The sequence below is a fragment of the Nonomuraea rubra genome (genome assembly GCF_014207985.1).
Taxonomy (GTDB): Bacteria; Actinomycetota; Actinomycetes; order Streptosporangiales; family Streptosporangiaceae; genus Nonomuraea; species Nonomuraea rubra.
Genome location: NZ_JACHMI010000001.1, coordinates 6259715 through 6371455, shown reverse-complemented (window position 1 = coordinate 6371455; position 111741 = coordinate 6259715). Strand labels below are relative to the sequence as shown.

Annotated in this window: 108 protein-coding genes and 2 pseudogenes (2 of these 110 only partly in view); 60 read left to right on the top strand and 50 right to left on the bottom strand. The window is 73.0% G+C overall.

What is annotated here, in order from left to right; all coding sequences use genetic code 11:
• Positions 1-38, top strand: partial view of a CBM35 domain-containing protein gene (locus tag HD593_RS29060; protein ID WP_185105201.1) — the 3' portion only. Its footprint begins 1765 nt before the window's first position; only the last 38 of its 1803 coding nucleotides appear in the window; its start codon lies off the left edge, out of view; the stop codon is at positions 36-38.
• A gap of 40 nt (positions 39-78) precedes the next feature.
• Positions 79-870 carry a class I SAM-dependent DNA methyltransferase gene (locus HD593_RS29055; RefSeq protein WP_185105200.1) on the top strand — a complete coding sequence of 264 codons (792 nt, stop codon included), beginning with the start codon at positions 79-81 and terminating at the stop codon, positions 868-870.
• Positions 871-872: 2 nt separating this feature from the next.
• Here HD593_RS29055 and HD593_RS29050 read toward each other — a convergent pair whose 3' ends face one another.
• Positions 873-1052, bottom strand: coding sequence for a hypothetical protein (locus HD593_RS29050; RefSeq protein WP_168019878.1), 180 nt, complete (start codon positions 1050-1052; stop codon positions 873-875).
• A 90-nt stretch (positions 1053-1142) separates the two neighbouring features.
• Here HD593_RS29050 and HD593_RS29045 point away from each other — a divergent pair, with 90 nt between their 5' ends.
• The 5 genes from HD593_RS29045 (at position 1143) to HD593_RS29025 (ending at position 5645) form a co-directional block, all read left to right on the top strand.
• Positions 1143-1595, top strand: coding sequence for a MarR family winged helix-turn-helix transcriptional regulator (locus tag HD593_RS29045; protein WP_185105199.1), 453 nt, complete (start codon positions 1143-1145; stop codon positions 1593-1595).
• Positions 1596-1934: 339 nt separating this feature from the next.
• Complete coding sequence (locus tag HD593_RS29040) at positions 1935-2498, top strand: PadR family transcriptional regulator (RefSeq protein WP_185105198.1); 564 nt, start codon at positions 1935-1937, stop codon at positions 2496-2498.
• The gene (locus HD593_RS29035) at positions 2498-3292 is read left to right on the top strand and encodes an SGNH/GDSL hydrolase family protein (RefSeq protein WP_185105197.1); all 795 of its coding nucleotides are present in this window, start codon (positions 2498-2500) and stop codon (positions 3290-3292) included. The genes HD593_RS29040 and HD593_RS29035 overlap by 1 nt, the downstream gene beginning before the upstream one ends.
• Positions 3293-3298: 6 nt before the next feature.
• Positions 3299-4147, top strand: coding sequence for a phosphotransferase (locus HD593_RS29030; protein WP_185105196.1), 849 nt, complete (start codon positions 3299-3301; stop codon positions 4145-4147).
• Between the two features lie 73 nt (positions 4148-4220).
• On the top strand, positions 4221-5645 hold the full coding sequence (locus HD593_RS29025; protein ID WP_185105195.1) for an RtcB family protein: 1425 nt from the start codon (positions 4221-4223) through the stop codon (positions 5643-5645).
• Between the two features lie 73 nt (positions 5646-5718).
• Here the strand turns inward: HD593_RS29025 and HD593_RS29020 are convergent, their stop codons facing one another.
• On the bottom strand, positions 5719-6159 hold the full coding sequence (locus HD593_RS29020; protein WP_185105194.1) for an archease: 441 nt from the start codon (positions 6157-6159) through the stop codon (positions 5719-5721).
• Positions 6160-6313: 154 nt separating this feature from the next.
• Here HD593_RS29020 and HD593_RS29015 point away from each other — a divergent pair, with 154 nt between their 5' ends.
• Positions 6314-6658, top strand: a complete 345-nt coding sequence (locus HD593_RS29015) for an STAS domain-containing protein (protein WP_185105193.1) — start codon at positions 6314-6316, stop codon at positions 6656-6658.
• A 238-nt stretch (positions 6659-6896) separates the two neighbouring features.
• On the opposite strand, the gene HD593_RS63615 is transcribed toward HD593_RS29015, so the two are convergent.
• The 4 genes from HD593_RS63615 to HD593_RS28995 all read right to left on the bottom strand — a co-directional run bounded on the left by HD593_RS63615 (position 6897) and on the right by HD593_RS28995 (position 10707).
• Positions 6897-7757 (bottom strand): hypothetical protein, encoded by an 861-nt coding sequence (locus HD593_RS63615; RefSeq protein ID WP_185105192.1) that lies wholly within the window; start codon positions 7755-7757, stop codon positions 6897-6899.
• Between the two features lie 253 nt (positions 7758-8010).
• Entirely contained in the window at positions 8011-8361 is a 351-nt protein-coding gene (locus tag HD593_RS29005; protein ID WP_185105191.1) for an STAS domain-containing protein, read from the bottom strand.
• A gap of 103 nt (positions 8362-8464) precedes the next feature.
• Positions 8465-9880 carry an FAD-dependent monooxygenase gene (locus HD593_RS29000; protein WP_246546773.1) on the bottom strand — a complete coding sequence of 472 codons (1416 nt, stop codon included), beginning with the start codon at positions 9878-9880 and terminating at the stop codon, positions 8465-8467.
• 95 nt (positions 9881-9975) lie between these two features.
• A complete protein-coding gene (locus HD593_RS28995) occupies positions 9976-10707 on the bottom strand; it encodes an arginase family protein (protein ID WP_185105189.1) in 732 nt (243 codons plus the stop codon).
• 99 nt (positions 10708-10806) lie between these two features.
• Between HD593_RS28995 and HD593_RS28990 the strand changes: the two genes are divergently transcribed.
• Both HD593_RS28990 and HD593_RS28985 read left to right on the top strand, forming a co-directional pair.
• Complete coding sequence (locus HD593_RS28990; RefSeq protein WP_312904455.1) at positions 10807-11685, top strand: LysR family transcriptional regulator; 879 nt, start codon at positions 10807-10809, stop codon at positions 11683-11685.
• Positions 11686-11727: 42 nt separating this feature from the next.
• Positions 11728-12513, top strand: coding sequence for an SAM-dependent methyltransferase (locus HD593_RS28985; RefSeq protein WP_185105187.1), 786 nt, complete (start codon positions 11728-11730; stop codon positions 12511-12513).
• A 14-nt stretch (positions 12514-12527) separates the two neighbouring features.
• Here the strand turns inward: HD593_RS28985 and HD593_RS28980 are convergent, their stop codons facing one another.
• From HD593_RS28980 to HD593_RS28955, 6 genes are all read right to left on the bottom strand, one after another.
• Complete coding sequence (locus HD593_RS28980) at positions 12528-13916, bottom strand: type I glutamate--ammonia ligase (RefSeq protein ID WP_185105186.1); 1389 nt, start codon at positions 13914-13916, stop codon at positions 12528-12530.
• Positions 13917-14039: 123 nt separating this feature from the next.
• Positions 14040-14816, bottom strand: coding sequence for an LLM class flavin-dependent oxidoreductase (locus HD593_RS28975; protein ID WP_185105185.1), 777 nt, complete (start codon positions 14814-14816; stop codon positions 14040-14042).
• A gap of 35 nt (positions 14817-14851) precedes the next feature.
• Entirely contained in the window at positions 14852-15004 is a 153-nt protein-coding gene (locus HD593_RS28970; RefSeq protein ID WP_185105184.1) for a hypothetical protein, read from the bottom strand.
• 134 nt (positions 15005-15138) lie between these two features.
• The gene (locus HD593_RS28965) at positions 15139-16269 is read right to left on the bottom strand and encodes an acyl-CoA dehydrogenase family protein (RefSeq protein ID WP_185105183.1); all 1131 of its coding nucleotides are present in this window, start codon (positions 16267-16269) and stop codon (positions 15139-15141) included.
• Between the two features lie 82 nt (positions 16270-16351).
• On the bottom strand, positions 16352-17449 hold the full coding sequence (locus HD593_RS28960) for an acyltransferase family protein (protein ID WP_185105182.1): 1098 nt from the start codon (positions 17447-17449) through the stop codon (positions 16352-16354).
• A 111-nt stretch (positions 17450-17560) separates the two neighbouring features.
• Positions 17561-18361: a cyclase family protein gene (locus tag HD593_RS28955; RefSeq protein ID WP_312903780.1), complete on the bottom strand. Its 801-nt coding sequence runs from the start codon at positions 18359-18361 to the stop codon at positions 17561-17563.
• A gap of 84 nt (positions 18362-18445) precedes the next feature.
• On the opposite strand from HD593_RS28955, the gene HD593_RS28950 reads away from it, so the two are divergent.
• From HD593_RS28950 to HD593_RS28940, 3 genes are all read left to right on the top strand, one after another.
• Complete coding sequence (locus HD593_RS28950) at positions 18446-19237, top strand: IclR family transcriptional regulator (RefSeq protein WP_185105181.1); 792 nt, start codon at positions 18446-18448, stop codon at positions 19235-19237.
• On the top strand, positions 19234-20643 hold the full coding sequence (locus HD593_RS28945) for a dihydroorotase (protein WP_185105180.1): 1410 nt from the start codon (positions 19234-19236) through the stop codon (positions 20641-20643). Before HD593_RS28950 ends, HD593_RS28945 begins: the two co-directional genes overlap by 4 nt.
• A gap of 190 nt (positions 20644-20833) precedes the next feature.
• Positions 20834-22507: an NB-ARC domain-containing protein gene (locus tag HD593_RS28940; RefSeq protein ID WP_185105179.1), complete on the top strand. Its 1674-nt coding sequence runs from the start codon at positions 20834-20836 to the stop codon at positions 22505-22507.
• Here the strand turns inward: HD593_RS28940 and HD593_RS28935 are convergent.
• Complete coding sequence (locus HD593_RS28935; RefSeq protein WP_185105178.1) at positions 22492-24081, bottom strand: MmgE/PrpD family protein; 1590 nt, start codon at positions 24079-24081, stop codon at positions 22492-22494. The genes HD593_RS28940 and HD593_RS28935 overlap by 16 nt on opposite strands.
• A 274-nt stretch (positions 24082-24355) precedes the next feature.
• On the opposite strand from HD593_RS28935, the gene HD593_RS28930 reads away from it, so the two are divergent.
• Positions 24356-24811, top strand: coding sequence for a hypothetical protein (locus tag HD593_RS28930; protein WP_185105177.1), 456 nt, complete (start codon positions 24356-24358; stop codon positions 24809-24811).
• A 78-nt stretch (positions 24812-24889) separates the two neighbouring features.
• Here the strand turns inward: HD593_RS28930 and HD593_RS28925 are convergent, their stop codons facing one another.
• On the bottom strand, positions 24890-25714 hold the full coding sequence (locus HD593_RS28925; RefSeq protein ID WP_185105176.1) for an ATP-binding protein: 825 nt from the start codon (positions 25712-25714) through the stop codon (positions 24890-24892).
• Between the two features lie 109 nt (positions 25715-25823).
• On the bottom strand, positions 25824-26636 hold the full coding sequence (locus HD593_RS28920) for a DUF1963 domain-containing protein (RefSeq protein WP_185105175.1): 813 nt from the start codon (positions 26634-26636) through the stop codon (positions 25824-25826).
• Between the two features lie 199 nt (positions 26637-26835).
• Here HD593_RS28920 and HD593_RS63610 point away from each other — a divergent pair, with 199 nt between their 5' ends.
• Entirely contained in the window at positions 26836-26979 is a 144-nt protein-coding gene (locus HD593_RS63610) for a phytanoyl-CoA dioxygenase family protein (RefSeq protein WP_185105174.1), read from the top strand.
• Between the two features lie 5 nt (positions 26980-26984).
• Here the strand turns inward: HD593_RS63610 and HD593_RS28910 are convergent, their stop codons facing one another.
• Positions 26985-27341, bottom strand: a complete 357-nt coding sequence (locus tag HD593_RS28910; protein ID WP_185105173.1) for a hypothetical protein — start codon at positions 27339-27341, stop codon at positions 26985-26987.
• 69 nt (positions 27342-27410) lie between these two features.
• On the opposite strand from HD593_RS28910, the gene HD593_RS28905 reads away from it, so the two are divergent.
• Together HD593_RS28905 and HD593_RS28900 are read left to right on the top strand one after the other, a co-directional pair.
• Positions 27411-27875, top strand: a complete 465-nt coding sequence (locus tag HD593_RS28905; protein ID WP_185105172.1) for a MarR family winged helix-turn-helix transcriptional regulator — start codon at positions 27411-27413, stop codon at positions 27873-27875.
• A 69-nt stretch (positions 27876-27944) separates the two neighbouring features.
• Positions 27945-28865: an LLM class flavin-dependent oxidoreductase gene (locus HD593_RS28900; protein WP_185105171.1), complete on the top strand. Its 921-nt coding sequence runs from the start codon at positions 27945-27947 to the stop codon at positions 28863-28865.
• A 48-nt stretch (positions 28866-28913) separates the two neighbouring features.
• Here the strand turns inward: HD593_RS28900 and HD593_RS28895 are convergent, their stop codons facing one another.
• From HD593_RS28895 to HD593_RS28885, 3 genes are read right to left on the bottom strand one after another with little or no spacing between them, the layout of a single operon-like run.
• The gene (locus HD593_RS28895) at positions 28914-29627 is read right to left on the bottom strand and encodes a hypothetical protein (protein WP_185105170.1); all 714 of its coding nucleotides are present in this window, start codon (positions 29625-29627) and stop codon (positions 28914-28916) included.
• On the bottom strand, positions 29624-30163 hold the full coding sequence (locus HD593_RS28890) for an LOG family protein (protein WP_185105169.1): 540 nt from the start codon (positions 30161-30163) through the stop codon (positions 29624-29626). The genes HD593_RS28895 and HD593_RS28890 overlap by 4 nt, the downstream gene beginning before the upstream one ends.
• A 20-nt stretch (positions 30164-30183) precedes the next feature.
• Complete coding sequence (locus HD593_RS28885) at positions 30184-32073, bottom strand: S9 family peptidase (protein WP_185105168.1); 1890 nt, start codon at positions 32071-32073, stop codon at positions 30184-30186.
• A 218-nt stretch (positions 32074-32291) separates the two neighbouring features.
• Between HD593_RS28885 and HD593_RS64530 the strand changes: the two genes are divergently transcribed.
• On the top strand, positions 32292-33650 hold the full coding sequence (locus HD593_RS64530) for a cytochrome P450 (RefSeq protein ID WP_221525029.1): 1359 nt from the start codon (positions 32292-32294) through the stop codon (positions 33648-33650).
• Positions 33651-33684: 34 nt separating this feature from the next.
• Here HD593_RS64530 and HD593_RS28875 read toward each other — a convergent pair whose 3' ends face one another.
• Positions 33685-34707 (bottom strand): aldo/keto reductase, encoded by a 1023-nt coding sequence (locus HD593_RS28875; RefSeq protein WP_185105166.1) that lies wholly within the window; start codon positions 34705-34707, stop codon positions 33685-33687.
• A gap of 112 nt (positions 34708-34819) precedes the next feature.
• Between HD593_RS28875 and HD593_RS28870 the strand changes: the two genes are divergently transcribed.
• From HD593_RS28870 to HD593_RS28855, 4 genes are all read left to right on the top strand, one after another.
• Positions 34820-35401 carry a TetR/AcrR family transcriptional regulator gene (locus tag HD593_RS28870; RefSeq protein WP_185105165.1) on the top strand — a complete coding sequence of 194 codons (582 nt, stop codon included), beginning with the start codon at positions 34820-34822 and terminating at the stop codon, positions 35399-35401.
• Between the two features lie 62 nt (positions 35402-35463).
• Positions 35464-35838, top strand: a complete 375-nt coding sequence (locus tag HD593_RS28865) for an ArsR/SmtB family transcription factor (RefSeq protein WP_312903778.1) — start codon at positions 35464-35466, stop codon at positions 35836-35838.
• Between the two features lie 64 nt (positions 35839-35902).
• Positions 35903-36913 carry an alcohol dehydrogenase catalytic domain-containing protein gene (locus HD593_RS28860; protein ID WP_185105164.1) on the top strand — a complete coding sequence of 337 codons (1011 nt, stop codon included), beginning with the start codon at positions 35903-35905 and terminating at the stop codon, positions 36911-36913.
• A gap of 105 nt (positions 36914-37018) precedes the next feature.
• Positions 37019-37522, top strand: coding sequence for a hypothetical protein (locus HD593_RS28855; protein ID WP_185105163.1), 504 nt, complete (start codon positions 37019-37021; stop codon positions 37520-37522).
• A 53-nt stretch (positions 37523-37575) separates the two neighbouring features.
• Here the strand turns inward: HD593_RS28855 and HD593_RS28850 are convergent, their stop codons facing one another.
• The 5 genes from HD593_RS28850 to HD593_RS28830 all read right to left on the bottom strand — a co-directional run bounded on the left by HD593_RS28850 (position 37576) and on the right by HD593_RS28830 (position 42452).
• The gene (locus tag HD593_RS28850; protein ID WP_221525027.1) at positions 37576-38592 is read right to left on the bottom strand and encodes a GlxA family transcriptional regulator; all 1017 of its coding nucleotides are present in this window, start codon (positions 38590-38592) and stop codon (positions 37576-37578) included.
• A 22-nt stretch (positions 38593-38614) separates the two neighbouring features.
• Positions 38615-39406 (bottom strand): isocitrate lyase/PEP mutase family protein, encoded by a 792-nt coding sequence (locus tag HD593_RS28845; protein ID WP_185105161.1) that lies wholly within the window; start codon positions 39404-39406, stop codon positions 38615-38617.
• Positions 39399-40811, bottom strand: coding sequence for a DHA2 family efflux MFS transporter permease subunit (locus HD593_RS28840; RefSeq protein ID WP_185105160.1), 1413 nt, complete (start codon positions 40809-40811; stop codon positions 39399-39401). The genes HD593_RS28845 and HD593_RS28840 overlap by 8 nt, the downstream gene beginning before the upstream one ends.
• A gap of 3 nt (positions 40812-40814) precedes the next feature.
• Complete coding sequence (locus HD593_RS28835) at positions 40815-41882, bottom strand: sigma-70 family RNA polymerase sigma factor (RefSeq protein ID WP_185105159.1); 1068 nt, start codon at positions 41880-41882, stop codon at positions 40815-40817.
• Positions 41883-41993: 111 nt separating this feature from the next.
• Entirely contained in the window at positions 41994-42452 is a 459-nt protein-coding gene (locus HD593_RS28830; RefSeq protein ID WP_185105158.1) for a hypothetical protein, read from the bottom strand.
• Positions 42453-42675: 223 nt separating this feature from the next.
• Between HD593_RS28830 and HD593_RS28825 the strand changes: the two genes are divergently transcribed.
• Complete coding sequence (locus tag HD593_RS28825) at positions 42676-45816, top strand: AfsR/SARP family transcriptional regulator (RefSeq protein ID WP_185105157.1); 3141 nt, start codon at positions 42676-42678, stop codon at positions 45814-45816.
• 15 nt (positions 45817-45831) lie between these two features.
• On the opposite strand, the gene HD593_RS28820 is transcribed toward HD593_RS28825, so the two are convergent.
• On the bottom strand, positions 45832-46197 hold the full coding sequence (locus tag HD593_RS28820) for a YybH family protein (protein WP_185105156.1): 366 nt from the start codon (positions 46195-46197) through the stop codon (positions 45832-45834).
• Positions 46198-46295: 98 nt separating this feature from the next.
• Between HD593_RS28820 and HD593_RS28815 the strand changes: the two genes are divergently transcribed.
• Positions 46296-47198: a LysR family transcriptional regulator gene (locus HD593_RS28815; protein WP_185105155.1), complete on the top strand. Its 903-nt coding sequence runs from the start codon at positions 46296-46298 to the stop codon at positions 47196-47198.
• An 11-nt stretch (positions 47199-47209) separates the two neighbouring features.
• Here HD593_RS28815 and HD593_RS28810 read toward each other — a convergent pair whose 3' ends face one another.
• Positions 47210-47911: an ankyrin repeat domain-containing protein gene (locus HD593_RS28810; protein ID WP_246546772.1), complete on the bottom strand. Its 702-nt coding sequence runs from the start codon at positions 47909-47911 to the stop codon at positions 47210-47212.
• A 148-nt stretch (positions 47912-48059) separates the two neighbouring features.
• Positions 48060-48599: a GlcG/HbpS family heme-binding protein gene (locus tag HD593_RS28805; protein WP_185105154.1), complete on the bottom strand. Its 540-nt coding sequence runs from the start codon at positions 48597-48599 to the stop codon at positions 48060-48062.
• Between the two features lie 197 nt (positions 48600-48796).
• On the opposite strand from HD593_RS28805, the gene HD593_RS28800 reads away from it, so the two are divergent.
• The 3 genes from HD593_RS28800 to HD593_RS28790 all read left to right on the top strand — a co-directional run bounded on the left by HD593_RS28800 (position 48797) and on the right by HD593_RS28790 (position 51267).
• Complete coding sequence (locus tag HD593_RS28800) at positions 48797-49960, top strand: sensor histidine kinase (protein ID WP_185105153.1); 1164 nt, start codon at positions 48797-48799, stop codon at positions 49958-49960.
• Positions 49960-50583: a response regulator gene (locus HD593_RS28795; RefSeq protein WP_185105152.1), complete on the top strand. Its 624-nt coding sequence runs from the start codon at positions 49960-49962 to the stop codon at positions 50581-50583. Before HD593_RS28800 ends, HD593_RS28795 begins: the two co-directional genes overlap by 1 nt.
• 75 nt (positions 50584-50658) lie before the next feature.
• A complete protein-coding gene (locus HD593_RS28790) occupies positions 50659-51267 on the top strand; it encodes a gamma carbonic anhydrase family protein (protein WP_185105151.1) in 609 nt (202 codons plus the stop codon).
• Between the two features lie 33 nt (positions 51268-51300).
• Here the strand turns inward: HD593_RS28790 and HD593_RS28785 are convergent.
• Positions 51301-52193 (bottom strand): annotated as a pseudogene (locus HD593_RS28785) (IS5 family transposase).
• Positions 52194-52381: 188 nt separating this feature from the next.
• Here HD593_RS28785 and HD593_RS28780 point away from each other — a divergent pair.
• Complete coding sequence (locus HD593_RS28780) at positions 52382-53551, top strand: MFS transporter (protein ID WP_221525025.1); 1170 nt, start codon at positions 52382-52384, stop codon at positions 53549-53551.
• Position 53552: 1 nt separating this feature from the next.
• Here the strand turns inward: HD593_RS28780 and HD593_RS28775 are convergent, their stop codons facing one another.
• The 4 genes from HD593_RS28775 to HD593_RS28760 all read right to left on the bottom strand — a co-directional run bounded on the left by HD593_RS28775 (position 53553) and on the right by HD593_RS28760 (position 61056).
• On the bottom strand, positions 53553-57722 hold the full coding sequence (locus HD593_RS28775) for a trypsin-like peptidase domain-containing protein (protein WP_185105149.1): 4170 nt from the start codon (positions 57720-57722) through the stop codon (positions 53553-53555).
• Positions 57719-58213: a CU044_2847 family protein gene (locus HD593_RS28770; protein ID WP_185105148.1), complete on the bottom strand. Its 495-nt coding sequence runs from the start codon at positions 58211-58213 to the stop codon at positions 57719-57721. Before HD593_RS28770 ends, HD593_RS28775 begins: the two co-directional genes overlap by 4 nt.
• A 130-nt stretch (positions 58214-58343) precedes the next feature.
• Positions 58344-59348 carry a MerR family transcriptional regulator gene (locus HD593_RS28765; RefSeq protein WP_185105147.1) on the bottom strand — a complete coding sequence of 335 codons (1005 nt, stop codon included), beginning with the start codon at positions 59346-59348 and terminating at the stop codon, positions 58344-58346.
• Between the two features lie 58 nt (positions 59349-59406).
• Positions 59407-61056, bottom strand: a complete 1650-nt coding sequence (locus HD593_RS28760) for a serine hydrolase (RefSeq protein ID WP_185105146.1) — start codon at positions 61054-61056, stop codon at positions 59407-59409.
• A 203-nt stretch (positions 61057-61259) separates the two neighbouring features.
• Here HD593_RS28760 and HD593_RS28755 point away from each other — a divergent pair, with 203 nt between their 5' ends.
• The 4 genes from HD593_RS28755 (at position 61260) to HD593_RS28740 (ending at position 66392) form a co-directional block, all read left to right on the top strand.
• A complete protein-coding gene (locus tag HD593_RS28755) occupies positions 61260-62240 on the top strand; it encodes a helix-turn-helix domain-containing protein (RefSeq protein ID WP_185105145.1) in 981 nt (326 codons plus the stop codon).
• Between the two features lie 137 nt (positions 62241-62377).
• Positions 62378-63601 carry a formaldehyde dehydrogenase, glutathione-independent gene (fdhA, locus tag HD593_RS28750; protein ID WP_185105144.1) on the top strand — a complete coding sequence of 408 codons (1224 nt, stop codon included), beginning with the start codon at positions 62378-62380 and terminating at the stop codon, positions 63599-63601.
• 122 nt (positions 63602-63723) lie between these two features.
• Positions 63724-65079, top strand: a complete 1356-nt coding sequence (locus HD593_RS28745; RefSeq protein ID WP_185105143.1) for a sensor histidine kinase — start codon at positions 63724-63726, stop codon at positions 65077-65079.
• A 14-nt stretch (positions 65080-65093) separates the two neighbouring features.
• A complete protein-coding gene (locus HD593_RS28740) occupies positions 65094-66392 on the top strand; it encodes a histidine kinase (protein ID WP_221525024.1) in 1299 nt (432 codons plus the stop codon).
• On the opposite strand, the gene HD593_RS28735 is transcribed toward HD593_RS28740, so the two are convergent.
• The gene (locus HD593_RS28735) at positions 66384-68300 is read right to left on the bottom strand and encodes a serine/threonine-protein kinase (protein WP_185105142.1); all 1917 of its coding nucleotides are present in this window, start codon (positions 68298-68300) and stop codon (positions 66384-66386) included. The genes HD593_RS28740 and HD593_RS28735 overlap by 9 nt on opposite strands.
• 216 nt (positions 68301-68516) lie before the next feature.
• On the opposite strand from HD593_RS28735, the gene HD593_RS28730 reads away from it, so the two are divergent.
• Complete coding sequence (locus tag HD593_RS28730; RefSeq protein WP_185105141.1) at positions 68517-69920, top strand: cellulase family glycosylhydrolase; 1404 nt, start codon at positions 68517-68519, stop codon at positions 69918-69920.
• 51 nt (positions 69921-69971) lie between these two features.
• On the opposite strand, the gene HD593_RS28725 is transcribed toward HD593_RS28730, so the two are convergent.
• Together HD593_RS28725 and HD593_RS28720 are read right to left on the bottom strand one after the other, a co-directional pair.
• On the bottom strand, positions 69972-70730 hold the full coding sequence (locus HD593_RS28725) for an alpha/beta fold hydrolase (RefSeq protein ID WP_185105140.1): 759 nt from the start codon (positions 70728-70730) through the stop codon (positions 69972-69974).
• Between the two features lie 22 nt (positions 70731-70752).
• The gene (locus tag HD593_RS28720; protein WP_281402730.1) at positions 70753-71187 is read right to left on the bottom strand and encodes an SDR family oxidoreductase; all 435 of its coding nucleotides are present in this window, start codon (positions 71185-71187) and stop codon (positions 70753-70755) included.
• Between the two features lie 151 nt (positions 71188-71338).
• Here HD593_RS28720 and HD593_RS28715 point away from each other — a divergent pair, with 151 nt between their 5' ends.
• On the top strand, positions 71339-72259 hold the full coding sequence (locus tag HD593_RS28715) for a LysR family transcriptional regulator (RefSeq protein WP_185105139.1): 921 nt from the start codon (positions 71339-71341) through the stop codon (positions 72257-72259).
• 57 nt (positions 72260-72316) lie between these two features.
• Positions 72317-73189 (top strand): class I SAM-dependent methyltransferase, encoded by an 873-nt coding sequence (locus HD593_RS28710; protein ID WP_185105138.1) that lies wholly within the window; start codon positions 72317-72319, stop codon positions 73187-73189.
• A gap of 174 nt (positions 73190-73363) precedes the next feature.
• Here HD593_RS28710 and HD593_RS28705 read toward each other — a convergent pair whose 3' ends face one another.
• Positions 73364-74038 (bottom strand): TetR/AcrR family transcriptional regulator, encoded by a 675-nt coding sequence (locus HD593_RS28705; protein WP_185105137.1) that lies wholly within the window; start codon positions 74036-74038, stop codon positions 73364-73366.
• An 89-nt stretch (positions 74039-74127) separates the two neighbouring features.
• Here HD593_RS28705 and HD593_RS28700 point away from each other — a divergent pair, with 89 nt between their 5' ends.
• From HD593_RS28700 to HD593_RS28670, 7 genes are all read left to right on the top strand, one after another.
• Positions 74128-75657: an acyl-CoA carboxylase subunit beta gene (locus tag HD593_RS28700; RefSeq protein ID WP_185105136.1), complete on the top strand. Its 1530-nt coding sequence runs from the start codon at positions 74128-74130 to the stop codon at positions 75655-75657.
• Positions 75654-75833: an acyl-CoA carboxylase subunit epsilon gene (locus HD593_RS28695; protein ID WP_185105135.1), complete on the top strand. Its 180-nt coding sequence runs from the start codon at positions 75654-75656 to the stop codon at positions 75831-75833. The genes HD593_RS28700 and HD593_RS28695 overlap by 4 nt, the downstream gene beginning before the upstream one ends.
• A gap of 2 nt (positions 75834-75835) precedes the next feature.
• Positions 75836-77581, top strand: coding sequence for an acetyl/propionyl/methylcrotonyl-CoA carboxylase subunit alpha (locus HD593_RS28690; protein ID WP_185112194.1), 1746 nt, complete (start codon positions 75836-75838; stop codon positions 77579-77581).
• Between the two features lie 79 nt (positions 77582-77660).
• The gene (locus HD593_RS28685) at positions 77661-79391 is read left to right on the top strand and encodes an RNA ligase family protein (RefSeq protein WP_185105134.1); all 1731 of its coding nucleotides are present in this window, start codon (positions 77661-77663) and stop codon (positions 79389-79391) included.
• The gene (locus HD593_RS28680) at positions 79388-82135 is read left to right on the top strand and encodes an RNA repair domain-containing protein (RefSeq protein ID WP_221525020.1); all 2748 of its coding nucleotides are present in this window, start codon (positions 79388-79390) and stop codon (positions 82133-82135) included. The genes HD593_RS28685 and HD593_RS28680 overlap by 4 nt, the downstream gene beginning before the upstream one ends.
• 125 nt (positions 82136-82260) lie before the next feature.
• Positions 82261-82458, top strand: coding sequence for a hypothetical protein (locus tag HD593_RS28675; protein ID WP_185112775.1), 198 nt, complete (start codon positions 82261-82263; stop codon positions 82456-82458).
• A gap of 17 nt (positions 82459-82475) precedes the next feature.
• On the top strand, positions 82476-83774 hold the full coding sequence (locus HD593_RS28670; protein WP_185112192.1) for an MFS transporter: 1299 nt from the start codon (positions 82476-82478) through the stop codon (positions 83772-83774).
• Between the two features lie 30 nt (positions 83775-83804).
• On the opposite strand, the gene HD593_RS28665 is transcribed toward HD593_RS28670, so the two are convergent.
• Entirely contained in the window at positions 83805-84626 is an 822-nt protein-coding gene (locus HD593_RS28665) for a hypothetical protein (protein ID WP_185105133.1), read from the bottom strand.
• A 181-nt stretch (positions 84627-84807) separates the two neighbouring features.
• Here HD593_RS28665 and HD593_RS28660 point away from each other — a divergent pair, with 181 nt between their 5' ends.
• The 4 genes from HD593_RS28660 (at position 84808) to HD593_RS28645 (ending at position 89336) form a co-directional block, all read left to right on the top strand.
• Entirely contained in the window at positions 84808-87603 is a 2796-nt protein-coding gene (locus HD593_RS28660; RefSeq protein WP_312903775.1) for an ATP-binding protein, read from the top strand.
• Between the two features lie 66 nt (positions 87604-87669).
• A complete protein-coding gene (locus HD593_RS28655) occupies positions 87670-88134 on the top strand; it encodes an SRPBCC domain-containing protein (RefSeq protein ID WP_221525019.1) in 465 nt (154 codons plus the stop codon).
• Between the two features lie 9 nt (positions 88135-88143).
• Positions 88144-88509: an ArsR/SmtB family transcription factor gene (locus HD593_RS28650; RefSeq protein WP_185105131.1), complete on the top strand. Its 366-nt coding sequence runs from the start codon at positions 88144-88146 to the stop codon at positions 88507-88509.
• A gap of 2 nt (positions 88510-88511) precedes the next feature.
• Positions 88512-89336 carry a DUF899 family protein gene (locus HD593_RS28645; RefSeq protein WP_221525018.1) on the top strand — a complete coding sequence of 275 codons (825 nt, stop codon included), beginning with the start codon at positions 88512-88514 and terminating at the stop codon, positions 89334-89336.
• 29 nt (positions 89337-89365) lie between these two features.
• Here HD593_RS28645 and HD593_RS28640 read toward each other — a convergent pair whose 3' ends face one another.
• From HD593_RS28640 to HD593_RS28615, 6 genes are all read right to left on the bottom strand, one after another.
• A complete protein-coding gene (locus HD593_RS28640) occupies positions 89366-89797 on the bottom strand; it encodes a hypothetical protein (protein WP_185105130.1) in 432 nt (143 codons plus the stop codon).
• Between the two features lie 41 nt (positions 89798-89838).
• Positions 89839-90498 carry a TetR/AcrR family transcriptional regulator gene (locus tag HD593_RS28635; RefSeq protein ID WP_185105129.1) on the bottom strand — a complete coding sequence of 220 codons (660 nt, stop codon included), beginning with the start codon at positions 90496-90498 and terminating at the stop codon, positions 89839-89841.
• A 98-nt stretch (positions 90499-90596) separates the two neighbouring features.
• Positions 90597-91814 carry an RNA polymerase sigma factor gene (locus tag HD593_RS28630; RefSeq protein ID WP_185105128.1) on the bottom strand — a complete coding sequence of 406 codons (1218 nt, stop codon included), beginning with the start codon at positions 91812-91814 and terminating at the stop codon, positions 90597-90599.
• A gap of 40 nt (positions 91815-91854) precedes the next feature.
• The gene (locus HD593_RS28625) at positions 91855-92217 is read right to left on the bottom strand and encodes a YciI family protein (protein WP_185105127.1); all 363 of its coding nucleotides are present in this window, start codon (positions 92215-92217) and stop codon (positions 91855-91857) included.
• A gap of 114 nt (positions 92218-92331) precedes the next feature.
• Positions 92332-92625: a DUF1905 domain-containing protein gene (locus HD593_RS28620; RefSeq protein ID WP_185105126.1), complete on the bottom strand. Its 294-nt coding sequence runs from the start codon at positions 92623-92625 to the stop codon at positions 92332-92334.
• Between the two features lie 20 nt (positions 92626-92645).
• Complete coding sequence (locus HD593_RS28615) at positions 92646-93032, bottom strand: DUF1761 domain-containing protein (protein WP_185105125.1); 387 nt, start codon at positions 93030-93032, stop codon at positions 92646-92648.
• Positions 93033-93107: 75 nt separating this feature from the next.
• Here HD593_RS28615 and HD593_RS28610 point away from each other — a divergent pair, with 75 nt between their 5' ends.
• Positions 93108-93758 (top strand): TetR/AcrR family transcriptional regulator, encoded by a 651-nt coding sequence (locus HD593_RS28610; RefSeq protein WP_185105124.1) that lies wholly within the window; start codon positions 93108-93110, stop codon positions 93756-93758.
• Positions 93759-93786: 28 nt separating this feature from the next.
• Positions 93787-93996 carry a hypothetical protein gene (locus tag HD593_RS61915; protein WP_246549837.1) on the top strand — a complete coding sequence of 70 codons (210 nt, stop codon included), beginning with the start codon at positions 93787-93789 and terminating at the stop codon, positions 93994-93996.
• Positions 93997-94110: 114 nt separating this feature from the next.
• Here HD593_RS61915 and HD593_RS61910 read toward each other — a convergent pair.
• A pseudogene (locus HD593_RS61910) lies at positions 94111-94167 on the bottom strand (hypothetical protein); the annotation flags it as partial.
• On the opposite strand from HD593_RS61910, the gene HD593_RS61905 reads away from it, so the two are divergent.
• Positions 94156-94524 (top strand): Rossmann-fold NAD(P)-binding domain-containing protein, encoded by a 369-nt coding sequence (locus HD593_RS61905; RefSeq protein ID WP_246546770.1) that lies wholly within the window; start codon positions 94156-94158, stop codon positions 94522-94524. The pseudogene HD593_RS61910 and the gene HD593_RS61905 overlap by 12 nt on opposite strands.
• A gap of 103 nt (positions 94525-94627) precedes the next feature.
• Positions 94628-95386 (top strand): PIG-L deacetylase family protein, encoded by a 759-nt coding sequence (locus HD593_RS28600; protein ID WP_185105122.1) that lies wholly within the window; start codon positions 94628-94630, stop codon positions 95384-95386.
• Positions 95387-95395: 9 nt separating this feature from the next.
• Here HD593_RS28600 and HD593_RS28595 read toward each other — a convergent pair whose 3' ends face one another.
• The gene (locus tag HD593_RS28595; protein WP_185105121.1) at positions 95396-96058 is read right to left on the bottom strand and encodes a hypothetical protein; all 663 of its coding nucleotides are present in this window, start codon (positions 96056-96058) and stop codon (positions 95396-95398) included.
• 58 nt (positions 96059-96116) lie between these two features.
• On the opposite strand from HD593_RS28595, the gene HD593_RS28590 reads away from it, so the two are divergent.
• Positions 96117-96758, top strand: coding sequence for a TetR/AcrR family transcriptional regulator (locus HD593_RS28590; RefSeq protein WP_185105120.1), 642 nt, complete (start codon positions 96117-96119; stop codon positions 96756-96758).
• A 7-nt stretch (positions 96759-96765) separates the two neighbouring features.
• Here HD593_RS28590 and HD593_RS28585 read toward each other — a convergent pair whose 3' ends face one another.
• Positions 96766-97908, bottom strand: a complete 1143-nt coding sequence (locus HD593_RS28585) for a mandelate racemase/muconate lactonizing enzyme family protein (RefSeq protein ID WP_185105119.1) — start codon at positions 97906-97908, stop codon at positions 96766-96768.
• Between the two features lie 162 nt (positions 97909-98070).
• On the opposite strand from HD593_RS28585, the gene HD593_RS28580 reads away from it, so the two are divergent.
• The 7 genes from HD593_RS28580 (at position 98071) to HD593_RS28550 (ending at position 107629) form a co-directional block, all read left to right on the top strand.
• Positions 98071-99042 (top strand): LacI family DNA-binding transcriptional regulator, encoded by a 972-nt coding sequence (locus HD593_RS28580; RefSeq protein WP_185105118.1) that lies wholly within the window; start codon positions 98071-98073, stop codon positions 99040-99042.
• A 92-nt stretch (positions 99043-99134) separates the two neighbouring features.
• Positions 99135-100496, top strand: a complete 1362-nt coding sequence (locus HD593_RS28575; RefSeq protein ID WP_185105117.1) for an ABC transporter substrate-binding protein — start codon at positions 99135-99137, stop codon at positions 100494-100496.
• On the top strand, positions 100493-101425 hold the full coding sequence (locus HD593_RS28570) for a carbohydrate ABC transporter permease (RefSeq protein WP_185105116.1): 933 nt from the start codon (positions 100493-100495) through the stop codon (positions 101423-101425). The genes HD593_RS28575 and HD593_RS28570 overlap by 4 nt, the downstream gene beginning before the upstream one ends.
• Positions 101422-102273, top strand: coding sequence for a carbohydrate ABC transporter permease (locus HD593_RS28565; protein WP_185105115.1), 852 nt, complete (start codon positions 101422-101424; stop codon positions 102271-102273). Before HD593_RS28570 ends, HD593_RS28565 begins: the two co-directional genes overlap by 4 nt.
• A 21-nt stretch (positions 102274-102294) precedes the next feature.
• Positions 102295-104550, top strand: coding sequence for a hypothetical protein (locus HD593_RS28560; RefSeq protein WP_185105114.1), 2256 nt, complete (start codon positions 102295-102297; stop codon positions 104548-104550).
• Positions 104547-106784 carry an FAD-dependent oxidoreductase gene (locus HD593_RS28555; RefSeq protein WP_185105113.1) on the top strand — a complete coding sequence of 746 codons (2238 nt, stop codon included), beginning with the start codon at positions 104547-104549 and terminating at the stop codon, positions 106782-106784. Before HD593_RS28560 ends, HD593_RS28555 begins: the two co-directional genes overlap by 4 nt.
• On the top strand, positions 106781-107629 hold the full coding sequence (locus HD593_RS28550; RefSeq protein WP_221525015.1) for an NAD-dependent epimerase/dehydratase family protein: 849 nt from the start codon (positions 106781-106783) through the stop codon (positions 107627-107629). Before HD593_RS28555 ends, HD593_RS28550 begins: the two co-directional genes overlap by 4 nt.
• On the opposite strand, the gene HD593_RS28545 is transcribed toward HD593_RS28550, so the two are convergent.
• Positions 107588-108091, bottom strand: a complete 504-nt coding sequence (locus HD593_RS28545; RefSeq protein ID WP_185105112.1) for a winged helix-turn-helix transcriptional regulator — start codon at positions 108089-108091, stop codon at positions 107588-107590. The genes HD593_RS28550 and HD593_RS28545 overlap by 42 nt on opposite strands.
• A gap of 75 nt (positions 108092-108166) precedes the next feature.
• Here HD593_RS28545 and HD593_RS28540 point away from each other — a divergent pair, with 75 nt between their 5' ends.
• Both HD593_RS28540 and HD593_RS28535 read left to right on the top strand, forming a co-directional pair.
• Positions 108167-108763, top strand: a complete 597-nt coding sequence (locus HD593_RS28540; protein WP_185105111.1) for a dihydrofolate reductase family protein — start codon at positions 108167-108169, stop codon at positions 108761-108763.
• Positions 108757-109593 (top strand): MBL fold metallo-hydrolase, encoded by an 837-nt coding sequence (locus tag HD593_RS28535; protein ID WP_185105110.1) that lies wholly within the window; start codon positions 108757-108759, stop codon positions 109591-109593. The genes HD593_RS28540 and HD593_RS28535 overlap by 7 nt, the downstream gene beginning before the upstream one ends.
• Here the strand turns inward: HD593_RS28535 and HD593_RS28530 are convergent.
• Both HD593_RS28530 and HD593_RS28525 read right to left on the bottom strand, forming a co-directional pair.
• Entirely contained in the window at positions 109590-110165 is a 576-nt protein-coding gene (locus HD593_RS28530; RefSeq protein ID WP_221525014.1) for a lyase family protein, read from the bottom strand. The two genes, HD593_RS28535 and HD593_RS28530, sit on opposite strands and share 4 nt — an antisense overlap.
• On the bottom strand, positions 110162-111741 hold the 3' portion of the coding sequence (locus HD593_RS28525) for an NAD-dependent malic enzyme (protein ID WP_281402476.1). It continues 166 nt past the right edge of the window; the window shows 1580 of its 1746 coding nt (coding positions 167-1746); its start codon lies off the right edge, out of view; it ends in the stop codon at positions 110162-110164. The genes HD593_RS28530 and HD593_RS28525 overlap by 4 nt, the downstream gene beginning before the upstream one ends.

The window sequence follows — 111741 nt, the reverse complement described above, 5'->3', positions numbered from 1 at the left end:
ACCGCTGGGCCGAGCTGGATCACGTCGAGATCGCCTGACCTGCGGACGGCCCGCCGTCCCTGCCGTTAGCCTTGCTGGATGAAGACGCATGGTGAGCTGAAAGGGTTCTGGGAGCGGCGCCTGCAGTCCGACTGGACCGAGAGCGGGGTCGGCTACGCGGCGCTCGGCCGGGCGTTCAACACCTGGATGTACCGCGTGCGCGCGGAGGTCTTCGACCGCGAGGCCGCCACCCTGCCCCTCCACCTGCCCGACGCCCGCGTGCTCGACATCGGCTCGGGCACCGGCTTCTACGTACGCCGCTGGCAGGGGCTGGGCGTCAAGTCGATCGTCGGCTGCGACCTCACGGCGGCGGCGGTGGAGCGGCTGCGCGGGCGCTTCCCCGGCGTGGAGTTCCACGAACTGGACATCGCCGAGCCCGGCGACACGCTGGAGCGGGGCGCGTTCGACGCGGTCTCGGCCATGGACATGCTCTTCCACATCACCGACGACGCCCGTTACCGGGCCGCGCTGGGCTCGGTGGCCGCGGCGCTGCGCCCCGGCGGGATCTTCGTCCTGTCGGAGAACTTCCTGCAGCGGCCCGAGCAGCGCGGCGACCACCAGGTCAACCACACGCTGCCGTGGATCACCAGGGCGCTCGACGAGGCCGGGTTCGACGTGATGCGCCGGATGCCGATGCTCGTCCTCATGAACGCCCAGGTCGACGCGGGCCCCGTCTGGCGCAAGCTGTGGGGCGGTCTCCTGCGCGCGGTCACCCTGAGCGAGTGGACGGGCGGCCTGGCGGGATCGCTGCTCTTCCCGCTGGAGCGGCGGCTCGTCCGCGTGCTGAGGGAGAGCCCCACCACGGAGATGATGATCTGCCGCCGCCGCTGACGTCAGGAGTAGAAGTGCATGACGACGGCCAGCCCGACGAAGTGCATGAGCGCCACGGCGACCAGCAGCGACACGAACACGAACTTCGCCGGCCCGTGCTCGAAGTGCTTGCCCTCCTTCAGAGGAGGCAGCTTGGCCTGACGCTCGGCGATGCGCTCCTCCAGCGGCTTGCGGTGAAACATGGGGAGGTCCTCCAGCCGGGCCCAAACGGTTTGTGGCCTAATAGTTTGTACACCAAGTAAGCTATCAGCAATCGACGGAGGTGCACACCGATGGAGCCTGTGACAGAGGCAACAGATCTGCTCGCGCTGGACCGCCAGGTGTGCTTCGCCCTCAGCATCGCCTCGCGCAGCGTGATCGCGCTCTACCGGCCGCTGCTGCAGCCCATGGGCCTGACGCATCCCCAGTACCTGGCGATGCTGGCACTCTGGGAACGGGAGCCGCTGTCGGTCAAGGAACTGGGGGAGCTGCTCCAGCTCGACCCCGGCACCATGTCGCCCCTGCTCAAGCGGCTGGAGGCGCTCGGCTACATCCGGCGCGAGCGCAGCAGCAAGGACGAGCGCGCGCTGGCCGTGACCCTCACCCCCGAGGGGCGCGCGCTGCGGGAGCAGGCGGAGAAGATCCCGCCCGCGATCGTGGACCGGCTCGGCATGAGCCTCGGCGAGCTGCAGGACCTGCACGAGTCCCTGACGCGCGTGATCGCGGCCGCCCGCCGCCCGGGCTGACCTGACGCCCGCCTCCGCGGTAGTGACCTGACGCCCGCCTCCGCGGTGTGGAGGCGGGCGTTCTCAGTAGGGGAGCCGGCGCCCGGACGGCGTCCGCAGATCCAGGCCGGGGCGCGGGCGGGCCGGCTTCGGTCGCATCGTGGTCCGGGTGGCGCGCATGGCGGTCTCCTCGCGTGGGTTGTTCCTCTTCTACGTCGGAGGCCCGGGGTGCGGATGACGTACCACTTCGAGCGGGACGCTTGCGTGATCTACTTTGTAAAGGCGCTCGGCGCGGTTGTGACGGCCGGCGCGCCATCCTATAGTCATCGACATGACTAGTAATGGAGATGACTAGCAGCGATGGCTCTCCGGCACGCGGTGCTGGCGGCGCTGCTCGACGGCGAGTACAGCGGCTACCAGCTCACGAAGATCTTCGACGTCGGCGTCTCGAACTTCTGGTACGCCGCCCCCCAGCAGCTCTATGCCGAGCTGACCAAGCTGGAGGCCGACGGCCTGGTGGCGGGGCGCGAGGTCGTCCAGCACGGCCGACCGAACAAGCGCGTGTTCAAGGTCACCCAGGCGGGGCTGGACGAGCTGGCCGCCTTCGCCGCCACCCCGGCGAAACCCCTGCTCCTGCGCGACGACCTGGCCGTCAAGGTGCACGCCGCGGACCTGCTGGACCCGGCCCCGCTGATCGCCCAGCTACGGGAGCGGGCCGGGGAGGCCGCCGCCAAGCTGGCCTTCTTCGAGCAGACCCTGCGGCGGCTGCGCGGCGACCTCGACGAGGAGGAGTTCCTGCGCGCGGGCGAGCGGGTCGGGCCGTACCTGTCCTGCCTGGCCGGTTGCCGGCTGGAGCGGGAGATGCGTGACTGGTGCCGGCAGACCGCGCGGACGCTGGAGGACCGCGCGGGAAGGAGGGTGTGATGACGTACATGCGGTACGTCGCGCTCGGTGACAGCCAGACCGAGGGGCTGGGCGACGGCGACGACGTCCTGGGCCACCGCGGGTGGGCCGACCGGCTCGCCGAGCACCTGGCCCGCGCCGGCCCCGGCCTGCTGTACGCCAACCTGGCCGTGCGTGGCCGGACTGCGGCGCAGATCCGCGACGAGCAGCTCGCGGCGGCGCTGGAGCTGCGGCCCGACCTGGCGACCGTCATGGCGGGCATGAACGACGTGATCCGGCCTGGGTTCGACGCCGCGCGGGTGGCGGGGGTGCTGGAGGAGATGTTCGCCGCCCTGGTGGGGGCGGGTGCGCGGGTGGTTACCGTGACATTTCCCGACATCGGGAGGATCGCGCCGATGGCCCGGCCGTTGGTGCCGCGCGTGCTGGACGTCAACGAGCGCATCCGCGAGGCCGCCGCCCGGCACGGGGTGACGCTGGTGGACACGTACCCGCTGGCGTACGTGACGGACGCGCGCATGTGGAGTCGCGACCGGCTGCATGCCAGCCCGATGGGGCACGCCAGGTTCGCGGCCGCGGTGGCGCACGCGCTCGGGCTGCCCGGCAGCGACGACACGTGGATGGCGCCGCTGCCGGCGCTGCCCGTGCCGGGGATGTGGCGGGCGGCGGCGGCCGAGGCGCGGTGGCTGGCGACGTTCGCGGGCCCGTGGATCGGCCGGCGCCTGCGCGGGCGCTCCTCGGGGGACGGGCGGACGGCCAAGCGCCCGCTGCTCGCTCCCGTCCCATGCGATCATGGGGGCTCCCCGACGATCCCCTGAGGTGAGATGAACGCCGTCACGTACGCGGAACCGCCCGAATCCCATCCCGAGATCCCGCTGGCCGGCGGGGACGTCACCGAGGGGGTCGTGCGCGTCGGCGACACGGTCCGCCGGACGATCGGCCCGAACGCGCCGCTCGTGCACGCCTTGCTGCGCCACCTGGAGGCGGTGGGGTTCGCGGGAGCCCCGCGGTTCCTCGGCGTGGACGCGGCCGGGCGGGAGGTGCTGAGCTTCGTGCCCGGCGAGGTGGCCGGGCGGCCGCGGCCGCCGTGGGTCGCCGACGAGGGGCGGCTGGCGTCGGTGGGGCGGCTCGTGCGCGCCTACCACGAGGCCGTCGCCGGTTTCTCCGTGCCCGACGGGGTGCGGCCGGGCCTCGGGCTGGAGGAGCCGCCGGGCGTGCCGCCCGAGCCGCCGTACCCGGCGGAGCTGGTCGGGCACGCGGACTACACGCCGGACAACCTCGTCTTCCGCGACGGCGAGGCGGCGGCGCTGATCGACTTCGACATCGCCCGGCCGGTGACCAGGGTGGACGAGCTGTACAACGCGATGTTGTACTGGGCGCCGCTCTGCGATCCCGTGGACGCCGACCCGGTGCTGCGGGGGCTGGACATGCCGCGGCGCTGCCGGATCCTGGCCGACGCGTACGGCATGTCGGAGATCGACCGGTCGCGGCTGGTCGAGGTGGCCGTGATGCGGACGCGGCGCTCGTGGTTCCTGATGAGGCGGAACGCCGAGGAGCTGGGCGGCGGATGGGCGCGCATGTGGTCTGAGGGAGTGGGTGATCAGATCAAGCGGCGCGAGGCGTGGCTGGAGCGGCGCGGTGCCGAGCTCGACGCGGCCCTGACGGCACCCTGATCGTTCCGCACCGGCGGGAAGCCTGCATGCGGGGGACTCCGGAGGGTAAGGCCGGGGGAGGGGAGGGGGCGCGATGACGAGGCTGGTCGAGGAGACGCCGTATCGCTGGCGGATCGACGCCGAGGGGCCGATGCGGGTGCCGGGCGTGGTGTTCGCCACCGCCGACCTACTGCCGGACCCGTCCGCCGACCAGGCGCTGGGGCAGGTGGCGGCGGTGGCCACGCTGCCGGGGATCGTCGAGGCCTCGTACGCGATGCCCGACATGCACTGGGGGTACGGCTTCCCGATCGGCGGGGTGGCGGCCACCGACGTGGAGCGCGACGGGGTGGTCTCGCCGGGCGGGGTGGGGTTCGACATCTCGTGCGGCGTGCGGCTGCTGCTGTCCGGCCTGCGCCTGGACGAGCTGCGCCCGCGGCTGGACGCCCTCATGGACGCGCTCGACGCGGTGATCCCGCGGGGCATGAGCAAGGGCGCGGTGTGGCACCTGCGCGGCCAGGCCGAGCTGGAGGAGGTCCTGGCCGGCGGCGCCAGGTACGCCGTCGAGCGCGGCCACGGCGAGCCCGCCGACCTGGAACGCTGCGAGGACCGCGGCGCCGTCGCCGACGCCGACCCGGCCGCGATCGGCGCCAGGGCCAGGGAACGCGGGCTGGCACAGGTCGGCAGCCTCGGCTCCGGGAACCACTTCCTGGAGGTGGAGGCGGTCTCCGAGGTGTACGACGAGGAGATCGCGCAGGCGTACGGGCTGTGGCCGGGGCGGGTGTGCGTGCTCATCCACACCGGCTCCCGCGGCCTCGGCCACCAGGTGTGCACCGACTCGGTGCGCGCCATGGAGGCGGTCATGGCCAGGTACGGCATCAGCGTCCCGGACCGGCAGCTCGCGTGCGCGCCCGTCACCTCGCCGGAGGGGCAGGCGTACCTGTCGGCGATGGCGGCCGCCGCGAACTACGGCCGGGCCAACCGGCAGCTCCTCGGCCAGGCCGCCCGCCGCGCCTTCGAACAGGCCACGGGGGACGGCGGGCTGAGCCTGCTGTACGACGTCTCGCACAACCTGGCCAAGCTGGAGACGCACCACGTCGAAGGCCGGGCGCGGCGGTTGTGCGTGCATCGCAAGGGCGCGACCCTGGCCCTGCCGCCCGGTCACGAGGACCTGCCGGAGGACCTGCGGGCGGTGGGGCAGCCGGTGCTGGTGCCCGGTTCGATGGGGGTGGGCTCGTACGTGCTGGCCGGGACGCCCAGCGCGCCCGCGTTCGCGTCGGCCTGCCATGGGGCGGGGCGGCGGCTGAGCCGTCACCAGGCGCTCAAGAGCACGTCGGCGGCCAGGTTGCGGGCCGAGCTGGAGGAGGCGGGGGTCGCGGTGCGGGGGGCGTCGGCGCGGGGGCTGGCGGAGGAGACGCCGCACGCGTACAAGGACGTGGACGCGGTGGTGACGGCGTGCCACCTGGCCGGGCTGGCCAGGAAGGTCGCCAAGCTGGCGCCGGTCGGGGTGGTCAAGGGGTAGGCCGATTCAGGTCGTCACAGGGTCGGGGTCGGCGTTCAGGCGGTCACAGGGTCGGGGTCGGCGTTCAGGTGGTTCAGACGTCGACCACCGCCCGCGCCCGCCACTCCCCGTCCTCCCGCTCGAACCGCACGCCGTGCGTGGTGACAGCCTTCGGCATCGCGCCGACCTGCTCCACCGCCTCGGCGGGGACGGTGGCCAGCCGCAGGCCGCCTTCCTTCCCTGGACGGACGTCCACGACCACGCGGCCGTGCACCTCGACCTGGTAGATCACCTCTTCCAGCAACGCGATCAGCAGCCCCGCGCCACTCTCCATTCCGCCACCCGCATCCTTGCCGTCGGGATCTCCGGTCGTGGGGAAGTTGACCTCGCCGTCAGGGGCGGGGGCCGTGTCCAGGTCGGCGAAGCTCTCCACCAGCGCCCGTGCCGCCTCGGCCAGGCACGCCTCGCGCCCGCCCGCCCAGGCTTCCAGCGCGATGTCGGCGGTGTGCGGGACCGCGCGGTGACCTCTGCTCATGCTGCCACTCCACCAGGCACGAGCCCGCCCGCAAAGCCCGCCGGCGTCAAGAAACGGCAGCATGTACGCCAACCGGGACAGGGCAGCTCCGGGATCCGGATAGAGTCGTCGTGATGATCGACTGGTTGACGGAGACCCGCCGCAGAGGCGCCCCATGACGGAACGCCTGCGGATCACCGAGGTCGATCTCGACTCCCGCGTCACCGTGGTCACCGTCAGCGGCGAGCTCGACATGGACACCTGCCCCCTGCTGCAGGAGGCGCTGGCCCGGGCGCTGCCGCGGGTCGCGATCGACCTCGGCGCCCTGACCTCGGCCGACTCGTACGGCCTGACGGTGCTGCTCGCGATGCACCACCACGCGCGGGCGGCGGGAGGCCGGGCACTGGTGTGCGAGACCGGAGACCTGATGCGGGCACTCTTCCGCCAGCGCGGCCTCGACCGGGTCCTCGACCTGCGCTCCACCCTGGAGGAGGCCGTCACCGAGCTCCGCGCCCTCTGACGCGCGACCCCGGTCGGCCGCTCAGCCGCACGGCCTTGGACGGCCGGCCATCCCTGCGGCCTTGGTCGGCCGGTCGCTCCTGCGGGCCTCGGCCGGTCGGCCGCACGGCCGCGGTCGTCCGGTCGGTCCTGCGGCCTCGGTCGGCCGGAGCCGAGCCGATGGCCGGTCCCTCTCGTGCGAGGGGTGACCGGTTCCAGGTGGGTGAGGGTGGCCGCCCGGGAACCGGAGGCGGATCAGCTCAGGAGGTGGGCGTCGGGGCCGGCGTCTCCACGGGCGGCTGCGTGGGCGTCTCGGCCGGAGCTCCGGTCGGCGTCTCCGTGGGAGACTCGGCCGGCGGTTCGGTCGGGATCTCGGTGGGGGTCTGCGTCGGGACGGTCGTGGGGGTGTCGGTGGGCGGCGGCGTGGACGTCTGGGTCGGGGTGGGGCACGGGGTCGGGGTCTGCCAGTTCGGCACGATCCCCCACCACTGCTTGGCCCGCCTCCAGCCGCTCTTGTCCTGCGGGTGGAGCCTCATGGGCTGCGACAGATCAAGGAGGTAGGCCGCCCGGGCCGTCTGGCCGTCCGTGGTGGCCGTCACCGACACCCAGCCGTCCTGCTGGATCCGGCTCTCCTCGCCGTCGCGGAGCCGCACCCGGGGCTGGCGGGTGGACTCGTCGATCGTGTACGTCTGCTCGAACCCGTCCTGGCTGCGTACCGTGATGGAGCCGTCCGCCAGCGCGGTCACCTGCCCGGTCTGGGTGAGCAGCGTGACGGTGCCGCACCCGTCCTTGGTCGCCACCGAGAACTCGCCGTGCATCGTCCCGGCGAACCCCCACGGGTTGATGGGCGGCAGCTCGGCCGGCGCGGGCGAGGCCGTCGGCGTCTCGGTCGGTGCCGGGGTGGCGGTTACAGTCGGGGTTTCGGTCGCGGTTTCGGTCGGGGTGACTGGCGGGGTGACTGGCGGGGTGGTCGGCGGGGTCGGCGTCAGGGTGGCGGCCGAGGCCGATACGGTCACTCCGAGGCCGCCGGCGGCGACGATCGCGATGGTGGCGATCTTGAGCAGTTGCCGGGGGATCCGCCTGCGGCGGGCACGTTCCTCGTACGGTTGGCCGGAGCTCATGGGCGTCACCTGGTCCTCCACGGGTGTCGGTGGGATCGGATCGGGGACAGGAGCCCTCCGGACGAGCGCATGGCGATTCCGCCACGGCATGGAGGGCGGGGGCTGACTGGCGTCGTTAGTCGGATGCGAACAGGTCGGACTACGGCGCCGGCACCGCCACGTGGGTGGCACGGGTGCCCGGCGCGAACGCTGGCTCTGGTTGGACGCCGTACGGACTCGGTAGGTTCCCGCCTGTTTCACCGTAGTCGTCCGGTTAGTGGGATGGCAGTTCAGTACCGGCGTCGCCGGGCAACTGCTCCGCGGTCTCGCACAGCAGCAGCCGCCCGCCCCGGGCCAGGACCGGCAGGCACAGGCGCGTGGCGTGCGGCCGGGGACTGACGACGGCGAACAGGTGACCGCGGTCGTGCGCGCGGCGCGCGGCCTCCAGCAGGACGCTCATCCAGCGGGTGCCCGTCAGCCGGCAGCCGGACAGGTCCACGGCCACGCGCGGGAGGACGTCCACGGCGTCGGCGAGCCGGGTACGGAGCGCCGGCATCCGCCAGTCGTCCACGGTGCCGGTGACGCGGACGATGGTCCAGTGGCCATGCGTGGGTGGGTTCGACATGCAGGCCATGGCTCTCACCTCACCCGGAGCAGGTGATCGGTCGCGGCCACGCCTCCGGACCTTCCTGATGCGCACACTACCCCTGTGCCGCCGGGCTAGCGGATCACCGGCGGGTCGCGGCGGGCCCCACCAGCGTGGTGAGGAACCGGTCCAGGTCTTCGGTGTCGGTGCCGGTCCAGGCGATGTACCCGTCGGGGCGGACGAGGGTCAGGGTGTCGGCGGGGGTGGCGGGTTCGACCTGGAGGACCTGGTCGTGGCGGTGGGTGAGGGGGGTGTGGCCGATCTGGACGAAGCGGCGTTCGCGCAGGGCCTGGTACAGGCGGGCGCCGCCGGTCAGGGGGAGGTCGGCGGCGCGGGTGCCGGTACGGTCGGGGGCGCCGTGCGGGGCGGGGTAGTGGTAGCCGATGCCGCTGAGCTGGCCGGTGATCTTCTCGCGGAGGGCCGGGATGGACAGCGCGCCGCGGGCGGCCATGCCGCGCAGGGCCCGCCCGGCGGCCGATTCGATCATGGCGGCGCGGATGAGGGCGCCGCTGCTGCGCAGCACCGACCGGCCGATGGGGTGCCGTTCGTCGTGGTAGCTGTCCAGCAGCGCATCCGGGGCGCCGCGCAGCGCGGCGGCGAGTTTCCAGCTCAGGTTGGCCGCGTCCTGCAGGCCGGTGTTCATGCCCTGCCCGCCGGCCGGGGAGTGCACGTGCGCGGCGTCGCCGGCCAGGAACACCCGGCCGATGCGGTAGTGCGGCACCTGCCGCTCGTCGCTGTGGAAGCGTGACAGCCAGCGCGGCCGGCTCATGCCGTAGTCGTCGCCCAGCGCCCGCCGGGTCACCTCGCGCACCTCCTCCAGGCCGAGCGGCGCGTCGTCGGCGACCACGTGGCGGCGGTCCCAGGCGAAGACGCGGTAGTAGCCGTCGCCGAACGGCGCGATGAACGCGAACGCGTCGCCGACTCCGTTGACGGTCAGCAGCCCGGCCGGTGGCCGGGCCACCTGCACATCCGCCAGCATGATCGACGTCAGCACCGCTTTGCCGGGGAACGGCTGGCCCAGCGCCTGCCGCACCGCACTGCGGTACCCGTCACAGCCCGCCACGTACGATGCCCGGAACTGCCCGGCCGTCGTGGACACCGTGACCCCGCCGTCGTCCTGGGCCAGGCCGCGCACCCCGGCGTCGTAGACGATCTCCACACCGGCGGCCACCGCCCGCTCCAGCAGCAGCCGTTCCACGTTGTACTGCGGCGTGATCAGCAGGAACGGAAACCGGCTCGGCAGCTCCCCCAGATCGACCTCGACCCGCTCGAACAGCCGCACCGTGCGCAGCGCCGCGCCCATCGGCACCAGCCGGTCGGCCAGCCCCCGCGCGTCCAGCTGCTCCAGCGTGCGCGCGTGCACCCCGAACGCCCGCGACAGGTTCGACACCGTGCCGTCCCGGCGCTCCAGCACCGTGACCGCCACCCCCGACTCCGCCAGATCCCCGGCCAGCAGCAGCCCGGTCGGCCCCGCCCCGACCACGATCACCTCGGACATGTCGTCCATCCCCTTCGGGTCAACGTCTGTTGGCACAACTCAATCACCGCTTGTGCGGATGTGTCAACACTTGTTGGCCAACAGTCGTTGACATGCTAGGAGCAGAGCCGTACGAGCTCAGGGACCAGCTCCCGCAGCATCTCCTCGTCGCGCGGGTCGGCGGGCGCGTACTCGGTGATGGCCAGCCCGGCGATCTCGTGCCGGGCGGCGAGCCCGGCGACCGCCTCGACCAGCGCCTGCGGCGACAGGCCGCCGGGCTCCGGGTAGCCGACCGAGGTGATGCCGTCCAGGACGTCGAGGTCCACGTGCACGTAGACGACGGCGTCCGGGCCGATGGTGTCCAGGCCGCCGATGGCGGCCTCGCGGATGTAGCCGGCCTCGGCCGGGTCCAGCGAGCGGGTGCCGGCCAGGGCGACCTGGCCGGGGCGCAGCGCGGGGGAGCGGACGAGGCCGGGCGGGCCGTCACCCAGGAGCGCGCGCAGGATCATGCCGTGGAAGGCGCCCGAGGGGGACGTGGCGGGGCTGTTCAGGTCGCCGTGGGCGTCGAACCACGCGACGTGCAGGCGGTCGCCGTGCCGGCGCAGCGCCGCCGTGACCGGTTCGAGCTCCACGCCGCAGTCGCCGCCGACCGTGACGGTGAACCCGTCGCGGGGGAGTGCCCGGCGTACCCGATCGGCGGTCTCTGCCAGGGTCGCGCCGGTCTCGACCCGCACGTGCGCATCCGCCCCGGGGATCATGGCGGCCAGCCGGGCGGCGCCTTCGACCAGGCTGGGAGCGGTGGGTGACAACGATCCCTGCCACTGCGGGACCTCGACGACGGTCAGCATGTCGCTCTCCTCATAGAGATGGGGTGGACCGACAGTGTCGCCGCGACCGATCGGCAACGTCCACTTAGTGTTTCTGAGAGGATCTATAAGATATGCTTGGTGTTGGATCCGGGCAGGTTGCGCCTGCTGAACGAGTTCGCCGAGCACGGCACGATGACGGCCGTCGCCGAGGTGTGCGGGCTGACCTCGTCCGGCGTGTCGCAGCAGCTCGCCGTCCTGGAGCGGGAGGCCGGGGTGCCGCTGTTCGAGCGGGCGGGCCGGCGGGTCCGGCTGACCGCCGAGGGGGACCGGCTCGTACGGCACGCGCGCATCGTCCTGGACGCCCTCGGCGCCGCCGAGGAGGATCTGCGCTCGGCCTCCACCCCGAGAGGGCCGGTCAGGGTGGCCTGTTTCGCCACGGCGGCCGTCGCCCGCCTCCTGCCCGCGATCGCCGCGGCCCGGGTCCGCCACCCCGGCCTGCACGTGATCGTGCAGGAGCTCGAACCCCGCGAGGCCGCCGAGGCGCTGCGTGCCGGCGGCTGCGACGTGGCGATCGTGTTCACCTACAGCCTCATCCCCGAGGAGCCCCGGCCCGGGGTCACGCGCCGGTTCGCGGGCGTCGAGCCGATGCTGATGGCCCTGCCCGCCGATCATCCGGAGGCGTCCGGCTCGGTGGACCTGCGCGCCCTGCGCGAGGAGCCGTGGATCGCCGGCTCGCAGGGGACCAGCGACCACGAGATGCTCGACCGCGCCTGCGCCCTGGCGGGCTTCCGGCCGAACGTCATCCACACGGCCGACGACTACGCGCTCGTGCTGCGCATGGTGCGCGAGGGGCTGGGCGCGGCCCTGGTCCCCGAGCTGGTCGCCACCGCCGTCGGCGTGCCGGCAGGCGTCGTGCTGCGCCCGATCTCCACGATCGAGATCACCCGCACCACGTACGCGCTCATCCGCACCGCGACCCCGGCCGTCAACGCCGTCCTCGACCTGCTCCTCGAGTGAATCTACATTGTAAAGGCGCCGGGTCGTGTTTACGCTCTTGTCATGGATCACAACCCCCAGATCGACGAGACGAGACCGCATTCGGCCCGGGTCTGGAACTACCTGCTCGGCGGCACCGACAACTACGCGGCGGATCGCGAGGCCGGCGAGAATCTGCTGCGGATGTTCCCCGATTTCGCGCAGGTGGCGAGGCTGCAGCGCGAGTTCCTGCGGCGGGTGGTGGGCTTTCTCGTCACCGAGATGGGGATCAGGCAGTTCCTGGACGTCGGGGCGGGTCTGCCGACGGCCGACAACACGCACGAGGTGGCGCAGCGGCTGGCGCCCGAGTCGCGGGTGGTCTACGTCGACAACGATCCGCTGGTGCTGGTGCACGCGAGGTCGTTGCTCTCGGGTTCCGCGGCGGGGGTGACGGATTATCTGGACGCTGACGTGCGCGATCCCGAGGCCATCGTGGCAGGGGCGGGCAGGACGCTGGATTTCTCCCGGCCGATCGGGCTGATCATGCTGAGCATCGCGGGGCAGGTGCCGTCGTACGACGCGGCGGCGGATGTGGTGCGGCGGTTCGTGGCGGCGTTGCCGGCGGGGAGTTTCCTGGCGTTGTCGGACGGGGTGGAGGTGAATCCGGCGCTGGTGGAGGCGGTGGCCTTCTACAACCAGCGGGCCGCGTTCCCTTACACGTTGCGCAGTCCCGGGGAGGTGGCGGGGTTCTTCGAGGGGCTGGAGCTGGTGCCGCCGGGTGTGGTGTCGACGCCGCTGTGGCGGCCGGGGCCGCCGCAGCCGGTGCCGGGGGTGGTGAGTGCGATGTGTGGGGTGGCCCGTAAGGGGTGAGAGGTGCGGGCCGGTCAGTAGAGCCAGCGGTAGGCGCGGACGATGTCGGCGGGGTCGAGGCCGGTGGCGCGGCCGGCGTCGGAGGTGCGTACGGCGCGGAAGGCGCCGGTGATCTCCTCGCCGAGTGCGGTGCGGATGCGGGAGTTGTTCAGCAGGGCGTCGAGTTGTTGCTGGACGGTGGTGGGCAGGCGGTGGATGCCGTGGTCGGCGCGCTGCTGTTCGGTCCAGGTGGCGGGGTCTTCCTGGACTGGGCCGGGGGGTGTGAGGGCGTCTTCGATGCCGGACAGGCCGGCGGCGATGACGGCGGTGAGGGCGAGGTAGGGGTTGGCGGAGGCGTCGGAGGGTTTGAGTTCGAGGTTGGCGTGGTGGGGGCCGAGGAGCGGGGTGGCAGGGACGAGGCGGAGTGCGGCTTCGCGGTTCTCCACGCCCCAGCAGGTGTAGGCGCCGGACCAGTAGCCGGGTCGCAGGCGTTGCAGGGAGGAGAGGCTGGGGGCGGTGATGGCGGCGATGGCGGGCAGGTCGCGCAGGAGCCCGGCGAGGTAGGCGGCGCCTTGCGGGGTGATGCCGGCGGGGCCGTCGCCGCCGGACAGGAGGTTGTCGCCGTCGCGGGAGGGTGAGGTGTGCAGGTGCCAGCCGTTGCCGACGTGGCCGGGGGTGACGAGGGGGGCGAAGCTGGCGCGGAGTCCGTGGTTGCGGGCGGCGGCGTGGATGGTCTGGCGGGTGAGGAGCTGGTGGTCGGCGGCGGTGAGGGGGTCGGCGGGGGCGATGTTGAGTTCGTACTGGCCGGGGCCGTATTCGCCGTGGAGCTGGCCGATGGGGATGCCGTTGCGGTTGAGGTCGCGCAGGAGTTGTTCGGCGAAGGCGTCGACGGCGAGCATCTTGGCAGGGCCGTAGGAGGGGCCGTCGTAGATGGGGCGGGGGTCGTCGCCGGTGTCGTCGGCGGGGCTGAGGTGGAATTCGATCTCGTACCCGGCGCGGATCGTGATGCCGAGGTCGGCGGCGCGGGCGAGCTGGCGTTCGAGGGCGGTTCGCTGGTCGTAGGGCCAGGGGGAGCCGTCGGGGGCGATCTGGCGTCCGGGGGCCCAGGCGAAGGCGGGCTGTCCGGCGAGGTGGACGATGCGGTCGGTGACGGGGGTCAGGCGGATGTCGCCTGAGGGGGTGCCGAGCGGGGGGTGGTCGAAGGTGATGGTGTCGTGGGAGTCGAAGACGGCGAAGAGGGGGGTGATGCCGATGCCGCGTTCGGTGGCGGCGGTGAATTGTTCGACGGGTACGGTGCGCGAGCGCGGGATGCCGTTGTTGTCGGCCCAGGTGATGATGACGCCGGCGACGCCCGCGGCGGCGAGGTCGAGGTCGAGTGTCCGGGTGTCGGCTTGTGGCGCGTCTGTGGTGGTGTGGTCGAGCATCGGCATCCCCTCTTGGTGTGCGGCCCGGGTGGCACCTTATAGGTGCCGGGGCGGGTGGAGGGGGTGCCGCGCTCGCGGGTTTTGGCTGGTCGGGGGGTATGTCCGGGGATGTTGTGGTTGGGTTCAGCGGGGCGGGCCGGCGGTGATGGTGGCGCGGGCGTCGCGTACGCCGCCGCGCCACCAGCCCATGGCCTCGATCCACCAGGTCATGCCGGCTCGGGTGTAGGCGTCGATGAGGCCGTCGGCGGCGCGGCCTTCGAGGGCGATGTCGTAGCCGTCGAGGGTGCCGCGTTGTTCGGCGAGGTAGTCGACGACCTGGGCGAACTCTGACGGGGGGACGGGGCGGTCCTGGCCGTACTGGTGGAAGGTGGGCATGGCGCCGTCCCATCGGGCGGCGCGGCGGAAGCCGGCGCGGGTGGGCCAGCGTCCCGGGCACCAGATGGGGATGCGGGGTCGCTGGACGGGGGGTGGCAGGAGCCGCTGCCAGAGGTGGGTGAGGTCGTACAGGCCGTGGTCGAGTTTGGCGGCGCGGGTCTTGAGGTCGGGGTCTTCGCCGAAGTCGGTGTACTCGGTGTCCATGGAGCCGAGGCCGGCGCCGAAGACGAGGCGTCCTGCGGAGAGCCTGTCGAGGGTGGCGGTTTCCTTGGCGACGGTCTGGACGCGGCGCCGGGGGAGTGCCGTCATGAGGATGCCGAGGCGGATGCGGTGGGTGCGGGCGGCGATGGCCGACAGGGTGACGGTGGGGTTGGCGACGGGCCAGGCGGGGTCGTGGTAGAGGAGGTGGTCCCAGAGGTAGACGCCGTCCCAGCCGTGTTCTTCGGCTGCGACGGCGAGTTCGGTGAGAAGGGCAGGGTCTCCGAACTCGCCGACGTTGGGCAGGCCGATCGCGTAGCGCACCATGGGTCAAGGCTAGGCGGTGCTTGATCGGGTGGGGGTCAGCGGGGGATGAAGCCTCGGTAGACGACGCGCCGGCGCTGCAGGACGGGCCACTGGCGGTCCTTGATGCCGTTCAGTACGACAGCGATCACCGCGCCGGTGAGCAGGCCGCCCACGATGAGGCTCATGAGGAGCATGAATGCGATGGCCATCAGAAATTCCCTACGTCAGTAGTTGAATATTTGATGGATGAGAACAGCGGCGTGCCGCGCCGTATTCCAAGCGGTCAGGACGAGGGTGTCGCCGATGGCGAAGCATTCGACGAGGGTGCGGCCGAGGTGGTTCATCAGGGGTGGCCGGCCAGCTCGCGGCCGCACTCGGCGAGCGCCGCCGGGCCCGAGGTGATGTGCGCGGTGCCGGCGTGCACGTCCCTGAACAGCCGCTGGATCGGCCCCTCGCGCAGCGCCGTGGTGCCGCCCGAGGCGTAGACGAACCGGGCCACGTCGGCGACGGTGGAGGTGATGTGGTTGAGCGCGAGCCGCAGCAGGGTCTCCTGGCGCACGTCGAGCCGGGCGCCGGACTCCAGGACGCGTTCGGTGTCGTCCCAGGTCCGGTGCACCAGCGCGGCGGCCGCGCGGTAGCTCGCCTCGGCGCGGGCGAAGCCGGTGTGGAAGGCGTCGCTGCCGGCGAGCTGCCCCGGCCGTCCGGCCCGCGCCGCCACGTGCGTGATCAGCTCGTCGAGCAGGCGGCGGCCGACGCCGAGCGCCCAGCCGGAGTGGCAGAGCAGGGCCTGGTCGAGCAGGCCGAGCCGGTACATCGCGCCGCCGCGCCGCGGCTCGTCCAGGGCGAAGGGATGGGTGTACGACTCGGGCACGAACACGTCGTCGATGGCGTAGTCGATGCTGCCCGTGGCGCGCAGGCCCAGCACGTCCCAGTTGCCGAGCATGGTGATGTCCTCGACGGGGGTGACGAACATCCGCGGCTCGCCGGTGTCCTCGACGATGGCCAGGCTGTGGGTGTACTGGGCGTGCAGCATGCCGGAGCCGAAGCTCCACCGGCCGGTCAGCCGGAAGCCGCCGGGCACGCGCGCGGCGGTGCCCGGGCGGGTGCCCTGGCCGGCGAACAGCGGCATCCGGGGGCCCTTGAAGAGGTGCTCGACGGCCTCGTCGCCGAGGTAGGCGCCGGCCGCGCCGTTCTCGAGGGTGGTGATCATCGCGACCCAGCCGGTGGAGGCGTCGGCGTAGGAGAGCTGCTCGATGACGGCGAGTAACTCCATCGGCGACAGCTCGGCGCCGCCGAGCGGCTCGGGCACCCACATGCCGCAGACGCCCGCCTCGTGCAGGGCGTCCACGACCGCGGTGGTGAGCCTGCCCTGCGCCTCGGCCGGGCCGGCCTCGCGCTCGATCAGGGGACGCAGGTCGCGGGCCCGCTGGAGCAGGGCGGGGCCCGCGCGGTGGAGTTGCGGAGTGCCGGTCATGTCGACGGAGACCCCCTTCGCGATCTTCGGCGACTGTACTCCGGCGGATCGCGCGGGCGCCACCTCCGGGTGCCTCGTGCTCTCAGAGGACGCGGCGGACGCCGGGCAGCCGGCGGATCGGGCCCGCCAAGGCGAAGCAGGCCGGCAGCGTCACGGCGGCCACGAGCGCGAACTTCGCCGGCGTCGGCCACGCCACCGCGCCGAGGGCGAGACCGGCCGCCGTCACCACGAACGCGTGGATCACGTACACGGTGAACGCGTGGGCCGACAGGTAGCGGCCCAGCGGCCCCTGGCCGTCCAGCCTGCTACGGAAGAAGGCCAGCAGCGCGAGCACGGCGCCGACCGCGAACGAGGAGTCCCACAGCGCGAAGAACAGGGAGCTCAGCGTGCCGCGCCCCATCCACGCCTCCAGCCCGCCGGCCAGCGCGAGCGGCAGGAACACCACGCTGGCCCCGGCGGCCAGGCCGAAACCGGCCCACCCCGCGCGCGGGGTCACGGTGTGGAACCAGCCGCGCCGGTACGCCACCGCGCCCGCGGCGAAGAAGGCGGCGTACTGCGGCAGGTAGGAGCTGGTCGGGAAGTCGACGATCGGCACCCAGGTACCCGCCGGGAGCACGATCCGCAGCGCGTACGTCCCCAGGGCCAGCGCCGCCACGAAGGCGATCACCATGGGCAGGGCGGGCGGCCGGGCGGCCCGCTCGCGCGGCCGCGGCCGCCGGGCGGTGGCGAGGCGGAAGGCGGTGTAGCAGGCGTCGAAGACGAGCAGCGCGAGCACGAACCACAGCGGCCCCGAGCCGATCGCGTCGAGGTAGGGCTCCGGCGGCGAGCCGGCGTGCAGCAGCGGGCTGAGCACGAAGTAGAACACGATCAGCGGGATCCCCAGGCGGACCAGCCGGTCGCGCAGGAACGCGGCGGGCCCCTTGCGGTCGTAGGAGCCGGGCGTGAAGTAGCCGGACAGCAGGAAGAACGCGCCCATGAACCAGGCCTGGTTCACCACCAGGAAGATCGCCAGGACGGCCCCGGCCGCCGCGCTGGTCGGCGGCTCGGTGTAGTACCACAGCGGCAACCCCGAGTACATGACGGCGACGTGGTGCAGGACCACCAGCGAGGTCAGCGCGATCCGCAGGTTGTCGGCGAACCACAGCCGCGGCGGCGCCACGGTGCGGGGATCGGTTTTCATTGACGCACTCCGTTGTCGGTCGTCGGATGTGATGACGACGCTAGGAAGCGCGGGCAGGAGCCGGTATGCACCTGGACGTACACAGGGGTGGGGCTAGGTCCACCCCTTGCGTCAGGGGCGGGCCAGCGCCAGCGGCCTGACGGGCGCGCCCGTCGCGCCGACCAGCGGCAACGGGTTCACGATGAGCAGGACCTCGCGGTGGCCGGCGTCCAGCAGCGGCCACAGGCGCATGGTCTCCACGATGTTGATCCCCGCCTCCACCAGCAGGATCCGGTGCACCGGCAGCGTGGCGTGACCGCGCCCGGGCGGGATGTGCTCGAACGCGATGCTCTCGGCCCCCACCAGGCGCGGGCGCCGCTCGGCCAGCCAGCGCCCCGCCGCCGCTCCGGGGCCGGGCGCGCCACCGGACTGGCCGGTGAACAGCTCCGGCTCGCCCCAGTGCCGCGACCAGCCGGTGCCGATCAGCAGCGCCTCCCCTGGCTGCGGGGACAGCCCCTCGGCCGCCCTGTCCAGGTCGCCGGGGGTGATCTCGTAGCCGGGCGGCAGGGCGGCGACGCCGTGCACGGCGGCCACGTCCAGCAGCACGGCCCGGCCGACGTACGGCTCGAAGGCGTCGATCCCCAGCGCCGTGAACCCCTGATGACCCTGCACCGGCGCCGCCTCGCGCCCGCCGTGCAGCCTGCCGTCCTGCGAGACGTGGGCCAGCGCGTCGACGTGGGTGCCCACGTGGCCGCCGGTGACGATCACCTCGTTGGCCGCCGACCCGCCGTCGGCGCGCACCACGTCGCCGTGGCGCCGCTCCAGCACCATCCGGAACGGCACATGGTTCGGCGACTGCGGCATGCCGGTGCGCATCGGCTGGGCCAGGTCGAACACCTCGGCCCCGGCCAGCGCCTCCCACGGGGCTCGCACGAGAGGACATCCTTCGGGGTGTTCCGCTACGAGGAAAGCTGTTCCACACTGTACGGCACAGGAACGCCACCGGGGGGCACCCGCATGCCGACGACCGAGCATCCCCGCCGTCACCGCGCCGGCCGGACCGTCGCGACCGTCGAGCGCGCCGCCGACGTGCTCGTGCTGTTCGCCGATCCGGGGGCGCGCACCCTCGGCGTCACCGAGATCGCCGGGCGGCTGGCGCTGTCGAAGGCGGCCGTCCACCGGATCCTGGCCTCGCTCCGGCTGCGCGGCCTGGTCCACCTGGACGAGCAGAGCAGGCGGTACTCCCTCGGCCTGACCGCCATGCGGCTCGGCCTGGCCTACCTCGACCGGCTGGACCTGCGCCGCCTCGCCGCGCCCGGGCTGGCCGCCCTGTCCGCGGCGCTGTCGGAGACGGCCACGCTGTCGATCCGCACCGGGTACACGCGCCTCTACGTCGACCAGGTCACCCCCGGCCGCGAGGTGATGATGTCGGTGACGCTCGGCGTGCCGTACCCGTTGCACGCCGGCGCGTCCTCGCGGGCGTTCCTGGCGTTCCTGGCCGAGGAGGAGATCGACGACTACTTCGCCACGCAGCCGCTGACCCGGCTGACCGCCCGCACGCCCGTCGAGGAGGGCGTGCTGCGCGCGGACCTGGCGGCCGTACGGCGCCGCGGCTACGCCCGCTCCCGGGCCGAGCGGCAGCCGGGCGCCGCCTCCGTCGCCGCGCCCGTGCTCGACCACCACGGGCGGCCGGCCGGGGTGATCAGCGTGTGCGGGCCGCTGGAACGCCTGCGCGGTCAGGAACGGCGGTGCGCGCGGGCGCTGCTGGAGACCACCCGAGAACTGTCGGCCCGGATGGGAGCACCATGATGCGATACGACCTGCTCGTCAAGGGCGGGACCCTGGTCCTGCCGTACCACGGCGAGGTCCGCGCCGACCTGGCCGTACGGGGCGGCCGGATCGTCGCGATCGGTGAGGACCTCGACGGCGGCGCCGAGGTGATCGACGCCGCCGGGAAGATCGTGTTACCGGGGGCCGTGGACGCCCACTTCCACCTGGGGATCTACCGGGACCTGGGGGTGGACGCCTTCGAGGAGACGCGGTCCTGCCTGGTCGGCGGGGCGACGACCGTCCTGTCCTACTTCCGTACGGGACAGCACTACCTCGACAGGACCGGACCTTACGAGACGATCTTCCCCGAGGTGCTGGAGGCGGTCGCCGGGCGGGCGTGGACCGGCTACGGCTTCCACCTGGCCCCGATGACCTCCGCCCAGATCGACGAGATTCCCGACCTGGTCGCCGGGCACGGCGTCACCTCGTTCAAGTACTACATGTTCTACAAGGGCTTCGACCTGGCGGCCAACAGCCGCGACGCCCGGGCGTTCACCATGAGCGACGAGTACGACCTCGGGCACCTGTACCTGATCATGGAGAAGCTGGCCGCGACGCAGGCCGCCCACCCCGGCCGGCGGCTGTCGCTGAGCCTGCACTGCGAGCAGTCGGAGCTGATGCGCGTCTTCATCGACCGCGTGCGCGCCGGCGGCGCCCCCCAGAACCTGCGCGCCTACGCCCAGGCCCGCCCGCCCCTGACCGAGCAGCTCGCCATCGCCGAGGCGGCCGTGCTCGCCGGGCACACCGGCGTCGAGATCAACCTGCTGCACCTGTCGAGCGCCGAGGCCCTGGAGGCGGCCGCCCGTACCCCTGCCAGGCGCGAGACCACCCTGCACCACCTGTGCCTCGACCACGACGACCTGGACGCGCGTGGCGGCCTCGGCGGCAAGGTCAACCCGCCGATCCGCACCCGCGAGCACAACGAGGCGCTGTGGGCCGGTGTGGCCGACGGGCGGATCGACTGGGTGGCCTCCGACCACGCCTGCTGCCTGGAGGAGCACAAGGGCGACGACCTGTGGCCCGCGCGGCCCGGGTTCGGGGGGACGGCGCTGCTGTATCCCGTGCTGTTCTCCGAGGGGCATGTGCGGCGGGGGCTGCCGCTGACCAGGATCGCCGAGGTCGCCGCGGCCAACCCCGCACGCGCCTTCAACCTGTGGGGGCGCAAGGGCGCGCTGGCCGTCGGGTTCGACGCCGACCTCACCGTCCTGGATCCGGCGCTGACCAGGACCGTCACGGCGGATCTGCTGCTGTCGGGGCAGGATCACTGCCCGTTCGAAGGTGTCCGGGTGACGGGGTGGCCGGTGACCACGGTCGTCGGCGGGCGGGTCGCCTTTCACGAGGGCAAGACCGTCGGCGAGCCGTCGGGGTCCTATCTGCACCGCTGAAGAGGTCCGCATGGGTTGCCCGGTTCGTCCACTTAAGTGGTGTGCGGGGGGCTAAAGTCGATCTTTCATCGGTGGATGGATGATCGGGGGCTTGATGGGGACGCACACGCGGTTCGATGCGCCGGAACCTCCATCACGCGCATCGGCCGCCGCAGCCCCCGGCCACCCGGCTGCCGAGCGGGTTGCCGAAGTGCCCGAGCAGGTGGCGGCGGTTCCCGAATGGCAGCCGGGCGCGGCGGTTCCCGAGCACGTGGCGACCGTGATCGGCCGGCTGTTCGCGGGACGTGAGGCGGAGCTTCGACGGCTGGACGAGGCGCTGTCGCCGGAGGGCACGGCGTCCGGGGAGCGCATGGCGCGAGCGATCGCGATCGTGGGCGCGGGTGGCGTCGGCAAGACCCGGCTCGCCCTGCACTGGGCACACCGCAACGCCCGCCTGTTCCCGGACGGGCAGCTCCACGTCGACCTGCGCGGATCCGACCCGGTGACCCCGACCGTCCCGCCCGAGGAAGCGGTGCGCGGCTTCCTGCTGGCGCTCGGCACCGACCCCCGGGCCATCCCCGCCGGACCTGAGGCCCAGACCAGGCTGTACCGGCGCCTGATGGCAGGCCGGCGCATGCTCGTCCTGATCGACGACGCCCCCTCCACCGCCCACGCGGAGGCCCTGCTCCCCGGCACCACCTCCAGCGCCGTCCTGGTGACCACCCGCCGGCACCCGCCCGCTCCGCTGCCTGTGCCCGGCGCGGGAGACGTACGGGCGCTGCACCCAGACCGGCCTGACGTGCGGGTGCCGCACCCGGGCGGGCCCGGCGCGCGGGTGCCGCACCCAGACCGGCCTGACATGAGGGTGCTGGCGCTGGAGGGGCTGAGCGAGCAGGAGGCGTCGCGGCTGCTCGTCCGCAGCGCAGGCACCACCCAGCCGCACGCCGTGCGCGACCTGCTCCGCCACTGCGCCGGCCTGCCGCTCGCCCTCGGCATCGTGGCGGCCCGCGTCGCGGCCCGCCCGCACCTCCCCCTGGACACCCTCACGGCCGAACTGCGCAACGCCATCACCCATCCCACGGCCTCGGACACAGGCGAGATCACCGGCGGTCTGCGCGCCGTCCTGCACGCCGCACACCTGAGCCTCGCCGAGGACGCCAAGCGGCTGTTCCTGGCCCTGGGCCCGGCGCCGGTGCCCGACATCGGGGTGCCGGCCGCGGCGTCGCTCGCCGCCCTGCCGACCGCGCGCACCCGCACGCTGATGCGCCTGCTGGAGGCCGCCCACCTGGTCATCCAGCACCGGCCGGGCCGCTACCGCATGCACGACCTGATCCGCCTGTACGCGCTCGAACAGGCCGAGCCGGCCTCCTCGGCCGCCGCCCTGAGACGACTGGCCGACCACTACCTCCACACCGCCGCCCGCGGCGAACGCACCCTGGCCCCGCAGTCCGAGCCCATCACCATGAACCCGCCCGCGCAGGGCGTCGACCTCACCCCGCTGACGACGGGACAGGACGCGCTGGAGTGGTTCGACGCCGAACGCGACTGCCTGCTGACCCTCCTGCGCTGGACCGCCGACCAGGACTGGAACGAGAACACCTGGCGCATCGCCTGGTCCATGGACGCGATGCTCCAGCGCACGGGACACGTCCACGACCGCGTCCGCGTCTGGGAGACCGCCGTGTTCGCCGCGGAACGGCTCGGCGCGGCCGCCGTCCAGTGCCTGGCCTACCGCCGCCTCGGGCACGCGCACCTCCAGGCGGGCGACCACCCGGCCGCCCTGCCCGCGCTCCGCCGCGCGCTGGCCCTGGCCAGGCACCTGCGCCACCCGCGCGGCACCCGCCCGGCCGAGCCCCGATCCGTCCAGCGTCACCTCATCGGATGAGCGCGGCCTGGCCAGGACATTCGTACGGTCCGCGCCAGAACCCCCTCCACCGTGCCGCCCGAGCCCAGCCTCCGCACCGCCCCGGCCAGCTCGTTCACCTGCCCCTCCGGCAGCGCCCGGCCCGCGTTGGAGCGGAACTTCGTCTCCAGCTCCGCCACCGAGAGCGGATGCTCGGGCCCGCCCCGCGAGGAGTCCACCCGGTGCTCCACCGTCGAGCCGTCACGCAGCCGCACCCGCACCACCGCCGCGAACGCCCTGGGAAAGATCTCCGAAGCCCGCTCGTCGGCCACGCACCGCACCCGCCCCGCCAGCTCCAGCCGTGCCGGGTCCAGCGCGGCGAAGTCCTCCAGCGCCAGCCCGAGCCCGCCCCCGCCCAGCAGCGCCGCGGCGACCGTGTAGGGTCCGGAGAACTTCGCATGGTACGGCGAGCGCGGCCGCGCCTTCTCCTCCCACGGCTCGGCGATCGTACGCAGCACCGGGCCGGGCACCCCCACCTCGACCTCCGCGATCCGCGACGGGTCCAGCCCGCCGCGCCGCAGCGCCAGCGCGCAGTCGATGACCGGGTGGGTGAAATGGTTGGTCGGGTACGGCTTGTAGACCGTACGCAGCAGCTCCCACCGCTCGCCCAGCCCCGACAGCAGCGCATCGGCGTCGTACCGCCCGCCGAGCCACGCCTGGAAGAACCCGAACCGTCCCTCCAGCACCGTCGGCGGCCCGGTCACCCCCTCCGCGGCCAGCACCGCGGCCGACACCCCGGCGTGCGCCGCCCACCCGCAGTGCACCCGCTTGACGGTCCCGCCCGTACGGTTCGCCTCGATCAGACCGGCGCCCATCGACGCCGCCACGCCCATCGCGTGCGCCACCCCCTCGGCCGTGAGCCCGAACAGCAGCCCCGCCGCCACGGCCGCGCCCAGCGTGCCGCAGATGGAGGTGGCGTGCTGGCCCTGCTCGAAGAAGAGCGAGTTACGCTCCTGCGGCAGGTACGACGCCATCCCGAGCCGCCCGCACACCTCGATCCCCGCCGCAACCGCCCCCACCAGCCCCGCACCGGGCACCCCCGCCACCGGCTCCCCGCCATACGGACCCACGTCGTGCGCCGCCACCGGTTGCCCGCGATGCGCATCCGCGTCCCCGGCTCCCGCCCGCGTCGCACGGAACGCGTCCTGCGCCATCCCCTCCCCGCCGAACGCGCCCGAATCCCGCACCGCCACCCCGCTCACGCACTGGGCGGCCGCGAGTGCCGCGGGCACGACGGACGCGCTCGGGTGCAGGACGGAGGGAAGGTGCGTGTCGTCGAAGTCGAGTGCGTGGGCGAGGGTGCCGTTGACCAGTGCCGCCGACGGCGCGGGCAGCCGATCGCCGCTCCCGATCACGGTCGACTCGCCGCTGCCGCCCCATCGCCGTACGGCACGCAGCACCGCGGGCGCGGCATCCCCGTCCGGGTCGGCGCAGGCGGCCAGGCAGTTGCCGAGCACGTCCAGCACCCGCCCCGGCACGTCGTCGCGCACCTCGACCGGCAACTCCCCGTCCCTGCACGCCACCGCGAACTCGGCCAGGCGCCTCACGTACGTCATCCGCTCTCCTCACATGCCGTCGCCGTCCCATCGTCCGCGGGAACGGCCGCGTACGGGAAGGACCAAGGCGATCAGGCACAGGGGCGCCTCGCTCGCGCTCGTACGGCTGCTCCGGCCCGGCCGGAGGCGAGTGTCCGGAGCGCGGCGACGTCCCCTGGCCAGCGGTGCGGCGGCCCGCTCGTTCCCCTCCGGAGTCAAGGAGTGAGATGAGCCCAGGCCCGGGCGGCGCCCGCCTGGATGAGCGGCGTTCATCCATCGCCGCCCGCCTCCGCCGATGACGCTGAAGCCGGACCCTCGTAGTGGGGGAAGACGCATCACGATCCCGGCCCTGGCCCCGGTGGCGGGGCTGATCGGCGTGGCGCTGGTGGCCGTTCCCGCGCAGGCTGACGCGGGCTGCATCCCGCCCGGCAGCACCGTCTGCACGGACCGGACGGGGTCGGGCGCCGGAGTGGTCATCCACGCGACCAACAACGGCCCCGCCGTGTGGACGGTACGGGCGTCCTCCACGGCGGGCGGCGCCGAGACGGAGATCTTCCGGCGGGTCACGGCCGACATCGACACCTACCCGACGATCGTCCATCCGGACGGCGGGTTCCGCTTCTACCGGATGTGTGCCACCAATCCCCGTACCGACGAGTTCCGCATGGTCGTGATCTTCAACATGACCGGCAAGGATCCGGCAGGGCAGGCAGGGGTCGGGCCGCACACGGCGGTGCTCACCCCGCAGTGAGCGGCGGGAACTTCTGCGGCGGCGGGGTCATCTCGGGCGCCCGGCGGTTCGTGGCGAGCTCCGACGTGCCCGTCCGGTTCAAGATCTCCGGAGTCGACCAGGACGACCAGACCGCCAGCCCTGCCACCGGACCGGCCATCCGACCGGCCATCCGACCGGCCATCCGACCAGTCGCCTGACCCGGGGACCGGCCGGCCCCCACACACGACGCGTGAGCACGGCGGTGACGTGCTCATGGTTGAGCAACGGCGTGACGGCCCCCTCGCAACGCACCCGCAGGGACGCCGCCCGCTCCAGCAGCGCCAGCGGGTTGCCCGCCGCGAGGTCGCGCAGCCGGCGCCGGGTCACCCCGTCGACGTCCCCCGCGAGGGTGTGGTCGACCAGCCGGTCCACGTCGGACGCGGGCAGCGTCGCCAGATCCAGCCACGGCGCCTGCCCGTCCTTCCACAACACCGCGATCGTGTCGGGAACGGGCTCACCCGCGCGGCAGGTCGCCACCACGAACGCCGGCTGCTGGGCCGCCAGGTGGCCGATCAGCGCCGCCGACCCCGTGCCGAGCAGGTGCGCGTCGTCGACGCCGATGACCACGCGCTGGTCGCGGCCGTACTCGCGGATCCGCGCGGCCGCCGCCAGCACGGGCAGCCCGTGCCCCTCGGGAACGTTCCCGGCGGGAAGCAGCCCCGCCACCGCGCCGAACGGGATCGCGGCCAGCGAGCCCGTCGCCGCCACCCACTCGGTGTGGCAGCCGAGGCCCCGCGCCCTCGCCGGCATCTCCCTGGCCAGCCGCCTCTTGCCGATGCCCGCCTCGCCGGAGATCACCACCCCCCGCACGGTGCCCCGCCGCAGGCATGCCAGGAAGGTGCCCAGCTCCTCGTCCCGCCCCACGAACGGCCGGCTCCGCATGAGCCCTCCTCGACGCGCCGGTGTGGGGGATTCGTCACGCGGCGGCCGGCGGATGACGGCTCGCCGCCCCGAGTCACCCACCGGTTCGTCGCGGCCAGGCCGCTCCCGCTCAGTGGCCCTGGACGTCGAAGCAGACCTGGGAGAAGTCGAGCCTGGCCAGGTCCCCGGCGCGGATGCCCCAGATGACGTGGGCGCCGTCGCCCCAGAGCATCCGGGCGTCGGTGTCCTCGTCCAGTTGCAGCAGCGTGACCCACTGGCGGGCCTCGGCGTAGAAGGACTGCTGGCCGTACCAGCCGGCGCCCGCCTGGTGGGCGGCCGTGGCCTCGAACGGGCTCTGCAGGACGAACGCGTGCCCGCCCACCTGGTGGATCTTGCGGCGGTCGGCCTCGTACTCGGACAGCGCGGTGCCGAACGTTTCGCCTTCCCACTCCACGTCCCACAGCCGCTCGTACACGGCCGCGCCGCCTCCCAGCGCCTCCGCCAGGGCCGGGTGGGCGCCGCCCGGCCAGGTCACATCCGTCTTCCCCGCCAGGGGGATCTCCGGATGGCGCTCTCCTTCCGAGCGGGCCACGGTGGGGGTTCCGGCGGGGAGGTGGATCACCTGGTTGCGGTCGCCCTCCTCCTGTACGAAGAAGAGCAGGGTGCCGTCGTGGGGGAGCGCGATGTCCACCTCGAAGGAGGACAGGGCCCGGCAGTCGAGGGTGGCGATGTGGCGTAGCGGGCGCGTGCCCGAGGAGGGCCACGGGAAGTCCTCGGGCAGCAGGGCCGCGCCGCCGAGGCGGCCCACCACCGGCTCGCCCTCCTCCGCCGCGTGCAGGTGGATGCCCGGACGCAACAGGCCGATCACGAGCTCCGCGACCGGTGCGGGCAGCCGTTCGCGGGCGAACTCGGCCGGGTCGGCCAGCAGATCACTCCACTGCATCGCTCCTCCTGTCCGCCGCCGACCGTAGGACGTGGCGGCGGGCGCGTCAACGTTCGCGGAAGGATACGGGAAAGCGGGATGCCGGCGCGGCCACACGCGCAATAGCGTGAGCCGCGGACGGCGCCTCGGCCACCGTCCGCGACGCGGTCCTCGGCCCCTGCCGCAGGACCTCCGGCGGCTGCCGGCACGCGGGGTGGTGGTGTCGGAAGTGCCGGTACGGGTGGCGGAACTCACGGGGGAGCCGGGGGACGTGGTCTTCCTGCACCCCCACCTGCTGCACGCCCCGGCGGCCAACCGTTCGCGTGCTCCCCGGTTCATGGTCACGGGCGGGCTGTTCGGCTGAGTGGGCTACAGCCACCTCAGGGCCGCGTCCGCGCAGTCCTCGGGGGTGCTGTTGAAGGCGATGGCCGCGCCGGGCGCGTGCTGCCGCACCAGGTTGACCACGTTCTCGAAGAGCCGCAGCAGCGGCTCGTGGGTGCGGATGCCGCCCCCGATCACCACGCAGCCGTACTGCGCGCCGGTCAGCGCCGCCGCGATCGCCGCTTCCGGGTCCTCGCCGGCCGTCACCAGGCACCAGTCGGCCTCGACGCCGAGGTCGTCGAACCGGGCCCTGCCGCGCGCGATCGCCGCCTGGACCGGCGCGGGGTCCCAGCCGTCGATCCTGGCGGGATCGAGCCCGATCACCAGCACTCGTGCCATCGTCATCCCTCCCGCGGCCCCCGAGTCTAGCCGACGAAAGTTAGTTCGTCCTGCGAATTTTGCTATTCTTGGGTGGTGAACGAGAATGTCGAGGGCCCGCTCGGGATCGTGCCGGCGCTGGTGCGGTCCACGTTCCTGGTGAATGCCGTGTACGAGGCCTCCGCCCGCGAGTACGGCCTCACCCAGCAGCAGGGCCAGTTGTTGTGCGTCCTGATGCCGCGCCCGTACGGCATGGGCGAGCTCGGCGCGATGCTGGGCCTGGCCAAGTCGAGCCTGACCGGCCTGGTCGACCGCACCGAGCGCAACGGCCTGGTGCAGCGCAAGCCCGATCCTCAGGACTCCCGCGCGGTACGGGTGGCGCTCACCGGGCGGGGAGCCAAGCTGGCGCGGGAGTTCTACGACGAGACCTGCCGCCGGGTCGAGGAGCTGACCTCCGGACTTCCCGAGGAGGAGCGCGACACGCTGGCCGCCCTGCTCGGCCGGATCGTGGCGGACAACAAGGTGCCCACCGTGTTCATGGAGCCGGATCGGTCGCACTGACCGCTTGCAGTTCGTGCCACGAACTAATATGGTTCGTGGCACGAACTGAGTGTTTTATGGAGGCATTTGATGTCCGCACATGGCGTCGTCTTCGGTTTCGGCACGCATCCCGGCATCGACGACATACCTGAGCTGTTGCGCATGACCCAGCAGGCCGACCGGGACGGGCTGGACCTGTTCACCCTGTCCGACCACCCCTACATCGGCGCGCGCCTGGACGCCTACGCCGCGCTCGGCTTCGTCCTCGGGCGCACCCGGCACATCGCCGGCTTCGCCAACGTGACCAACCTGCCGACGCGGCCCCCCGCCCTGCTGGCCAGGACGGTGACGTCGTTGTCGGCGCTGTCGGAGGGCCGGATCGTGCTCGGCATGGGCGCGGGCGGGCTGTGGGACCGCATCGCCGACATGGGCGTGCCACGGCTGTCGCCGGGGGACGCCGTGGACGCGTTCGAGGAGGCGATCGTCCTGGTCAAGCTGCTGTCCGGTGGTGGCGCGCCGGTCACGTTCGAGGGCGCGCACTACCAGGTGCACCGGATCGAGCCCGCTCCCGTGGCCGCGCCGCCCGTGTGGACCGGGTCGGTCGGCCCGAAGTCCCTGGCCGCCACCGGCCGGGTGGCCGACGGGTGGATCCCCGGGCACGCGGCCGACTGGCTCAGCGAGCGCTACCGGTCCTCTCGGCCGATCATCGACGAGGCGGCCGTGGCCGCCGGCCGCGATCCGGGGGAGATCCGCACGGTCTACAACCTCCCGGGGCGCATCACCGATCGGCCGCTGGCCGCCACCCGCGACGAGGCGGGCCGCTGGCTCGGCGGCTCTCCCGGGCAGTGGGTGGAGGAGCTGACCGGGGCCGTGCTGGAGCACGGCGCGTCGGGCTTCACGCTCTTCGCCGCCGGCCACGGCGCCGTCGACGCCATCACCCTGGCCCGCTGGGCCCAGGAGATCGCCCCGGCCGTACGGGAGGCGGTGGCCAAGGAGGGGCCCGCCAGGTGATGGCGGGAGGCGGTGACGCTCGCCGCCGCGACCGGAAATAGCGGCCCGTCAGGGGATGGCGATGGCGGGAGCCACGCGGGCGGAGCCGATGCCGCGGTCCGGCTTGCCGAGCCGGAACCGCACCTTGCCCTTGAGCACGGTGCCCGACTCGGCCAGGCCGCCGGTGAGGCCTTCGCCGGGGAAGAGGGTGAAGGTCCACCTCGCGTTGGCCTCGCAGTCGGGCAGGTCGCGACCGCCCTGCAGCACGCGCGCCCCCCAGAGGCGGCGGATCATCAGGGCCCTGGTGTCGGCCCCGGCCACCGTGAACGCCGCCGCCGGCGCGCTCACCACCTGGTGGTGGCTGCCCAGCGACGGGCCGTAGGCGCCGGTGACGGTGGCGACCATGGTCCACGGCCTGCCGCCCTCCACCCCGAGGACCCCTGGGGGCAGCCGGTCGTCGAACACGTCGCCGGCGGGCTCGCCCAGCTGCCCGGCCCTGACCGATGGCGGCATCGGGCGGCGGGTGTCCAGCCTGCCGGCGTCCGGCACCAGCAGGATCCCGTACGTGATCTCATCGGCGAACCGCGCCGAGGCGAAGTGGCCGCGCAGGGCGAGCACCGCCCGCTCGGCGGCCACCCACGACTCGCCGGGGAAGGCCGCCGCCAGGTAGCCGGCCGTCACCGCGGGCAGCCGGGCCCGCGCCACCGCCTCGGCGACCGGCCCGCAGCGCGCCCATCCGGACGCGGCCAGCCCGGCGATCTGCTCATCCTTGAACGAGGTCATCCGATGCCCAGCGACTCCTCCAGGTAGGCCATCGCCCCCACCGGCTCCTCGGCGAACAGGACCAGGTCGGTGAGGGGACGAGGCAGGAAACCCTCGTCCTCCATCCGCCGGAACTGCTCCTTGAGCCCGTCGTAGAAACCCGCCGTGTTCAGCAGCACGACGGGCTTGTCCGTCCGCCCGTGCTTCTTCAGCTCCAGGATCTCGGTGGCCTCGTCCAGCGTGCCCGTGCCGCCCACCATGATGACCACCGCGTCGGCCTTCTCCAGCAGCAGCCGCTTGCGCTCGGCGAGGTCGGAGGCGATCACCATGTCGTCCACGCCCTTGCGCGCCTTGCCGGCCAGGAAGTCCACCGAGACGCCCATCAGCCGGCCGCCCGCCGCGTGCACCCCGTCGGCCATCACCTTCATCAGGCCCACGTCCGAGCCTCCCCACACCAGCGTGTGCCCGCCCTTGCCGATCAGCTCGGCGAACTCGCGGGCGGGCCGGGTGTAGGTCTCGGGCAGGTCGGCGGCAGACAGGAAGACGCAGATGTTCATGGAAACCACCGTAAAGGGTGTCAGAGGTGCCGACCCCACCAGTCCAGTACGGCCTCGAAGCGGGCCGCCCGATGGCTGGGCAGCCCCGAGCGGGACAGCTCGTGTCCCTCCCCGGGGAACAGCAGCAGCTCCGTCTCCACCCCGCGCAGCCGGAGCTTGACGAACAACCGCTGCGCCTGCTCCACCGGGCACCGCCAGTCGTGCTCCGAGTGGATGATCAGGAACGGTATCTCGATCTTGTCGGCGTGCGTGAGCGGGCTCTGCTCCACCCAGCGCGCCGGGTCCTCGCCGTACAGGTCGCGGGTGAACGACCAGCCGATGTCGCTGCTGCCGTGGAAGCTGTCGATGGCGTTGAGCGCGCGCTCGCTGATCGCCGCCTTGAACCGCTCGCCGTGGTGCGCGGCCAGCCACGTGGTCATGAAGCCGCCGTGCGAGCCGCCGAGCACGCCGGTACGGGAGGCGTCCAGGCCGCCGGTGGCCAGGGCGGCGTCCAGCAGCGCCAGCAGGTCGATCGCCGACAGGCGGCCGACGTCGCCGATGATGTGCCGGCCGTGCGCCTGGCCGTAGCCGGACGAGCCGCGCGGGTTGCCCATGACGACCGCGTACCCGGCCGAGGCGTAGACCTGCGCCTCGTCGAAGACGTGCCAGCCGTACTGCGTGAAGGGGCCGCCGTGGATCATGAGGAGCACCGGGTGCGGGCCCTCGCCGGCAGGGCGGACGATCCAGCCGTGCACGGGATAGCCGTCGGGCGCCGTGCCGTTGAGCTCCTCGATGGGCAGCACGTCGAGGTCGCGGCCGAAGGAGGTGAGGGTGGTCTCGCCGCCGTCGCGCAGGGCGACCAGCTCGCCAGGGGTACGGGCGTCGGCGACGGCCGCGACGGTGACGCCGGCGGCGTGGGCGACGGCGTTGACCTCGCGCGGGCCGCCGATCACGACGTCCGGCTCCGTGCCCGCGTACGGCACCCGCAGCAGGTCCCTGGCCCCCCGGTTCTCCACGGTGACCAGCACGCCGCCGGCGGTGGGCACGTACGGGTCCTCGCAGACGTGGAAGCGCTCCTCGTCGGTGAGGCGGCGGGCCGGGCCCCCGGCGAGCGGCACCAGCCAGAGCCCGGAGTTCCTGCACACCAGGTGGCGGCGCTCGGGACCGGTGGCGGCGCCGACGAAGCACAGGGCGTCGCCGTCCGGGGTGAAGCGCGGCGCGGACACCGCCAGGTCGGTGGCGGTCACCCGGCGCAGGCCCGAGCCGTCGGGGGCGCACACCCACAGGTCGTTGGCGAGCGAGGTGTCACGCTCGTCGTGGCGGGCCGCCACGAACGCCAGCAGCGAGCCGTCCGGGCTCCAGGCCACCTCGCCGTGGTCGAAGTCGCCCTCGGTGACCTGGTCGGGCGAGGGTTCCTCGGCGAAGGGATCGACGACGAAGACGTGCGCGCGCCGGTCGAGGACGAAGCCCAGGTTGTCCCAGCGGTAGTGGAAGCCGGTGATGCGGCGCGGGCGTTCCTTGTCCGGCTCGCCGTCGCCGTACCGGCCCTCCTCGGGCACGCGCGCGACGAACGCCAGCCGCCGCGAGTCGGGGCTCCACACCGGCTCGCTGACTCCGAGCGGCTGGTCGGTCACCTTGCGCGGCTCGCCTCCGCCGGTGGGCATCACGTAGAGCTGCGGCTTCACGCCGTCGCCGCCGCGGACGAAGGCCAGCCAGGCGCCGTCGGGGGAGTACGCCGGCGCGGCGTCGCGCGGACCCCGGGTCAGCCGGCGCGGCTCGGCCGAGCCGTCGGTCGCGACCAGCCAGAGGCCGCCGCGGTACTCGTCGGCCTCGAGGTCGGGCCGGGTGACCGCGACCACCGCATGCTTCCCGTCGGGCGAGATCGTCGGCGCGCCGAGAGCATGCAAAAGGGAGATGTCCGCAGGTTTCATGCGCTCGACCCTAACCGCAGCACTGCGACGGCCAAAGCGGCGCGGAGATCACATCTTCCTGTATATCCCGCCTTTGGTTACAATTCGTGATGCTGCACACCTTCTCCGTTAAATCGCCGTAAGCTCCCAGCACGCGTTCCATGATCCGTGACGGCGGAGCAGCGAGCAGAGAGGTAGTTCAGCACGTGACCCAAGGCCCGTGGCCCCAGCAACCCCCCGTGACACCGGCGCCGGCGACCGCCGAGCCGCTGCTGACCAGGGACTACGACGCGAACCCAGCACAGGTGCACGAACGGCTGCGCAAGGTGTACGGCCCCGTCGCGCCGGTCGACCTCCTCGGGGTGCCGGTCTGGTTCGTCATGGGGTACGAGGAGGTGCTCCGCGTCCTGCAGAACTCCGGAGGCGCGTGGAGCAAGCGCGTGGACAGGTGGAAGGCGCACGCGGAAGGCCGGATCCCGGCCGACTGGCCGCTGCTGCCCGTCTTCCAGGTCAACAACTCGACGTTCCAGGACGGCGCCGCCCACAACGAGCTGCGCCGCGCCTGGACCAGCGCGCTGGCCCCGTACCAGGACCACGGCCATCCCCAGGGGCAGCGGCTGGAGAAGGCCGTCGTGCGCCACGCCGACGACCTCATCGGCGTGCTCGCGGAGGGCGGCGCCACGGGATGGGCCGACCTGGCCGCCCAGTACGCCCGGCCGCTCCCGCTCATGGTCGCCGACCGCATGCTCGGCTTCACCGCCGCCCGCGGCGAGGACGTGGTCATGGACCTCTGGCGGATGATCGACGCCGGCCCGGAGGCGGCCGCGGCGTTCGAGCGGCTGTACGCCGCCATGACCGAGCTGGGCGCCGCCAAGCGCGCGGCCCCCGGCGACGACCTGCCGTCCTACCTGATCGCCGCCAAGCCGGACATCACGCTGGACGAGCTGGCCCGAGAGCTGCTGATGCTGCCCGGCCTGCTGGACTTCGCCGCCAGCCTCGTCTGCAACGTGGTCGTCGAGGTCGCCGCCAACCCGGACGTGCGCGAGAGCCTGTCGGCGGGCGCCATCGATGAGACGGTGAACAGGGTCGCCCTGCTCAACCCGCCGATGGCCAACCTCACCTTCCGCTACGCGCTCACCGAGGTGAAGCTGGGCAACTACACCATCGCCCCCGGCGACCCGGTGATGCTCTCCGTCGCCGCCGCCCACCAGGACCCGCGCTTCGCCGGGGCGATCGACTGGCACGCCATCCGCACCACCCGCGCCCACCTGGCCTGGGGAGCGGGGCCGCACAACTGCCTCGGCCAGCTCCTGGCGACCCGGATCACCGCCATCGCCGTGCACCGGCTGTTCAAGCGGATGTCCAAGGTGAAGCTCGCGCTCCCGGCCGATCAGCTGCCGTGGCGGCCTTCGCCGTTCATGCGGGCGCTGCGGTCGCTGCCCATCCAGTACGAGCTCGCCCCGGAACCCCTGAGGAGCGCCCCCGCCGAAGGCGAGACGCCTGGCCCGGAGGAGGCGCCGGTGGACGAGCCCGTGGTGGAGAGGCCCGCCCGGTCACCGTTGTGGGCCTTCCTGCGCGGGCTGCGCCGCCCGCGATGAGCCCTGGCGGCCCGCTGGCGGTCATGCGCAGCGGTCAGGCGGCGGCGCGTTCGTCGGCGGGCCGGCGGCGCAGGCGCGCACTCCGCAGGGCCGGCGGCACGTAGGCCTGGTCGAGCGCGCCGACGTCGGTGCCGGGCGGCACGATCTCGTCGATCCGGTCGAGCAGGTCGTCGTCCAGCGTGACGTCGAGCCCCGCGAGCAGGTCGTCGAGGTGGCTCATCGTCCGCGGCCCGATGATCGCGCTGGTCACGCCGGGGTGCGCGATCGCGAACGCCATCGCCAGGTGCGTCATCGGCAGGCCCGCCTCCTCGGCGAGCGGGACGAGCCGCTCGACGGCGCCGAGCCTGCGCTCGTCGGTGAGGTGCCTGGCCAGGCTCGCGCGGCGCAGGTCGTTCGCCTGGCCCAGGCGGACGCGGCCGGTGAGCAGCCCCTGCCCGAGCGGGCCCCACACCAGCGTGCCCATCCCGTAGCGCTGCGCCACCGGCAGCACCTCGCGCTCGATGCCGCGGTCGAGCAGCGAGTAGGGCGGCTGCTCGGTGTGGAAGCGCTCCAGGCCGCGCCGCTCGGCGACCCACTGGGCCTCGATGAGGTCGCCGGCGGGCGTCGTGGACGTGCCGATCGCGCGTACCTTGCCGCTGCGGATCAGGTCGGTCAGCGCGGAGAGGGTCTCCTCGATGCCGGTGTCGGGGTCCGGCCGGTGGATCTGGTAGAGGTCGATGTGGTCGGTCCGCAGGCGGCGCAGGGAGTTCTCGACCGCGGTCATGATCCAGCGGCGGGAGGCGCCCTGCTGGTTGGGGTCGCCGCCCATCGGACGGCTCACCTTGGTCGCCAGGACGACGTTGCCGCGGCGCCCCTGGAGCGCCTTGCCCACGATCTCCTCGGAGTCGCCGTAGGCGTCGGCGGTGTCGATGAGGTTGATCCCCGCGTCGAGGGCCTTGTGGATGACGCGGATCGAGTCGCCGGGGTCGGGGTTGCCGATGGCGGTGGCGAACATCAGGGCGCCGAGCCCGTAGGGGCTGACCTTGATGCCGGTCCTGCCGAGCGTGCGGTACTTCACGGGTTCTCCTCGCATGGGGCATGACGGGGTCCGGGTCGCCGCTAGACTAAAAGCGGAACACCGTTCAGCCCGAGAATACGGAACACCGTTCCGCAATGCAAAGGGACCGTCCATGCCTGATCGCCCATCCGGAGAGCCGCCCGCCCGCCGCGTACGCCCCGACGTGCAGCGCAACCTCGACGCGCTGCTGACCGCGGCCGCCGAGATCTTCGCGGCCGAGGGCGTGGACGCCCCCGTCCGGCGGATCACCGCCAAGGCGGGCGTGGGGGCCGGCACGCTCTACCGCCACTTCCCGCAACGTTCCGACCTCATCACCGCCGTCCTCTGCCACGACGTCGACGACTGCGTGCGGGCCGCCGCCGACTTCGCCGCCCGGTACGAGCCGGTCGAGGCCCTGGCCCGGTGGCTGCGGCACTTCGCCGGGTTCGTCGCGGCCAAGCGCGGCCTCAAGACGGCCCTGCACTCGGGCGACCCCGCCTACGAGGGCCTGCCCGAGTACTTCAGGCAGCGCTTCGTGCCCGTCCTGGCCGGGCTGCTCGACGCCGCCGCCGCGACCGGCGGCATCCGTACCGGCGTCGAGCCGTACGACCTGCTGCGCGCCATGAAGGACCTCGTCGCGCCCGGCGACGACGGCTACACCGAACGCATGATCACCCTGCTCGTGGACGGCCTGCGCTACCGGCCGCCCGCCTAGCCGGCCTCGCGCGCCGTCCGTACCATGACCAGCCAGCCCTGATCCCGCGAGGAGGAGCCCGCGTGGCCCGCCCGAAGACCACCCCGCGCACCGTGGACAACGCCTCCGTCGCAGAGGTCACCCTCCAGCAGTTCATGGAGGCGGTCGCCGACCCCGTCCGCCGCTCGGTCATCGCCCAGCTCGCCCTTGCGGGCCACGACCTCAGCTGCGGCACCTTCGACCTGCCGGTCTCCCGCTCGACCGCCACCCACCACTTCAACGTGCTGCGCGAGGCCGGCATCATCCGCCAGCACTACCAGGGCACCACCAAGATGAACAGCCTGCGCCCCGGCGACCTCGACGCCCGCTTCCCCGGCCTTCTGCGGGCCGTCATCGACTCCTGCGTCCGGGAGAGAGCCCGGCCGGCCGGGCGCGACACGCCAGGCCCGCCTCGCTGACGGCCGGCGCGGCTGCCGCTTGAATGGCAGCAGCCGACCGGACAGAGATCGAGGTTGCCCGTTCATGCTTTCCGCCCTAGCCACCGCGGCCGGCGAGCCGCTCAAGCTCACCGAGCGCGAGGTGCCAGAACCCGGACAGGGCGAGGTGCTCGTCAAGATCACCGCCTGCGGGATCTGCTACACGGACCTGGACGTGCTCCAGGGCCACTGGCCGATCGCCCGCTTCCCCGTCGTCCCCGGCCACGAGATCACCGGCGTGGTGACCGCCACCGGGCCGGGCGTGTCGTGGCCGCAGGCCGGCACCCCCGTCGGCGCGCAGTTCCTCGGCGACTCCTGCCGCCACTGCGAGTACTGCGCGCGCGGCGACCAGATCCTCTGCCGCGACAAGCGCATCACCGGCATCGTCATGGACGGCGGGTACGCCGAGTACGCCGTGCTCAAGGCCGACTTCGTGACCCCGCTGCCCGGCGGGCTCGACCCGGTCGCCGCGGCCCCGCTGATGTGCGCGGGCCTGACCGCCTTCAACAGCCTGCGCCAGGCCGGGATCACCGCCACCTCCCGCGTCGCCGTCATCGGCGCGGGCGGGGTCGGCGCGCTGGCGGTCCGCTACGCCGTCGCCATGGGCGCCCGCGTGGCCGTCATCGGCCGCTCGGACCGGGGCGAGGCCGCGGCCCGGGAACTGGGCGCCGAGCGGTTCATCGCCACCCGCGACACCGACCCGGCCGAGGCGCTCAGAGCCTGGGACGGCGGCGCGAACCTGATACTCAACGCCGCCCCGTCCACCTCGGCCGCCGCGGCGACGCTCACCGGCCTGGCGCCCGACGGCATGCTCGTGCTGTGCGGGTACGGCCCGGAGCCGCTGACCCTGCCCACCCAGCCGATGGCGCTCAACCGGCTGCACGCCATGATCAACCCTTCGGGGTCGCCGCACGACCTGCGCGACACTCTCGCGTTCTCGGTCGCGCACGGCATCCTGCCGGAGGTCACCCCGGTGGGGTTGCGGGATGCGAACGTGGTGCTCGACGCCATGGCCGGCGGGCATGCGGGAAAGCGCTCGGTCATCACCTTCGGCTGACGGGCGGGTGGCCGGAAACAGGCGGACAATGGCAGCGCCCATTCTTTTTCTGCTCCGTGAGGCATTCATACGATGTCCGTGAGAATTCGCGAGCAGCAAAGGAAGATGATGAAACGGAAGGGTTTTCTCGCTCTCGCGGGCGGATTATTCGCCGCGACGCTGTCCCTGACCACACCCGCCGCCGCCACCGCGGCGGAGACCGCCTACAACGCCAAGACCCAGTTTCTGACGGCCTACCCCACCGACTCGATGGACGGATCCTGCGTGCAACGCCGGATCGAGCTGGCCGCCGGCAACTACACCTGGCGGCTGTTCTTCGCTGACGCCCAGGTCACCGCACGGGAGGGGATGTATTTCGGGGCGGGCTGGTACACCTGGACAGACTGTCTCGACCCGAGGAGCGGCTACTACCATCACACCTCCGCGCTGGATCCCGACAACCCCGCCTGGGAGACGGTGAACGCCTCCGTCGACTGGCAGCTGTACTACTCGGACACCTACGGATGGGGCTCGTACCTGGATCCGCACTTCGCTGCGTTGAACGCGGAGGAGGAGGCGCCGGACGTTCCCGTGAATCCCACTCCGCAGGCCGAGCCGCTCGGCCGGTGACAGTGCGATGACGGGCCGCGCGACGGTGGATTCTCCGGCCGTCGCGCGGCCCTTCATTTCTGACGGAATTTCCGGCGATAAATCCGCGGCGCCACCCCGTGGCGTTTCGTGAACTGCTGACGGAAAACCGCGGCAGTGTTGTACCCGACCTGGCGGGCGACCTCCTCGACGGGCAGTTCCGTGCTCTCCAGGAGCTCGGCGGCCCGCTCCAGCCGCCGTGTCAGCAACCACGAGTAGGGCGTCGTCCCGGTGACGGCCTTGAACCGGCGGTTGAAGGTGCGCTCGCTCATCAACGCCCTGCCGGCCAGCTCCCCGATCGAGACCGGCCGGTCGAGGTTGGCCAGGAGCCAGTCGATGACGGGAGTCAGGGATTTCTCGCCCTCGGCCGGGACGGGCCGGTCGCGAAACTGGGCCTGGTCGCCGTCCCGGTGCGGCGCCGCGACCATCTCGCGGGCGACGGCGTTGGCCACGGCGGCGCCGTGCTCGCGGCGCAGCAGGTGCATGCACACGTCGAGGCAGGCCGCGCCGCCCGCCCCCGTGATGAGCCGCCCCTCGTCCACGTACAGAGCCTCCGGCACCACGCTCACCTGGGGGAACCGGGCGGCGAAGCCGTCGATCAGGCTCCAGTGCGTGGTGGCGCGCCGCCCGTCCAGCAGCCGGGCGTCCGCCAGCAGGTAGGCCCCGGCGCTGAACGCGACGATGATCGCCTCCCGCCGGTAGGCGGCCCGCAGCGCCGCGGACACCGCCGCCGACGGCCGCGGGGCCGCCCGGCAAGAGGGCAGCACGATGATCAGGTCCGCCTCCGCCAGCGTGTCCAGGCCATGGGTCACCCGCAGCGGCAGGCCGAGATCGGTCCGCACCATTCCCGGCACCTCCGCGCACACCACCACCTCGAACCGCGGCAGCCCCGGTTGCGCACAGTAGGCGAAGCCCCCGCTGATCCCGCCCAGCGCGAACGCGCTCACGCCGTCCATGGCCAGTGCCGCCACCGTACGGAACGGCGACCTCGCCCGGCGCGTCCAGCCACCACCGGCGTCCGGGGCCGCTCGCCCCGGACGGTCAGAATCCACCGAGTACGGCATCCGGCCCGGCTCAGAGCGCGAAGGGGTTCTCGCCCGAGGCGACGGCCGAGAAGATCGCGGACCCCCACGTGCCGTACAGGTGCCGTTGCAACGCCGGCCCGAAGCTCACCCGCGCGACGCCGAGCGCCGCCAGCTCGGCCCTCGTCAGCTTCCCGTTCCCGTACGCGACGTTGACGGGCCCGGGAACGCTCGCGGCCAGCTCCCGGATCACCCCCGGATCCCCGGCGCCGATCGGGTAGACGCAGTCCGCGCCGGCCGCGAGGTAACGCGCGCCGCGTTCCAGCGTGCCGGCGAGCTGCGCCTCCGGTGGCACCGGCCGGCGCAGGAACAGGTCCGTACGGGCGTTGATCACCAGGTCCACGCCCAGCGACACCGCGGCCTCGCGCACCGCGGACAGGAAGTCCGCCTGCTCGGCGGCGTCCACCAGGTCGCCGGTCGCCGGGCGCGAATCCTCCAGGTTCAGCCCGGCGGCCCCGGTCGCGGCGAACCGTTCGACCAGCTCGGCCGGCGCGAGCCCGTAGCCGCGCTCGAAGTCGACCGTCACCGGCACGCGCACCGCGCCGACGATCCGCGCGGCGGCGGCCAGCACCTCGCCGGCCGGCGCCTGCTCACCGTCGTCGTAACCGAGGACCGCGGCCGTGGCCGCGCTGCTCGTGGCAAGCGCCGGGAAACCGGCCGCCTCGGCCAGCCGGGCCGAGGCGGCGTCCCAGACGTTCGGCAGCACGAGCGGATCGCCGGGCACGTGCAGGTCGCGCAGGCCGGCCACCTTCGCAGGCGGCGCCGGGCGGGACGTTTCACTCATGAACTTCCTCCCTCTCACGGGTCATCGGTGGTGCCGCCACGGCGGCCGGTCGGCCGCCCGGCATGCCGAGCGCGACGAGCAGGCCGAGGAACGCGAGCGCGGTGACCGCGCCCATGCCCGCGGCGAAGCCCGCGCTGAACTCCTCGGGTGAGGCGTAGCCGCCCGCGCTCGCGAACACCGCGACCGCGACGGCGACGCCGAACACGCCGCCGAAGATCCGCAGCGTCATGAACGCGCCGGACGCCTGCCCGATCTCGTGCGGCCGCACCGCGCCGACCACCGCCTTCTGCGCGGCGGGCATGGCCATGGTCAGCCCGGCCGAGCCGATGATCAGCGCGGGCAGCAGTTCGAGGTAGCCGGTGCCGGGGCCGGCGACCAGGGCGATCCAGCCCATGCCGAGCGTCTGGAGCAGCAGGCCGCCCGCCACGAACGCCCGCTCGCCCACCCGGTCGGCCAGCCGGCCCGCGATCGGCGCGCAGACCATCAGCGTCGCCGTCCACGGCATCAGCCGCAGGCCGGCGACGAGCGGCCCGTCGCCGTGGACGACCTGGAAGTACTGCGCGAGGAAGAACATCGTGCCGTACAGCGAGGCGAACACCAGGAAGTTCGCCGGGTTGGCCGTGGCGAACGCCCGCAGCCGGAAGAACCGCATCGGCAACATCGGCGCCTCGGCCCGCCGTTCCCAGAACACGAACGCGACCAGCAGCGCGACGCCGAGCGTCAGCGCCCCCAGCACCTCCGCGCCGCCCCAGCCCGCCGCGTTCCCGCGCACCAGGGCCCAGACGACGCCGAACGCGCCCGCGCTCACGAGCACCACCCCGCCCAGGTCGAACCGCCCGCCCGGGCCGCGGCTCTCGTCCACGCGCAGCACCGTGAGCAGGATCGCGACCAGGCCGATCGGCAGGTTCAGCCAGAAGATCCACTGCCAGGCCAGCCCCTCGGCGACGACGCCGCCGACGAACGGCCCGCTGAACGTCGCCAGGCCCGTGATGCCCAGGTACAGCCCCATCGCCCTGCCCCGCTCCTGAGGCGGGAACAGCGCGCTGACCAGGGTGAGCGACAGTGGCAGCACCATCGCGGCGCCGGCGCCCTGCAACGCCCTGGACACGATCAGCGCGCCGATGCCGGGCGACAGCGCGCAGGCCGCCGAGGCGACGGTGAACACCGCCAGCCCGGCCGCGAACACGCGGCGGCGGCCGTACCGGTCACCCAGCGCCGCTCCGGTCGGCAGCAGGACCGCCAGCGCCAGGCTGTAGGCGTTGACCACCCACTCCAGCGCCTCGATCGAGGCCGTCAGATCCTGCCGGATGGTGCTCAGCGCCGTCGTCACGACCAGGCTGTCCAGAGCCATCATGAACGACGCCAGCGAGGCGAGCCCCAGCCCCCATGCCTGCTTCGATCGCATCCGTCACCGCTCGCTCGACGGGAGGCCGCGCAGCGAGCGGGGCAGGCCGAACCTCGGCAGGCAGGAGTTGTCGTGGAAGCGCGTCAGCGCGGAGATGCGGTCCCCGGCCAGGGTCAGCACGAGCAGGCCGTACGCGTGCAGGATCGGGGTGCGCGGGTCGCGCAGGTAGCAGCCGAACGCCGGCTGGCCGTTCGCCCGGGTCGGGACCAGCACGTAGCGCCGGCAGCCGCGCACCGCGACCGTGGACAGGAAGTGCCCGATGGCCTCCGGGCCCTGGTACTCCAGCGGCATCGGCGGCATCGTCAGCCACGCGTCGTCCGTCAGCATGGCGACGATCGCGGCCACGTCCCCGGCCTCGAGCGCGCGGCTGAACTCGTCCACGATCCGGCGTTCGCGCGGCGAGTGCGGCAGCGGGGCGCTCTCCCGGCCGGAACCGGGCAGCTCGCGCGCCAGCGAGGCCCGCGCTCTCTTCAGCGCCATCGTCACCGCGTTCCCGGACGTGTCGAGCATGCCCGCCACCTCGGCGGTGCGGAACCCCAGCACGTCCCGCAGCACCAGCACGGCCCGCTGCCTCGGGGGCAACTGCTGCAGCGCCGCCAGGAACGCCAGCGACACCGACTCCCTGAGCTCGTAGCGGGCCTCCGGCCCCGGCACCCGGTCGGCGATCTCGCCGAGCAGCACGTCCGGGTACGGCTCCAGCCAGCTCGGCTCCTCCCTGCGGCGTGACGGCTCGGGCATCGGTACCTCCGTCCGGTAGGCCGCCGCGTCCCGCGGGCGGCGACCGGCGGCCCGCAGGGCGTTGAGGCAGCGGTTGGTCGCGATCCGGTAGAGCCACGTCCGCAGCGACGCGCGTTCCTCGAAGTCGCCGATGCCGCGCCACGCGGCCAGCAGGGTCTCCTGCAGCAGGTCCTCGGCATCCTGAACCGAGCCGAGTATGCGGTAGCAGTGCACCTGAATCTCGCGCCGGTACGGCTCGATCAGCCTGCGGAACGCCTCGCCGTCGCCTGCGCGCGCCGGTTCCAGCAGCTCCGCGACGGTATCGGGGACCCCGGTCGGCGGGACCTCTCGCATCGTGACTCCTGGTGTCTCGTCATCCCTGTCTTCGCAAGAATGGACACCGGCAGCCACGGAAAGCGGTCGGTCATGGCACGATTTTTCCGGATCCCCGCGTCGCCGCGGACCTCAGGCCAGAGCCGGGATCTCGATCCGGGTGTTGTCGGTGCGCGCCACCAGGCAGGGGAGCACCACGTTGCCCCGCTCCAGGCGCTCGCCCATGGACGAGGTGAGCCGCGCCGTGCGCTCGATGTCGTACGGGCTGCCCTCCTGAGGGGTGACGCGCAGCCGCAGCACCCAGATGTAGCGCCCGTTGAGCTTGTTGGACGTCTCCTCGGCCCCCAGGACCGCCGCGTCGCACGCCACCGCCTCCGCGCGCTCCTCGGCCGTCAGCGTCCGCAGCGCGGCGGACTCCAGGCTGCCGAACGAGATGGAGCCCATCGTGAGCACCCCCGCGCCCAGGAACAGGAACGTCGCGCTGACGTACGCTCCCACCCTGGTCTCCGGCTTCCGCCTCAGCCTGAAGAACAGCACCACCCCCACGAGCACCGCGATGCCGGCCGTGGTTCCGAAGACGATCGATGCCATCCTGCTACCTCACGCTGAAGGGCGGGCCCGGTGGGCCGGCCTGGTTCGTTCCGATGCGGGCAGTTGATCAGGCGCCGCTTGCACGGCGACTGCAAACCGCATGATCAGCGGCACCGGTCATCCTGTTGCTCACCGATAACGGTCCGGTGAAGATCGGTGATGAGGGCGGGCTGGGGGCGGCGGCGGTTCGTCGGGATCGTCCGGGTTCGGCACAATGGCTGGCGTGCGAGTCGGATTGCTAGGACCGTTCGAGGTCAGGGACCGTGACGGCGCCGTGGTGGAGGTTCCCGGGGTTCGGCTGCGCGGGTTGCTCGCCGCGCTCGCCCTGGAGCCGGGGCGGATCGTCACGCGGGCGAGGCTGGTGGACTGGATCTGGGGCGAGCAGCCGCCCTCGGACGAGGTGAACGCCTTGCAGGCGCTGGTGTCGAGGTTGCGCAGGGTGCTGCCGGACGGGGTGATCGCCGCGGACGCGGGCGGGTACCGGCTCGTGGTCGCTCCCGAGGCCGTGGACGTGGCACGGTTCGAGCAGCTCGTCGGGCAGGCGCGGGCGGCGGAGCCCGCGGAGAAGGCGGAGCTGCTGCGTTCGGCGCTGGAGTTGTGGCGCGGCACGGCGATGGCGGACATCGCGATGCGGGGCAGCGAGCTGTTCGACGCGGCGGTCGCGCGCCTGGACGAGCTGCACATGGCCGCGCTCGGGGACCGGGTGGACGCCGACATCAGGCTCGGCCGCGGTTCCGAGCTGGTGTCGGAGCTGACCGCGCTGGTCGCCACGTATCCGCTGCGGGAGGGCTTCGTGGCGGCCCTGATGCGGGCGCTGGCCGAGGCGGGCCGCGGGACCGAGGCGCTGACCGTGTACCAGCGGACGCGGGAACTGCTGGCCGACGAGCTGGGCGCCGACCCCTCGGCGGAGCTGTCGGCGCTGCACACGGCCCTGTTGCGGGGCGAGCTGGGCGAGCGCGCGGAGAACCGCAGGACGAACCTGCGGGCCGAGCTGACGAGCTTCGTCGGCAAGGACGACGACGTCTCCACGGTGGCCGGTCTGGCCGTCAAGCATCGGCTGGTCACGCTGACGGGGCCGGGCGGGTCCGGGAAGACGCGGCTGGCCACGGAGACCGCGCGCCGGATGCTGGCCGAGCTGCCGGACGGCGCGTGGCTGGTCGAGCTGGCCTCCGTCCAGGCGGGCGGTGAGCTGGCGCAGGCGACGCTCACCGTGATCGGGCTGCGGGACCAGGCCGTCCTGGGCGGCGCGCGGGGCGGCGAGCCGATGGATCGGCTCATCGCCGCGATCCGGGAGCGGACGATCCTGCTGATCCTGGACAACTGCGAGCACGTGATCGACGAGGCCGCCGAGTTCGCCGACCGGCTGCTGGGGGAGTGCAGGAGACTGCGCATCCTGGCGACGAGCAGGGAGCCGCTGGGCATCACGGGCGAGGTGCTGTGGCAGGTCGAGCCGCTCGCGCTGCCCGCGCAGGGAGCCGGTGCCGACGAGGTCGGGTCCTCGCCGGCGGTGCGGTTGCTGCGCGACCGCGCGGCTCTGGTGCGCAAGGACATCGGCGCCGACCCGCAGACCCTGGCCGTCATGGCGGGGATCTGCCGGGCACTGGACGGGATCCCGCTGGCGATCGAGCTGGCCGCGGCGCGGCTGCGTACGATGTCCGTCGACCAGCTCGCCCGCCGGCTCGACGACCGGTTCCGGCTGCTGACCAGCGGCAGCCGCACGGCGCTCGCCCGGCACAAGACGCTGCGCGCGGTCGTGGACTGGAGCTGGGACCTGCTCAGCGAGGCCGAGCGCGGCGTACTGCGGCGGCTGTCGGTGTTCTCCGGCGGGGCGAGCCTGGAGGCGGCCGAGCGGGTGTGCGGGGGCGAGACGTTCGAGGGCGAGCAGGTGCTCGACGTGCTGACCGCGCTGATCGAGAAGTCGCTGCTGGTCGCCGACGGCGACGACACGCCGCGGTACCGGATGCTCGGCACCATCAGGGAGTACGCCGCGCACCGGCTCGCCGAAGCCGGGGAGAGCGAGCAGGCGAGGCGGGCGCATCTGGCGTACTTCGTCGAGCTGGCCGAGACGGCCGATCCGCACCTGCGGAAGGCCGAGCAGCTGGAGTGGATGGCCACGCTCCAGGCCGAGCACGACAACATCAGCGCGGCCCTGCGCGGGGCGATCGCCGAGGGCTGGGCCGAGGAGGCGATGCGGCTGGCCGGATCGTCGGGCTGGTACTGGTACCTCAGCGGGCACCGGGCCGAGGGCACCGAGCTGGGCGTCGCGGCGGCCTCGCTGCCGGGTGAGGTGCCCGACGAGGTGCGGGCGCTGGCGTACATGGTCCTGGCGCTGCTCATCTCCTCGGGCCCCGGTGGCGACCAGTTCCAGGCGCGCGAGTGGATCGAGGGGGCGCACCGGTTCGCCAGGCCGGGGCATCGCAGCCCGATGGTCGGGTTCGTCGCGCCGCTGCAGCGGTTGCTGGAGAACCCGGCGGAGGTCATGCCCGCGTTCGACGCGCTCGTCGCCGGCGACGACCCGTGGGTGCGCGCGCAGGCCAGGCTCAGCCGCGCCAGGTTCCGCGTCGCGCTGGACCGCGATGAGACCGGCGTGGACACCGACCTCGAGCTCGGCCTGGCCGAGTTCCGCGCGCTGGGCGACCGGTGGGGGATCTCGCTGGCGCTGACGTTCCTGGCCGATCGGCTCGCCCTGCGCGGCGAGTTCGCGCTCGCGTGCGAGCACTACGAGGAGGCTGCCGTGGCGGTGGCCGAGGTGGGCGCGGGCGAGGACGTGGTCGCCCTGCGGACGCGGCAGGCCCAGCTGTACTGGCTGCTCGGCGACGAGCGGGCCAGCACCTCGGCCATGGCGGAGGCGGCGCGGTGCGCGGCCGGGATCACCTGGCCGGGGACGCTCGTCGGCCTCGCGCTGTCGAAGGCCCACCTGGCCCGCTGGCGCGGCGAGCCCGACCAGGCCCGCGAGCACCTGGCCACCGTGCGGGCGGTGCTGGGCGAGGCGGAGCTGGGCGACGCCGTCCACGCCCAGGTCATGGACCTCCAGGGCTACCTCGCCGAGGACCTGGAGGAGTCGCGGAGCCACCGGGCCGAGGCGTTCCGCACGGTCGCGGCGCAGGAGTTCCCGCCGATGGTGGCCGAGGTGCTGGTCGGGATCGCGGATCTCGCGCTGCGGCGGGGGCAGGACGAGCAGGCCGTACGGCTGCTCGCGGCGAGCGAGGCCGTACGCGGGATGCCGGATCGTTCGCTGCCGGACGTCGCCAGGATCACGGACGAGACCCGCGACCGGCTCGGTGAGGCGGTGTTCGCCGAGGCGGCCCGCGACGGCCGGAAGCGGGACTGGCGCGAGCTGGCGCAGATCACACTCGCCCCGTGACCGCCGGCGCGACCGTCAGCGGCCCGGGGTGACGAACTCGGGCTGATCGAGCACGCGCAGCCAGCTCCCGTCCGGCTGGCGGCGGACGACCTGGGCCCGGGCGCCGGCCCCGTCCCTGGGCGGGGTGGAGGTGAGGGCCAGCTCCCCGCTGACCAGCGTCGGCAGCGGCTGCTCCGGCTCGAACCGCGGCCGGCTCGCCAGCACCTTCTCCCACAGCTCCTGGATGGCCGCGCGGCCGACGGTCCGGCTGCCCGGCGGGTACGCGATCACCGCGTCCTCCTCGTACAGCGCGGCGACCCCGGCCGCGTCGCCGGCGTTGGAACGCTCGACGAACAGCCGGGTCAGGTCCTCCGGCCGCATGGCCTTCTCGTACGCGGTCATGGCGTCTCTCCTCTTCCTGTCGCGGTTCCCCTCCAGCCTGCCCACCCCCTTGCCAGAAGTCCAACAGCTGGTACTGCTGACATCTAGAATCTCCAGTTATGGAACTGAGGCAGCTCGAGTACTTCGTCGCGGTCGCGGAGGAGCAGAGCTTCACCCGGGCCGCCGAGCGGGTGCACATCAGCCAGTCCGGCGTCAGCGCCCAGATCCGCCGGCTCGAACGCGAGCTCGGCGCCGAGCTGTTCGACCGTTCGGCCCGCGCGGCCACCCTCACCGTCGCCGGCAAGGCGGCGCTCGAACACGCCCGCGCCGCCCTGGCGGCCGCCGGGGTGGTCGGCCAGGCGGTGGGGGAGGTGACCGGCCTGATCAGGGGGCGGCTCACGGTCGGCATGGTGATCGGGTGCACGGTCACGCCGCTGTTCGAGGCGCTGGCCGCCTTCCACGCGGCGCATCCGGGCGTCGAGCTCTCGCTGCTGGAGGACAACTCCGACCGGCTCACCGAGGCCGTCCGCGACGGCACCGTCGACCTGGCCCTCATCGGCACCACCACCGCCACGCCCGACGGGCTGGAAGCGCTGACGACCATCGAGGAACGGCTCGTCGCCGCCGTCCCGCCCGGCCACCCGCTGGCGCGCGGCCGGGCGGTCACCCTGCGCGAGGTGTGCGAGCACGCGATCGTGTGCATGCCGCCGGGCACCGGGCTGCGTACCCTGTTCGACCAGGCGTGCGCCGCGCAGGGCCTGCGGCCGGCCGTGTCGCTGGCGGCGAGCGCCGCCGACGCCATCGCCGGCCTGGCCGTACGCGGGCTCGGGGTGGCGGTGCTGAGCGAGTCGATGGCCGCGTCCTACCGCGACCGGCTCACCGGCCTGCTCATCGAGGACGTGACAGCGCCCGCCCTGCTCGCCCTGGTCTGGCGGCAGCACCCGAACAGCCCGGCGGTACGCGAGATGCTGCGTTGCTGCCGGCGCGCGTTCTCCGGGGAAGACGGCGCCGCCCCGCGTTGAAGGGAACGACCTCAGCGGGCGCCGGCGGCGCGGAGGAGGGCGGCGACCTCGGTCTGGCCCTTGGCGAGCGCGTGCGCGAGCGGCGTCACCCCGTCGCGGTCGGCGAGGTTCACGTCGGCGTCCGCGGCGATCAGCAGGCGTACGATCTCCTGGTGCGGCGGGCCGCCGTCGCCGAGGATGACGGCCTCCAGCAGGCCGGTCCAGCCGAGGTCGTTGACGTGGTTCACGTCGATCCCGGTCTTCAGCACCTCGCGGACGTAGTCGACGTGCCCCCGCTCGCAGGCCGGGATGAGGGAGACGCCGCCGTAGCGGTTGCGGACGGTCAGGTCGGGATCGGCCGGCAGGAGCGTACGCAGCATCGCGACGCTGCCGGTGACACCGGTGACGAGCCAGGGCGTGTCCTGGCGGGCGTCCTGCGCGTCGGGGTCGGCGCCGGCCTCCACCAGCACCCCGGCCGCCTCCACATGGTCGGCCGCGGCGGCGAGCAGCAGGGCCGTGCGGCGCCGGCCGTCGCGCGCCTCGATGTCCGCGCCCGCCTGCAGCGCGTCCCGGACGGCGGCGGCATCTCCTCGTGCCGCGGCTGCCAGCAGTTCCTCGTTCAGCACAGCGTCTCCCTTCGCCTCGCGGCCGCCGCACGCGGCGAGCATCGAGCCGAGCAGCGACGTCAGGACGATCCTGCGCCCCGGCCAGCCCGGCCCCGCCGCCGCTCTCAACGCCGCCCCTTCATGCTCTGCCCGCTCAAGCTCTGCCCGCTCAAGCTCTGCCCGCTCAAGCTCTGCCCGCTCAAGCTCTGCCCGTTCGGGCCGGGCCCGTTCGAGTCCGGCGCGCTCAAGCCCGGTACGCCCATCGGACGCGGGCCTGTCATCGCAGCCGGTCCGCGACCGCCTTGAGGCCGGCGCGGGCGATGGCCTCGTCGATGTCGCCGCTCGGTGCACCGCCGACCCCGATGCCCGCCACGGGCGCGCCGCCGGAGGCGACGGGCACTCCGCCGCCGAGGAAGAGCGTACCGGGGATGTCGGCGATGGTCGGGCCTCCACCGTTCAGCCCCTTGGCGAGCTCGCTGGTCGCCCGGCCGAACGAGACGGCCGTGAACGCCTTGCGCCTGGCCGACTCCTCCGTCTGCGGCCCGGCGCCGTCACCCTTCACCACCAGCCGGGTCGCCCCCGAACGGTCGACGATCACGACGGTGACGCGCTGCTTCTGCTTGGCGGCCTCCTGCATCGCCGCCTCGGCGACCTCCAGGGCGGCGCCGGACGACAGCACCCTGGTCTGGACGACCGCGGGGGCGACCCCAGCGGCGGGTACGGACGCCTCGGCGGCGGGCCCGAGGGCCGTGCCCAGGAGGGCGAGGCCCGCGAGCGGGCCGGCGGCGATCAGGCGGATACGGCGGGAACCGGTCATCGTCTCTTCCGTTCTTCAGGTGTTCAGGCAGGTAGAAGCCTTCCAGCGAGAACACCGCGAGCCATCGGGAGCACGGGCGATCCCGCGGCGTCAAGCGGTCGAGCCGCCGGTCAACCGATCGGTTGATGTGCCGCCGTCCCGGCCCGGCCGGTCCCCGGCACTGCATAGGGTCGGGGCAGAACGGACAGGGAGGGGCGATGAGGGAGCGCGTCTGGCTCAACTGGGCCATGCATGCCGGCTTCTACCTGCTGCTGGCCGCCTCGGCGTGGAGGCTGGTGTCCCGGCACGGCCTGGTCGCGCAGACCGTGACGTCGCTGGTCGTCTGCGCCGTTCTCGCCCTGGCGTACCTGGCGGGCATGGTGACGTGGAGCCGGCTCGGGCGGCGCGGGCGGCTGGTGTGGCTCGGCTGCGTGGCGGCGCTCTGGCTGGGGCTGGTGGTGCTCGCGCCGTCGTTCAGCTGGTGCGCGGTGCCGCTGCTCTTCCTGTGCCTGCGGCTGCTGAACGCGCGCGCGTTCGCGGTGGCCGCGGCGGCGCTCACGCTCGTGGTGATCGCCGCGCAGACCAAGATCGCCCAGGAGATCGACCCGAGCCTGATCCTCGCGCCCATCGGGGTCGCCGCCATCACGGCGGTGACGTTCTGGGAGCTCCAGCGCGAGAGCGCCGCCCGCCAGCTGCTCATCGACGACCTGATCGCCGCCCGGGAGACGCTGGCCGCCTCGCGGCACCGTACCGGCGTCCTGGAGGAGCGCGAGCGGCTGGCCAGGGAGATCCACGACACGCTCGCGCAGGGCCTGACCAGCATGGGCATCCTGCTGCAGGCCGCCGACCGCGCCTGGGCCACCGACCCCGGGCTCGCCCGCGCCCACGTACGGCGGGCCGCCGCGGCCGCCGCGGAGAACCTCGACGAGGCCCGCCGGTTCGTCCGCGACCTGCGGCCACCCGGCCTGGACAACGGCGGCACGCTGCCCGAAGCGCTCACCCGGCTCTGCGCGGACACCGGCGGCGGACCGCCCGTGCGGCTGAGGCTGGAGGGCGAGCAGTACCCCCTGGAGCCCGGCGTGCAGACGGCGCTGCTGCGCGTGGCCCAGGGCGCGCTGGCCAACGTCCGCGACCACGCGGGCGCCGCCGGTGCCACGGTGACCCTGTCCTACCTGGACGGCGAGGTCACGCTGGACGTCTTCGACGACGGGGCGGGCTTCGCCGAGCCGGCCCCCGCTCCCGGACGCGGTTACGGCCTGCGCGCGATGCGCGACCGGCTGGAGGAGGTGGGCGGCGTCCTGATCGTCGAGAGCGCCCCCGGCGAGGGCACGGCGGTCGGGGCCAGGATCCCCGTCCGCCCGTACGAGCGGGCGGGGGCGTGATGAGGCTGTTCCTGGTGGACGACCACCCGGTCGTCCGGGCGGGCCTGGTGGCGCTGCTCGGCGGCGAGGACGACATCGAGATCGTCGGCGAGGCGTCCGGCGCCGAGGAGGCGCTGAGCGGGATCGCCGCGCGGCGGCCCGACGTCGTGCTCATGGACCTGCAACTCGGCGACGGCGCCGACGGGGCCGAGGCCACCCGGCGGATCCGGGCGCTGCCCTCGCCGCCGCAGGTCCTGGTCCTGACGACGTACGAGACCGACGCGGACGTCATGCGCGCCGTGGCCGCGGGCGCCACCGGGTACCTGCTCAAGGTGTGCCCGCCGGAGGAGCTGTTCCAGGGCATCCGGGCCGCGGCCAGGGGCGAGAGCGTGCTGTCGGCCAAGGTGGCGGCGCGGATGATGCGGCGCCTGCGCGATCCGGGCCCGGCGCTGAGCGTGCGGGAGGTGGAGATCCTGGAACTGCTGGCGAGCGGTGCGGGCAACCGGGAGATCGCCAGGCGGCTGTTCATCACCGAGGCGACGGTCAAGACGCACCTGGTGCACATCTACGGCAAGCTCGGCGTGGACACGCGTACCGCCGCCGTCACCGCCGCCGTGGAGCGGCGCCTCATCAGGCTCCCCTGAGTGCGCTGCCCCAGGCCGGGTAGGTCGGGGCGAACGGGCACCCCGTGAACCCGATCACCCAAGGAGCTCCTGCTCATGCTCATAGAGCACCAGGGCAAACGGCCCAGCATCGACCCGACCGCCTATATCGCCCCAACGGCCGTCATCTGCGGAGACGTGACGATCGGCCCGCGAACACACGTCTCGTACGGCGCGGTGATCGAGTCGCACGGCAGCCCCGTCCGCATCGGCGCGCAGTGCGCCGTCCGCGAGAACCTCAACATCCGCAGCACGAGCCGGAACGCGGTCGACATCGGCGACCACGTCCTGATCGGCCCGCACTCGTCACTCAAGGGCTGCACGGTCGGGAACGAGTGCTTCCTCGCCACCGGCGTGCGGATCTACCAGGGCGCGCACGTGGGCGAGCGCACGGAGGTCCGCATCGACGGCATCGTGCACGTCGGCAGCGTCCTGCCGCCCGGCTCGCTCGTCCCGATCAAGTGGATCGCCGTCGGCGACCCCGCCCGGCTCTTCCCGCCCGGCGAGCACGAGGAGATCGACGCGATCCTCAGCCGGATGGACTTCCCCCAGCAGGTCTACGGGCTGGAACGCCAGCCCGGCGGTGGCGTCGACATGGACATGAAGGAACTCACCCGGCGCGAGACGACCGGCCTCGCCGACCACCGTCATGACCGGGAGCTGTGACGCCTGGCCGGCGGTCTCCGGATCCGCTCGCGCCTAGGGAGTGTCTGACAATTCGGCCTGCCGGAGCCAGAGCATGAGCGAGGCGATGGTGACACCCGCCAGGTAACGGCTGGCCAGCTTGTCGAAGCGGGTGGCGATGGCACGCCATTGCTTGAGCTTGCCGATGCAGCGCTCAACCAGGTTGCGCTGCTTGTAGGTGAGGGCGTCGAAGGTGTGCGGGCGGCCGCCACGGCTGCCCCTGCGCTTGCGGTTGGCGATCTGGTCGCGCCGTTCGGGGATGACCGCCTTGATCCCGCGCCGGCGCAGGTCGAGCCTGATCTTGCGGGTGGAGTAACCCTTATCGCCGATCACGGTGTCGGGCCGGGTACGCGGGCGGCCGCCGGCCGGGCGGCGCACCCGGAGCTTGGCCAGCACCGCCTCGAACGCGGCGCAGTCGACAGTGTTGCCGCCGGTCAGGTGCAGGACCAGCGGCAGTCCGCGGGCCTCCACCAGCAGGTGCAACTTGGTGGTCAGTCCACCGCGGGATCGTCCGAGCGCCTGCCGGTTTTGCGATTGCTTCGTATCGATCGTCCCGCCGTCGTCCCCCTTTTCCGGGCGCCGGCGGCGTGCTGGTGGGCGCGGGCGATGGTGGAGTCGATGCTCACGGTGAACTCGACCTGGCCGAGGGAGTCGTCCTTGACCTGCATCTCTTCCAGCAGCCGGGCCCAGGTGCCGTCCTCCTCCCAGCGCCTGAACCGCTCGTATCAGGTCTGCCAGGGTCCGTACCGCTCGGGGATGTCCCGCCATGGCGCGCCGGTCCGCAGCCGCCACAGAATGCCATCGATCACCTCTCGATGATCACGCCAGCGACGGCCACGCCCGTCAACCACCGGCAGCAACGGCTGGATCCGCGCCCACGCCTTCTCGGTCAGCTCACCACGTCGCACCACGATCGACTATTCAAGCGCGAACGTGATCATTTGTCAGACACTACCTAGCGACCTCTGACGCCGGGCGCGGTCCGGGGGCGAAAAACGCGTTGCCGTCGATCATCGCGGAAACGTATGGTCTTGCGCTCGTGATCACAGTGGTTGAGCGAGTTCTCCCTGCCCGGCTCGGGACAGGTTTCCGGTGGTTGCTGGCCTCGAGCTGGCTGACCAATCTCGGCGACGGGGTCGCCGCCGCGGCGGGCCCGCTGCTGATCGCGACGCTGACGCGCGACCCGCTGCTGATCTCGCTGTCGGCCCTGGTGAGCTGGGCGCCTCCGCTGCTGTTCGGCCTGTACGCGGGCGTGCTGTCCGACCGGTACGACCGGCGCAAAATCGTGCTCGTCGCGAACGCGGTGCGGGCCGCGGTGCTGGCGGCGCTCGTCGTGCTCACGGTGACCGGCACCGTGACGGTGGCGACGGCGCTGGTGGCGCTCACGCTCCGGTCCATCGCCGAGGTGTTCGCCGACAACGCGACGGCCACGCTGACCCCCATGATGGTCAGCAGGGACGACCTCGTCATCGCCAACGCCCGCCTGGGCACCGGATTCATCACGCTCAACCAGCTCGCCGGGCCGCCGATCGGCGCGGCACTGTTCGGCCTGGGCCTGACCTGGCCGTTCGCGGGCCAGCTGCTCCTGGTCGCGGCGGGCATCGTCCTGGTCTCCCGCATCAAGCTGCCGCCGCACGGCCGGCAGGCCGGCGATCCCGCGCCCGACACCATCAGGGAGCTCATCGCCGGGTTCACCTGGACGATCAGGCACGCGGCGGTCCGCACGCTGGCGCTCACCATCCTGATCTTCAACTTCACGTTCGGCGCGGCCTGGTCGGTTCTCGTCCTCTACACCCAGGAACAGCTCGGCCTCGGCGCCATCGGCTTCGGCCTGATGACCACCATCGGCGGAATCGGCGGCCTGATCGGCACCGGCCTGTACGGGGCGATCACCCGCAAGGTGAGCCTGGGCGCCCTCATGCGGATCGGGCTCATCATCGAGACGCTCACCCATCTGGGCCTCGCCCTGACCCATTCGCCGTGGGTCGCGGGCGGCATCTTCCTGGTCTTCGGCGCGCACGCGTTCATCTGGGGCACCACCTCGGGCACCGTCCGCCAGCGGGCGGTGCCGCAGGAGCTGCAGGGCCGGGTGGGCAGCGTCAACACCATCTGCGTCTTCGCCGGGCTGGTGGTGGGGTCGATGATCGGCGGCATCCTGGCCACCCGCTTCGGGGTCGCGGCGCCCTTCTGGTTCGCCTTCGCGGGTTCCGCGGTGTTCCTGGTGCTGCTGTGGCGGCAGCTCATGCTCATCGCGCACGACGACTGAGTCAGACGGCCGGCCCGCGCGTCGTGAAGGCGGCGACGCTGCCGCCGTACATGACCAGGATGGTGCCGCGGCTGCTGACGGACAGGCCGCGCACCCACTCCGGCACCCGGAACTCCTCCACGACGCTCCTGGTGCCCAGGTCCCACACGCGGACCATCTCGTCGTAGCCGCCGGTGACGGCGTGCGCCTGGCCGCCGAGTTCGGTGATGGCGACGGCGGTGGTGCCGCCGGGATGCGGCGTCAGCCAGCCCGTCTCGCCGAGCCGCAGCAGGTCCCAGATGCGGATGGAACCGTCCAGACCGCAGGTGATCGCCGTCGGGCGGCCGTCGCAGCGTCCGGCGGCGAGGGCCAGCAGGCCGTCGCAGTCGAGACGGCCGATGCGGCGCCCGGCGAGCACGTCCCACACCTGGACGGGTTTCCTGGCGACGCCTGTCGGCCCGACCAGCGCGAGCGCGCGCGGGCCGCACGTGGCCAGCGCCAGCCGCGCACCGCGCTGGGCGCTGATGCGGCCCCATTCGGTGTCGAGGGCGATGGTGACGCGGTCGCCGGCCGGTTCGGGGGCGCCGCCCAGCACCCCGGCCGCCCGTCCGGCCGTCAGGTCCCAGACGTGCACGTGCGGCCCGTCCCCCCGCAGCAGGGCGATGCGGCGGCCGGCCAGGTCGCCGAGGACGATCTCCGAGATCAGCCGGACGTCCAGGCACGCGCTCTGGCGGCGCCTCCCCAGGTCCCAGACGCGTACCGCCTCGTTGAGCCCGCTGGTGACGGCCACGGCGTCGTCCTGCCAGGAACGGATCGCGATGGTGGCCAGGCCCCGCCTGTGGCGGTCGGCGTGCCCGGCGAGCCGGGCGGTCTGCTGGCCGCTGGCCAGGTCCCACACGCGGACGAGCTGGTCGTCGGCGCCGATGGCGGCGACCACCTCCCGGCCGTCCAGCTCGCCCAGGTCCGCCGCCCTGATCTCGAACGACTCCTCGCCTGCCGGCGCGCCGGGTGGCTGGAGGCCGGTGAGGTCCCAGATCATGGCCGTCTCGGTCAGGTCCTTGGTCACCGCGAGCGTGCGCTCGCCGGACCGCACCGTGACCACGCGGTAGGGGTAGCCGGAGTGCCCGAGCAGCCTGGCGGTCTCGGTGCCGTCCACCAGGTCCAGGACGCGCACGCTCCGCTCTCCCGCGCAGGGGACGAGCGCTGTCGGGCGTCCTTTCACGAGGGTCAGGGCGACGTCGCCGACCTGCTCGCGCGGCAGCGGCACGCGGGACATCACCTCGCCGGTGGCCAGGTCACGGACCTCGGCGACGGGGTCGTGGCCCGTGAGCACCGCCAGGGTGACCGTACGGCCGTCCATGCGGCCGACGCGGTAGGCGGCGATGACGTCGTCGTCGAACAGGTGGCGCGTCGTCCTGCGCTCGGCCAGGTCCCACACCTGCATGCCGCGGCCGTGGCGGCCGAGCGTGACGGCCACGGCCCGGCCCTCCAGCCGCCCGGTGGCCACGCCGGGGCCGGTCGCCTCGTCGAGGCGGCCGAGCTCGCGTTCGGTCGCCAGGTCCCACACCCGGACGGGCTGGCCGTTGTGGCCGGCGCCCAGCAGGAGGGTCCGGCCGTCGCACCGCGCGAAGGCGAGCTGCGCGACCTGGCCGCCGATGGGCTCCAGGCGGGCGATCCGCTGGCGCGTGGCGAGGTCCCAGACGTCGACGGGGCCGTCGGACGCGAGCGCCGCCAGGTCCCGGCCCACGGCGGTGGCGGTGGCCGACAGGGTGCCGTCCACGGGCAGCTCGCCGGTCTGGAACTGTTCCTCCAGGTCCCAGATCCGGACGGCGTCCGGCCCGGGGACGAGGGCGATGGCCCGGCCGTCCGCGACGCCCGCCGCCAGCCCCGAGCCCACGACCTGCCCGATGACGGCCAGGTTGCCGGGCTGGGGGGCGTGCCCGGCCGCGAAGTACGGCCGCCAGCGGGAGCCGCCGCGCGGCGCGAGCGTGTCGAGCAGGGTGTCGAACGCGCGGCGCAGCGCCGGCGCGTGGTGGCGGGCGGCGTCGAAGGAGAGCGTCCAGCAGCGCCGCGCCGGGGTGGCCGCGCGGTGGCGGTAGGCGGAGGTGCGGTAGACGCGTGCCGCCAGCGCGCCCTTCGCGGTGGTCGCGGCGGGCAGCGCCGTGAGGAGCGGCCCGGGCAGGGCGTGGACGAGGTAGCCGGGGTCGTCCAGCAGCGGGTCGAGCCGTCCCGCGGCCGCCGCGTGGCCGGCCAGGTGCGCCAGGGTGTACGGGTCGGCCGCCGACCAGTCCCGCTGCCCGTCCGGGCCGGGAACGGCGGCGGTGAGGGCGTCGGTGATGGCGCGCTGGGGATCGGGGTGGCGGCACCGCTCGCGCAGGTAATCGTCGATCGCGTCGTGGTAGAGCCGGTACGTGCTCTGCCCGGCCTGCGGGTCGACGTGCTCGACGAGGTAGTGGGCCGCGTTCTGGACGACGTCGTGCAGGTCGGCGGGGGCGGGCGCGAGCCCGTGGCCGAGGCCGGTGGCCATGAGCAGCCAGGTCCTGCCCACGGGCAGGCCGTCGCCCCTGGCGAAGGCCAGGGCGGTCAGCAGCCGCCGTACGAGCTCGGCGTCGGGGGCGCAGGCGCGCAGGTAGTCCTCCATCGCCTGGCCGACGCTCTCGGGGAACTGCTCCTCCCACCCGGGTGTCCCGGGGTGGGGCGGCGCGGCGGCGGGGTGGTTCAGGCGGTCGCTGACGAGCTGGGCGATGAGGAAGTTGTGGCCCGCCCTGCGGGCCACGGCCTGCCCGATGGCGGGCAGATCCCAGGAGCCGGGACGGGCCCGGCCGCGCAGGCGGTTCACCACGTAGTCGGCGACGTCGGCGTGGCGCAGGTACGGCGGCGCCTCCAGATCGATGCGGGGCACGCGCTGCCCGAACGCGTCCAGGACGCGGGCGTGGCGGCTGTCCGGCGGCGCGGTGCGCACCCCGGCCAGCACCCGTAGCCGGCCGGTGCCCGCGACCTGCCGCAGCAGCACCGCGATCCGCCTGGCCTCCTCGGCGGAGGCCGCCTCCTCCAGCGCGTCCACCAGCACGGTGAACGAGGTGCCCGGCGGCAGGCCGCTCACGGCGGCGAGCAGCTCGGCGGGCTCGTCGGCCGTGGCGCCGAGCGCGTCCGCGAGCCGGGCGGCCGTCTCGTCGCAGGTCAAGCCCTTCAGGTGCAGGGCCGCGTCGAAGGCGCCCGCGGGCGGGCGGGGGCCCGGCGTGGGGACGGTCGCCGACAGCCGGGGGTCGGCCGCCAGCAGGGTGTGCGCGAGCAGCGCGGACTTGCCGCAGCCGGGGCCGCCGGTCACCAGCAGGATCGGCTGCCCGGCCGGTGCCGGGCGCGCCAGCCAGTCGCGGATCGCGCGGCGGGCCTCGACGCGGCCGGTGAAGTGCCACTCATCGGTGCCGAGCTCGCAGCCGCGGGCGCGGGGCAGCCAGTGCGTCGGCAGGTGCGGGTCCAGGTCCAGCCGCCAGCCGCAGCTCCGCCGTACCTCTTCCCAGAGGGTGCGCAGGTAGGAGATCGGCAGCATGTGGCCGCTGCGGTGGTCGTCGCGCAGGACGACGATGCCGGTCACGGCCTCGCTGTGGTGGTCGAACACCGGCCCGCCGGAGAAGCCCCGCTCGATCGCCCAGCCGGTCTGGCTCTGCGCCTCGATCTGCACCCACTGGCCGGTCGGGCCGCTGGCTCCGCGGATGACGCCTGTGGCCTGCCGGGCCGCCGTCTCGCCGCGGGGGAAGCCGTGGACGGAGAACGGGTGGCCGGTCAGCGCGGGCGGGCAGGCCAGGGGGGCGGGGACGTGGTCGACGGGGGTCGCGAGTTCCAGCAGGGCGGCGTCGCCCGAGCCGTCCTCGGTGATGGGTGCCCAGCCCACCACCTTCGCCCGTACGGAGATCTGGGCCGGGTCGGCGCGTGAGGCGAAGGGGAATTCCGCGGTCACCGCCGTGCCCGCCGGCGCATCGCCGCATCCCGCTGTGGCGGCGGGGCCGCCGAGGGCGAGGTCGACGACGTGGGCGCAGGTGAGCACGTGCCGGGGGCCGATGAGCACCCCGGCTCCGGCGATCCCGTCCCCCGCGGTCCCGTCCCCCGCGGTCCCGGCTCCGGCCGTCACCGGCAGGCGGACCAGCCACGGCGGGCGCGCGGCGAGCCGGGCGCGCAGGCCGGCGCCTGTCACGCGAAGGGACCGACGGCTCCGGCGGTGCCGGCGGATTTGGCGGTGCCGGCGGGTTTGGCGGTGCCGGCGGCGTCCGCGGGGCTGGCCGCACCGGCGGCGGCTTCGGCGGTACCGGCGGCGTCCGCGGGCCTGGCGGCACTGGCGGTTGCGGCGGTGCCGGCGGGGTCCGCGGTGGGGTTGCGCCAGACGATGCGGACGTTGACGTGCGCGTCGCTGCCCGTGGAGACCAGCGTGGCACCCAGCTTGCCGCTGACCGCCACGCCGAAGGTCACCTCGACCTCCTCAGGTGCGGGTTCGAGCGCGCCCACCTGCGCCGCGACCCCCTCGGCCGCGGCCCGGATCCCGCTCAGCGCGCCGTTCCACGTCTGGGCCGCCGCGCGCACGACGCGGTCGCCGGCCCCCGCCCTGACGAGCCCGTCGCCGTCGTCCTGGTCGGCGACCTCGACGTACACCCGCCCGCCCTGACCCGCCCCGAACTCCACGACCGCCATCCGTGTCCCCTCCCCGCTGCCCATCGATGATGGCCCAGGCAGATCACCCGCGCCCGGGCTTCCGGCACATTCGCTGCGGGAGGTGGCGCGCCCCCGCTGGGATTGTGCGGGTATCGGATGGAAGGTGTGGTCAGGAGGTGGCGCGCATGGCGTCGGCGATCCAGGCGTAGGGGATGGGGTCGTGGTCCGCCTCGGCCGGGGTCCCGTTGATCAGCGCCACCAGGGACAGGTACCGGCCGTGGGTGCTGTCGTAGACGGGCCGCCCGGAGGCGGCGTCCTCGTCGGCGATCTGCCGGAGGAGGCCGGGGACCTGCCGATATCCGTCGGCCATCCGGTCGCGGAGCTCGGGGGTGAGCGGCGTGCCTGACAGCCCGGCGGCCGCCTCCATGAAGCGGATGACGGCCTGCTGGACGCCGGGAGAGCGGGGCGACTGCCCGGCCCGTTGCGCGGCCAGCAGCTCCTCCATGAGCGTGGCCCCGCTCACGTGCATGAACTCCTGGAACGGCTCGGTCGCCAGGAGCCGGGCCTCCGGCGGGGAGTAGGTGTCCCGCAGGTAGGTGCGGACCGCGTCGCGGAACGCCGGGTCCGACACCAGGTCCGCCAGCTCGATCCAGGCTTCGAGCTGGGCGGCCGTGGGGTCCGCGGGCAGGACGGGCCGCATCGCCCGCAACCGGTCGACGAAGCCCTCCGGGACGTCCAGGTCCTGGCCGACGTCGTTCCAGAAGTCGTCGATGGTCCGTTCGCGTTCCTCGTCGGTCATCGACACGAGCTTGTGCATCAGGTCGGCCTGCGCGGTCGTGCCGCCCTGCTTGATGAGGGTCCTGAGCACGGCCCGCCGCGCCCGCAGGGTGCGTTCCTGGCGTTCGACGATCTCCAGGTGCGTGGTGAGCAGGTCGTGCAGGGTGGTGCCGCCGTCGAGCAGGCGGCGGATCTCGTCCAGGTCGGTGTCCAGCTCGCGCAGGGTGCGGACGAGTTCGAGCCGGGCGATGGCCTGGATGTCGTACATCCGGTGGCCGGCCTCGTTCAGGGCCGTGGGCGGGATGAGCCCGGTGTCGGCGTAGAAGCGCACGGCGCTCACGCTCAGGCCGCTGCGGCGCGCGGCGTCCCCGATGGGGTAAAGGTCGTGGTCGTCCATGGAACCACTGTGGCGCCTCAAGCGGCTTGAGACGCAAGCGGTTTCCGGCGGGGAACGGTCAGGCGGACGGGAGGCCGACCGCGTTGGCCGCGTCCGCCTCGAAGTACTCCGTCGTGGCGAAGGGGGCGGTGTGGCCCTCGAAGAAGCTCCTGACGCCGTCGAGCGAGTCATGGACGATGACGTTCACCGCCCTGGCGCCGTCGGTGCTCGCCACCGCCAGCGTCCACGTGGCGCCGCCGGGGAGCCGGCCGTACGCCTGCTTCAGCGCGTTCCAGAAACCTTCGTGGTCGGAAATGGTGGAAACAGCCATGACGTGCATCGTGGCCCCCTTCTCGTCGGCTCTCGGATTCACTCGGCAATTGGTGTGCAAATATTGGGCGGCGCCATTCTTGAATTCGTAGATCGCGACGGTCTGGGTGTCCTCCAGCGGATCGTCGGAAGGCATCAAGAAGTGCGTCTCGCTGATCGGCAGCAGCTCGTAGTCGAGCTGTTCCGGTTTGTCGAGGAGTTGCGCCTCCATCGGGTTGAGGGTGAATTTCAGGTGGAGCCTTCCGTCTTCGGCCGCCACCTGGTAGCGGGTGCCGGGGCGTTCGTAGGAGCCCTCGTACCTGGACAGGTCGAGGGTCAGGGACGGGTCGGGCTCGGGCAGGTCGGGGATCGTGACCGTGCCGAGGTCGGCCAGGATGGTGTTGAACACCTTCCGGTAGAAGCTGTCGCGCGGCCCGGCGTTGGCCAGCATGGAGATGGCGACGCCCGCTTCCGGCAGGATCCGCAGGCGGGCGCTCTGGCTGACCGCGCTGCCGTCGTGGGCGTAGACGGTGTGGCCGTGCCAGTCGCACACGATGAGGCCGAGCGCCCATTCCGGCCCGAACAGGTACGGGTCGGGGACGGGGACCCGCGAGTGGGTCATCTCGCGGAGGACACCGGGTGAGACGATCCTGGTCCCGTTCGGCGCCAGTCCTTCGTTGAGGAAGACGTACGCCAGGGTGAGCAGGTCCCGGGCCGTGGTGCTGACGTTGCCGCCGGGGCCGAAGGCACGGGGCAGGTGCGCCAGCGGCGACGGGATCGGGCCCTCGTCGAGGGAGCGGACGAGGTAGCCGGTCGCGGCCCGGTCCTGGCCGGCGGGCCGGGTGCTCGTCGAGGTCAGGCCCAGGGGGTCGAACAGGCGGTCCCGCATGATGTCGTCCCACCGCCCGCCGTCGATCACCTCCATGATGCGGGCGAGGATCGCGTAGCCCAGGGCGGGGCTGTAGCCGTGGGTGTGGCCCAGGGCGTGGACCTGGCGGGCGCCGGCGAGGTTGGCCACCATGCGCTCGTACACGTCGTCGCCCTCGCCCGGGTCTCCGTAGTCCTCCTCGATGCCGCTGGTGTGGTTGAGGAGGTGGCGGGGGGTGACCTGGGCGCTGACGCCGGGGTCGGCGACCCGGAAGCCGGGCAGGTAGGTGCGGACCGGCTCGTCGAGGGCGACCTTTCCCTCGTCGACGAGCCGCATGAAGGCCAGGGCGGTCCAGGTCTTGGACACGGAGCCGCACTGGTAGACGGTGTCGGGCGTCGCGGGCTCCCGGGTGGAGAGGTCGCGGACGCCGGCGGCGAAGCCGGTGATCTCCCCGTCGGTGAGGACGCCGATCGAGGCGCTCGGGATCCGGTACTCCGCGAGCAGCTCGGCGAGGCGTGCCCGCAGCCGGGTCACGTCCAAGGGTCTTGCCACAGGGCTTCTCCTTTCTTTCCAAGTGGGAAAAGGCTACGTTGCGTTTAATAGGTCGTCAATTGGAACTCTCAATGACAAGGCGTTGAGCTGCATATCTATCGAAAATCGTTGCAACAGTAGTGCGGATAAATGCAATTCGTGTTGAGTGATCGTTGCAATGTACTGTGGGTGAACGCACCCGAACCAGGCAGGGGACAGGAACGATGCCCGGAGGCAGGCTGACCCACGAGCACCGCCGCCAGATCGCGAGCTGGCTGGCCGACGGGCTGGGCTACGCCGAGATCGCCAGGCGGCTGGGCAGGCCCACCTCCACGATCAGCCGCGAGGTGGCCCGCAACAGCGCCTCGGGCGCCTACCTGGCCGACCGCGCCCAGCAGGCCGCCGGGCAGCGCGCCCGCCGCCGCAGGCCCGTACGGGCCGCGCAGCCGCAGGACGGCGGGCGGCCGGCCGAGTCCGTGCGCGCCTTCGTGGAGCGGTTCGCCACGCTGCTCGTCGGGGTCGGCCTTCCCCGGATGCCGGCTCGCGTGTTCGTCTGCCTGCTCACCTCCGAGCCGGGAAGCCTGACGTCCGCCGAGCTCGTACGCGGGCTCCAGGTCAGCCCGGCGTCGGTGTCCAAGGCCATCGGCTACCTGGAGGAGATGGAGCTGGTCAGGCGTACGCAGGAGTCCGGCCGCCGCGAGCGGTACGTCGTCGACGACGACGTCTGGCTGCGGGCGTTCAGATCCGACACCGGCGCGCACGACGAGGTCGCGGCGGCCGCGCGGCGCGGGATCGAGATCTTCGGCGCCGGCACGCCCGCCGGCGCCCGGCTGGGCCGGATGGCCGGCTTCTTCACCTGGATCAGCGAGCAGATGAACGGCAGCGGCCTCACCGACGCCGCCGTCCGCGACGCGCTGACCGTGGTGGCCGCGCTGGTGCACGCCGCCCGGCCGCTCACCGTGGACGAGCTCGCCACGGCGCTGGGCTGGCCCGTCCAGCGAGCGGCCGGCGCCCTGGACACGATCGGCCGCCGTACGAGCCTCGCCGATCCCCTCACGGTGGAGCGGACCGGGCGGGGAGCGTACGCCGCCGTCCCGAGGGCGGACCGCCTGAGCGCGGCCCAGCGCGCCGCGCTGACGCAGGCCGCGGGGCGGCGGCCCACCCCGGAGGCATGGAACGGTGAAGAATCAGCAAAGCGGATTTAAGGCGACCTCTCGGGATATATTCGAATATTGGGGACAAAACGCGTGCGAAGTCCCCCGCCCTCCGGAAAGGAGGTGATCTCCGAGCTTGTGCAGCGCATCGTACGTCCGTCACTTCCGCTCGAGGGAGAGATCACCACATGCCTGGCAACAAAGGAGTCGTGTACGAAGGCCCGGGCAAGGTCGAGGTTCACGAGATCGACTATCCCGAGTTCGAGCTCAAGGACGGCCCAGGGGTGAACCCGGCCAACGTCGGGCGCAAACTGCCGCACGCCGCGATACTCAAGACCGTCGCGACCAACATCTGCGGCAGCGACCAGCACATGGTCCGCGGCAGGACCACGGCGCCCCCGGGGCTGGTCCTCGGCCACGAGATCACCGGTGAGGTCGTCGAGACCGGTCCCGGCGTGGAGTTCGTCAAGACCGGCGACCTGGTGTCCGTGCCGTTCAACATCTCCTGCGGCCGGTGCCGCAACTGCAAGGAGGGCAAGACCGGGATCTGCGAGAATGTCAACCCGGACCGGCCCGGCTCGGCGTACGGGTACGTCGACATGGGCGGCTGGATCGGCGGCCAGGCCGAATACGTGCTGGTGCCGTACGCCGACTGGAACCTGCTGAAGTTCCGGGACAAGGACCGGGCGATGGAGAAGATCCTCGACCTGGCCATGCTCGCCGACATCTTCCCCACCGGCTTCCACGGCTGCGTGACCGCGGGCGTCGGGCCGGGATCGACCGTCTACATCGCCGGCGCGGGGCCGGTGGGGCTCGCCGCGGCAGCCTCGGCGTTCCTGCTCGGGGCCGCCGTCGTCATCGTCGCCGACCTCAACAAGGAGCGCCTGGACCAGGCGCGCAGCTTCGGCTGCGAGACCGTCAACATCGCCCTCGGCGAGCCGAGGGACCAGATCGAGCAGCTCCTCGGCGAGCCGGAGGTCGACTGCGCCGTGGACGCGGTCGGCTTCGAGGCCCGCGGGCACGGCCGCGAGGCGGAGGTGGAGCGCCCCGCCACCGTGCTCAACTCGCTCATGGACGTCACCAGGGCGGGCGGCGCCATCGGCATCCCCGGCCTGTACGTGACCGGCGACCCGGGCGCCTCCGACGAGGCCGCCAAGCAGGGCTCGCTGTCCATCCGCATCGGCCTGGGCTGGGCGAAGTCGCACGAGTTCGCCACCGGGCAGTGCCCCGTCATGCGCTACAACCGGCAGCTCATGCAGGCGATCCTGCACGACCGGGTGCAGATCGCCAAGGCCGTCAACGCCACGCCGATCTTGCTGGACGAGGCGCCGCGGGGCTACCACGAGTTCGACCAGGGCGCGGCACGCAAGTACGTGCTCGACCCGCACGGCCTGCTGTCCCGCACGTCCTGATCGCGGGGCCGGGCCCGACCGCCCCGCGTTCGCGCACGTGTTCCAGGATCTTTCCACCGGCGTGAACGCGGGGCGCACCCTCCTCTGGCAGTGGCCGTCAGCGGCGGCCGTACGGAGGTGACATGCTCACCCTTGCCCGCCCGGGTTCGGTCCGGGCCAGGTGCACGCTGATCGCGGCCCTGTTCGCGATGTGCGTGCTGGTGGTGCTCGGCGCGACCGTGGACCTCGCGATCCGCTGGCGGGTCCAGTCCGACGCCCTGCGCCAGGCCGAGCGGGTGGCGAGCCAGTGGAGCCCGGTCGCCCGCGAGGGTTACGTGCCGAACCCGATCCCGGCCAACCCGCCCGTCGATCTCATCCAGGTCGTGGACGCCCGCCATCGTGTCCTGAACGCCAGCCGGGAGGCCTCGCGGACCGTGCCGCTCAGCAGCCTGCGGCCGCCGCCGGACGCGCGGTTCCAGCCGCACGTCGAGTGCCCGCCGCAGGGCAGGTGCATCCTGCTGCACGCCATCCGCCTGTCCCCGGACACGGACGCGGCCGTCGTGTACGCCGGCATCCCCGAGCCGGACCTGCTGGCCACGCACGAGCTCGAGTACGCCGTCGCGGCCGGGACCGCCCTGTTCACCGGCCTGGCGGCCTGGACGGCGTGGGTGCTGGTGGGACGCGCGCTGCGGCCCGTCGAGGCGATCAGGGCCAGGATCTCGCAGATCACGGTGAGCGACCTGAGCCTGCGCGTCCCGGTGCCGCCGGGCAACGACGAGATCACCCGCCTGGCCACCACCGCCAACCACACGCTCAGCCAGCTGGAGGGCGCGGTGGAGCAGCTGCGCCAGTTCGACTCCACGACCAGCCACGAGCTGCGCAATCCGATCGCCGGGCTGCGCACGCAACTGGAGGAGGCACTGCTCTACCCCGGGGACGTCGATCCGCACGAGACGCTGCGCAGCGCGCTGGCCACGGCGAGCCGGCTGGAGGCGATCGTCAACGACCTGCTGCTGCTCGCCCGCCTCCGGGCCGCCGACCCCTCACCTCCCGAACGCATCGATCTCGGCGAGCTCGTCTGCGCCGAGGTGAACGCGCAGCAGGGCCCCCTCCCGATCCACGTCCGCGCGCCCCGGGGGCTGGAGATCCGCGGCTCGCGCATGCAACTGATCCGCGTGCTCGACAACCTCCTGACCAACGCCCAGCGGCACGCCGAGTCCTCCGTCGAGGTCGGCGTCGAACCGGCAGACGAGGGCGTCGTGGTCACCGTGACCGACGACGGGCCGGGCATCCCGCCCGCCCACCGGGAACGCGTCTTCGAACGCTTCGTCCGCCTCGACGAGGGTCGCCGCCGCGACCCCGGAGGCAGCGGCCTCGGCCTGGCCATCTCCCGCGACATCGCGCACTCCCACCACGGCACCCTCACCGTCGAGGACTCGCCGCGCGGCGCCAGGTTCGTCCTGTGGCTGCCGCTCGTCAGCGGCGGCCCCGGGCACTGACCTCTCCCGCACGCATGATCGCAGAACGCGGGAGCGGCACTTCCCTGGCTATCCTGGCGGCTCCCCACCGCGACCCCACCACGACCCACCGGGAGGCGACGACCGTGACAGCCGCCGAGCGCCGCAGCACCTGGGCGGCGGCCACGCTGGTGGCGCACCTGGTGCTGGCCCCGCTGACGGCGCTCATCCTGGCGGGCACCTGGCACCTCGGCGCGGCCGTGTGGCAGCTCCTCCTCGCCGCGGGCGCCGCCGCCCTGCTCCACGTGGGAGTGTCGCTCGCCGGGCGGCGGCCGTGGGCGGGATACGGGATCGGCGCGCTGGCCATGCTCGTCCTGATGACCATGCCGTTCCCGGGCTGGTCGCCCGGCCTGCTGCCCTCGGCCGCGTGTTTCCCGCTCACGTTGTGGCGGTTGACCGCCATGGTCCGGACCAGGTCCGCGGTGGCGGCGCTGGCCGTCACCGCGGCCGGGATCGTCTTCACCGAGCTGGTGGCGTGGGCCCGGCTGCCCGCCGGCGTGCCGGGGTGGACCCGCCTGGCCGAGGGCGGGCTGCTGATGCTCATCGCCGGTGGCGGGTGGCTGGCGGCTCTGCTGGCGCGCCGCGGGCACGAAGCCCGAGTGCGGGCCGAACGCGAACGGCTGGCCGCGGCGGTGGCGGGCGAACGGGCCGGCATCCGCCGGGACCTGCACGACGTGATCGCGCACACGGTCACCGTGATGGTGGCGCGGATCGAGGCCGCGGCGGTGACGACCACGGACCCGGCGACCCGCCGCGAGCTGGGCGACATCGGTCACGGCGGCACGCTGGCGACCTGGACCGGAGACATGGTCTTCTCCCCGGCGAAGGGAGTGGCCGCGATCGTGCTCACCAACAGCGTCGGCGATCCCGCCCTGCTCACGGCCAACCTCCTCGCCGGACGGCTCGGGGTTCCCGCCACGCCGATGAGCAACCCGCTGACCGTCGTGAACGCGGTCCTGCTCGGGCTCACGGCCGGGATGTCCGCCCTGCTGGTCACCGCGGCCGTCCGGGCGCGCCGCTGGGTCGCGCGCCGTCGCGCCTCGCGCCGGCCGTGGCTGGTCCCGCGGCTGCTGCCGCTGGCGGTGGTGACGGTGCTGGGCGTGCTGCTGCCGGCGCTGATGGGGGTCCAGGCCGGGGTGTTCAGCTTCCAGTACTGGATCGTCACCGCCTGGCTGCTGCCGCTGCTGGTGCTCTTCTCCCTCACCTGCTGCGTGCTCGGGACGGTCGCGCTCGCCCGCCGCCTGTGGTGCCTGCGCCGCGCCGGCCACGCGAGTACGGAGCCCGCATCAGCCTGAGGCGGGCGGGTACGGCGCCTGAAGGCTCCACACCCGCACCCTGCCGTCGTCGCCGCCGGACACCGCCACCGGCCGGTCGTCCAGCAGCCCCACCGCCACCGACTCGATCAGGCCCCGGTGCCCGAGGAAGGGGCCGCCGATCGGCGTGCCGGTGGCGAGGTCCCAGACGCGCACCGTCTCGTCCCTGTAACCGCCGGACACCACCACGGCCCGCCCGCCGGGCAGCTCGCCCGCCGCCAGGCCCAGGGCCCAGCTCCGGTGCCCGGTCAGCGGCTCGCCGATCGGCGCGGCGCTCGCCAGGTCCCACACCCGTACCGTGTGGTCGCCGTCGCCGCCGCCCGAGATCGCCACGGGACGGTCGCCGATCCGGCCGACCGCCGCCGACTCCACCGGGCCGCGGTGCGCGCGGACGCGTCCGGCCACCCGGGCGCCGGTGGCCAGGTCGGAGATGAGGACGGTCCCGTCGTGCCCGCCGGAGACCACGACGGGGCGGTCACCGGCCTGTCCTACGGCGACGGCCAGCACCCAGCCCGCGTGGCCCTCGGCCGGTTCGCCGGCGGGGGCGCCGGTCGTCAGGTCCCACACGCGTACGGTGCGGTCGAGGCTGCCGGAGACCGCCACGGGGCGGTCGCCGAGCCGGCCGGTGGCCACCGACTCGACCGAGCCCCCGTGCCCGGTGAACGGTTCCAGGAGCGGCGTGCCGGTCGTCAGGTCCCACAGGCGCACTGTGCCGTCGAGGCCGCCGGAGGCGGCGACGGGACCGCCGGGTAACAGGTCCGTCGCCACCGACCAGACCGGGCCCCGGTGGCCGCGCAGCAGCGCGCCCACGGGGGCGCCGGTGGCCAGGTCCGTCACGGCGACGGTGCCGTCGTGGCCGCCGCTGACCACGACCGGGCGACCGTTCAGGCGGCTCAGCGCCACCGACAGGACCCACTGCTGGCGGCCCGCGACCGGCTCGCGGACCAGGCTCCCGAACGGGACGCCGCCGCCGGGGGAGAAGAGGCCCGCCAGGCCGTACATCGCCGGGATCGCGGCGACGGCGGCGCCCGCCGCGAGCGCCCGTACCAGGCGGCGGCGTCGCAGGTCCACCGGGCGGCCGGGCAGGGACCGTTCCTGGGTGAGGGCGGTGAGCAGGTCGGCGACGGCGGGACGGGAGGCGGGGTCCTTGGCCAGGCAGGCGGCCAGCAGCGGGCGCAGGTGGCCGGGCACGCCCGCCAGGTCGGGCTCGCGGGTCATGATCGCGTTGAGGACCACCGCCGTGACCGCGCCGGGGAAGGCCCGGTGCCCGGTGGCGGCGTAGACCAGGGTGGCGGCCCAGGCGAACACGTCCGAGGCCGCGTCGGCGGGGGCGCCGTTCAGCAGCTCGGGCGCCAGGTAGGCCGGGGTGCCGACCAGGCCGGGGCCGGTGGTGGACTGGTCGAGGAGCCGGGCGATGCCGAAGTCGATGACCACCGGGCCTTCCGGCCCCATGATCACGTTGCTCGGCTTGAGGTCCCGGTGCACGACGCCGGCCCGGTGGATCGCCTGCAGCGCCGTCAGCGTGGTGATCGCGAGCCGGTCCAGCCCGCCGCCGGCGCGCGGCCCGTCCCGGGCCACGAGAGCCTCCAGGGACGGGCCGGGGACGTACTCGCTGACCAGGTAGGGCCGCCCGTCATCGAGGCCCGCGTCCAGCACGCGCGCGGTGCAGAACGCCGCCACCCGCGCGGCGATCGCGGCCTCCCGCAGGAAACGCTCCCGGGCCCCGGCGTCGCCGGCCGGGCGGGCGTGCAGCGTCTTGACGGCCACCGGCTGCCCGTGCGGCGTGCGGCCCAGGTAGACCACGCCCTGGCCGCCGGCGCCCAGCACGCCGGTCAGCGGGTAGCCGGAGATCCGCCGGGGATCGCCTTCGGCCAGCGGGCGCGGCTCCACAGTTGAACCGTACAAGACCGGTCCCCGCCGCGGACATACCCGGCACGCAGGGCCGGGGAAGCGGCCGGGCCCTTTCCGCGACTTTGGGTCTTGCGTAAGGCAGGGTGTCAACCTAGGCTGCGCCGCAAGTTAATAAGCCTTCCTAACCAGGCCGGAGAATCGGAGTCGTTCGTGAGGCGAAGTGCAGCAGCGAGGATCTTAACGATCGTGGCCGCGATGGCGTTGCCGCTGGTGGTGCCGCTGGTGGTGCCGTCCGCCGCGGGCGCGCAGGCGGCCGACCCCCTGGTGTCGCAGGGCAGGCCCGTGACGGCCTCCTCGGTCGAGGCCACCGGCCTGGAGCCGGGCAAGGCCGTGGACGGCAGCACGTCCACCCGCTGGGCCAGCGCCGAAGGGGTGGACCCGCAGTGGATCCGGGTGGACCTCGGCTCCGCGCACGACGTCTCGCGGGTGCGCCTGACCTGGGAGGTCGCCCACGCCACGGCGTACCGGGTGCAGACCTCGCCCGACGGCTCCACCTGGAGCGACCTCTACTCCACCACCACCGGCGACGGCGCGGTCGACGACCTCACGGTCAGCGGCACCGGCCGGTACGTCCGCGTGTACGGCACGCAACGCGGCACCCCCTACGGCTACTCCCTGTGGGAGCTGGAGGTCTACGGAACCCCCACCGGCGGCGGAGGCGGCGGCACCCCCGTGCAGGCGAACGGGCAGCTGCGCGTGTGCGGCATCAAGCTCTGCAACGCCGGCGGCAAGCAGATCCAGCTGCGCGGCATGAGCAGCCACGGCATCCAGTGGTACAACCAGTGCCTCAACACCGCCTCGCTCGACGCCCTGGCGAACGACTGGAAGGCCGACGTCCTGCGCATCTCCATGTACATCCAGGAGGGCGGCTACGAGACCAACCCCAGGCTGTTCACCGACCGCGTGCACTCCCTGATCGAGATGGCCACCGCCCGGGGCATGTACGCGATCGTCGACTGGCACATGCTCACCCCGGGCGACCCGATGTACAACCTCAGCCGGGCCAGGACGTTCTTCACCGAGATCGCCCAGCGGCACAACGGCAAGCAGAACGTCCTGTACGAGATCGCGAACGAGCCGAACGGCGACGCCGTCACCTGGTCCGTCATCCGCGACTACGCCCACCAGCTCATCCCGGTGATCCGCCAGCACGACCCCGACGCCCCGATCCTGGTCGGCACCCGGGCCTGGTCGTCGCTCGGCGTCTCCGGCGGCGGCGACGAGACCGAGATCGTCAACAACCCGGTCAACGCCGCCAACATCATGTACACCTTCCACTTCTACGCGGGCTCGCACGGCACCGAGTACCTGAACACCCTCTCCAGGGCCGCCGACCGGCTGCCGATCTTCGTGACCGAGTTCGGCACCCAGAGCGCGTCCGGCGACGGGGCCAACAACTTCGCCAGGTCGCAGCAGTACCTCGACCTGCTGGCCCAGAAGAAGATCAGCTGGGTGAACTGGAACTTCTCCGACGACTTCCGCACGGGCGCCGTCTTCACCACCGGGACGTGCCCGAACGGCTCGTTCGCCGGGACGGGCAACCTCAAGGAGGCCGGCGTCTGGGTCCGCGACCGGATCCGCACCGCCGACGACTTCTGACCCCTCTGCGGTGGGGAGGGCGTCTCGCGGCGCCCTCCCCGCCGCTGCCCGTCAGGACTCCAGGCCGTTCCAGAACTCCGACAGCACGCGGGCCGCCCGAGCGGGGTCCTGCAGCATCCACCAGTGCCCGAGCCCGTCGAGCTCCACGGCCCGAGCGCCGGCGCGCCCGGCGGCACGGTGGCGGGCGGCGACGCTGCCGACGGTGACGTCCTCGGTGGGAACCAGGACCAGGCCCGGCCGGGCAGCGGCGGCGGGAAGATCGCGGCCACGCTCGACCAGCACGGGCGGCACCGCGGACCGGTACAGCGCGAGAATCGCCCTGCCCATGTCCGCGCCCTGCGCGAGTGCCACCTCACCGGCCGCCGGCTCGGGGATGCCCCATTCGACCATGCGCGCCGCCCGCTCGCCGGCGTCCCCGGCGAAGATCTCTCCGATGCTCCGCTCTCCCTCGCCGGGCGTCTGCCAGAGCTGTGCCAGCGGGTGCCAGACGAAGTCCGGCTCGTACCCGCCGATGGTGTCGCTGACCCAGCTGCGCAGCAGGTCGGGACGGGCCATCGCGACCTCGGTGACGTGCCCGCCTCCCCAGTCGTGACCGACGAGGTGCACGGGTCCGGCGAATCGCGAAAGCTCGGCAACGAGCCAGTTCCGGTAGTCCTCGATCGTGGCACCGAAATCCGCGGGCAACGGGGCGCCGAAGCCCGGAGGCGAGAGCCGGACCACCTCGTCATGCTGGAATGCGGACAACTCCTTGAGCAACGGTGTCCACACCGCGGACGTCACCGGGACACCGTGAACGAAGACAACAGTCATGGGAAAGCTCCTTTACACGCGATCAGAGCTGGGAGGCGCCACCGTCGACGGTGAGCTCGGCATTGGTGGTGTAGGTCGCCTCGAAGGCGAGGAAGGCGAATGCCCTGGCGACCTCGCCGGGCGTGCGCCCGGCCGCAGCATCGGAATCTCGGCGCTCAGCTGCGCCTTCAGCCGCGGCCGCGGGTCGTCGAGCGCAGCGCCGCCTTGCTGGCCCCGTACGCGCTGAGCGCCGCAGTGCCTTGACGTTCGCCACGGCGGTGGTGAGCACCACGCCGCCGCCCTCCGCGATCAGCGGAGCGAGTTTCTGCACCGTGAAGTACGGCCCCTTGGCGTTGATCGTCAGCAGGCGGTCGAACAACTCCTCGCTCGTCGCCTCGAACGGCGCGAAACCGTTCACGCCGGCGTTGACGAACAGGGCGTCGATCGTGCCGAACTCGGCCTTCACCCGGCCGGCCAGCGCCTCGAGGTCCGGCAGTGATCCCCCTCAGCAGTGGATTTCGTCCCGGCGGGATGGGCCTCGCCGGACGACTTCGAGTCAACCGCCTGCTGAGCTGGGCGTCCAAGTCCTGTTCCGCACCTCGTCATGCAGCGGCGGTATAACGGAAGGCGTGGATGACGAACCCCTGCCCACCCCGGCGGTCAGTCCCGGCCTGGACCTCGACCTGCGCCTGGTGCGGTACTTCACGGTCGTCGCCGAGCACCTGAACTTCGCCAGGGCGGCGGCGGCGCTGCACGTCGCCCAGCCCTCCCTGAGCCGCCAGATCCAGCGGCTGGAGGACGCGCTCGGCGTACGCCTGCTGGAGCGCACCACCCAGGGCAGCAGCCTGAGCGCGGCCGGCGCGGCGTTCCTCCCGCGAGCGCAGGCGCTCCTGCACACCGCCGACCAGGCGGTGCTCGCAGCCCGCGCCGCCGCGCCCCCGCGCACCATCACCATCGGCTACGTCGAGGACCTCGTCATCACCCCCGCGGTGCGGGACCTGCGCCGCCGCCATCCCGACGCCCACGTCCGCACCCGGCACCTGGACTCGGACGAGGCCCGCGCCCTGCCCGGCCGCCAGGTCGACGCGCTCGTCACCCGCACGCCGCTGCCGATCCCGGACGACGGCCTGGAGGTGACCGTCCTCTACGACGAGCCCCGGGTGCTCCTCGTCCCCGCCTCCCACCCCCTCGCCGGCAAGGAGTCCGTCAGCCCGGACGACTTCGCCCGCGAGCCCCTCGTCGCCTGCGCCGGCATGGCGGCGGCCTGGACCGGGTTCTGGCGGCTCGCCCCCCGCCCGGACGGAGCTCCGGCCCCGCTCGGCCCCATGCTCGCCGACACCTTCGAGGACAAGCTGGAGGTCGTCGCCGACGGCCGGGCCGTGGCCATCGTGCCCGCCGGCGACCGGCGCAGCACGCTCCGCGACGACCTCGTCACCATCCCCGTGGACGGCATCGAGCCGTGCCAGGTGGCCGTCGTCACCCGCGCCGGCGACCGCAACCCGCTCGTCGCCCGCTTCCGGGAATCCGCGAGAAACTGTCTCGCCCGCTGACGCGGGTGACGCGAAATTCGGTGGCCCCGTGCGGCGGTCGTCGTTACCGTGCCGGGGGTGATCTACGAGCATCCTCTGGCGTACGTGCTCGGCCTGGAGGGCATCGCCCTGATGCGGGCCTACACCGGCGAGCACGGCCGCGAGTTCGTCGAGGCCCGGCTGGCCGAGATCCGCAAGCTGATCGACGACGATTCCCTGGCCGGCGCCGCCGTCGAGGTCGCCCGCGTGGACACCGTGGCCGGTTACCGGATCTGGTCGCAGACCTACGACGGCCCCAACTCCGCGTTCGACCTCGACGAGCCCTTCATCAGGGAGGTCGTCGGCGCGCTGCCGGCCGGCGACGCGCTCGACGCGGGGTGCGGCACCGGCAGGCTGGCGGCCTACCTGGCGGGCCGGGGCCATCGGGTGCGCGGCGTCGACAGCTCGCCCGACATGCTGGAGCGGGCGCGGCAGCGGGTGCCGCAGGCGGAGTTCCTGCTGGGCGACCTGTCGTCGCTGCCGGTGCCCGACGAGTCCGTCGACCTGGTGGTCTGCTCGCTGGCGTTGACGCACGTGCCCGAGCTCGGCCCGGTGCTGGCGGAGTTCGCCCGGGTGGTGCGGCCCGGCGGGCAGGTGGTGATCGCCGACATCCATCCCGAGGGCGTGGCCAGGGGAGTGGTCCCGCCCGTACGGCTGCCCGGCGGACAGCCGGCCAGGGTGGCCACCTACCGGCACCTGGTCGGCGACTACCTGCGCGCCGCGCTGGCGGCCGGGCTCCAGGTGCGGCGATGCGAGGAGCCCCTGCACCCGCCAGGACAGCCGGGGGAGCGGACCGACGCCCCGGGGCCGTGGGACGTGTGGCCGTGGGCCCTGTACGGCCTGGCACCGGAGGCGGCGCACGCGGCCGTCGCCGGAACGCCGTCGATGTTGTTCTGGCACCTTCGGCGCTGACCGGGCGGCCGGCTAAAGATGATCTTTCGGGGGATGTGACGGGTGGCCGGCTTGGCTGGTCGCGTTCTTGATCGTCTATGCGAGGAGAGACGCGAGAGAGCTAATCTACAATGTAAAGGCGCCGGGTTGATAGTAAACCACTCGACTCTCAAAACACAGAAGCCGGCGACGTGATCAGACGCTGCCAGACAGATGTTGCTGGATGGCCGCCATGACGGCCTGGGGGGTCGCGGCGCGGCTGAAGGTGGCCACCACGATCTGTTCGTCCTCCTGCGGCTGTTCGAGGTGGCGGAAGGTGGCGATGACGTAGCCGAGGGCGTGGTCGAGCCGGTCGGAGGGATCGTACGTGCCGCCGGCGCGCAGCCAGCCGCGCAGGACCTGGTTGTGGGCGGCGACGACGGAGGCGGCCATGAGTTCGGCGCGTAGCCCGGCGTCGGGGGTGTCGCCCAGCCAGGTGCCGACGAACTCGCGGAAGAGCCGCTGGTAGCGGGCGACGCTGGCGATCTCGCGGTCGCGGAGTGCGGGGACCTGGCGTACGAGGCGGTAGCGGCGGAGTGAGACCTCGGCGTCGTCGACGTAGTGGGCGAGCACGATGCGGACGGCGTCGGTGATGGCGGCGATGGCGGTGCCGGCGGTGGATGCGCGGAGTCGTGCGTCGATCTTGTCGAGCAGTGCGTCGTGGTCGGGGAAGATGGCGTCTTCCTTGGAGCGGTAGTGGCGGAAGAAGGTGCTGCGGCTGACGCCCGCGCGTGCCGCGATGTCGTCGACGGTGGTGGCGTCGTAGCCGTTCTCGTCGAAGAGTGCCACGGCGGCTTCGGCGAGGCGGTGTTTGATGGGCGGTTTCGGCACAGGGGTCATTCTCCCGGGATTCGGGGGTGTTCAACCCGGACGAAACTGAGTACCGTGATTTTGGTACTGAGTCCTATCGGTGGTGGTGGATGGCAGCGCAGGACACCGCGGGCAGTCTGGCCCGTCTCAAGGAGCGCCTGGATGAGGCGGTGCATGTCGGTGAGGCGCGTGCGGCGGCCAAGCAGCACGCCAGGGGCCGGTTGACCGCGCGGGAGCGGATCGAGCGGTTGCTGGACGAGGGTTCGTTCGTGGAGCTGGATGCTCTGGCGAGGGGGTCGCTCGGTTACGGGGACGGGGTGGTGACCGGGTACGGGACGGTGGACGGCCGTCAGGTGTGCGTGTTCTCGCAGGACTTCACGGTGGCCGGGGGCTCGCTGGGTGAGGTGTACGGGCAGAAGATCTGCAAGGTGATGGATCTTGCGGTGCGCAACGGCTGCCCGATCGTCGGGATCAACGAGGGGGCGGGCGCGCGGATCCAGGAGGGTGTGGTCTCGCTCGGCCTGTACGGGGAGATCTTCCGCCGGAACATCCGCGCGTCGGGGGTGATCCCGCAGATCTCGCTCATCATGGGCGCGTGCGCGGGCGGCCATGTCTACTCGCCCGCGCTGACCGACTTCACGATCATGGTGGATGAGCAGTCGCACATGTTCGTCACGGGCCCGGACGTGATCAGGACGGTGACGGGCGAGGACGTGACGTTCGAGGACCTGGGTGGCGGCCGGGTGCACAACAGCCGCAGCGGCGTGGCCCACTACCTGGCCTCCGATGAGGACGACGCGCTCGACTACGCGCGGGCGCTGCTGGCGTACCTGCCGGACAACAACCTCGATGAGCCGTCGTATCCGCATGTGGAGGTGGATCTGGCGGATGATCCGGCGCTGGACAGGCTCGTCCCGGATTCGCCGAACCAGCCGTACGACATGCTGGAGGTGATCGGCGCGCTGGTGGACGACGGTGAGTTCCTGGAGGTGCAGGAGCTGTTCGCGCCGAACATCGTGGTGGGTTTCGGGCGGGTGGAGGGCCGGCCGGTCGGGGTGGTGGCGAACCAGCCGTTGCGGCTGGCGGGCACGCTGGACATCGACGCCTCGGAGAAGGCGGCCCGGTTCGTGCGCACGTGCGATGCGTTCAGCATTCCGGTGCTGACGCTGGTGGATGTGCCGGGGTTCCTGCCCGGTACGGGGCAGGAGTGGAACGGGATCATCCGGCGGGGTGCCAAGCTGCTGTACGCCTACGGTGAGGCGACCGTTCCGCTCGTGACCGTGATCACGCGCAAGGCCTATGGCGGCGCGTACGACGTGATGGGGTCCAAGCACCTGGGTGCGGACGTCAACCTGGCGTGGTCCACCGCGCAGATCGCGGTCATGGGGGCGCAGGGCGCGGTGAACATCCTGCATCGCAAGCGGCTGGCCGCCGCCGATGATCCGGACGCGCTGCGGGCCGAGCTGGTCGCGGAGTACGACGACACGCTGGCCACCCCGTATCTGGCGGCGGAGCGCGGTTACGTGGACAAGGTGATCCGGCCTGGTGAGACGCGGCGCGAGGTGGTCCGGGCGTTGCGGTTGCTGCGTGGCAAGCGTGATGTGCTGCCGCCGAAGAAGCACGGGAACATCCCGCTGTGAAGATCGTCAAGGGTTCTCCGACGGCCGAGGAACTGGCTGCTCTCGTGGTGGCGCTGCGGGCCGTGCGGCGGGCGCCGGCGCCGTTGCCCGTGGCGCGCCGCGTGTTGCGGCGTCCTGTCGTGCCGGGGCCGGGCGGTTGGCGGGAGTCGCGATGGAGTGTGGGAGGACGGTTGTGAGTCTGCGTAAGGTGCTGGTCGCCAATCGGGGGGAGATCGCCGTCCGGGTGGTGCGGGCGTGCCGGGATGCCGGGATCGGTTGCGTGGCCGTGTACGCCGATCCGGATCGGGACGCGTTGCACGTGCGCCTGGCCGATGAGGCGTACGCGCTGGATGGGCAGTCGCCTGCCGGTACCTACCTGGACGTCGCCAAGCTGCTGGAGGTGGCCGCTCGTTCCGGGGCTGATTCCGTGCATCCCGGTTACGGTTTCCTGGCCGAGAACGCCGCTTTCGCCGAGGCGGTGATCGGCGCGGGTCTGGTCTGGATCGGCCCGCCTCCGTCCGCGATCGTGGCGCTGGGTGACAAGGTGCGGGCCCGGCACATCGCGCAGAAGGTCGGTGCGCCGCTGGTCGCCGGGACGTCCGATCCGGTGGCGGATGTGGGCGAGGTGGTGGCGTTCGCGGAACGGTTCGGGTTGCCGGTTGCGATCAAGGCGGCGTTCGGTGGTGGCGGGCGTGGGCTGAAGGTGGCGCGTTCGCTGGAGGAGATTCCCGGCCTGTACGACAGTGCCGTCCGTGAGGCGGTGGCCGCGTTCGGCCGGGGTGAGTGTTTCGTCGAGCGTTATCTTGATCGTCCTCGTCATGTGGAGACGCAGTGCCTGGCGGATGTCCACGGCGACGTGGTCGTGGTCTCCACCCGGGACTGTTCGCTGCAGCGGCGTCACCAGAAGCTGGTGGAGGAGGCTCCTGCGCCGTTTCTCACGCGGGAGCAGGAGGTGCTGCTGCGTGAGTCGTCCAAGGCGATCCTGCGTGAGGCCGGATATGTCGGGGCGGGTACGTGTGAGTTCCTGGTGGGTCAGGACGGCACGGTCTCGTTCCTGGAGGTCAACACCCGGCTTCAGGTGGAGCATCCGGTGACCGAGGAGGTGACCGGGATCGATCTTGTCCGCGAGATGTTCCGCATCGCCGAGGGGGAGCCTCTGGGGTATGACGATCCGGCGCCGCGCGGGCATTCCATCGAGTTTCGCGTCAATGCCGAGGATCCGGGGCGTTCGTTCCTGCCCGCTCCGGGGACGATCACGCGCTGGCGTGCCCCTTCCGGGCCCGGTGTCCGGCTCGACAGCGGGTACGAGGTGGGCGAGTCGGTGCCGGGTGCCTTCGACTCGCTGGTCGCCAAGCTGGTCGTCACCGGTGCTTCCCGGGAGCAGGCGTTGCAGCGTGCCCGCCGTGCGCTGGCGGAGTTCGAGGTGGAGGGCATGCCGACGGTGCTGCCGTTTCACCGGGCCGTCGTGAGCGAGCCGGCTTTCACGGCCGAGCCGTTCGCGGTTCACACGCGGTGGATCGAGACCGAGTTCGACAACCGGATCCCGCCCTACGCCGGGCCTGTCGCGGAGGGCGAGGCGGTGCGGCGGGAGCGTGTCACCGTGGAGGTGGCGGGCAAGCGCCTGGAGGTCGTGCTCCCGGCCGGGCTCGGCGGGGGCGGGGGCGCGCCGAAGGCCGCGGCCGGCCGCCGGGTCAGGAAGGCGGCGGCGCCTGCGGCGGGTGGTGGAGACGCGCTGGTCAGTCCGATGCAGGGGACGATCGTCAAGGTGGTCGCCGCCGACGGTGACAGTGTGGCGGCGGGTGACACCGTCGTGGTGCTGGAGGCCATGAAGATGGAGCAGCCGCTCACGGCGCACAAGGACGGGGTCGTGGTCGGGATGGCGGCCGCGGTGGGGGCCGTGGTGGCGGCTGGCGCGGTGGTCTGCGAGATCAAGGATCCGGTGTGAGGGGTCGCCCGGTTTATTGGCTGGAGGGGCTGGTCGCGGCGCTTGTACAGTGATCTCCGGCCGGCCGGGGGAGGGGATCATGCGCGTGCAGTATCCGCGTACCTCTCACCTGCCGTGGTCGCCCGGGGTGAGCCCTGACGATGTCCGTGCGGGTGATCTGTCGGGGTTGCGCGGGCGTGAGGTCGTGGTGACGGAGAAGCTCGACGGGGAGAACACCACGCTGTACGCGGACGGGCTGCATGCCCGGTCGCTGGACTCGGGTCATCATCCGTCGCGGGCGTGGGTGAAGGGCCTGCAGGGGCGGATCGGCGGGCGGATCCCGGCGGGGTGGCGGGTGTGCGGGGAGAACGTGTTCGCCCGCCATTCCATCGCCTACCAGGGGCTGGAGAGCTGGTTCTACGGGTTCTCGGTGTGGGACGGCGATCGTTGCCTGGACTGGGATCGGACGGTCGCCTTCTTGCGGGGGCTGGGGATTCCGGTGCCGCCGGTGTTGTGGCGTGGCGTGTTCGACGAGCGGGCGCTGCGGGGGCTGCGGCTGGATCCGGAGCGGCAGGAAGGGTACGTGGTGCGGGCCGCCGGCGGGTTCGGGCGGGAGGAGTTCGCGGGGCGGGTGGCCAAGTGGGTGCGGCCGGAGCACGTGCGGACGGGGACGCACTGGATGCACGCCGCGGTGGTGCCGAACGGGCTGGGAGCGGGGGCGGCGCTGTGGTCGGTGCGGTCCGGGGCGGCTCCGGACGCGGGTGCTCTGCTGGCCGCGCTGGGCGTCGAGACCTCGATCGAGGCGGGGTCGGGGGTGGCGGCTGAGGTGGCGGCCCGGCTGGACGCGATCGGGCGGTGGGGGGACGCGCGGCTGGCGGGGGTGCTGGCGGCGGTGCTGCACGCCCGGCCGCGGGCCTGGGTGGCGGCGCGGCTGGCGGGGCCGCTGGGCATGGCGGCGGCCCGGCGGGTGGCGGACGTGGTGGGGTTGCACGGCGGGCTGCGCCGCCCGTTTCCTGATGAGGAGCGGCAGACCGGGTTGCGGCGGATGGCGCTGGCGGCCGATCTGGGGGTGCTGCATGCGGTCGCGGCGTCCGTTCCGGCGGGCGGGCTCGACGGCGAGGCGCGGGAGCAGGTCGAGTGGTCGGCGCTGCATGCCGAGGAGGCCGGGCTGCTCGGCCCGGACCCGCTGGGGCCGTTACGGGCGGGGTTGCGTGCGGAGCTGGCCGGGCTGGGCGCGGAGGTGGCCGACCGGTGCTGGGCGGAGGCGCGCGAGGCCTGGGTACGGGGCAGGCTCGCCACGGCCGGGGAGGCCGTGGCGGCGACGTGGCGGTGGCGGGCCGGGCGGTTTCCCCGGCTGGTGCAGCTGGCGGGGCCGTCGGGCAGCGGGAAGAGCACGTTCGCGGCGGGGCTGAGCGGGATCGACGCGTACGTGTCGCTGGACGACCTGCGCGAGGCGCGCGGTTCGCGGTCGGATCAGCGGGCGAACCAGGAGGTGCTCGGCCAGGCGCTGGACCGGCTCGACGCCGCCCTGGCGGCCGGTGGCACGGTGGTGTGGGACGCCACCTCGCTCACCCCGCACCAGCGTGGCCTGGCCGGCGGCGTGGCGCGCCGCCGTGACGCGCTGACGACGCACGCGGTGCTGCTGGTGGAGGAGGACGAGCTGCACCGGCGCAACGCCGGCCGCGCCCATCCGGTGCCCGCGCACGTGCTGGCCGGGCAGGCGCGCCGGTTCGTGCCGCCGTATCCCGGCCAGGCCCATCGCACGTGGTACGTCGGGGCGCGCGGGACGGTCGAGGACGTGGACGGCGTGCTGGCCGAGCGGGAGGCATGATGCGGACCAGCGAGGAGATCTACCACCGGATCCGCTGGGATGCGAGGTTCGACGCGTCCCGGTTCGTCATGGGGGTCGGCCAGCGTGAGGCCGCTCCCAAGCGGGTCGCGCTGGCCGCGTTCACGCCGGGAGGGGACATTCCCTGGCACCGGGTGCTGTTCGTCGAGGCGGACGGCGAGCTGGTGTGGGACCGGGCCACGGGGCTCGACCGGCTCGACACCTGCGAGGCGGGCCGGGCGCGGGAGGCGCGCCTGCTGCGCCCGCCGTTCTTCACGGCCTCGACCCCGCACGCCTGGGACGCGGCGGGCGGCTGGCGTCCCGCCGCCGGGGGCGGGCCCGGCGCGCGGGCGGAGGTGCGCGTCCTGACGTGGAACACGTTGTGGGACCGCTACGACAGCGACCGCATCGACACCGCCCGCCGGCGCCCGCTGCTGCTCGCGGCGCTGCGGGAGTCCGGCGCGGACGTGATCGCGCTGCAGGAGGTCGAGCCCGCGCTGCTGTCGATGCTGCTGGCCGCCCCCTGGGTGCGGGAGGGGTACACGCTCGGCACCGACCCGTACGGCACGGACGTGGACGACGGCGGGCTGCTGCTGCTCAGCCGGCTGCCCGTGCGGGAGGCGGCGCGGCACGAGCTGGGCCCGCACAAGGCGGTGGCCGCCGTCGTGGTGGAGAGCGCCGCCGGGCCTGTCACGGTCGCGGTCACCCATCTGACCAGCGATCATTCGGCCGACGGCGCGGCGAGGCGGCGGGCCGAGCTGGCCGCGATCGCCGAGGGGCTGGCCGGCGTGGACGGCGACGTGGTCCTGGCGGGCGACTTCAACGACGGCACGGACACCCCGGCGGCGGCGCTCGGCCTGCGGGACGCGTGGGCGGAGGCGTACGGGCCCGACGGGACGCCGACGTTCGATCCGGCCGTCAACCCGCTGGCGGCGCTGTCGTCGCGGTCCGGGCGGGCGGCGCGGCTGGACCGGATCCTGCTGCGGGGCAGGCCGCGGGTGGTTTCGGCGGCGTTGCGGGGTGACACGCCGGATCCGGCGGGGCTGTACATTTCCGATCATTTCGCGGTGGAGGCGGTGCTCGACCTCACGGGTGCGGCCGGGGAGCGCGGGGTGCTCGACGTGGCGCCGACGGCGCGGACGGCGGTGGCGTGGCTCCCGCCGGACGAGCTGTGGCCGGCGATCCAGGAGGTGCGCCAGGCGCGTGATCCGCAGGTCCGCCGGTGGCCGCCGCACGTCAACCTGCTCTTCGGGTTCGTGCCGGAGTCGGAGTTCGAGGCGGCGGCGCCGTTGCTGGCCGCGGCGGCGGCCGAGGTGGGGCCGTTCGAGGCGAGGCTGGAGGGGGTGCGGGTGTTCCGTCATCGTGATCATGTGACGGCGTGGCTCGATCCGGCCGCCGCCGATCCTGCTCCGTGGGAGCGGCTGCACGAGGCGTTGCGGCGGCGGTTCCCCCGGTGCGGGGGGCGTCCCGAGGGGTACACCCCGCATCTGACGCTCGGGCGTACCGAGGATCCCCTGCGGGTGGCGGCGATGCCGGCGCGGGTGGGGGAGCTGGTGCTGCTGTCGCGGCGGGGTGATGAGCCGATGCGTGCGCGGGCCCGGGTCACGCTGGGCACGGGTGAGCTGCGGTGGCTGCCTGATGCGGTGGCCGAGGGGAACGCGCCGGTCGCCGGTTCCGAAGGGGTGCTGCGGCGGCTGGAGGAGGTGCTGGCGCCCGGGGTGGTGCATGTCGCGGGGTCGCGGCGGATGGGGTGCGAGCTGCCGGGCGCGGATCTGGACCTGGTGGTGGTGCTGCCGGGCGAACCGGATCTGGCCGAGGTCGAGGCGCTGGTCCGCGCGGCGCTGCCGGGGAGTTCCAGGGTGCGGCGGGTGGTGGGTGCCCGGGTGCCCGGCCTGCGGTTGCGTACGGGCCGGCTGGACGTGGATCTGACCGTGGTGCCGTCCGGCTCGGTGCCGCCGTCGCGGGCCGTCGATCGGCGGGCCGAGCTGGGCCTGGCGGCGGCGACCGCGCTGAGCGCGGTGAGCGACGCGGTCGCCGTCCGCGCGGCGGCCGGCGACGACCATGAGCGCTTCGCTCGTCTGGCCAGGCAGGTGAAGGCGTGGGCGCGGGCGCGCGGGCTGGACTCCGCCCCGTTCGGCGGGCTTCCCGGCCTGGCCTGGACGGTCATGGCCGCGCGGACCGTGCACGGCGGCGGTGACCCGCTGAGCCGGTTCTTCGGGACGTGGGCCGCGTGGAACTGGCGGGACCCGATCGGCCTCGGCCCTGCTGCTGCTGTTGCTGAGCCGGCGCCCGTCGTGGTGCTGACGCCGAGCGCGCCCGTGCGCAACTGCGCCCGCCAGGTCACCGCCGGCGGGCTGGAGCTGCTCACCCAGGAGCTGTACCGGGCCTGGGAGCTGGTGGAGGACGGCCGTTCCGCCGAGCTGGCCGCGCCGCCGCCGCTGCACCGGCGGCACGCGGCGTGGGCGGTGGTGACCGTGCGCTCGGCGGAGCTGGACGTGCTGCTCGGCCGGGTCAGGGGGCGGATGCTGGAGCTGATCGGCGCCCTGGAGGAGGCCGGGGTGGCGGACGTGCATGCCTGGCCGCGGCCGTTCGACAGCGGGCCCGGGCACGCCCGGTACGCGATCGGGCTGGGCCGTACGCCGCCGTCGGCCGAGCGGCTGGCCGGGATCGCCGGCCGGTGGGCCGGGGACCTGCCCGGCGTGACGGTCGAGCGCGCCGGCGGCGGGGCGGTGCCCACACTGCGCTGAACGCCACGTATGCGCCCGCACGGACCTGCCGCCCGGCAGGCGGTCGCGCTGCGCGGCATCCTGGCGCTCACCGGTTCGACGCCGCGGTCGCCGGGCATGCCTCAGCGGGGAACCCGCGCTTCAGCATGGTGTTCGACCCGGCCGACGTCGAAGGGTACGCCTGGTGTGCGGAGGAGATCGTCGCGCTGATGCGCCGGGTCGACCACGCCTTCGACCCCGGCGACCTGGGCGCCGTCGCGGAGGTGGTCGAGCCCGTCACGCACCCCTATGAGCTCGAACGCGCCACCCGACCCCCCGCAGCAAGGAACGGAGCCCCCACGTGACGAGCGAACCACGCACCATGACCCGCGACGACCGCAAGGTCCTGGCCAGCACCCTGGCCGGCACCACCATCGAGTGGTACGACTTCTTCATCTACGCCCAGGCCGCCGGCCTGGTGTTCGGCCCGCTCTTCCTGGCGCCGGTCAACGAGCGGGCCCCCGGCCTGGCCACGCTCATCTCGCTGGCCACGATCGGCATCAGCTTCCTGTTCCGGCCCCTCGGCGCGATCATCGCCGGCCGCTACGGCGACCGCCTCGGACGCAAGCGCATGCTCGTGCTGACCCTGCTCCTCATGGGCGCGGCCACCACCCTCATCGGCCTGCTGCCCACCTACGAGACGATCGGCGTGGCCGCGCCCATCGCGCTCATCCTCCTGCGCATCCTCCAGGGCTTCTCGGCCGGCGGCGAATGGGGCGGCGCCGCCCTGCTGGCGGTGGAGCACGCGCCCCGCGAGCGCCGCGGCTGGTGGGGCGCCTTCCCCCAGATCGGCGTGCCGATCGGCCTCATCCTCGCGACCGGCGTCCTGTGGATCATGAGTACGGTCACCACGCCGGAGCAATTCCAGGCGTGGGGCTGGCGGGTTCCGTTCCTGCTCTCCCTGACCCTGATCGTTCTCGGCTACCTCGTGCGGCGGGCCGTCGAGGAGAGCCCCGTGTTCAAGGAGCTGCAGCAGCGCACCAGGACCTCCGCCGCGCCGCTGCGCGACCTGTTCCGCGGCCACACCCGCAACGTGCTGCTCACCGCGCTCATCTTCGTGGCCAACAACGCCGCCGGCTACCTGATCATCGCCTACTTCATCAGCTACGGCACCGCCACGCTGGGCCTGCCCCGGCCGTCGGTCCTGCTCGCCACCGTCGCCGGCTCCATCGGCTGGCTGGTCTTCACCCTGTACGGCGGGGTGCTGTCCGACAGGATCGGCCGGGTGCGCACCTTCCAGATCGGGTACGCGCTCGTGTTCGCCTGGATGATCCCGCTCTTCCTACTGATGGAGACCCGCGACATCTGGCTCTTCACGCTGGCGATCATCGTCCTGACCATCGGGCTCGGGCTGTCGTACGGGCCGATGTCGGCGATGTACGCCGAGATGTTCCCCGCCTCGGTGCGCTACTCCGGCGTCGCCATCGGCTACGCGCTCGGCGCCATCCTGGGCGGCGCCTTCGCCCCCACGATCGCCCAGGCCCTGGTGCAGGGCACGGGATCGGCTCTGTCCGTCGGCGCCTACATCATGGTGCTCTGCGTGATCTCCCTGGCGGCCGTCACGGCGGTCAAGGAGCCCAAGGGGACCGATCTGGGGCTGGGCGAGCGGCCGCTCGCCTGACGAGGCGATCCCCCCGGCGTCGGGTCGTGGTCAGCGCTTGGGCGCCGGGGGGAGCTGGAGCGTGGACTTGTCCGGGTCGAGCTTGGTGGTCACCGTGCTCGCGGGCGGGGCCTTGATCGAGACCTTGGTGCCCCACCTGGTGTAGCGCATCTCCATCGCGGTCTTGCTCACGCCCGCCTTCGCGCTCTCCAGCCGCGTGGTCAGCTTGACCGGCAGGCCCGAGGAGCCGACGGCGAGCGTCCAGTTCACCTTCACGCTGGAGTCGAGCTTCCACCACATGGTGGCGCGGGACCAGTCCGAGGCCTTCAGCAGGTCCTTGACGCTCATCGACCCCTTGTACGCCGACCCGCTCCGCTTGGAGCGTGCCAGCAGCACCTTCAACGTGCTCGGGTCGGCCGCGTTCACGAAGCCGCCGAACATGGAGGTCATGCCGCTCGTCCACCCCGGCGACTGCTTGAACCACGTCTTGCCGTCGGGCAGGCCCGCGCTCATCGGGCCGCCGCTGACGTAGGACGTCCGGCCGATGCGGATCGTGCGCTCCGGCTTGCCCATGGCGGCGGCCAGGCCGTTCGGCTCGTCGCCGCCGCCGAAGTCGTCGGCCGGCTTATCGTCGCCGGTGGCGAGCTTGCCGGTGACGTCGGAGGCCGCGATGCCCTTCTTGCCGAACTGCAGGCGGCCGGTCTGGGTGAGGAGCGCGGACTCACCGTACATGCGGAACGAGAACGACACGCCCTTGCCCGCCGCGAGCTGCGCCCGCAGCGCCGCGAGCGGGTCCTTGGGGGCGGCCACGGCGGGCGTGGCGGTTAACAGGAGGGCGGCGCCCGCGGCGGCGCCGATGATCGTCTGCTTCATGACGCGCGATCATCCTGGATCCAGATCACGAATCGGGAACGCTTCAGGTTGTACGGCAGCCGAGCCGTCAGGCCGGCCTCGGCCGGGCCGGCGGACGGGGGCGGTTCGCCTCGGCGAACCTCCCCTACTCTGTGATGGGCAATCGCCTGGTCTGGTGCGGAGGGCTCGGTTGGGGGGATGGGTGGCGGACACCGGCTGGCACCCGCCGGAGAATCAGGTGACGCTCCTGGGGCGGCGTGGCGAGCGCGAGGCGATCGAACGGCTGCTCAGCAGGGCATGGTCCGGGCGCAGCGGCGCGCTGGTGATCCGCGGTGAGGCCGGCATCGGCAAGACCGCACTGCTCCGGCACGCCCGCGGCACCGCGGCCGGGTTCCGGGTGGAGCACGCGACCGGCATCGAGTCCGAGGCGGGGTTCGCCTACGCCGGGCTGCACCAGTTGTGCGCGCCGCTGCTGGACCGGCTCCCAGCGCTGCCCGGCCCGCAGCAGGCCGCGTTGGGCGTGGCGTTCGGGCTGCGCGCCGGTGACCCGCCGGACCGGTTCCTGGTCGGGCTGGCCGTGCTCGGCCTGCTGGCCGAGGCCGCCGAGGAACGGCCGCTGCTGTGCCTGGTGGACGACGCGCAGTGGCTGGACGAGGTCTCCGCGCAGACCCTCGGGTTCGTGGCCCGGCGGGTGGAGGCCGAGCGGGTGGCGCTGGTGTTCGCGCTGCGCGACTCGCGCACCGACCCGGGCGGCACCGAGCTGTTCGGCCGGCTGCCGGACCTGGGCCTGGGCGGGCTCAGTGACGCGGACGCGCGGGCGTTGCTGGCCACAGCGGTCAGGACGCCGCTGGACGAGCAGGTGCGCGACCGGATCATCGCCGAGGCCCGCGGCAACCCTCTGGCGCTGCTGGAACTGCCCCGGAGCGCGCAGCCGGCGAAGCTGGCGGGCGGGTTCGGGCTGCCGGACGCGCTGAACGTGCCGCGCCGGGTCGAGCAGAGTTTCCAGCACCGGTCGGCCGGCCTCCCGGCCGACACGCAGCTGCTGCTGCTGGTCGCGGCGGCCGAACCGGTCGGCGATGCGGACCTGATGTGGCGTGCCGCCGAGTACGTGGGCATCGGCACCGAGGCGGCCACGCCGGCGGAGGCGGCGGGGTTGCTGGAGATCGGCACCCGGGTGCGGTTCTCGCATCCGCTGGTGCGCTCGGCCGTCTACCGGGCCGCCGTACCGGCTGAGCGCCGGCGCGTGCACCGGGCGCTGGCCGAGGCCACCGACCCGCGGACGGACCCTGACCGCCGTGCCTGGCACCGGGCGCAGGCGGTGCTCGGCAGCGACGAGGAAGCCGCCGCCGAGCTGGAGCGCTCGGCCGGGCGGGCACGCGCCCGCGGCGGGCTGGCCGCCGCGGCCGCGTTCCTGGAACGAGCGGTGGCGCTGACCCCCGGCGCCGCCGGCCGTGCGCGCCGGGCGCTGGCCGCCGCGCAGGCCAAGAACCAGGCCGGCGCACCGGACGCCGCGCTGGAGCTGCTGACGGTCGCGGCGGACGGGCCGTCGGACGCGCTGCACCGCGCCCGAATCGAGGTGCTGCGCGCCCAGATCGCCTTCCACACCATCCGGGGAAACGAGGTGCCCGGCATGCTGCTGGACGCGGCCAAGATGCTCGCACCGCTGGATGCCGCGCTGTCCCGCGAGACCTACCTGCAGGCCATCGAGGCGTCCTTCCACGCCGGTCGCCTCGGCCGCGGCCGAGGGTTGCCGGAGGCGGCGGAAGCCGCCCAGACCGCCCCCGCCCCCACAACGCCGCCACGGCCGGTCGACCTCCTGCTCGACGGCCTGGCCGCGAGGTTCACGCAAGGGTACGAAGCCAGCGCCCCCGGCCTGCAGCGGGCGCTGCGGATGTTCCGCGGCCATGAGCCCCGGGCTGAGGACGACAACCGTCGCTGGCTGTGGCTGGCCTGCCACGTCGCGGCCATGTTGTGGGACGACGAGGCGATCTACGCGCTGGCCGGACGCATCGTCCGGCTCACCCGCGAAGCGGGCGCGCTGGCCACGCTTCCCGCCGCGCTCAACGCCCTGGCCACCGTGCTCGTGCACACCGGCGAGCTCGCCCGCGCCGCCGAGCTGGTCGCCGAGGAGCACGCGATCACGCAGGCGACCGGGGCCCCGCCGCTGCCCAACGCCAGGCTCACGCTCGCCGCCTGGCGCGGCCGGCAGCCCGAGACCGCCGAGCTGTACGCCGCCATGGTCCGCAACGCGACGGAGCGGGGCGAGGGCGCGACGATCGGCCTGGGCCAGTACGCGCTGGCGGTGCTGCACAACGGCCTGGGCAACTACGACGACGCGCTCGCCGCCGCGGCGCCGCCGTGCGAGCACGACGAGCTGGCGAACAGCAGCGTCGCCCTGCACGAGCTCATCGAGGCGGCGGTGCGCGCCGGGCAGCCGGCCCGCGCGGCCGCCGCCCTGGAACGGGTCAGCCCGCGGGCCCGCGCCAGCGGCACCCAGTGGGCCCTCGGGCTGGAGGCACGCTCGCGGGCGCTCACCAGCACCGGGCCGGCCGCCGAAGCCCTGTACCGCGAGGCCGTCCAGCGGCTCAGCGAATGCCGGATGGCCACCCACCTGGCCCGCGCCCACCTCGTCTACGGCGAATGGCTACGCCGCGAAGGCCGCCGCCAGGACGCCCGCGAGCAGCTTCGCACCGCCCACGAACTGCTGTCGGGCATGGGCGCGGAGGCGTTCGCGGCACGCGCCGCCCGCGAACTGCGCGCCACCGGTGAGCAGCCGCGCAAGCGGACGGTCCAGCCGGCCGATGCGCGCACCGCCCAGGAACTGCTCACGGCGCGGGAGCTGCTCATCGCCCGGCTGGTGGCCACCGGGGCCACCTCCGGTGAGATCGGCGCCCAGCTGTTCCTGAGCCCGCGCACGATCGACGCCCACCTGCGCAACATCTTCCGCAAGCTCAACGTCACCTCTCGCCGGCAGCTCAGGAACCTGCAGCTTCCCTGACGGGCGAACAATGTGCAACCCCTTGGTTGCGCGATGCCCGGCGCATGTGCAACCCTGGAGTTGCACATGAGTGAAGCGGCAACGAAGGAGCACACCATGATCGGTGACCGGATCGAACGTGAGATCGTCATCGCCGCCAGTCCCGAACGGGTCTGGCCGCTGGTGGCCGAGCCCGGGTTCTGGGCGGCCGACGACGAGACCTTCCGCGGCACGACGGTCACGGAAGGCCAGTCGCTGGTGGTCAGGAACGCCGAGCACGGCGACTTCCCGATGCGGGTGGAGAAGGTCGATCCGCCGAGGTACCTGGCCTGCCGGTGGGTGAGCGCGTTCCCCGGTGAGGAGTTGCGCGAGGGCAACTCCACGCTGGTGGAGTTCACCCTGACGCCCGAAGGTGAGGGCACCCGGTTGCGGGTGGTGGAGAGCGGGTTCGCGGCGCTGCCCACCTCCGAGGACAACCGCCGCAACATCGTCGACGACCACACCTCCGGCTGGAAGCAGTGCTTCGACGCGCTGGCCGCCCGCGCCGGGTGACCGGCCGTCATGGCTGAACGCGCCGCCGACACCGCCGACGTCGTCGGCGACGTCCTCGCCGCCCTGGCCGACCCGACCCGCCGGCAGCTGCTGGACCTGCTCTCCGCCAGCGGCCAGGCCTCCGCGACGACGCTGGCCGACGGGCTGCCGGTCACCCGCCAGGCGGTGGCCAAGCACCTGGCCGTCCTGGAGGCGGCCGGGCTGGTCGAGAGCGTGAAGGTCGGCCGCGAGGTCCGCTACGCGGTGCGCCCGGAGGCGCTGGAGACGACCGCCCGCTGGATGGCCGCGCTGGCCGCCGACTGGGATCGCCGCCTGGCCAGGATCAAACGTTTCGCGGAAGCGGCCGAGGAGAGCCTGCACCGTACCAAGGAGTGATCATGAAGAACGCCACCATGCCGTCCGTCGTCGACCGCGGCAGCTTCCAGGCCGAGCTCGACCGCCTGCGTACCAGGGAGAAGGCGCACACCCGGGAGGGCGACGCGATCGCCGCGGCCCGGCGGCGCCTGCCCATGGTCGAGGTGGACGCCACCCTCGAGCTGATCGGCCCGCACGGGCCGGTCAGCCTGCTCGACGCCTTCGAGGGGCGCCGCCAGCTCATCGCCTACTACTTCATGTGGAACCCCGGCCGGCCCGCGGCCGAGCAGTGCGAGGGCTGCACGTTCTACACCACCCAGATCGGCGAGCAGGCCCACCTGCACTCGCGCGACATCACGTTCGCGGTCCTGTGCCAGGGCCGCAACGTCGCCTCCGGCGGAGCCGATCCCCAGGCCTCCTACGAGGCGAGCCTGCGTTACCGCGACTTCATGGGCTGGCAGCTGCCGTGGTACTCGGCGCAGCCGTCCCTCGACGCGCTGCTCGCCGGCCGCCAGGCGGGGCTGTTCCACCTGATCTGCTACCTGCGTGACGGCGACCGGGTGTTCGAGACGTACTGGACGACGCGGCGCGGCGTGGAGGCGATGGACCACAGCTACGCGCTCATGGACCTGACCGCGTACGGCCGCCAGGAGCCGTGGGAGGACTCGCCGGACGGCCGCCCGCAGGAGTGCACGAACCTGCGCACCGCCGCCGGCCCGCCCGGCTGGCCCGCGGCGGACTGGCCGGGCGGACGGCCCATCGCCCAGTGGCCCCGGCTCGCCGCCGGACGCTCCGACGACCTCGGCCCCGCGGGACCGCCGCACCAGCAGTCCGGCCACTGCCACTAGCGGGTACGCCCGACACCGGCCCGGCGTCGTCAGAGCTCGTGGTCCCGGGCCAGGTCCTCCCAGCGGATGGCGCGAAGGGCCGGATCGGCGCCGTCGCCCGACGGGACGTCCGGGGCGGGCTGGAACCACACGACGGTGAGGGCGGAGCGGTACAGCACCGGGTCGTGGTCAGGGGCGACCGCCGCCGAGCGGAAGGCGCCGACGCAGGCCACGGACGGCAGCACCTCGACCGGCCCGAACCCGCCCGCGGTCAGGTCCGGATACTCGCGGGCAGGCGGGAGGAGATGGACCGGCGTGGCGGGAAAGGCGCGCTCGGCGGCCCGCAGGAGCCCGCCGATCACCATGTCGTTGACGGGCCTGCACGGATAGCCCTCCAGCATCCCGCCGTAGGTCGACGACAGCCGCAGCTCGACGAGCTCGATCGGACGGCCGGACGACAGGACGATGCTGCTCAGCGACATGCCGGCACCCTACTCACAAGATCCACGCTCCAGCCGTGGGGTCAGGCCTGGAGGAGGGTGGCCGCGAGGATCCCGGCGAGCCACTCCTCGCACTCGGCCTCGGTCCACCCGCAGACCTCGGTCAGCTTCTCGAAGTTCTCCGTCGAGGTCAGGACGTAGATCTGCTCGGCCGCTCTGGCCGGGGTGAGGCCCGGCCGCAGGGCCCCGAGCGCGTGCAGGTGGTGGGCCGGCCCGTGGCTGCCTTTCAGCCTCTCGCGTTCGATGCCGGCCAGGACCTCCTGGAGCCCCGCGTCGGACGGGGAGGCGGCGGCGGCCGCGCGCAGGACGCGGTGCACGGGCTGGATGCGGCGGAGGATCCCGGCGGCCATGGCGGCGTACCGGGCCAGCTTGCGGGCGGGGTCGGGCTCGTCGATGATCGCCTGGACCTCGGGGCGGTCGCTCTGCGGCAGCGGCCGGGCGTCGCCGGCCAGCGTGATGTCGTAGACGAGCTTGGCCAGGGCGGGTTTGCCGCCGGGGCAGGAGGTGTAGAGCGTCTGGGGTGCCACGCCGGCCTCGCGGGCGACCTCGGCCATGGTCGTGTCGGCGTAGCCCTTCCTGATCATCAACTCCCGCGCCGCGGCCGCGATCTTCTGCCGCGTGGCCTCGGCCTGCTCCTGCCGGAGAGCGCTGGAGTAGGGGCGGCGCTTCTTCTGCTCAGTCATCGCGCACCATGATTTCAGAACAATATTGACTAGAAGCGTATCTAATGAAATAGTCCGCTTCTAGTCGAAGCTGCGCCTCGCCCGGGCGGCCGGGGGAGTCAGCTCAGCGCGGCCGCCTTGCGCAGCAGCACCGAGCGTTCGCGCTGGTTGGCGCACAGCCGCGCCGCCAGTTCCAGCTCGGCGCGCGCCTCCGGCCGGCGTCCGAGCCGGGCCAGCAGCTCACCGCGTACGGCCGGCACCAGATGCGAGCCGGGAAGCCGGTCCGAGGCGACCAGCTCGTCCACGATGGCCAGGGCCTGCGCCGGACCCGAGGCCATGGCCACGGCGACGGCCCGGTTGAGCTCGACCACCGGCGAGGGGGCGACCCGGCCGAGCGCCTCGTAGAGCAGCACGATCCGGTCCCAGTCGGTGGCCTCGACCGAGGGCGCCGCGGCGTGGGCGGCGGCGATCGCGGCCTGCAGGCCGTACGGGCCGAGACCGCGCGTGGCGGCCTTGGCGAGCGCGGCCAGCCCGCGATGGATCGCCGAGAAGTCCCACCGCCGCCGGTCCTGCTCGTCGAGCAGGACCGGCGAGCCGTCCGGGCCGGTGCGGGCCGGGAAGCGCGCGGCCGTCAGCTCGCACAACGCCAGCAGGCCGTGCACCTCCGGCTCGTCCGGCTGCAGCGCGGCCAGCGTGCGGGCCAGCCGGATCGCCTCGTACGCCAGCTCCGGGCGCAGCAGCCGGTCGCCCGACGTGGCCGTCGACCCCTCGGTGAAGATGACGTAGAGGACGCTGAGCACGCCGCCCAGTCGCTCCCGGCGCTCGGCGGCCGGCGGCAGCTCGAACGGCACCCCGGCCGCCGCGATCGTCTTCTTGCCCCGGGTGATGCGGGCCTGCACGGTCGGCACGGGGACGAGGAACGCGCGGGCGATCTCCTCGCTGGACAGGCCGCCGACCACGCGCAGGGTCAGCGCCACCCGGGCCTCGGGGGAGAGCACCGGGTGGCAGCTGATGAACATCAGCGCCAGCACGTCGTCATTGATGCCGTCGGGATCGAACTCGTCCTCGATCGCCGGGCCGGCCGCCAGCAGGGCGTATCGCTCCTGGAGGGCGGCCCGGCGGCGGATGGCGTCGATCGCCCGCCGCCTGGCCGTGGCCATCAGCCAGCCGGCCGGGCTCGCCGGAGGGTCGAGCGGCCACGAGGTCAGCGCCTCGGCCACCGCCTCCTGGGCCGCGTCCTCGGCCAGCCCGAAATCGCCGGTGAACCGGGTCAGCGCGGCGACGATCCGCGCCGACTCGATCCGCCAGACGGCCTCGACCCCGGCCGCCGCATTCATCGGCTCCGGCCGCTCTCGCGCCCGGCCGGCCGCGTGGTGATCACTGCGGGACCTCGTCGCTCCCGGGCACCCGCCGCACCTCGACCTTGGCTCCCGGGGCCGCCGGAACCCGCCTGGCCCACTCGACCGCCTCCTGCTTCGAGGCGACGTCGAGCAGGAAGAAACCCCCGAACAGCTCCTTGGTCTCGCCGTACGGCCCGTCGGTGACCACCGGGGCCTCGCCGCTGAAGTCGACCACGACGCCCTGGCCGGGGTCGTCCAGCCCTTCCGCCGCGAGGAGCACGCCGGCCTTGACCATCTCCTCGATGAACTGGCGGGTCCTGACCATCATCGCGTCGATGTCGGCCATCATGGCCGCGTTCGACTCGTCGGTGCCCCGCATGATCAGCAGGTACTTCGGCATCGCGTGCTCCTCGTCCGGCGGGGCCGCCTCTCGGCCCTCGCACCCCAAGGTCGAACGAGCGGCCCGCGGATCGACACGGCCCGGCGGAAAGTTTATCGCCGCATCTTTGGAGGGCTAGAGACGCTCGGTGAGCCGTACGGTCACCACGTCCCCGGCGGCCTTGCCGATGGCGCGGCGCAGCGGGGCGGCGATGGGCAGCTTGTGGGTCCCGTCGCCGAGCGCCATGAACGAGCTGGTGAACGGATGGCCGTCGACGGTGCCGGTCACCTTGACCAGGCCGCGGGTGCCGAAGTACGCGGCCGAGCCGGCCATGACGACATAGGTCCATCCGCCCTTGGCCGGGCTCTGCTGCAGCGCGGCGGTGAACTCGCGGTCGAGCGGCCCGGGCTTCGTGGGGTCGGTGTTCATCAGGTGGTCCCTTCGGGTTGTCAGTGCAGGAGGCCGAGCACGGCCCCCACGAGCAGCAGTTTCAGTAGCCAGTCCCCGGCGTGCAGCACGGCGGTGACCACCGGGACGCGTTCCCACAGCACCGAGCCGGTGAGCAGGATGAGCGGGAAGCCCACCCACATGGCGACGGCGAGCAGCAGAGCCGAGGGCCAGCTCAGCAGGTCGGCCTGTGCCGCGATCCAGGCGAACACGCCGGCGAGCAGCGCGGTCCGCAGCAGCTCCACGGCGGCCTTCCACGGTGCCGGCCGTCCCCGGTCGGGCGCCGCGGCACCCAGCCGGCGCCGCTCGAACGGCGTGGCCACGGCGTAGTAGACGGAACTGGTGATGAAGGCCGCGACCGCGGCGAGGGTGATTCCCAGAGCAAGCATCTCGTCCCCTCTTTCAGTACTGAGAAGTACTTTATTCTTCGGGTTATAGTACCGTCAAGTACTTAAGGAGGGCGGATGTCGCAGGAGGTACGGCGGCCACGCGGGCGCCCGGCAGGCAGCAGCGGTGCGGACCTGCTGGCCATCGCCCGCGAGGTGTTCCTCACGCAGGGCTATCCCGGCGCGACGATGGACCAGGTGGCCGCCCGCGCCCGGATCTCGAAACAGACGCTCTACCGCGAGTACCCCTCGAAGGAGCGGCTGTACGCGGCGGTGGTCCGCGACTGGGTCGACCGCGGCTACGACGCCATGCGGCCGCACACGCAGGCGCTGACCGAGGCCACGGACCTGCGGGCCGGCCTGCTGCGGCTGGCGCACGTCATGCACGCGGGCGTGCTGAGCGAGCCCGTGCTGCGCATGCGGTCGCTGGTCGCCACGGAGTCCGCGCGGTTCCCGGACGTCGCCGCCGACTACGTCACGCGCAGCTGGACCAGGAACACCCGGCTGCTCGCCGACGCGCTCGCCACCCTGGCGGCGCGGGGCCTGATCAAGGCCGACGACCCGCTCGTCGCCGCGCAGCAGTTCACCTGGCTGGTGCTCGGCGACCCGCTCAACCGGCTCACGCTCGCGGCGAGCTCCGGACCGGCGGACGACGGCGAGCTCGCGCGGCAGCGCGAGGAGGCGGTCACGACGTTCCTCAGCCGCTACGGCCTGCCGGCCGGGCACTGAGGACGACGGCGGCGGTCACCGCGGGCCGTTGATCGTGAACGCCTGCCGCACCCCGTCCGGCCAGGCCACCCGCACCAGGTCGCCGGCCGCCTCGGCCTCGGGCAGCGGCACCCGCTCGTCCAGGACGGCGGCACTGATCGCCCAGCCGTCCTCCGCGATCCCTTCCAGGACCGGGACGCGGGCCTCGCCGGTGAACGCGGTGCCCTGCGGCGCCGGCGAGAGCGAGCTGCTGGTGTAGCCGTGCAGGCCGGCCAGCGTGGAGCCGGGGGCCGCCCAGCCGGTCTGGCGGACCCGAGGCCAGGCGCCGGGTCTGGCCGGGGGTGAGGGGAGTGGCGCCGGCCAGCGCCCCGGCGAACAGGGGAGCGGCGGAGGCGAAGCGGTAGGTGAGCGAGCGGCCGTGGTACAGCATGCCGCCGCCGGCGTCGAAGGTGCGGGCGTAGCCGTCGAGGAAGCGGCGCAGCCGCGGGCCATCGTGGGGGCCTCCCGGATCGGCCGCCGGGTGATCGAGCTGCTGCGGCCGTTCTCGTTCCAGGTGCTGGTCAGCGACCCGTACCTGGGGGAGGACCACACCGAGCCCGAGTTCCTGCCCGCCGGATCCCGCCTCTACGACCTGCCCAACGTGCTGGTCACCCCGCACATCGCGGGCCCGCTCGGAGGCGAGCTGGCCCGGATGGCCGACCTCGCGCTCGACGAGCTGACCCGGTACGCCCGCGGACTGCCGTTCGCGCACGCGGTGGAGCCCGCCACGCTGTCACGCTCCGCCTGACCCCCGAAGCCTTCGCCGGCCGGCCGATGGACCTCACCCGCCGGCGAAAGTCCCTGTCTCCAAACAGCGGACGGCGGGCCCTCACAGCGGAAGAATGTCCGGCATGACACTGCCTGCCCTGCCCGAGGAGTCCTTCCAGCGCGTGCTCTGCGTCGTCGCGCACCCCGACGACATGGAGTACGGCACGTCCGCGGCCGTCGCCCGCTGGACCGCACGCGGCATCGAGGTCGGCTACCTCCTGCTCACCCGCGGCGAGGCCGGCATGCCGACCCCTCCCGAGGAGACGGCACGCCTGCGCGTCGCCGAGCAGCGGGCCGCCTGCGCCGCCGTCGGCGTCAAGCACCTGACCGTCCTCGGCCACCCCGACGGCGTCCTCGTCTACGGGCTCGACCTGCGCCGCGACATCTGCCGGGAGATCCGCCGCTTCAAGCCCGACGTCGTCCTCGGCACCGGCTACGACATCGAGACCCCCTACGGCTTCGACCAGGCCGACCACCGCGCGGCCGGGCTCGCGACCCTCGACGCGGTACGCGACGCCGGCAACCGGTGGGTCTTCCCCGAGCAGGTCGACGAGGAAGGCCTCGAACCGCACTCCGCGCGCTGGTACATCGTCCCCGGAATGGCCGGCTCCGCGACCCACGGCGTCGAGGTCACGGGCGAGCCGCTCCTGCGCGGCATCGCCTCACTCGAGGCGCACGCCGCCTACCTGGCCGCACTCCCCGGCCACCCCGCCCCCGCGGACTTCATCCCGACGTTCACCGCGATGAGCGGAAAGGCCATGGGTGTCGAGCACGCCGTCCTGTTCCGCGCCCACGACCTGCAGGCACCGCCGGGCTTCTCCGCCGAGGCCACCCAGGACTGACCTGCTTCCTCAGAGGCCAAGCAGGGTGATGCTGTAGACGACGATCCAGGCGGCCCAGCCGAGCCAGCCGATCAGGCCGGTCACCGCGATGCGGTTGGTGCCGCCGGCGTTGTACGGGGCGGCCATGGAGGAGACGAACAGCAGGGCGGCGCTGATCCAGCCCAGCCACGCGTGCCAGGCGGGGATGAACGCCAGGCTCACCCCGGCGGCGGTGAAACCGAGCACCGCGATGGCCAGGAAGACCTGGTTGAACCCGAACAGCACGTTGCCGAACGCCCACAGCCCGGCCACCGAGCCGCGGTGGTGCCGGGCGGCCGCGACCATCCCGAAACGCAGCGATTCGACCACCATGAAGGTGGCGTTCTGCATGAGGACGCCGGCGAAGCCGAGCATGGCCCAGGCGTTGCTGCCGGGCTGCTCGCCCCGCCAGAGCGCGGCGAGCAGCCCGGCGGCGAACACGGTGGTGAACAGCCAGGTGGCCGGGGCGACGATCGAGGGCGCGTTGAGCCGCCTGCCGAGGCCGGCCAGCGCGTCGGTGACCGCGTCCAGGGGCTGGCCGGAGGTGGGCAGCGGGAGCCCGGCGCGGAGGTAGACGACGTTGATGACGATCGCGAGCAGCACGAATCCCATGCCCGCGACACCCGCGAGACTGGTGAGGGTCACGGTGACCACCAATTGACTTTACGGCGCATATATTGAATATAAGCCGCGTAGGGACAGGGTTGCAATCATGGAGAACGAGACAGGGCGGCGCAGCTACAACTCGCTGCGCCGCGTGACGCAGGCGAAGCAGACGCGGGCGGGGATCGCGGAGGCCGCGCGCCGGCTGTTCCTGTCGCAGGGCTGGGCGGCGACCACCGTGCGCGACGTCGCCCGGGAGGCGGGGGTGGCCGTTCCGACCGTGTACGCGGCGTACCAGAACAAGGCGGGGCTGGTCTGGGCGCTGGCCGACGCCGCGGACCTGGCCGCGGACCTGCCCCGGCAGATCGACGAGCTGGAGGCCACCACCGACCCCCGGCGGCACCTGGCCGCAATGGCCGGCTACGACCGGCGCCTCTTCGAGCGCGCGGGCGACCTCATCGCCCTGATCCGTGACGCGGGCCGCACCGAGCCCGACTTCGCGGACTTCTACCTGCTGGGCCGGCGGCAGGTCGGCGAGTACCGCACCCAGGTGTTCTCCTCCTGGCCGGACGGCACGCTCCGCCCCGGGCTGGACGTGCCCACCGCCGTCGACATCTATGCCGCCCTGTGCAACATCGACGTCTACACCACCCTGCGCACCGAACGTTCCTGGCCGGCGGACCGGATCGAGCGCTGGTGGGGTGAGGCGCTGGCCCGCGAACTGCTGAGCCGTCCGGCCGGCGCCCCATGAGGCCGGGTCACCAGTTGGTGAAGGCCCCGTCCGGGGTGCGCAGGTGCGGGCGTTCGGCGGCGACGGCCTGGTGGCGCCGCGCCGCGGCCCGGTCGATGTCCACGCCCAGCCCGGGCAGCTCCGGCAGCTCCACGCGCCCGCCCCTGATCGTGGGCCGGGACGTGAACAGCGCGTCGATCGCGGGCTCCGGCTGGGCCTGGTGCTCCTGGACCGCGGCGTTCGGGGTGGCGAGGTTCAGGTGCAGCGAGGAGGCCGCGGTCACCGGGCCGAGGGGGTTGTGGGTGGCGAGCTTGATGTAGTGGGTCTCGCACATCGCCGCGATCTTCCTGGCCTCGGTGAGGCCGGCCGCCACGCCCACGTCCACGCGGGCGTAGTCGATCAGGTCCGGCTCCACCAGGCGCTGGAACTCCCACTTCGAGCCGAACTGCTCGCCCGCCGCCAGCGGCACCGCCGTACGGGCCCTGAGCATGCGGTAGGCGTCCAGGCCCTCGCTGCGCAGCGGGTCCTCCACGAAGTACGGTCGCGCCGCCTCGATCTCCCTGCACAGCGTGACCGCCTCCGGCGGGTCGAGCCTGGTGTGCACGTCGAGGATCAGCTCCACCTCCTCGCCCACCGCCTCCCGCATCCGGTGGAACAGCGCGATCCCCGCCCGCATCGAGGCCCGCTGGTCGAGCACCCCGTCCGGCGCGTGCGGCACCGCGAAGCGCAGGTGCCGCCAGCCGCCGGAGACCAGGGCGCGCGCCTTGTCCAGGAACGCCTCCACGTCGTGGTAGTCGTCGCCCAGGTGCGTGTAGGCCGCCACGTGATCCCGCACCCGCCCGCCGAACAGCTCGTAGAGCGGCACGCCGAGGGCCTTGCCGCGGATGTCCCACAGGGCCACGTCCACCGCGGCGATGGCCGCCGACAGGAACCGGTCGGCGGGGAAGAACCCGCGCCGGAACAGCACCTGCCACAGGTGCTCGATCCTGGCGGGGTCCTCGCCGATCAGGAGCTCGCCCAGGTGCTCGATGGCCCCGGCCACGGCCTTCTGCCTCGACCTGATGCCGACCTCGCCGAGGCCGTACAGGCCCTCGTCGGTGTCGATGACCAGCAGCATCATGCTGTCGCCGTGATCGGGCAGGGTGAGCAGCTCCCAGCCGGTGATCTTCATGTGACCCCCTTGAAAACGATCCCGCAAACATTCAGATCTGCATCATGACAGAGCGGCGCTGAGTTGAACAGGTCGGGGGTTTTCCCGTACGAAACACTCTTGACGCATTCCGGGAACGTTTGCAACGATCCTCCCAGCCAGTCGACACGGGAGGACGGACGCGTGGCGGTAACGATCAAGCAGGTGGCGAGCGCCGCCGGGGTGTCCGTCTCGACGGTCTCCCGTGCGTTCACCGCGCCGGAGCAGGTGCAGCCGCAGACCCTGCAGCGGGTCCGCGAGGTGGCGGCCGAGCTGGGCTACTCGCCCAACCCCGCCGCCCGCTCACTGCGCGGCGGCAGGACGGGGTCGATCGGCCTGATCATCCCCGACATCGCGAACCCGTTCTTCCCGCCGATCTTCAAGGCGATGCAGGCCCGCGCCAGGCGGCTCGGCTACACCGTCCTGGCCGCAGACACCGACGAGCGCGAGTACGACGAGCTGGAGACCATCGCCGCGGTGTCCAAGCAGGTGGACGGCCTGATCCTGTGGGCCTCCACCCTGCCGGAGGAACGGCTGCGCGAACTCGGCGCCGAGATGCCCACCGTCCTGGTCAACCGGCACGTCGAAGGGCTGCCCGAGCTGCGCATCTCCCTGTCGCAGGGGATCGCGCAGGCCGCCGAGCACCTCAAGGCGTACGGGCACACCCGGTGCGTCTTCGTCAACGGCGAGCACGGCGAGCACGGCCGCGGCAAGTCCATCAGGGAGGTCTTCGAGGCCCACGACCTGACGCTGACCGAGCTCGGCCCGTACGAGCCCCGCTTCGAGACCGGCGTGCACGCGGCGACGCTCGTCGCGGCGGGCGAGGCGACCGCGGTGCTCGCGCACAACGACCTGGTGGCGCTCGGAGTGCTGCACCAGTTCGCCAAGCTCGGCATCGGCGTGCCCGGCCAGGTGAGCGTGATCGGGATAGACGACACGCTGCTCGCCGCCACCTCCACCCCCTCACTCACCACGATCAGGATCTCGGCCGACGAGATCGCCACCCGGGCCGCCGACCTGCTGGTCAACACCATCACGGGCAAGAGCGGGGCGCGGGCCGTCGAGATCGGCTCGCGCCTGATCCCCCGGGCCTCCACGGGCGCCGCCCCCGGCTGAGCCCGCACCCACGTTCAGCGACCCCCCTTCCGGTACGGCCCGCGCGCCCTACCGCCATCTCGACCTGCGCCACCTCCACCACAGGAGTCATCATGAAGCTGACCGCCGGCCTCCTCGGCTGCGCCGTACTCACCACGGCGCTCGCCGGATGCGGGTCCCCCTCCTCCGGCGAGCCCGGAACCGTCGTGATCCGGGTCCAGGGCATGCCTCCCGCCACGGACAAACCGGGCCTGGAGCAGTTCAAGAAGATGGTGGCGGAGTTCGAGCGGCGCAACCCCGGGATCAAGGTGCAGGGCTCGACCACGGTGTTCGACCCGCTGACGTTCTCCGCCAAGCTGGCGGGCGGCAAGGTCGAAGAGGTGATCAAGGTTCCGCTGACCGAGCCGCAGGGCCTCATCGCCCGCAAGCAGGTCAGGCCGCTGACCAAGGAGCTGTCGGGCTGGGCCCACTACAAGGAGTTCAACCCTCAGGTCCTGCGCCCGCTCAGCGACGCGGCCGGCGAGGTGTACGGCGTCCCGCAGGCACCCTTCGCCCAGGGCCTGGTCTACAACCGCGACCTGTTCACCAAGGCCGGGCTCGACCCCGACAAGCCGCCCGCGACCTGGGACGAGGTCAGGGCCGCGGCCAAGGCCATCTCTGCCAGGACCGGCAAGGCGGGCTTCGTGCACGAGTCGAAGAACAACCAGGGCGGCTGGCAGCTCACCATGCTCGCCTACACGCACGGCGGCGAGATCGAGCGCGAGGAGGGCGGCAGGTACGTGGCCGCCTTCAATGCCGACCCGGTGAAGAAGGCGCTGGGCCTGCTCAAGGAGATGCGCTGGACGGACGACTCCATGGGCGACTCGCAGCTCAACGACCAGAACGACGTGATCAAGCGGTTCGCCGCCGGCGAGATCGGCATGTACATGGGCACGCCGGGCACCTACCGGCTGGCCAAGATGACGTACGGGATGGAGGACACCGACGCGTTCGGCGTCGGCCCGCTGCCTCAGGCCGGCGGGAACGCCACGCTGACCGGCGGCGACGTCTACCTGGTGCCCAAGTCCGTGACCGCGGAGAAGGCCGCCGCGGCGGTGAAGTGGCTGCTGTTCGCCTACGCCGAGCCGCAGTACGACCCGGCCGTCGCCGCCTCCAGGGCCAAGGAACTGGCCGCCGACCCCGAGTCGGCGGTCGGGGTGCCCACGCTGCCGATGTTCGACGCCACGCAGCAGGCCAAGATCGACGAGGCCGTCAAGCCGTACGTGAACGTCAAGCTGGAGCACTTCCGCCCCTGGCTGGAGGGCACCCCGTCGCTCACCCTGCGCCCCGAGCCCGCCGTTCAGGCCCAGCAGGTGTACGCGGTGCTCGACACGGTGGTCCAGGCGGTGCTCACCGACGAGGACGCGTCCGTGGACGCCCTGCTGGCCAAGGCGGAGACGGACGTCAACGCCAAACTCGCGGCGGCCAGGCAGTGAGTGCCGGACGCGCCGGGACGCCCGCCATCCCCCTTCCCGCCGTGGCGGCGAGCCCCGCCGTCAAGCGGGGCCGCCACACGCTGACCGCGCTGCTGTTCCTCGTCCCGGCGCTGGTGGTGTTCGGGGTGTTCTCCTGGTGGCCGATCGTCAGGGGCCTGCTGATCAGCTTCCAGGAGACGAACCTGGTCGACGCCGCCACCTGGGTGGGCCTGGACAACTTCCGCGCCCTGTTCGCCGACCCGCTGCTGGGCACGGCCGTGGCCAACACGCTGCTGTTCGTCGGGCTGGCCCTGCTCATCGGCTTCCCCGCGCCGCTGGTGCTGGCCGTGGTGCTGTCGACCGTACGCAGGGGCGCGGGCGTCTACCGCTTCCTCGTCTACCTGCCCGTGGTGGTGCCGCCCGTGGTGGCGATCCTGCTCTGGAAGTGGTTCTACGACCCGGGGCACGGCCTGTTCAACGGGCTGCTCGCCCTCGTGGGGCTGGGGCCCTACCCGTGGCTGGACTCGCCGGACACGGCGATGCTCAGCCTGGTCCTGCAGTCCACCTGGGCGGGCATGGGCGGCGCCGTGCTGATCTACCTGGCCGCGATCGTCGGCGTCCCGTCCGAGCTGTACGAGGCCGCGCAGATGGACGGGGCGTCGATCTGGACGCGCGTGTGGCACATCACGCTGCCCCAGCTCCGCCCGGTGATCGGCCTGCTGCTGCTGATGCAGCTCATCAGCACCATGCAGGTCTTCACCGAACCGTACGTCTTCACCGGCGGCGGCCCGGAGAACGCCACGCTCACCGTCCTGCTGCTGATCTTCAGGTACGCCTTCCAGGACGGCGCCTACGGCCAGGCGGCGGCGCTGTCGTTCCTGCTGGCGATCGTCCTGGGCCTGCTGTCGGCCGTCTACCTGCGGGCCACCAGGAGCTGGAGCGCGTCATGAGCCTGATCTCACCCGTGGAGGAGCGCCGCCCGGCCGTCAGGGCGGGACTGCGTACGATCCAGGCGCTCACGCTGGCCTTCCTGGTCCTGATCGGCCTCGGCCCCCTCTACATGACGGTCAAGGGCGCGATGTCGCCGAGCGCCGACCTGATCTCCAAGCCGCTCGACCTGTGGCCCGCCGACCCGCGCCCGGAGAACTTCGCCACCGCCTGGGACGACCTCGGCATCGGCCACTACCTTCTCAACACCGTGCAGGTGGTGGGCGGTTCGTGGGCGGTGCAGCTCGTCGTCGCGGTCACCGCGGGCTTCGCGCTGTCGGTGCTGCGGCCCTGGTTCGGCAGGTACGTCTACGGCGCGATCCTGGCCACGATGTTCGTGCCCTACACGGTCTCGATGACCAGCCTGTTCCTGACGGTCATCGACCTGGGGCTGGTGGACTCGTACTGGTCGATCTGGCTGCCTTCGGGGGCCTACGCGTTCAACGTGCTGCTGGCCAAGCGGTTCTTCGACGCGCTGCCGCCCGAGCTGTTCGCGGCGGCGCGGGTGGACGGGGCGAACACGTGGCAGTTGCTGACCAGGATCGTGCTGCCGATGAGCCGCCCGATCCTGGCCGTGATCAGCCTGCTGGCCGTCATGCACAGCTGGAAGGACTTCATCTGGCCGCTCGTGGCCATCACCGACCCCGAGAAGCAGCCGATCAGCGTGGCCCTGGCCAACCTGGCCGAGCAGGCGCCGCAGGACGAGCTGATCGCCGCCATGGCGATGGCGCTGGCGCCGCCGGTGCTGGTGTTCCTGGTCTTCCAGAAGCACATCGTGGCCGGGCTCGGCTTCACCGGCATCAAGGGCTGACATTTCACGAAAGGCACCCCCATGGCCGAAATTTCCCGTCGTATCCTCCTGCAAGCTCTCCCCGCCGCGGCCGGCGCGACCTTCGCCGCCACACCCGCCGCGGCCAGTACTCGGACCGGCCCCCAGAGCGGTGACGCCGCCGAGCCGATCTCCGTCCAGGCCGACGGCATCACGCTGATCGCCGAGGCGGGTGGCTCGATCCTGGTGCGCGACGACGCCGACCGCCTCCGGCTCAGCCACTTCATGATCAAGGACACCGTGCTCGGGCAGCAGCGCACGTTCGGCGGCACGCCCTCGCTGGTGACCGTGGACGGCAGGCCCGCCATCCAGGTCGACTACGTGATGTCGGCGTCGGCCCAGCAGGTCAAGGTGCGCGGCCTGTTCACCGTCTCGGCCCGCAGGGCGCACCTGCGCTGGGAGGTGAGCGGCAGCACCACCCTGACGCCTTCCGGCTTCATGTTCGCCAGGACCGTGCTCGGCCCCTCGGCGCCCGAGCGCTACGTGCCCGTCACCCGGTGGACCCGCGATCCGCGCGGCGGCGTCCCGTACGAGGTCAACGCCGGCGCCCTCTACCAGGAGACCTGGGCGGACGGCGCCGCGTTCATCCGCCTGGACAAGACCACGCCCGGCTTCACCAACGCCACCTGGATCCACGCCCCCGCCACCACCGGGACCGTGACCGAGGCCGAGCTGGTGCTCGGCGCGATGCGCCCGTCGGCCGCCAACGGCCTGGCCACCGGGCTCCCGCTGAGCGTGGACACCTGGTGCGAGCAGCCGTTCGGCCTGTACGAGCCGGACGCGCGCATGAGCCTCAGAGCCCAGGTCGTCAACGGCTCGGCCACCGAGCGCAGCGTGCGGCTGACCTGGTGCGCCCGCGACTTCGACGGCAGGAAGGCCGGGCACGGCACGCTGACCAGGACGCTGGCTCCCGGAGCGGTCTGGGACGAGGCGTTCACGGTCGCAGGCTCCGCCCAGGGCATCCTGTTCGCCGAGGTCAAGGCCGTCTCCGACACCGACGAGGCGTTCGCCAGGACGAACCTGGCCACGCTGAAGCCGTACGACTACCAGGCCGAGGGCAGGTTCGGCGTCTCCAACTACTTCTGGATGCTGGTGCCGGACAAGGAGTCGGTCGGGACGCTGATGCGCAGGATCGGCGTGAAGTCGGTCCGCATCGCCTACGACGGCGCGCCCGGCCACTCAGCCGCCGAGCTGGACGCGCTCGGCGTCCCGCACAACGTGCAGCTCGGCGGCGTCATCTTCAACGGCACGCCCGAGCAGATCGCCGCCTGGGCCGACGACCGCGCGGCCGTCGCCAGGGCGTCGGGCGCCCGCTACTTCGAGGTCGCCAACGAGCTGAACAACCCGTGGATGCAGGGCAAGCGGGTGCCCGAGTACATCCGCGACGGGCTCAAGCCGATCCACGACCGGCTCAAGGACTCCGGCATCAAGCTGCTGAACTGCGGCCTCGGCGGCATGGACACGGTGTGGACCGCGAAGTTCATCGAGGCGGGCGGCTGGGACCTGATCGACGGGTTCGCCTTCCACCCCGGGCGCGGCAACTTCACCCCCGACTACGCGCCACCGCCCGAGGAGTGGGAGCAGGGCGAGAACGGCACGTACTGGAACTTCCTCGGCGCGCTGAAGGAGGCTCGCAGGACCATCGACGAGCAGGGCGGCGGCAAGGAGCTGTGGCTCACCGAGGCGTACGCCTGCACCAGGCCGAACCGGTGGTGGAACGACAACCACCGGCAGGCGGCGGAGAACGTGCTGCTCACCCTGGCGCTGGCGGTCTCGGAGGGCGTGGACGGGGTGAACTGGTACCAGCCCCACGACAGCACGATCCACCATCCGCAGGAGGCCGACCCCGCCAACCCCGAGTACCACTTCGGGCTGATGAACCGCGACACCAGCGTCAAGGCCGCGCTGCTGGCCTACGCCACGGCCACCCGGACCCTGGAGGGGGCGAGGTTCGTCCGCTGGCTGACCTTCCCCGACCCGGAGCTCAAGGGCCTGCTGTTCGACGGGTTCTCGATCCTGTGGAGCCGCAAGGACGGCTATCTCCAGCACGCCGACCACGGCGCCGACCAGTGGTATCCGCACCAGGAGGCCTGGGCCGACCACTGGCCGACCAAGACGCCCCTGCTCCTGCCCGCCGAGGGCGCCACGGTGCGCGAGGTGGACTGCATCGGCCGCGAGCGCACCCTGCCCGTCCGCAACGGCAAGGTGCGGGTGGTCCTCGACGGCGCGCCCCGCATCTACTACGGATTGAGCCAATGAGAGAAGAAACCGTAAGTCATGACATCACCGTCGTGGGTGGCGGCCTGGCGGGCGTGTGCGCGGCCGTCGCCGCCGCCCGGCTCGGCCGTACGGTGGCGTTGGTCGGCAACCGTCCGGTGCTCGGCGGCAACTCCAGCAGCGAGGTGCGCGTCTGGGTGTGCGGTGCGACCGGCCACGGCAAGAACCACCACGCCCGCGAGGGCGGCATCATGGGGGAGCTGCTGGTCGAGAACCAGTACCGCAACCCGCTCGGCAACCCCTACCTCTGGGACACCACGGTGCTGGACGCGGTCCGCGCCGAGCCCGGCATCTCGCTCTACCTCAACACCGACGTCCGCCTCGTGGACGCCGGCGAGAGCGGGATCTCCTCCGTCACGGGCTGGATGATGGGCTCGGAGCGGCTCATCACGTTCGAGTCGCCGCTCTTCCTCGACTGCACCGGCGACGGCCTGGTCGGCCACCTCGCGGGCGCCCGTTACCGCATCGGCCGCGAGGGCCGCGCCGAGTACGGCGAGCCGTGGGCGCCGGACGAGCCCGACGACATCACGCTGGGCAGCACGCTGCTGTTCTACACGAAGGACGCGGGGGAGCCGGTCCGCTACGTCCCGCCGAGCTTCGCCAAGGACATCACCACCACCTCCATCCCCGAGCGGCGCATCATCAAGGCCGGTGACAACGGCTGCGCCTACTGGTGGATCGAGTTCGGCGGCGAGCTGGACACCGTGCACGACAACGACCGCATCAGGGACGAGCTGTGGTCGGTCGTGTACGGCATCTGGGACTACATCAAGAACTCCGGCAAGTTCGACGCCGACACGATGACGCTCGAATGGGTGGGCGCGCTGCCGGGCAAGCGCGAGTACCGCCGCCTGCTCGGCGACTACGTGCTCACCCAGCACGACGTCCTCGGCCAGACGCCGTTCGACGATCGGGTGGCGTTCGGCGGCTGGTCGATCGACCTGCACCCGCCGCAGGGCATGTACGCCACCGAGGCCGGCGCCAAGCAACGCTACGCCGACGGCATCTACCACATCCCCTACCGCTCGCTCTACTCGGTCAACGTGCCCAACCTGCTCATGGCCGGGCGCAACATCTCCGCCTCCCACGTGGCGTTCGGCTCGACCAGGGTGATGGCCACCTGCGCCACGATCGGGCAGGCGGCGGGCACGGCCGCGGCGCTCTGCGCCGAGCGCGGCACGCGCCCGCGCGACCTACCGGCCGCCGACCTGCAGCGGACCCTGCTGCGCGAGGACGCCTCCGTCGTCGGGCTGCCGCTCGACGACCCCGCCGACCTGGCGGGCGCCGCCACCGCGTCGGCGTCGAGCACGCTGACCCGCCTGGTCGTGGACGTCCCGGCCGGCCTGTGGCCGCTCGATGCGGACGCCGGGCTGGTGCTGCCCGCCGACCCGGCACTCGGCGGCGTGCGGCTGCTGGCCGACGCGGCCGGCGACACCACGCTGACCGTCGAGCTGCACGACCCCGTGCTCGGGCAGAACTACGTGCCGCGCGAGCTCGTCACGACCAGCGCGATCCCCCTGCCCGCGGGCGAGAAGCAGTGGGTCGACCTGCGCCTGGACTGGCGGCCCGAGACTCCCCGCAACGCCTTCCTCGTCATCAAGGCGAACCCGCTGGTCGGCCTGCACGTCGCCGACCAGCCGGCGCCCGGTGTGCTCTGCTTCACCAAGGTGCCGCTGCGCCCCCAGGACGAGAGCCCCCAGCCGCTGCGCGAGTGGGCGGACACGGGACTGCTGCGCCGGACGTTCTGCCTGGAGACGGGCGCCACGCAGGCGTTCGCCCCGGACAAGGCTCTCGACGGCTACCAGCGCCCCTACGCCGGGCCGCACATGTGGGTCTCCGGCACGCTGCCCGCCACCCTGCACCTGGAGTGGCCGGGGCCCGTGACGATCGCGCGCATCGAGGTCATCGCCGACGACGACGTGAACGAGGACCTCATCAACCTGCACCACCACCGGACCCCGTTCGAGGTGCTGCCCACGCTCGTCCGCGACTACCGGGTCGAGGTGCGGCGGGGCGGGGCGTGGCACCCGGTGGCCGAGACCCGCGAGAACCGGCGGCGGCGCAACGTGCACGTCCTCGGCGAGCCCGTGCCGGCCGACGCGCTGCGGATCGTGGTCGAGGCCACGAACGGCGCGCCGTCCGCCCACGTCGTCGCCGTCCGCGCGTACCCTCCTGAGTACGGTCCGCGCGGCGGACGGACGGGAGGCGAGCGGTGAGCGGCGGCGTGCGGCGGGTGCTGGTGACGGGCGCCGCGGGGCGCATCGGGCGTGCCGTGCTCGACCTGCTGGCCGACCAGGGGATCGCGGCCGCCGCGCTGGTCCTGGACGACCCCGGCGACCTGCCCGCCGACCTGGTGGTCGCGGGGGACGCGGCCGATCCGGCCGCCGTACGCGCCGCGCTGAAGGGCGCCGACGCCGTCATCCACCTCGCCGCCATCCCGACCCCGGAGCGGGACCCGGCCGAGAAGGTGTTCGCCGTCAACACCCAGGCCACCTTCACCGTGCTCGAACAGGCGGGGCTGGCCGGGGTCCGGCAGGCGTGCGTGGCGAGCTCGCAGGCGGCCGGCGGGCTGGCGTTCGCCTCACGAGAGCTGCATCCGGCCTACGCGCCGGTCGACCACGACCTGCCGTCGCAGGCCGAGGATCCGTACGCGCTGTCGAAGCTGGTGGACGAGCTCACGGCGGAGACGATGGCGCGCAGGCACGGGATGAGCGTGGTCTCGCTGCGCCTGCCGTACGTCGGGGGAGCGGACGAGCGGCTGCGCGCCTTCGCCGCCGCGTGCGCGGCCGACCCCGGGCTGCACGCGCGCGGGCTGTGGGCGTACCTGGAGGTGCGGGACGCGGCTCGGGCCTGCGTGCTGGCGCTCGGCGTGCCGGGGCCCGGCGCGCGCACGGTGCTGGTCGCCGCCCCGACGACGCTCGTGCCCCATCCCACCGAGGAGCTGATGCGCCGCTATCACCCGGCGACCGAGCTGCGCGCCCCGCTGCCCGGCCGTACGGTGCCGATCGATCTCAGCCGGTCAGCCGGGCTGCTGGGCTTCACCGCCCGGTTCGTCCTTTGAGGCGGCCTCCAGCCGCTCGAACGGGCTCGGGCCGTCGTACGGCTTCGGCGGGGCGCCGAGATGGCGGACGCGCAGCTCGTCCATGAGCTCCTCGAGGAACGCCGGGCCCGCATCGCGCATGAGCTGCTGCCGGTGCCGGAGCTCGGCGCTGCCCGGGCGCCAGTCGAGGCCCCAGTCGCCGAGGGCGTAGATGATCGGAAGAGTCCGGATGCCGGCTTCGGTGAGGCTGTAGCGGGCGCGCTGCCCCCGCGCGGCGGTGCCGCGGGTGAGGAGCCCCGCCTCGACGAGCCGCACGAGGCGGTCGGCGAGGATGTTCGACGCGATGCCCTCGACCGACCCGGTGAGCAGCGCCCGGAAGTAGCGGCGATCGCCGAAGATGACGTCGCGCAGCACGAGCAGCGACCAGCGATCTCCGAGCACCTCGACGGTGGCGTTGACCGGACACCCGGACCGTGGTTCCACGCTTCCTCCTTGACAGGGATTTTGCCCTGCCCAATAGTAGTTGCAAAATACAAGCACTCCTGGGAAGAGGAGCTGATGGGCCGCTTCGTCTATTCGATGCAGGTGTCCCTCGACCTGCGGATCGAGCAAGTTCCCGGGGACAACGGCGCCGGCGAGTGGCTGCGCCTCGGCGAGGAGCTGCACCGCGAGGCCAACGCGCTGACCCGGGCGCTCGCGCTCATGGTCCATGGCCGGGTCTACTACGAGGTCATGGAGGAGTTCTGGCCGCGCTCGCACGAGGACGAGTCGCTGCCGGACTTCATGCGCGAGTACGGGGAGATCTGGACCGCCAAGCCCAAGGTGCTCGTCTCCCGAACCCGTCGCAGCGCCGATCACAACACCAGGATCATCGGCGGGGACGACGCGATCGAGCAACTCGCCGCCCTGCGGGCCGGGACCGACGGCAGCATCAGCGTGGGCGGCGCGGCGCTCGCCACCCAGCTGCTCCGGGCGGGGCTGCTCGACGAGCTGCTGCTCTTCACCCATCCGTCGATCCTCGGCTTCGGCAGGCCGCTGTTCGACGACTACGACAGGCCGATCGACCTCGACCTGCTGGAGCAGAGGTCGTTCGAACAAGGCGTCACGATGCACCGTTACGCCGTCCAGGACGCGAAGGAGGCGGGCTCATGCTGAGGCAGGTCGCGGAGGGTGTGCTGGTCCACGAGAGCGAGTTCGTGCAGAGCAACGCCATCGTGGTGCGGGGCCCGGCCGGGGTGCTGCTCATCGACCCCGGCGTGACCGGCTCCGAGCTCGACTGCCTCGCCGGCGACCTGCGCGAGCTGGGCCTGCCCGTCGTGGCGGGGTTCTCCACGCATCCGGACTGGGACCACCTGCTCTGGCACGCCCGGCTCGGCGAGGCGCCCCGTTACGGCACGGCGCGCTGCGCGGCCACCGTCCGGGATCAGCTCCCGGACGCGGACGCGAAGAAACGCATCGCCGACCACCTGCTCGAGACGGAGATCGCCGGTCAGGTGCCGATGGACCTGCTCGGCGACATCACCGGCCTGCCCGCCGGAACCGAGCGGATCCCCTGGGACGGCCCTGACGTCCGGATCATCGAGCATCAGGCGCATGCCCCTGGCCACGCGGCGCTGCTGATCGAGGAGCGCGGGGTTCTCGTCGCCGGCGACATGCTGTCCGACGTCCTGGTGCCGATGCTCGACCTGGACGGCACCACGGACCCGATCGAGGACTACCTCACCGCGCTGCGGCTGATCGAGGGCGTGGCGGGCGGCGCCGAGGTCGTCGTCCCCGGTCACGGTTCCGTCGGCGGACCCGGTCAGGTCCGGGCGCGGATCGAGCTGGACCGGGCGTACGTGCTGGCCTTGCGTGACGGCCGGGAGCCCGGTGACCCGCGGCTCGGCCCATCGGCCAGGCCCGGCTGGGAGTGGGTGAGCGACATCCACGAAGGGCAGCTCCAGCGCCTCGCCCGGAGAGGCGGGCGCGGCGAGCCGCCCCGCTAGCGATCGGGGGCGCGGGACGGCTTCTTGACGGGCGCTCTGGCGGACCTGCGGCGGCCTCCGTCCGGGCTGGGCACCCCGGGCCGGGTGAGGTTCTCGGGTTTGACGATCCGGTCGTAGAGCTTCTCCGCGACCCCGCACTGGAGCGCGGCGTCCTTGAGCGAGAGCCCGTGGTCCAGCGCGTGGTGGGCGATCCGGGCGGCCTGGTCGTAGCCCACGATGGGGCTGAGGGCGGTCACCATCATGATCGAGTGATCGAGGTTGTGGTGCAGCCTCTCGGTGTCGAGCCGCACGAGCTGGATCGCCTGGTTGGAGATCACCTCGTTGACGTTCATGTTCGACTGGGTGCCCGAGCCCGTCTGCCGCACGTACAGCGGGAACTCGCTGTCCAGCTCGCCGGAGACGACCTCGTCGGCGACCCGGCTGATCAGGTCGGCCTGCCACCGGGGCAGCCGGCCGGCGCGGGCGTTGACGATCGCGGCGGCCTTCTTGATGTGGCCGTAGGCGTGGTAGACGGCCTTGGGCATGCGGTCGTCGCCGATCGGTACGTCACGGACCTGCGGCGGCGCGCTCACTGCCCGTTCCCGTGGACGTGACGGTAGGCAGGCTGCCACATGGCCTCCTGGACCTGCTGGACGGTGTCGCGCAGGTCGACGCGGGCCAGGTGCTCCTCGGCGGCCCGGTTCGCGACGGCGACGGCGACGGTGGCGGAGATCTCGCGCAGGTTGTCCACCTGCGGCAGCAGGGCCGCCCCCGGGCTGGTGGAATCGACCATCCCGCCGACGGCCTCGGCGGCGGCCTGGAGCATGCCGGGGCTGACCCGGCGGGCCCGCGCGACCACCACGCCCAGCCCCAGGCCCGGGTAGAGCAGCGCGTTGTTCGCCTGGGCGATGCGGTACGTGACGCCGTCGTGGGTGATCGGCTCGATCGGGATGCCGGTGGCGATCAGGGCCCGGCCGTCGCTCCAGCGGAGCAGGTCCGCGGGCATGGCCTCGATGCGCTCGGTCGGGTTGGAGATCGGGAAGATGATCGGCCGGTCCACGCCCGCCGCCATGGTGCGCACGATCTCCTCGGTGAACGCGCCGTGGACGGTGGAGGTGCCCAGCAGCATGGTCGGCTTGACCCGCTTGACGACCTCGGCCAGCGAGATGCCGTGCTTGTCACCGGCCCAGCCGGCGACCTCCGCGCGCGGCCGGGCGTACGACTGCTGGAAGTCGCGCAGATCCTTCATGTCGTCGACCAGCAGGCCCTGCTTGTCGATCGGCCAGATCCGCCGGGTCGCGGCGTCCTCGTCCAGACCGTCGCGAACCATCGCGTCCCGCAGCTGGTCGGCGATGCCGATCCCCGCGGTGCCCGAGCCGAAGATGACGATCCGCTGCTCGCGCATCGGGGTCCCGGACGCCCGCACCGCGCTGAGCATGGCGGCCAGCACGATGGCGCCGGTGCCCTGCATGTCGTCGTTGAAGGTGCAGATCCGGCCGGTGTACTTCTCCAGGATCCGGCGGGCGTTGGACGGGCCGAAGTCCTCCCAGTGCAACAGCGCGCCGGGGAACATCCGGGTGGCGGTGGTGACGTAGGCGTCGATGAACTCGTCGTACCGCTTGCCGCGTACCCGCGCGTGCCGGTTGCCGACGTAGCCCGGATCGTTCAGCAGCGCCTCGTTGTCGGTGCCCACGTCCAGGGCGACCGGGATGGCCCGGCCGGGATCGAGGCCCGCGGCCGCGGTGTAGACGGCCAGCTTGCCGGCGGTGATGCCGGCACCGCCGCCGACCCCCCAGTCACCGATGCCCAGGATCTCCTCCGCGTCGGAGGCCACGATCAGGTCCACGTCGTCCGGGCCCAGCATCATGTTCGCGAACGCCCGCTCGATCCCGCCCGGATCGTCGATGGACAGGTACACGCCCCGGGGACGACGGTACTCGTCGCTGTAGAGCTTGATCGCCTCGGCGACGGTCGGGTCGTACACGATGGGCAGCATCTCCCGCAGATGATCGGCCAGCAGCCGGTAGTACAGCACCTCGTCCCGGTCGCGCAGCGCCGCCAGGTAGACGTTCTTGAGCAGGTCGGTCGGCTGCGCCCGGTACTGGGCGTACATCCGCTTCGCCTGCTCCTCCAGCGTCTCGATCACCGGCGGCAACAGCCCTTCCAGCC

Bases quoted from the DNA above. Each gene is read 5' to 3' on its own strand.
- HD593_RS29055 (WP_185105200.1), top strand. From the start codon at position 79: ATGAAGACGCATGGTGAGCTGAAAGGGTTCTGGGAGCGGCGCCTGCAG.
- HD593_RS29050 (WP_168019878.1), bottom strand. From the start codon at position 1,052: ATGTTTCACCGCAAGCCGCTGGAGGAGCGCATCGCCGAGCGTCAGGCC.
- HD593_RS29045 (WP_185105199.1), top strand. From the start codon at position 1,143: ATGGAGCCTGTGACAGAGGCAACAGATCTGCTCGCGCTGGACCGCCAG.
- HD593_RS29040 (WP_185105198.1), top strand. From the start codon at position 1,935: ATGGCTCTCCGGCACGCGGTGCTGGCGGCGCTGCTCGACGGCGAGTAC.
- HD593_RS29035 (WP_185105197.1), top strand. From the start codon at position 2,498: ATGACGTACATGCGGTACGTCGCGCTCGGTGACAGCCAGACCGAGGGG.
- HD593_RS29030 (WP_185105196.1), top strand. From the start codon at position 3,299: ATGAACGCCGTCACGTACGCGGAACCGCCCGAATCCCATCCCGAGATC.
- HD593_RS29025 (WP_185105195.1), top strand. From the start codon at position 4,221: ATGACGAGGCTGGTCGAGGAGACGCCGTATCGCTGGCGGATCGACGCC.
- HD593_RS29020 (WP_185105194.1), bottom strand. From the start codon at position 6,159: ATGAGCAGAGGTCACCGCGCGGTCCCGCACACCGCCGACATCGCGCTG.
- HD593_RS29015 (WP_185105193.1), top strand. From the start codon at position 6,314: ATGACGGAACGCCTGCGGATCACCGAGGTCGATCTCGACTCCCGCGTC.
- HD593_RS63615 (WP_185105192.1), bottom strand. From the start codon at position 7,757: ATGAGCTCCGGCCAACCGTACGAGGAACGTGCCCGCCGCAGGCGGATC.
- HD593_RS29005 (WP_185105191.1), bottom strand. From the start codon at position 8,361: ATGTCGAACCCACCCACGCATGGCCACTGGACCATCGTCCGCGTCACC.
- HD593_RS29000 (WP_246546773.1), bottom strand. From the start codon at position 9,880: ATGTCCGAGGTGATCGTGGTCGGGGCGGGGCCGACCGGGCTGCTGCTG.
- HD593_RS28995 (WP_185105189.1), bottom strand. From the start codon at position 10,707: ATGCTGACCGTCGTCGAGGTCCCGCAGTGGCAGGGATCGTTGTCACCC.
- HD593_RS28985 (WP_185105187.1), top strand. From the start codon at position 11,728: ATGGATCACAACCCCCAGATCGACGAGACGAGACCGCATTCGGCCCGG.
- HD593_RS28980 (WP_185105186.1), bottom strand. From the start codon at position 13,916: ATGCTCGACCACACCACCACAGACGCGCCACAAGCCGACACCCGGACA.
- HD593_RS28975 (WP_185105185.1), bottom strand. From the start codon at position 14,816: ATGGTGCGCTACGCGATCGGCCTGCCCAACGTCGGCGAGTTCGGAGAC.
- HD593_RS28970 (WP_185105184.1), bottom strand. From the start codon at position 15,004: ATGGCCATCGCATTCATGCTCCTCATGAGCCTCATCGTGGGCGGCCTG.
- HD593_RS28965 (WP_185105183.1), bottom strand. From the start codon at position 16,269: ATGACCGGCACTCCGCAACTCCACCGCGCGGGCCCCGCCCTGCTCCAG.
- HD593_RS28960 (WP_185105182.1), bottom strand. From the start codon at position 17,449: ATGAAAACCGATCCCCGCACCGTGGCGCCGCCGCGGCTGTGGTTCGCC.
- HD593_RS28950 (WP_185105181.1), top strand. From the start codon at position 18,446: ATGCCGACGACCGAGCATCCCCGCCGTCACCGCGCCGGCCGGACCGTC.
- HD593_RS28945 (WP_185105180.1), top strand. From the start codon at position 19,234: ATGATGCGATACGACCTGCTCGTCAAGGGCGGGACCCTGGTCCTGCCG.
- HD593_RS28935 (WP_185105178.1), bottom strand. From the start codon at position 24,081: ATGACGTACGTGAGGCGCCTGGCCGAGTTCGCGGTGGCGTGCAGGGAC.
- HD593_RS28930 (WP_185105177.1), top strand. From the start codon at position 24,356: ATGACGCTGAAGCCGGACCCTCGTAGTGGGGGAAGACGCATCACGATC.
- HD593_RS28925 (WP_185105176.1), bottom strand. From the start codon at position 25,714: ATGCGGAGCCGGCCGTTCGTGGGGCGGGACGAGGAGCTGGGCACCTTC.
- HD593_RS28920 (WP_185105175.1), bottom strand. From the start codon at position 26,636: ATGCAGTGGAGTGATCTGCTGGCCGACCCGGCCGAGTTCGCCCGCGAA.
- HD593_RS28910 (WP_185105173.1), bottom strand. From the start codon at position 27,341: ATGACGATGGCACGAGTGCTGGTGATCGGGCTCGATCCCGCCAGGATC.
- HD593_RS28900 (WP_185105171.1), top strand. From the start codon at position 27,945: ATGTCCGCACATGGCGTCGTCTTCGGTTTCGGCACGCATCCCGGCATC.
- HD593_RS28895 (WP_185105170.1), bottom strand. From the start codon at position 29,627: ATGACCTCGTTCAAGGATGAGCAGATCGCCGGGCTGGCCGCGTCCGGA.
- HD593_RS28890 (WP_185105169.1), bottom strand. From the start codon at position 30,163: ATGAACATCTGCGTCTTCCTGTCTGCCGCCGACCTGCCCGAGACCTAC.
- HD593_RS28885 (WP_185105168.1), bottom strand. From the start codon at position 32,073: ATGAAACCTGCGGACATCTCCCTTTTGCATGCTCTCGGCGCGCCGACG.
- HD593_RS28870 (WP_185105165.1), top strand. From the start codon at position 34,820: ATGCCTGATCGCCCATCCGGAGAGCCGCCCGCCCGCCGCGTACGCCCC.
- HD593_RS28860 (WP_185105164.1), top strand. From the start codon at position 35,903: ATGCTTTCCGCCCTAGCCACCGCGGCCGGCGAGCCGCTCAAGCTCACC.
- HD593_RS28855 (WP_185105163.1), top strand. From the start codon at position 37,019: ATGATGAAACGGAAGGGTTTTCTCGCTCTCGCGGGCGGATTATTCGCC.
- HD593_RS28845 (WP_185105161.1), bottom strand. From the start codon at position 39,406: ATGAGTGAAACGTCCCGCCCGGCGCCGCCTGCGAAGGTGGCCGGCCTG.
- HD593_RS28840 (WP_185105160.1), bottom strand. From the start codon at position 40,811: ATGCGATCGAAGCAGGCATGGGGGCTGGGGCTCGCCTCGCTGGCGTCG.
- HD593_RS28835 (WP_185105159.1), bottom strand. From the start codon at position 41,882: ATGCGAGAGGTCCCGCCGACCGGGGTCCCCGATACCGTCGCGGAGCTG.
- HD593_RS28830 (WP_185105158.1), bottom strand. From the start codon at position 42,452: ATGGCATCGATCGTCTTCGGAACCACGGCCGGCATCGCGGTGCTCGTG.
- HD593_RS28820 (WP_185105156.1), bottom strand. From the start codon at position 46,197: ATGACCGCGTACGAGAAGGCCATGCGGCCGGAGGACCTGACCCGGCTG.
- HD593_RS28815 (WP_185105155.1), top strand. From the start codon at position 46,296: ATGGAACTGAGGCAGCTCGAGTACTTCGTCGCGGTCGCGGAGGAGCAG.
- HD593_RS28805 (WP_185105154.1), bottom strand. From the start codon at position 48,599: ATGACCGGTTCCCGCCGTATCCGCCTGATCGCCGCCGGCCCGCTCGCG.
- HD593_RS28800 (WP_185105153.1), top strand. From the start codon at position 48,797: ATGAGGGAGCGCGTCTGGCTCAACTGGGCCATGCATGCCGGCTTCTAC.
- HD593_RS28795 (WP_185105152.1), top strand. From the start codon at position 49,960: ATGAGGCTGTTCCTGGTGGACGACCACCCGGTCGTCCGGGCGGGCCTG.
- HD593_RS28790 (WP_185105151.1), top strand. From the start codon at position 50,659: ATGCTCATAGAGCACCAGGGCAAACGGCCCAGCATCGACCCGACCGCC.
- HD593_RS28770 (WP_185105148.1), bottom strand. From the start codon at position 58,213: ATGGCGGTCGTGGAGTTCGGGGCGGGTCAGGGCGGGCGGGTGTACGTC.
- HD593_RS28765 (WP_185105147.1), bottom strand. From the start codon at position 59,348: ATGGACGACCACGACCTTTACCCCATCGGGGACGCCGCGCGCCGCAGC.
- HD593_RS28755 (WP_185105145.1), top strand. From the start codon at position 61,260: ATGCCCGGAGGCAGGCTGACCCACGAGCACCGCCGCCAGATCGCGAGC.
- fdhA (WP_185105144.1), top strand. From the start codon at position 62,378: ATGCCTGGCAACAAAGGAGTCGTGTACGAAGGCCCGGGCAAGGTCGAG.
- HD593_RS28745 (WP_185105143.1), top strand. From the start codon at position 63,724: ATGCTCACCCTTGCCCGCCCGGGTTCGGTCCGGGCCAGGTGCACGCTG.
- HD593_RS28740 (WP_221525024.1), top strand. From the start codon at position 65,094: ATGATCGCAGAACGCGGGAGCGGCACTTCCCTGGCTATCCTGGCGGCT.
- HD593_RS28730 (WP_185105141.1), top strand. From the start codon at position 68,517: ATGGCGTTGCCGCTGGTGGTGCCGCTGGTGGTGCCGTCCGCCGCGGGC.
- HD593_RS28725 (WP_185105140.1), bottom strand. From the start codon at position 70,730: ATGACTGTTGTCTTCGTTCACGGTGTCCCGGTGACGTCCGCGGTGTGG.
- HD593_RS28700 (WP_185105136.1), top strand. From the start codon at position 74,128: ATGGCAGCGCAGGACACCGCGGGCAGTCTGGCCCGTCTCAAGGAGCGC.
- HD593_RS28685 (WP_185105134.1), top strand. From the start codon at position 77,661: ATGCGCGTGCAGTATCCGCGTACCTCTCACCTGCCGTGGTCGCCCGGG.
- HD593_RS28680 (WP_221525020.1), top strand. From the start codon at position 79,388: ATGATGCGGACCAGCGAGGAGATCTACCACCGGATCCGCTGGGATGCG.
- HD593_RS28675 (WP_185112775.1), top strand. From the start codon at position 82,261: ATGGTGTTCGACCCGGCCGACGTCGAAGGGTACGCCTGGTGTGCGGAG.
- HD593_RS28670 (WP_185112192.1), top strand. From the start codon at position 82,476: ATGACCCGCGACGACCGCAAGGTCCTGGCCAGCACCCTGGCCGGCACC.
- HD593_RS28665 (WP_185105133.1), bottom strand. From the start codon at position 84,626: ATGAAGCAGACGATCATCGGCGCCGCCGCGGGCGCCGCCCTCCTGTTA.
- HD593_RS28655 (WP_221525019.1), top strand. From the start codon at position 87,670: ATGAGTGAAGCGGCAACGAAGGAGCACACCATGATCGGTGACCGGATC.
- HD593_RS28650 (WP_185105131.1), top strand. From the start codon at position 88,144: ATGGCTGAACGCGCCGCCGACACCGCCGACGTCGTCGGCGACGTCCTC.
- HD593_RS28645 (WP_221525018.1), top strand. From the start codon at position 88,512: ATGAAGAACGCCACCATGCCGTCCGTCGTCGACCGCGGCAGCTTCCAG.
- HD593_RS28640 (WP_185105130.1), bottom strand. From the start codon at position 89,797: ATGTCGCTGAGCAGCATCGTCCTGTCGTCCGGCCGTCCGATCGAGCTC.
- HD593_RS28635 (WP_185105129.1), bottom strand. From the start codon at position 90,498: ATGACTGAGCAGAAGAAGCGCCGCCCCTACTCCAGCGCTCTCCGGCAG.
- HD593_RS28630 (WP_185105128.1), bottom strand. From the start codon at position 91,814: ATGAATGCGGCGGCCGGGGTCGAGGCCGTCTGGCGGATCGAGTCGGCG.
- HD593_RS28625 (WP_185105127.1), bottom strand. From the start codon at position 92,217: ATGCCGAAGTACCTGCTGATCATGCGGGGCACCGACGAGTCGAACGCG.
- HD593_RS28620 (WP_185105126.1), bottom strand. From the start codon at position 92,625: ATGAACACCGACCCCACGAAGCCCGGGCCGCTCGACCGCGAGTTCACC.
- HD593_RS28615 (WP_185105125.1), bottom strand. From the start codon at position 93,032: ATGCTTGCTCTGGGAATCACCCTCGCCGCGGTCGCGGCCTTCATCACC.
- HD593_RS28610 (WP_185105124.1), top strand. From the start codon at position 93,108: ATGTCGCAGGAGGTACGGCGGCCACGCGGGCGCCCGGCAGGCAGCAGC.
- HD593_RS28600 (WP_185105122.1), top strand. From the start codon at position 94,628: ATGACACTGCCTGCCCTGCCCGAGGAGTCCTTCCAGCGCGTGCTCTGC.
- HD593_RS28590 (WP_185105120.1), top strand. From the start codon at position 96,117: ATGGAGAACGAGACAGGGCGGCGCAGCTACAACTCGCTGCGCCGCGTG.
- HD593_RS28585 (WP_185105119.1), bottom strand. From the start codon at position 97,908: ATGAAGATCACCGGCTGGGAGCTGCTCACCCTGCCCGATCACGGCGAC.
- HD593_RS28575 (WP_185105117.1), top strand. From the start codon at position 99,135: ATGAAGCTGACCGCCGGCCTCCTCGGCTGCGCCGTACTCACCACGGCG.
- HD593_RS28565 (WP_185105115.1), top strand. From the start codon at position 101,422: ATGAGCCTGATCTCACCCGTGGAGGAGCGCCGCCCGGCCGTCAGGGCG.
- HD593_RS28560 (WP_185105114.1), top strand. From the start codon at position 102,295: ATGGCCGAAATTTCCCGTCGTATCCTCCTGCAAGCTCTCCCCGCCGCG.
- HD593_RS28555 (WP_185105113.1), top strand. From the start codon at position 104,547: ATGAGAGAAGAAACCGTAAGTCATGACATCACCGTCGTGGGTGGCGGC.
- HD593_RS28540 (WP_185105111.1), top strand. From the start codon at position 108,167: ATGGGCCGCTTCGTCTATTCGATGCAGGTGTCCCTCGACCTGCGGATC.
- HD593_RS28535 (WP_185105110.1), top strand. From the start codon at position 108,757: ATGCTGAGGCAGGTCGCGGAGGGTGTGCTGGTCCACGAGAGCGAGTTC.